Genomic DNA, 111932 nt, shown 5'->3' on the forward strand with positions numbered 1-111932 from the left:
GGCGAGGTTAACCGTATAGGGGAGCCGTAGGGAAACCGAGTCTTAATAGGGCGCATAGTCGCTAGGAGTAGACCCGAAACCAGTCGATCTATCCATGGCCAGGGTGAAGGTGGGGTAAAACCCACTGGAGGCCCGAACCCACTCCCGTTGAAAAGGTAGGGGATGAGCTGTGGATAGGGGTGAAAGGCTAATCAAGGCTGGAGATAGCTGGTTCTCCCCGAAAGCTATTTAGGTAGCGCCTCGTGTCTCACTCCCGGGGGTAGAGCACTGTTACGGCTAGGGGGTCGTCTAGACTTACCAACCCGTTGCAAACTCCGAATACCGGGAAGTGCAATCACGGGAGACACACGGCGGGTGCTAACGTCCGTCGTGAAGAGGGAAACAACCCAGACCGCCAGCTAAGGTCCCAAAATCACAGCTTAGTGGAAAACGATGTGGGAAGGCTTAGACAGCCAGGAGGTTGGCTTAGAAGCAGCCATCCTTTAAAGAAAGCGTAATAGCTCACTGGTCGAGTCGGCCCGCGCGGAAGATTTAACGGGGCTCAAGTTGTGTACCGAAGCTGCGGGTGTATGCGTTAAGCATACGCGGTAGGGGAGCGTTCCGTACGCCTGCGAAGGTGTGTCGTAAGGCATGCTGGAGGTATCGGAAGTGCGAATGCTGACATGAGTAACGATAATGCGGGTGAAAAACCCGCACGCCGAAAGCCCAAGGTTTCCTGCGCAACGTTAATCGGCGCAGGGTTAGTCGGCCCCTAAGGCGAGACTGAAAAGTGTAGTCGATGGGAAACAGGTTAATATTCCTGTACCTCGCGTTACTGCGATGGGGGGACGGAGAAGGTTAGGTCAGCCGGGTGTTGGTAGTCCCGGTTTAAGCATGTAGGGAGTGCTCTTAGGCAAATCCGGGAGCACAATCCTGAGGTGTGATGACGAGCTGCTACGGCAGCGAAGTGATTGATACCATGCTTCCAGGAAAATCCTCTAAGCTTCAGGTAACGCAAGACCGTACTCGAAACCGACACAGGTGGGCAGGGTGAGTATCCCAAGGCGCTTGAGAGAACTCGGGTGAAGGAACTAGGCAAAATAGCACCGTAACTTCGGGAGAAGGTGTGCCCTTTGTATGTGAAAGCCCTGCGGCTGGAGCAGAAGAGGGTTGCAGTGACCAGGCCGCTGCGACTGTTTATTAAAAACACAGCACTCTGCAAACACGAAAGTGGACGTATAGGGTGTGATGCCTGCCCGGTGCCGGAAGGTTAATTGATGGGGTTAGCGAAAGCGAAGCTCTTGATCGAAGCCCCGGTAAACGGCGGCCGTAACTATAACGGTCCTAAGGTAGCGAAATTCCTTGTCGGGTAAGTTCCGACCTGCACGAATGGCATAACGATGGCGGCGCTGTCTCCACCCGAGACTCAGTGAAATTGAAATAGCGGTGAAGATGCCGTTTTCCCGCGGCTAGACGGAAAGACCCCGTGAACCTTTACTGTAGCTTTGCACTGAACTTTGAACATGTTTGTGTAGGATAGCTGGGAGGCTTTGAAGCCAGGACGCCAGTCCTGGTGGAGCCGGCCTTGAAATACCAGCCTGACCTGTTCGAGGTTCTAACCTGGGTCCGTAATCCGGATCGGAGACAGTGCATGGTGGGCAGTTTGACTGGGGCGGTCTCCTCCCAAAGAGTAACGGAGGAGCACGAAGGTACCCTCAGCGCGGTCGGACATCGCGCAATGAGTGCAAAGGCATAAGGGTGCTTAACTGCGAGACAGACACGTCGAGCAGGTGCGAAAGCAGGTCTTAGTGATCCGGTGGTTCTGTATGGAAGGGCCATCGCTCAACGGATAAAAGGTACTCCGGGGATAACAGGCTGATACCGCCCAAGAGTTCATATCGACGGCGGTGTTTGGCACCTCGATGTCGGCTCATCACATCCTGGGGCTGTAGCCGGTCCCAAGGGTATGGCTGTTCGCCATTTAAAGTGGTACGCGAGCTGGGTTTAGAACGTCGTGAGACAGTTCGGTCCCTATCTGCCGTGGGCGTTAGAGATTTGAGAGGAGCTGCTCCTAGTACGAGAGGACCGGAGTGGACGTACCTCTGGTGTTCCGGTTGTCATGCCAATGGCACAGCCGGGTAGCTATGTACGGAAGGGATAACCGCTGAAAGCATCTAAGCGGGAAGCCTCCCTCAAGATTAGATCTCTCTGGACCTTTAAGGTCCCTGAAGGTTCGTCGAAGACTACGACGTTGATAGGCTGGATGTGGAAGCGCAGCAATGCGTGCAGCTAACCAGTACTAATTGACCGTGAGGCTTGACCATATAACACCCAAGTATTTTGGGTGCGACATTTGCCCCAAGTGTTTTGATACGACTACCGGATTCATTGAAGTGGCGCGTGCGCGGCTTCAATAACAAGTTTGCCTGGCGGCAATAGCGAGTGGGAACCACCCGATCCCTTTCCGAACTCGGAAGTGAAACCACTCAGCGCCGATGATAGTGTGGGGTTTCCCCATGTGAAAGTAGGTCACTGCCAGGCTTTAATTCCAAAAACCCCCTGCAATTACCTGCAGGGGGTTTTTCATTTGTGCTGCCGAAGTGCCCGCGTTATCGTGTAACCTTGCTCTGCCGGTATGGAGGAGGGGTATATGGGGGCCTATAAGCATATTCTGCTGGCGGTGGATTTTTCCAATGCGACCGAGATGCTGGTACAACGGACAGTGACGCTGCGCCAGTTTTGCGCTGCCGAACTTTCCCTGGTGCATGTAATCGAGCCGGTCGTCATCGACCCATCTTATGATGTATTTCCCGCAGTTCCCCTTGGTCTGGAGCAGGAAGCGGCAGACAAGGCCCGCAAGGAATTGGTTCGACTGGGGGACCGTTTGGCAGTAGTGCCTGAGCGCTGTCACGTGGTGATCGGTTCGACGAAGAACGAGATTCTCCGCTGCGCACGTGAGCGGCAAGCCGATCTGATCGTAGTCGGCAGCCATGGCCGGCATGGCGTCGCCTTGTTGCTGGGCTCCACTGCGAATGCAGTTTTGCATGGTGCGCCGTGCGATGTCTTGGCTGTACGCATTCAATAGATATCCCCGGGGCAGTTATCTTTGACGCATGACACCGTTGCAGTACACCCTGTTGCAGTTGCTTGCTGACGGACGGTTTCACTCTGGCGAGCAGATGGCGTGTCATGCCGGGGTGACACGGGCTGCGGTGTGGAAGGCTTTGCAGGGACTGCGCGCATACGGTATCGACATGCATGCGGTGAGCGGGCGTGGCTATAGCCTTGTCAACGGTTTCGAATTGTTGGACACCAATGCCATCGTTGGTGCAATGTCGTCAGCCACACGCAGCGCACTGCATTCGCTTACGCTTTTACCTACTGTCGATTCCACCAATGCCTGGCTGATGCGGCAGGGAGAGGAGGGGGGAACGACGGCTTGTGTTGCCGAACACCAGACTGCTGGTCGGGGGCGTCGGGGCCGACGCTGGTGCTCACCTTTCGGGAGCAATCTTTACCTGTCATTGCGCTGTCGTTTTGACGAAGGTATGGGTCGTTTGGCCGGCTTGAGTCTGGCGGTTGCAATTGCCGTGGTGCGGACTCTGCACGAGATGGACGTCAAGGGTGTCGGCGTTAAATGGCCGAACGATATTTATTGGCAGGAACGCAAGCTGGGGGGCATTTTGCTGGAAATTGCCGGCGAGTCTGCTGGGCCGTGCTCGGTGGTCGTCGGCATTGGACTCAATGTTGCCATGCCCCGGATGGAGGGGGAAATGATCGATCAGCCATGGACCGACTTGGCCAGTATCCGCCCCGGCCTGTCACGCAATCAACTGGCTGGCCGAATGCTGCACCACTTGCTGGAGGTGATGGCCGAGTTTAAGTGCCATGGCTTGGCCTTATTTGAGCAAGAGTGGCGTGAGGTAGATTGGCTTTATGGCAAGCCGCTTCGTCTGTTGCAGCCCGATGGCGAGGTAAATGGTATCGGCCGCGGCATCGCCCCGGATGGCTCGCTGCTGGTGGAGGTATCCGGGAAACTGCAACGCCACACTTTTGGTGAGGTCTCGGTTCGTTTGCAGGATGCGTCGGCATGATCCTCTTGTTGGATATTGGCAACACGCGCATCAAATGGGCGCGCCTCGCTCACGGGAGGCGCTCGGCAGAGACCCCGGTTACGCATCGGGGCCGGGATGTGGCGTTGCTATTGTCTGATCTATGGCATGACCTGCCTTCGCCACAGCGGGTGGTGGCGGCATGTGTGGCGGGCGAGTCGCTTCGCGCAGTCCTGACCGCGTGGTGCCTTGAGCATTGGGGGGTGCGGCCGGAGTACCTTGTTGCGGCGATGGAGGCGTGTGGTATCCGCAATGGCTATCGTCTTCCCGCGCAGTTGGGGGTGGATCGGTGGCTAAGCATGATTGGCGCGCGGCAGTTGCCAGAGGCCAGCGGGCAACCCCTCTGTGTAGTTGGGTGCGGTACGGCGTTGACCGTCGATATGCTCAGCGTCACAGGGCAGCATCTTGGCGGCTGGATCGCTCCGGGTGTGGGTTTGATGCGGCAACAGTTGGAGCAGGGGACCGCGGTATTTGCCGAAGGTATTGCTCGCTCAGGGGTGGAAGATGACTTTGGCCATGATTCGATGGAGGCGGCGGCGACGGGGACGGCACAGGCTGCAGCGGGAATGGTGATGCAGGCCATGTCACTGGTCCGGAACAGGCACGGTATATCCCCGGTGTGCGTTTTGACAGGCGGTGATGCGAGTTGGCTGCAGCCCTTGTTACCGATGCCTGTGCATGTGAGCCAGGAACTGGTTTTGTCCGGTATGGCAGTGTTGTTGCGGGAAGAAGAGGGGCGTTATAGTCCATGAAGTGGTTGTTCGCAGGATTGCTGGTGATCAATCTTGCTCTGCTCGGCTGGAATTGGATGCGTCCCGACAGCAGTGCTGAATTGGCCATGTTTCCGGCGCCTCCCCCCCGCTCCGGCCCTGGTCTGGTGTTGTTACAGGAGTTGGATAAGCCCCTTCCTCTCCGTGGCAAGGCTGCCGATGCACCCCCCGCATCTCCACCCATTGCGGAGCCTGTCGAGACCGTTGAACCAGAGGCCGCTGCTGTTGCGGTTGATGTGACGCCGGAGCCCGCATCAGAAAATCCTCCAAGTTCGCTCTTTACCTGCCTGCGTCTCGTGGGGCTCGATTCCAAGAACGAGGCAACGCGGGCAGGGCAGGCATTGGCGCAGGGCGGTGCTATGGTCAAGCGCCAAGGGGAAGAGACCGGTGAAACCAAGCGATATTGGGTGATGTTGCCGCCGGTGGCATCACCGACCGCGGCGGCGCCGATATTGCAGCGCCTGGAACGGGCCGGTGTGAAGGATTTTTACCTGATCCGCACTGGTGAGAATGCCAATGCCGTTTCACTCGGTGTCTATTCGGCCAAGGATTCGGCGCAGCGGCGTGTGCAACAGATCCGTGCCGTGAAGCTGAAGCCGCGCATCGAGGAGATCGCCTTGCCGGTGAAGCGCTGGTGGCTGGAGTTCGACTGGCCGGCAGACGGCAGCGCGGAGGTTTGGCGCGGGATGCTGCCCAAGGACTTGCGCATGGTTGCAGCCGAAAACTGTCGCTGAATTGCCTTCCCAGCGGGCTTTACCTAGAATACGCCGCTTGTCGCAGCAGGTGACGTAGCTGGCGTAGCTCAGTTGGTAGAGCAGCTGATTTGTAATCAGCCGGTCGGGGGTTCAAATCCTCTCGCCAGCTCCATACATACGGGGGACGGACGGTGGATCCGTCCCCCGGTTTGTTTCGGCGGTGGATATTCATGCCGTCGTGAGGGGATTGCTGTTGACAGAAACCCGCGCCTCAATCAGAATAGCGGGCTCGTTTTCCGGAGGGGTTCCCGAGTGGCCAAAGGGATCAGACTGTAAATCTGACGGCTCCGCCTTCGAAGGTTCGAATCCTTCCCCCTCCACCAAACAGAGTTAAAGAGGGTCTGAATAAGTCCATCCCGGACTTTACAGACCACGGCACCTCATGTGCCGCGGAAGCTTCGAACTTTTGATTCAGAGCTTCTTTGGTTGTGGCCGTTAGGCTGGGCTGAAGGCCTTGCCAGGCAATGCGGGTGTAGTTCAATGGTAGAACCTCAGCCTTCCAAGCTGATGGCGTGGGTTCGATTCCCATCACCCGCTCCAATAAGCTGGCTGAGCAGATTTCAGGCCCATATAGCTCAGTGGTAGAGCACTCCCTTGGTAAGGGAGAGGTCCCCAGTTCAAATCTGGGTATGGGCTCCAAATTTAGTTTCATTAATGTGTTCCAACGTGAGGAGTTTGTCCGATGTCCAAGGAAAAATTCGAGCGTAAGAAGCCGCACGTAAACGTCGGTACGATTGGTCACGTGGACCATGGCAAGACGACGCTGACTGCGGCCCTGACGGTGGTGCAGGCGAAGAAGTTCGGCGGCGAGGCGAAGGCCTACGACCAGATCGACGCGGCGCCGGAAGAGAAGGCGCGCGGCATCACCATCTCCACGGCGCACGTGGAATACGAGTCGGAGACCCGCCACTACGCTCACGTGGACTGCCCGGGGCATGCCGACTACGTGAAGAACATGATTACCGGTGCGGCGCAGATGGACGGCGCGATCCTGGTGGTGTCGGCGGCAGACGGTCCGATGCCGCAGACCCGTGAGCACATCCTGCTGGCGCGCCAGGTAGGCGTACCGTATATCGTCGTGTTCATGAACAAGGCCGACATGGTGGACGACCCCGAGCTGCTGGAACTGGTCGAGATGGAGGTGCGCGATCTGCTGTCCTCCTACGACTTCCCGGGTGATGACACCCCGATCATCGTGGGTTCCGCGTTGAAGGCGTTGGAAGGCGACACCTCCGAGATCGGCGTGCCGGCGATCGAGAAGCTGGTCAACGCGCTGGACACCTACATTCCTGAGCCGGAGCGCGCCATTGACGGCGCCTTCCTGATGCCGATCGAAGACGTGTTCTCGATCTCCGGTCGCGGCACGGTGGTGACCGGGCGTATCGAGCGCGGCGTGATCAAGGTAGGCGAGGAAGTGGAAATCGTCGGTATTCGTCCGACCAGCAAGACCACGGTTACGGGCGTGGAAATGTTCCGCAAGCTGCTGGACCAGGGTCAGGCGGGCGACAACGTCGGTGTGCTGCTGCGCGGCACCAAGCGAGACGAAGTGGAGCGTGGCCAGGTGCTGTGCAAGCCGGGCAGCATCAAGCCGCACACCAAGTTCGACGCCGAAGTGTACGTACTGTCGAAGGACGAGGGCGGCCGTCACACCCCGTTCTTCAACGGCTACCGTCCGCAGTTCTACTTCCGTACCACGGACGTGACCGGCGCGGTGGATCTGCCGGAAGGTGTGGAGATGGTGATGCCGGGTGACAACGTGAACATGAAGGTATCGCTGATTTCTCCCATCGCAATGGAAGAAGGTCTGCGCTTTGCAATCCGCGAGGGTGGCCGTACCGTCGGCGCCGGCGTGGTAGCCAAGATCATCGAGTAAGGGAAGTAGCGACAAGGTAAACGGGCAGGTGCAGGGCGTTAACCCTTGTGCCTGCCTCCTTGTTTTGTTGAGTCACAGGCCAGTAGCTCAATTGGCAGAGCGGCGGTCTCCAAAACCGCAGGTTGGGGGTTCGATTCCCTCCTGGCCTGCCATTATTTAGTGCCGGCCTACCCAGACGGCGTGGACAGTTAATGGCGGATAAAATCAAGCTCTTGTTGGCGGCGGTGGTCCTCGGTGGGGCCGTCGCAGCCTTCTATTATTTTGCGGACCTCATGCTGTTTGTGCGTGTGGTGGTGCTGCTCGTCGCCGTTGGTGTCGCTGTAGCCATCGCTGCGCAGACGGCGGTCGGCGCTGACGCTTTGGCGTTCCTGCGCAGCGCGCTGATGGAAGTGCGCAAGGTTGTCTGGCCGACGCGCAAGGAAACCATGCAGACTACCCTGGTGATCCTGGCGATGGTGACGGTCATGGGGCTGCTGATGTGGGGCTTCGATGCCTTCCTCGCCATGATGGTGCGCACGCTGACGGGTTAAGGGAGTAGAGGAATGGCTTTGCGTTGGTATGTAGTCCATGCCTATTCCGGGTATGAAAACCAGGTCAAACGCTCGCTGGAAGAGCGCGTGAAGCGTGCCGGTCTGGAGGATAAGTTCGGTCAGATTCTGGTGCCGACCGAGGAAGTGATCGAGATGCGCGAAGGCCAGAAGCGCAAGAGTGATCGCAAGTTCTTCCCTGGCTATGTACTGGTCCAAATGGAAATGACGGATGAGACTTGGCATTTGGTCAAGGACGTGCCGCGCGTGATGGGGTTCATCGGTGGTACCGCCGACCGCCCGGCACCGATCACCGAAAAGGAGGCACAGGCCATTCTCGACCGCGTGCAGGAAGGCACCGAAAAGCCGCGGCCGAAGGTGCTGTTCGAGCCGGGTGAAGTGGTGCGCATCATCGATGGCCCGTTCAACGATTTCAATGGCGTGGTGGAAGAGGTCGATTACGACAAGAACCGCCTGCGCGTTGCCGTGCTGATTTTTGGTCGTTCCACTCCGGTGGACCTGGAGTTCAGCCAGATCGAAAAAGCTTGACGAGCAAGAGCGGTCTGCTCCGCTTTTGCATTTTGTAACAGGGGAGCCGCAAGGCGCTTGTACCCACCTAGGAGTAGCTCATGGCTAAGAAAATTGACGCTTATATCAAGCTGCAGGTAAAGGCTGGCCAGGCCAACCCCAGTCCCCCGGTCGGTCCCGCTCTCGGTCAGCGTGGCGTGAATATCATGGAGTTCTGTAAGGCGTTCAATGCCCAGACCCAGGGTATCGAGCCGGGCTTGCCGATTCCCGTGGTGATTACGGTCTACAGCGACCGCAGTTTCACCTTCGTCACCAAGACCCCGCCGGCTTCCATCCTGCTGAAGAAGGCTGCCGGTATCCAGTCCGGTTCCAAGGTGCCGAATCGTGACAAGGTGGGCAAGGTGACCCGCGCCCAACTGGAAGAAATCGCCAAGACCAAGATGGCCGATCTGACCGCCGCTGACATGGACGCCGCCGTGCGTACCATCGCCGGTAGTGCACGCAGCATGGGCATCGAGACGGAAGGGGTATAAGCCATGGCCAAACTGACCAAGCGTATGAAGGCTGTGCGTGAGAAGCTGCAGCCCGGCAAACTCTATGCCGCCGAAGAGGCGTTTTCCCTGCTCAACGAACTGCCCAAGGCCAAGTTCGTCGAGTCTATTGATGTGGCCGTGAACCTCGGCGTCGACCCGCGCAAGTCCGACCAGGTCGTGCGTGGTTCTACCGTGCTGCCCCACGGCACCGGCAAGAGCGTGCGTGTCGCCGTGTTCACCCAGGGGGCCAATGCCGAGGCCGCCAAGGCCGCCGGTGCCGATGTGGTTGGCATGGATGACTTGGCCGCCGAAGTGAAGGCCGGCAAGATGGATTTCGATGTGGTCATCGCTTCCCCCGACGCCATGCGTGTCGTCGGCCAGCTGGGTCAGATCCTCGGTCCGCGCGGTCTGATGCCGAACCCCAAGGTCGGTACCGTGACCCCGAACGTCGCCGAGGCGGTGAAGAACGCCAAGGCCGGTCAGGTGCGCTACCGTACCGACAAGGCCGGTATCATCCACTGCTCCATCGGCAAGGTGGGTTTCGCCCCCAGCGCCCTGAAGGAAAACCTCCAGGCACTGCTGGCCGATCTGCAGAAGGCCAAGCCCAGCACCGCCAAGGGCAATTACATGAAGAAGATCACCGTGTCCACCACCATGGGCCCGGGTATCGTGCTGGATCAGACCACCTTGGCCTGATGCGGTAACGGCTGTAAAAACTTTTGACCGCCGGCGTTGGTGCCGGTGCACGTCGAAGACCGCAGGCGCACGAGCTTAATGCCTGGTTGAGGCACCTGCGTAGACGGTGTCACCCTGTCAGGTTTCCCCTGTGAGGGCCACCGTGAGGCGGAACCGGAGCAGTCTGCCGGTTCCATCAAGGGTGGTGCGTGGTGCGGGATGTCGTCGGTCCCCACCCGTACACGTTATGTAACGAGAAGAGGTGATTTCGCGTGGCTCTCAATCTTGAACAAAAGAAGACCATCGTTGCCGAAGTCGCCGAAGTCGCTGGCAAGGCCCATTCCGTCGTCGTGGCGGAATATGCCGGTCTGACCGCCGCCCAGATGACCGACCTGCGCTCCAAGGCGCGCAAGGAAGGTGTGTATGTGCGCGTGGTCAAGAACACGCTGGCCCGTCGTGCCGTAGAAGGCACCGAATTCGCCTGCCTGCAGGAGACCCTGACCGGTCCTCTGATGGTGGCGTTTTCGCAGGAGGATCCGGGCGGTGCTGGTCGTGTGATCAGCGAGTTCGTCAAAGGCAACGACAAGTTGGTGGTCAAGGCTGTATCCATCGGCGGCAAGCTGTTGCCGGCTGCCGAACTGGCGCGCCTGGCTCGTATCCCGAACAAGCCGCAGGCTATCAGCCAGCTGATGGCGGTGATGAAGGCCCCCGTCGGCAAGCTCGCCGCGACCCTGGCCGCCGTGCGCGATCAGAAGGCCGGTGCTGCTGCCTGAGTACGCAACCGGAAACCATTCAATCCGCTGCGTGAATGCAGCTGGGAACAGAAATTACAGAGGTTAGTATCATGGCCGTTACCAAAGAAGACATCCTGGAAGCCGTCGCCAACATGACCGTGATGGAGGTCGTTGACCTCATCGAGGCGATGGAAGAGAAGTTCGGTGTTACCGCTGCCGTCGCCGTGGCCGCAGGCCCTGCCGCTGCCGGTGGTGCTGCAGCCGCCGAGGAGCAGACCGAGTTCAACGTCATCATGACCAGCTTCGGCGACAACAAGGTCAACGTGATCAAGGCCGTTCGCGCCATCACCGGCCTGGGTCTGAAGGAAGCCAAGGACATGGTCGAAGGCGTGCCCTCCACCGTGAAGGAAGGCGCTTCCAAGGCCGAAGCCGAGGACATCAAGAAGCAGCTGGAAGAAGCCGGCGCCAAGGTCGAGCTGAAGTAAGCGAAGTCCATTGCGGACTACGTGCGTCGGGAGTGACCGACATCATCGGACTAGCAACGGGGAACCTGATGGGTTCATTCGTAACGCCAGGGATGGCGCTGTTTATTTGACGTAATACCGGCTGGTGGCTGATATGCCACCGGCCTTTTTCCGCTGGGCAGCGGAAGCGAACACCACCGGTGACCGCGATGCCTGCAAGGATCTTATCCGGCGCGGTTGTTGGACCTACATGAGCGAAGCTGAGGAACTCTGATGGCCTACTCATTCACTGAGAAGAAACGCATCCGCAAGGATTTCGGCAAACGTCCCAGCATCCTGGATATCCCGTACCTTCTGGCCATTCAGCTGGAATCGTATCGTAATTTTCTGCAGCCGGATGTCGCGCCGGAGAACCTGCGGGAACAGGGCCTGCATGCCGCGTTCCGTTCGGTGTTCCCGATCACCAGTTACTCGGGAAATGCCGCGCTGGAATATGTCAGTTACCGCCTTGGTACCCCCGTATTCGACGTCAAGGAATGCCAGTTGCGTGGCATGACCTACGCCGCTCCCCTGCGCGTCAAGGTCCGCTTGGTGATCTACGACAAGGATGCCCCGGCCGGCACCAAGCCGGTGAAGGACATCAAGGAGCAGGAAGTCTACATGGGCGAACTGCCGCTTATGACCGAGAACGGCACCTTCGTCATCAACGGTACCGAGCGTGTCATCGTGTCGCAATTGCACCGTTCTCCCGGTGTGTTCTTCGAGCACGATAAGGGCAAGACCCACTCTTCCGGCAAGCTGCTGTTTTCAGCCCGCGTGATTCCCTACCGCGGCTCCTGGCTGGACTTCGAGTTCGACCCCAAGGACAGCGTGTTCGTGCGTATCGATCGTCGCCGCAAGTTGCCGGCGACCATTCTGCTGCGCGCCTTGGGTTATACCAACGAAGACATCCTCGGTATGTTCTTCGAAACCGACACCTTTACCTTCGGCAAGGACGGCCTGACCGTCGAACTGGTGCCGGAGCGCCTGCGTGGCGAAACCGTCGATTTCGACATTACCATCAAGGGAAAGGTGTTGGTCGAGGCCGGTCGCCGCATCACCGCGCGCCATACGCGTGAAATGGCCAAGGCCGAGGTGAAAACCCTCGATGTCCCCTTCGAGTTTGCCGTTGGCAAGGCTTTGGCGCATGACGTCATCGACACTCTGACCGGTGAAGTTGTGGCCCAAGCCAACGATGAATTGACGCTGGACCTGTTGGAGAAGATGCGTCAGGCCGGCATCACCACCTTCCGGACCATCTTCACCAATGACCTGGATCATGGTCCATTTATTTCCAGCACCCTGCGCATCGACCCGACCCGCACTCCGCTGGAGGCGCTGGTCGAAATTTACCGCATGATGCGTCCGGGCGAGCCACCCACCAAGGAAGCGGCGGAAAATCTGTTCCAGGGGCTGTTCTTCAGCGAGGACCGCTACGATCTGTCTGCAGTCGGCCGCATGAAGTTCAACCGCCGCGTCGGTCGCAAGGAAGTGGAAGGCCCCGGTGTACTCACCAAGGAAGACATTATCGATGTCCTCAAGGTGCTGATCGATATCCGTAACGGCAATGGCGTGGTGGACGATATCGATCACCTCGGCAACCGCCGCATCCGTTCCGTGGGCGAAATGGCGGAAAACCAGTTCCGCATTGGCCTGGTGCGTGTGGAGCGTGCCGTGAAGGAGCGCCTGTCGCTGGCTGAATCCGAGGGGCTGATGCCGCAGGAGCTGATCAATGCCAAGCCGGTGTCGGCGGCGATCAAGGAGTTCTTCGGTTCTTCCCAGCTGTCGCAGTTCATGGATCAGAACAATCCGCTGTCCGAGATCACCCACAAGCGCCGCATCTCTGCGTTGGGCCCCGGCGGCCTGACCCGCGAGCGTGCCGGATTCGAGGTGCGCGATGTGCATCCGACCCATTACGGCCGCCTCTGCCCCATCGAGACGCCGGAAGGTCCGAACATCGGTTTGATCAACTCGCTGGCCGTGTTCTCGCGTCCCAACGAGTATGGCTTCCTGGAAACCCCTTACCGTAAGGTGGTGGACGGCAAGGTTACCGATGAATACGAATATCTGTCGGCTATCGACGAGGGCGAGTACGTCATCGCCCAGGCCAATGCCAAGGTCGATGCCAAGGGCAACCTGGTGGACGACCTGGTGTCCTGCCGTCATATGAATGAATTCACCCTGGCGCCGCGCGACAAGGTGAACTACATGGATATCTCGCCCAAGCAGATCGTCTCCGTGGCGGCCTCGCTGATTCCGTTCCTGGAGCATGACGACGCCAACCGCGCACTGATGGGCTCCAACATGCAGCGCCAGGCTGTGCCGACCCTGCGTCCGCAGAAGCCACTGGTAGGTACCGGCATGGAGCGTACCGTGGCTATCGACTCCGGTACTGCCGTGGTGGCACGTCGCGGTGGCGTGGTCGATTCCGTCGATGCCAGTCGTATCGTGGTGCGTGTCAACGACAACGAGACCGAGGCCGGCGAGTCGGGCGTGGACATCTACAACCTGACCAAGTACACCCGTTCCAATCAGAACACCTGTGTCAATCAGCGCCCGCTGGTCAACACCGGTGACGTGATTGCGCGCGGTGACGTGCTGGCCGACGGCTCTGCCACCGACCTCGGTGAGCTGGCGCTGGGGCAGAATATGCTGGTCGCCTTCATGCCGTGGAATGGTTACAACTTCGAGGACTCCATTCTGGTGTCCGAGCGTGTAGTGGAAGAAGACCGCTATACCACCATCCATATCGAAGAGCTGACCTGCGTGGCTCGTGACACCAAGCTCGGACCCGAGGAAATCACCGCCGATATTCCCAACGTCGGTGAAAGCGCCCTGGCCCGTCTCGACGAGGCCGGTATCGTCTACATCGGTGCCGAAGTCACCTCCGGCGACATCCTGGTGGGTAAGGTCACGCCGAAGGGCGAAACCCAGCTCACCCCGGAAGAGAAGCTGCTGCGTGCCATCTTCGGTGAGAAGGCCTCGGACGTGAAGGACACCTCACTGCGCGTGCCCTCGGGTATGAACGGCACCGTCATCGATGTCCAGGTCTTTACCCGCGACGGTTTGGAGAAGGACAGCCGTGCCAAGGCCATCGAGGAAGAAGGCCTGGCCCAGGTGCGCAAGGACTTGATGGATCAGCGCCGCATCATGGAAGACGATATCTTCCAGCGTGTGGAAAAGATGCTGCTAGGCAAGGTCGCCGCCGGCGGCCCCAACAAGCTGAAGGCCGGCGACAAGATCACCAAGACCTATCTCGCCGAACTGCCGACCGAAAAGTGGTTCGAGATCCGCCTCAAGGCGGAAGATGCCAACGCCCAGTTGGAACTGGTGGCCGAGCAGATCAAGCAGCTGCGCAAGAGCTTCGAGGAGCAGTACGAGGACAAGAAGCGCAAGCTGACCCAGGGCGATGACCTGGCGCCGGGCGTGCTGAAGATGGTGAAGGTGTACCTCGCCGTCAAGCGTCGCATCCAGCCGGGCGACAAGATGGCCGGTCGCCACGGTAACAAGGGTGTTATCTCCATGATCGTTCCGGTGGAAGACATGCCCTACAGTGCCGACGGCACCCCGGTAGATATCGTATTGAACCCGCTCGGCGTACCGTCGCGTATGAACGTCGGTCAGGTGCTGGAAACCCATCTCGGTTGGGCTGCCCGCGGCCTGGGGCTGAAGATTGGCCGCATGATCGAGGCCAAGGCCAAGGTCGACGAGCTGCGTAAGCTGCTCGATCAGATCTACAACACCAGTGGCAAGAAAGAAGATCTCGATAGCTTGTCGGATGAGGAAATCATTGCCCTGTGTATGAACCTGAAAGAGGGTGTGCCGATGGCGACGCCGGTATTCGACGGCGTGCACGAGGAGGAGATCCGCCAGATGCTGCGTCTGGCCGGTCTGCCCGAGTCCGGCCAGACCACGCTGTACGACGGCCGTACCGGCGATGCCTTCGACCGCAAGGTCACTGTGGGCTACATGTACATGCTGAAGCTGAACCACCTGGTGGATGACAAGATGCACGCGCGCTCCACCGGCCCGTACAGCCTGGTTACCCAGCAGCCGCTGGGCGGCAAGGCGCAATTCGGTGGTCAGCGTTTCGGTGAGATGGAAGTGTGGGCGCTGGAAGCGTATGGCGCTGCCTATACCCTGCAGGAAATGTTGACGGTGAAGTCCGACGACGTGAATGGTCGCACCAAGATGTACAAGAACATCGTGGACGGCGATCACCGTATGGAGGCCGGCATGCCGGAATCCTTCAACGTGTTGATCAAGGAAATTCGCGCCCTGGGTATCGACATCGAGCTGGAACAAGATTAGTCCGACGCGAGCGGCGCCCGGTTTACCCGGGCGCCTGTAGCGAACGGCAAGCGACGGACAACTGAGGAGAGACACGGTGAAAGACCTTCTGAATCTTCTGAAGCAGCAAGGCCCGATTGAAGACTTTGACGCCATCCGCATCGGACTGGCGTCGCCGGACAAGATCCGTTCCTGGTCCTACGGCGAAGTGAAGAAGCCGGAGACCATCAACTACCGCACCTTCAAGCCGGAGCGTGATGGCCTGTTCTGCGCCAAAATATTTGGCCCGGTGAAGGATTACGAGTGCCTGTGCGGCAAGTACAAGCGTCTCAAGCACCGCGGCGTGATTTGCGAGAAGTGTGGTGTGGAAGTGACCCTGGCCAAGGTGCGCCGCGAGCGTATGGGCCACATCGAACTGGCCAGTCCCACTGCCCACATCTGGTTCCTGAAGAGCCTGCCGTCCCGCATGGGTCTGCTGCTCGACATGACCCTGCGCGACATCGAGCGCGTGTTGTATTTTGAGGGTTTCGTGGTCATCGATCCGGGCATGACCCAGCTCGAGCGCGGCCAGCTGTTGTCCGACGAGGCTTATCTGGATGCCATCGAGGAATACGGTGACGAGTTCGACGCACGCATGGGGGCCGAGGCGATCTATGAGTTGCTGCGCAGCATGGACCTGCAGGCCGAGGCCACCAAGATACGTGAGGAACTGCCCAACACCAACTCCGAGACCAAGCTGAAGAAGTACACCAAGCGCCTGAAGTTGATCGAGGCCTTCATCGAGTCCGGCAACAAGCCGGAGTGGATGGTGATGACTGTGTTGCCGGTGCTGCCGCCGGAGCTGCGTCCGCTGGTGCCACTGGAAGGCGGCCGCTTCGCCACCTCCGATCTGAATGACCTGTACCGTCGTGTCATCAATCGCAACAATCGTCTCAAGCGCCTGCTGGACCTGGCGGCGCCGGACATCATCGTGCGCAACGAAAAGCGCATGCTGCAGGAAGCGGTGGACGCCCTGATGGACAACGGCCGCCGTGGCCGCGCCATCACCGGCTCGAACAAACGCCCGCTGAAGTCCCTGGCCGACATGATCAAGGGTAAGCAGGGCCGCTTCCGTCAGAACCTGCTCGGCAAGCGTGTCGACTACTCCGGCCGTTCCGTTATCGTGGTCGGTCCGACCCTGCGCCTGCACCAGTGTGGTCTGCCCAAGAAGATGGCGCTGGAGCTGTTCAAGCCCTTCATCTTCTCCAAGCTGGAGCGCCGCGGCCTGGCCACTACCATCAAGGCGGCCAAGAAGATGGTCGAGCGCGAAGGTCCTGAGGTGTGGGATATTCTCGCAGAGGTGATCCGCGAGCATCCCGTGTTGCTGAACCGTGCGCCGACCCTGCACCGTCTCGGTATCCAGGCCTTCGAGCCGGTGCTGATCGAGGGCAAGGCTATCCAGCTGCATCCGCTGGTCTGCGCCGCCTTCAACGCCGACTTCGACGGTGATCAGATGGCCGTGCACGTGCCGCTATCGCTGGAGGCCCAGCTGGAGGCGCGTGCGTTGATGATGTCCACCAACAATATCCTGTCGCCCGCCAACGGTGACCCGATCATCGTGCCGTCGCAGGATGTGGTGCTGGGGCTGTATTACATGACCCGCGATCGCGTCAACGGTAAGGGTGAAGGCATGGTGTTCGCCGACACCGCCGAGGTGTTGCGCGCCTATCAGACCGGCAACGTTGAGCTGCAGGCTCGTATCAAGGTGCGTATCCGTGAGGTGTCGTTCGATGAAAAGGGTGAGCGCCAGGAAAAGGTGAGCCTGAAGGACACCACTGTCGGCCGTGCCCTGTTGTTCGACATCGTGCCCGATGGCCTGCCCTTCGAGTTGGTCAACCGCCCGCTGGTCAAGAAGGCGATTTCGCAGTTGATCAATACCTGCTACCGCCGCCTCGGCTTGAAGGACACGGTGATCTTCGCCGACCACCTGATGTACACCGGTTTCCGCTACGCTACCCGCGCCGGCGTGTCTTTCGGTCTGGAAGACATGGTCATTCCGGACGAGAAGGCCGAGATTCTGGCCCGCGCCGATGCCGAGGTGAAGGAGATCGAGAACCAGTACATCTCCGGTCTGGTCACCAACGGTGAGCGTTACAATAAAGTGGTCGACATCTGGTCCCGCACCAATGACCAGGTTGCCAAGGCGATGATGGACAAGCTGGGTTCGGAAGATGTGGTGAACGCCAAGGGTGAAACGGTGCGTCAGCCGTCTTTCAACTCCGTGTTCATGATGGCCGACTCCGGCGCCCGTGGTAGCGCGGCCCAGATCCGTCAGCTGGCCGGCATGCGTGGCCTGATGGCCAAGCCGGACGGTTCCATCATCGAGACCCCGATCACGGCGAACTTCCGTGAAGGCCTGTCGGTGTTGCAGTACTTCATCTCCACTCACGGTGCCCGTAAAGGCCTGGCCGATACCGCGCTGAAGACCGCCAACTCCGGTTATCTGACCCGTCGCCTGGTCGACGTGGCGCAGGATCTGGTGGTCACCGAAGAGGATTGCGGCACCACTCAGGGCATTACCATGCAATCGCTCATCGAGGGCGGCGATGTGGTCGAGCCGCTGCGCGAGCGCGTACTGGGCCGTGTCACCGCCGAAGACGTGTTCCTGCCGGGTAGCGATGAGGTCGCCATTCCGCGTGGCACCTTGTTGGACGAAAAGTGGGTGGCTCGCCTGGAAGAGCTGTCCGTCGATCACTTGTACGTGCGCTCACCCATTACCTGTGAAAGCCGCTATGGTGTGTGCTCGGCTTGCTATGGCCGCGATTTGGCCCGCGGTCATCGCGTCAATGTCGGCGAGGCAGTGGGCGTCATCGCCGCCCAGTCCATCGGTGAGCCGGGTACCCAGCTCACCATGCGCACCTTCCACATCGGTGGTGCGGCATCCCGTTCCGCAGCGGTCAATAACATTGCCGTTAAGAACAATGGCGCGGTGCGCCTGCACAACATCAAGCTGGTCGAGCACGCCTCCGGCAACCGCGTGGCGGTGTCACGTTCCGGCGAGCTGACCGTGCTGGACGAGAACGGCCGCGAGCGCGAGCGTTACAAGGTGCCCTACGGCGCCGTAATCAGCGTCAACGACGGCGATGCGGTCAAGGGGGGCCAGGTGGTGGCCACTTGGGATCCGCATACCCATCCGGTTATTACGGAAATTGCCGGGCGCGTGCGCTTCATCGACTTCGTCGACGGCGTCACCATCAACCGTCAGACCGACGAGGTGACCGGCCTGTCCAGCCTGGTGGTCACCGACCCGAAGCAGCGCGGCGCCACCGGCAAGGATCTGCGTCCGATGGTCAAGCTGGTCGACGAAAAGGGCAACGATGTGTTCATCCCGGGCACCGAGCTGCCGGCCAACTACTTCCTGCCCGCCGGTGCCATCGTCAACCTGGCGGACGGTGCCGAGGTAGGTGTGGGTGACGTCGTAGCCCGTATCCCGCAGGAATCGTCCAAGACCCGTGATATCACCGGCGGTCTGCCCCGCGTGGCGGACCTGTTCGAGGCGCGCAAGCCCAAGGAGCCGGCCATCCTGGCGGAAATCTCCGGTACCCTCAGCTTCGGCAAGGAGACCAAGGGCAAGCAGCGCCTGATCATTACCCCGACCGACGGCGGCGAGCCGCATGAGGAGCTGATTCCCAAATGGCGCCACGTCACCGTGTTCGAGGGTGAGCACGTGGAGAAAGGTGAGGTTATCGTCGAAGGCGAGCCGACTCCCCACGATATTTTGCGCCTGCAGGGTGTGGAAGCGCTCGCTAACTATATCGTCAATGAAGTGCAGGACGTCTACCGTCTGCAAGGCGTGAAGATCAACGACAAGCACATCGAGGTCATCGTCCGGCAGATGCTGCGTAAGGTCACCATCAAGGAAAGCGGCGATACCAAGTTCCTGCAGGGTGAGCAGCTCGAACTGGCCCGGGTACAAGAGGAAAACGAGGTGGTGCAGGCGGCGGGTAAAATGCCGGCGACCTACGAACGCGAGTTGCTGGGCATCACCAAGGCCTCGCTGTCCACCGAATCCTTCATCTCCGCCGCTTCCTTCCAGGAGACTACCCGCGTCCTCACCGACGCGGCGGTCACCGGCAAGGTGGACGAGCTGCGCGGCCTGAAGGAAAACGTCATCGTGGGACGCCTGATTCCGGCGGGTACCGGTCTGGCTTACCACAACGAGCGCCGGCGCAAGCGTCATATCACCGCCGGCGAGGAGCTGATGATGGAGGAGGCCGCCGCCCCGGCGCCGGCCGAAACCGGTGGCAGCGAGTAAATAGACTGGGCGGGTAGGACCGACAGCCTGGGGTGGCTATTGACATAGCGGCCCCGGCTTCTTAGAATCCCGCTTCTTTTTTACAGGCCGGTGTTTTGCCGGCCTGTTGCTTATTTTGGCTGGAGTCGAAGAGACAAATGGCGACGATTAACCAATTGGTACGCAAGCCGCGCGTACGCCCGGTAGAGAAGAGCAAGGTTCCCGCGCTGGAAAGTTGTCCCCAGAAGCGCGGTGTGTGCACCCGTGTGTACACCACCACCCCGAAGAAGCCGAACTCGGCCTTGCGTAAGGTCGCACGTGTGCGCCTCACCAACGGTTACGAAGTGACCACTTACATCGGTGGTGAAGGCCACAACCTTCAGGAGCACTCCGTGGTCCTGATTCGTGGCGGTCGTGTGAAGGACCTACCGGGTGTGCGTTACCACACCGTACGCGGCACCCTCGACACCTCCGGCGTCAAGGATCGCAAGCAGGGTCGTTCCAAGTACGGCGCCAAGCGTCCGAAGTCCTAATCGCTTAAGGAATTACGGGTATGTCCAGAAGAACGAGTGCCACCAAGCGCGACGTGTTGCCGGATCCGAAGTACGGTAACAAGATGCTGTCCCGCTTTATCAATATCCTCATGCTGAGCGGCAAGAAGGCCGTCGCCGAGAAGATTGTCTACGGCGCGCTGGATCGCGTCGCCGAGAAGAGCAAGGGCGAACCCCTTGCCATCTTCGAAAAGGCGCTGGGCAATATCCGCCCGATGGTGGAAGTGAAGTCACGTCGCGTCGGTGGTGCGACCTACCAGGTGCCCGTCGAAGTGCGCAATGACCGTGGTATGGCCCTGGCTATGCGCTGGTTGGTGGATGCCGCCCGTAAGCGCGGCGAGAAATCCATGGGCCTGCGTCTGGCTGGCGAGATCATGGACGCCTACGAGCAGAAGGGCACCGCCGTGAAGAAGCGTGAAGACACGCATCGCATGGCCGAGGCCAACAAGGCCTTTGCCCACTATCGCTGGTAAGTAGAAGAGGAATTAGCTGTGGCCCGTACCACCCCCATCGAGCGTTACCGCAACATCGGTATTTCCGCGCACATCGACGCCGGTAAGACCACTACCACTGAGCGCGTGCTTTTCTACACCGGCGTCAGCCACAAGATTGGCGAGGTGCACGATGGCGCCGCGACGATGGACTGGATGGAGCAGGAGCAGGAGCGTGGTATCACCATCACCTCCGCGGCGACCACCTGCTTCTGGAAGGGCATGTCACAGCAGTTCCCCGAGCATCGCATCAACATCATCGACACCCCGGGGCACGTGGACTTCACCATCGAGGTGGAGCGTTCCATGCGTGTACTGGATGGCGCCTGCATGCTGTACTGTGCCGTCGGTGGCGTGCAGCCGCAGTCCGAGACCGTATGGCGCCAGGCCACCAAGTACCATGTGCCGCGTATCGCCTTCGTCAACAAGATGGATCGTGCCGGTGCCGACTTCTTCAAGGTCGTGCGCCAGATGAAAGAGCGCCTGCGTGCCAACCCCGTACCGATCCAGATCCCCATCGGTGCCGAAGAAGACTTCAAGGGTGTCGTCGACCTGATCAAGATGAAGGCTATCGTGTGGAATGAGGCCGATCAGGGCACGACCTTCGAGTATGCGGACATTCCGAGCGAACTGCATGCAACTGCCGCCGAATGGCGCGAGAAGATGGTCGAGGCGGCAGCCGAGGCCGATGAAGACTTGATGGAGAAGTACCTCGAGGAAGGCGATCTTTCCGAAGAGGAGATCAAGAAGGCGCTGCGCAAGCGCACCATCAATCTGGAAATTGTCCCGATGCTGTGCGGCTCTGCTTTCAAGAACAAGGGCGTGCAGGCCATGCTCGACGCCGTGATCGAGTTCCTGCCGTCGCCGCCGGAAGTGCCTGCCATCAAGGGCGTTGATGCCAACACCGGTGAGCCCATCGTGCGCATGTCCAGCGACGAAGAGCCGTTTGCCGCCCTGGCGTTCAAGATCATGACCGACCCGTTCGTCGGAACGCTGACCTTCGTGCGCGTGTATTCCGGTGTGCTGGCCTCCGGCGACAGCGTGTACAACTCGCAGAACGGCGGCAAGGAGCGTATCGGCCGTATCCTGCAGATGCACGCCAACCAGCGTGATGAACTGAAGGAAGTGCGTGCCGGCGATATCGCCGCCTGCGTAGGCCTGAAGGATGTCATTACCGGCACGACACTTTCGGCGATCGACAAGCCGGTCGTTCTGGAAAAGATGGAGTTCCCGGAGCCGGTGATTTCCATTGCCGTGGAACCGAAGACCAAGAGCGATCAGGAAAAGATGGGGCTGGCGCTGAATAAGCTGGCACAGGAAGACCCGTCCTTCCGTGTGCGTACTGACGAAGAGTCCGGCCAGACCATCATTTCCGGAATGGGTGAGTTGCATCTGGAAATCATCGTCGACCGCATGAAGCGTGAGTTCAAGGTCGAGGCCAATATCGGCGCGCCGCAGGTGGCCTACCGCGAAACCATCCGCAAGACGGTGGAGCAGGAAGGCAAGTTCGTGCGTCAGTCCGGCGGTCGTGGTCAGTATGGGCATGTGTGGCTCAAGCTGGAGCCGCAGGAACCCGGCAAGGGTTACGAATTCGTCAACGCCATCGTCGGTGGCGTGGTCCCCAAGGAATATATCCCGGCCGTTGACAAGGGCATCCAGGAGCAGATGAAGAATGGCGTGATCGCCGGTTTCCCGGTGGTCGATGTCAAGGTCACCCTGTTCGATGGTTCCTACCATGACGTGGACTCCAATGAAATGGCGTTCAAGATCGCCGGCTCCATGGCCTTCAAGGAGGGCGCACTGAAAGCCGGAGCGATCCTGTTGGAACCCATCATGGCGGTCGAGGTGGAGACACCGGAAGAGTACATGGGCGACGTCATGGGCGACCTGAACCGCCGTCGCGGCATGATTCTGGGTATGGAGGACAATGCCGGGGTAAAGGTGCTGCGTGCCGAGGTGCCTCTGTCCGAGATGTTCGGTTACTCGACCTCGTTGCGTTCGCAAACCCAGGGGCGCGCCACCTATTCCATGGAGTTCAAGAAGTACCAGGATGCTCCGGCCAATGTGGCTGAGGCAGTCATCAAGAAATCCGCCTGACGAACCAAACAAACCAGTATTCAGCTATTAGAGGGTAACGACCGTGTCCAAGGAAAAATTCGAGCGTAAGAAGCCGCACGTAAACGTCGGTACGATTGGTCACGTGGACCATGGCAAGACGACGCTGACTGCGGCCCTGACGGTGGTGCAGGCGAAGAAGTTCGGCGGCGAGGCGAAGGCCTACGACCAGATCGACGCGGCGCCGGAAGAGAAGGCGCGCGGCATCACCATCTCCACGGCGCACGTGGAATACGAGTCGGAGACCCGCCACTACGCTCACGTGGACTGCCCGGGGCATGCCGACTACGTGAAGAACATGATTACCGGTGCGGCGCAGATGGACGGCGCGATCCTGGTGGTGTCGGCGGCAGACGGTCCGATGCCGCAGACCCGTGAGCACATCCTGCTGGCGCGCCAGGTAGGCGTACCGTATATCGTCGTGTTCATGAACAAGGCCGACATGGTGGACGACCCCGAGCTGCTGGAACTGGTCGAGATGGAGGTGCGCGATCTGCTGTCCTCCTACGACTTCCCGGGTGATGACACCCCGATCATCGTGGGTTCCGCGTTGAAGGCGTTGGAAGGCGACACCTCCGAGATCGGCGTGCCGGCGATCGAGAAGCTGGTCAACGCGCTGGACACCTACATTCCTGAGCCGGAGCGCGCCATTGACGGCGCCTTCCTGATGCCGATCGAAGACGTGTTCTCGATCTCCGGTCGCGGCACGGTGGTGACCGGGCGTATCGAGCGCGGCGTGATCAAGGTAGGCGAGGAAGTGGAAATCGTCGGTATTCGTCCGACCAGCAAGACCACGGTTACGGGCGTGGAAATGTTCCGCAAGCTGCTGGACCAGGGTCAGGCGGGCGACAACGTCGGTGTGCTGCTGCGCGGCACCAAGCGAGACGAAGTGGAGCGTGGCCAGGTGCTGTGCAAGCCGGGCAGCATCAAGCCGCACACCAAGTTCGACGCCGAAGTGTACGTACTGTCGAAGGACGAGGGCGGCCGTCACACCCCGTTCTTCAACGGCTACCGTCCGCAGTTCTACTTCCGTACCACGGACGTGACCGGCGCGGTGGATCTGCCGGAAGGTGTGGAGATGGTGATGCCGGGTGACAACGTGAACATGAAGGTATCGCTGATTTCTCCCATCGCAATGGAAGAAGGTCTGCGCTTTGCAATCCGCGAGGGTGGCCGTACCGTCGGCGCCGGCGTGGTAGCCAAGATCATCGAGTAACAGATATGGCAAACCAGAAGATTCGTATCCGTCTCAAGGCTTTCGACCATCGCCTGATCGATCAGTCGGCGAAGGAGATCGTCGATACCGCCAAGCGCACCGGTGCCCAGGTCAAGGGCCCGATTCCCCTGCCGACCAAGCAGGAGCGCTTCACGGTGCTGGTTTCTCCGCACGTCAACAAGGATGCGCGCGATCAGTATGAGCTGCGCACCCACAAGCGGATGATGGAGATCGTCGACCCGACCGACAAGACGGTCGATGCCCTGATGAAGCTGGATCTCGCTGCCGGTGTGGATGTGCAGATCAAACTGAGCTAATGCGGTGGGCCGGTGGATTGCCGGCCACCGTTAATTGAAACAGGTGCCGGTCAATCGTAATCGGCACAGATTGAGGTTATAACAATGGCTATAGGTGTTATCGGACGCAAGGCCGGTATGACCCGTGTCTTTACTGAAGACGGCGTCAGCATCCCGGTCACCGTGATTGAGGTCGAACCCAATCGCGTCACCCAGATCAAGACCTTGGAAACCGACGGCTATCGTGCGGTGCAGGTCACCACTGGTTCACGCCGCGCTGTGCGCGTGACCAAGCCGATGGCCGGTCATTTCGCTGCTGCCGGTGTCGAGGCTGGCCGTACCCTGTCCGAGTTCCGTCTCGCCGAGGGCGAGGGCGCCGAACTGGCTCCGGGCAGCGAGATCAAGGTCGACATCTTCGCTGCCGGCCAGAACGTAGATGTCAGCGGTACCTCCATCGGTAAGGGCTATGCCGGTACCGTCAAGCGTCACAACTTCCGTACCCAGGATGCCACCCACGGTAACTCCCGTTCCCACCGTGTCCCCGGTTCTACCGGCCAGAATCAAACCCCGGGTCGTGTGTTCAAGGGCAAGAAGATGACCGGTCACATGGGTAACGCGCGTTGCACCGTGCAGAACCTTGAGGTTGTGCGCGTCGATGCCGAGCGCAATCTGCTCCTGGTGAAAGGTGCCGTGCCGGGCCCGCGCGGCGGCGACGTTATCGTGCGCGCCAGTGTGAAGGCCTGAGGGGGGGGAGACGATGGAAATTAAACTGACTACGCCGACCGGCCGCGCCTCTACGAAGACTGTCGAGGTTTCCGACCTGATGTTCGGTGAAGATTTCAACGAAGCCCTGGTACACCAAGTTGTTACCGCCTATATGGCCGGTGGTCGTGCCGGTACCAAGGCACAGAAGACCCGCGCCGAGGTCAGCCATACCACGGCCAAGCCGTGGCGCCAGAAGGGCACCGGTCGTGCCCGCTCCGGTATGAGCTCCAGCCCGCTGTGGCGCGGTGGTGGCAAGATTTTCGCGGCCAAGCCCCGCGACTTCAGCCAGAAGGTAAACAAGAAGATGTACCGTGCCGCGCTGCGCTCGATCATGTCCGAGCTGGTGCGCCAGGAGCGTCTGGTCGTGGTCGACAAGTTCGAGGTGGAAGCCCCGAAGACCAAGCAACTGGTGGAAAAGCTGAAGACCATGGGGATCAATAACGCGCTGATCGTGACCGATGAGCTGGGTGACAACCTGTACCTGTCTGCCCGCAACCTGCACGATGTCGAGGTGTGCATGGCTCGTCATGTCGATCCGGTCAGTCTGGTGGGCTTCGAGAAGGTGCTGATCACCGTACCGGCACTGAAGCAGGTAGAGGAGATGCTGGCATGAATCAGGAACGTTTGTTGAAGGTGTTGCTGGCTCCGCATCTGTCGGAGAAGAGCAGCGTTATCGCTGATGCCAACAACCAGTATGTGTTCCGTGTTATGACCGATGCCAGCAAGCCGGAGATCAAGGCGGCTGTTGAGCAGCTGTTCAACGTCAGCGTCGATGCTGTACGCGTCAGCACTGTCAAGGGCAAGGTCAAGCGTTTCGGCCAGCGTTTCGGCCAGCGCAGCGACTGGAAAAAGGCGTACGTCACCCTGAAGGAAGGTCAAGAGATCTCCTTCATGGGTGGGGAATAACGTTTGAAGGACGTCGAAAATGGCTATTGTTAAACTCAAACCGACCTCCCCCGGACGCCGCTTTGTCGTCAAGGTGGTGAACCCCGATCTGCACAAGGGTGCGCCCCACGCGCCGTTGCTGGAGAAGAAGACCAAGCAGGGTGGCCGTAACCACGCGGGCCGTATCACCATGCGGCATCAGGGTGGCGGTCACAAGCAACACTACCGCGTCATCGATTTCAAGCGCAACAAGGACGGTATCCCCGGTATCGTCGAGCGTCTGGAATACGACCCGAACCGTACCTCGCACATCGCGCTGATTAAGTACGTGGATGGTGAGCGCCGTTACATCATCGCGCCGCGCGGCATCGCTGCCGGTGACGAGATCCTGTCCGGTCCCGCCGCCCCCATCAAGGCTGGCAACTGCCTGCCTCTGCGCAACATTCCGGTGGGTTCCACCGTGCATTGTGTCGAGCTCAAGGTTGGCAAGGGCGCCCAGCTGGCTCGTTCCGCCGGTGCCTCGGCGCAGCTGGTAGCGCGCGAGGGCGGCTATGCCACCTTGCGTCTCCGTTCCGGTGAAATGCGCAAGGTGCATGCCGAGTGCCGCGCCGTCATCGGCGAGGTCGGTAACAGTGAGCATAACCTGAAGAAGTTTGGTAAGGCCGGCGCCAAGCGCTGGATCGGCATCCGTCCGACCGTTCGTGGTACGGCGATGAACCCGGTTGACCATCCGCATGGTGGTGGTGAGGGCCGTACCTTCGGCAAGCATCCGACCACCCCCTGGGGTGTGCCGACCAAGGGTTACAAGACCCGCAATAACAGACGCACCGACAACATGATCGTGCGTCGTCGTAACCAGAAGTAATGGGTGAGGGCTGATAGATGCCGCGTTCAGTGAAAAAAGGGCCGTTTGTCGACCACCATCTGGCGAAGAAGGTCGAGCAAGCTGTAGCCAGCAATGTCAAGAAGCCGATCAAGACCTGGTCGCGCCGTTCGATGATTCTGCCGGACATGGTCGGCCTGACCATTGCCATCCATAATGGCCGTCAGCACGTGCCGGTGATGGTTACCGATAACATGGTTGGCCACAAGCTGGGCGAGTTCGCGCCGACCCGTACCTTCCGCGGCCATGCGGCCGACAAGAAGGCGAAGAAATAAGAGGTGATGACGATGGAAGTGGCAGCAAAATTGCGCTACGCACGGATTTCGCCGCAGAAGTGCCGCCTGGTCGCCGACCTGATTCGCGGTATGCCGGTGGAGCGTGCCCTGCAGACCCTGACCTTCAGCCAGAAGAAGGCTGCGGACATGGTGAAGAAGGTTCTCGAGTCGGCAATTGCCAATGCCGAGCACAACGAGGGCGCGGACATCGATGAACTGAAGGTGTCCAAGATCTACGTTGACGAGGGCCCGATTCTCAAGCGGATGCATGCCCGCGCCAAGGGCCGTGGCAACCGGATCAGCAAGCGTACCAGTCACATCACTGTGATGGTCGCGGAAAAGTAACAGAGAGGCAGCAATGGGACACAAAGTTCACCCGACCGGAATCCGCCTGGGCATCACCAAGGATTGGACTTCCAAGTGGTACGCCGACAGCAAGAACTTCCCGGAGTTTCTGCACATGGATCTCAAGGTTCGCGAGTTCCTGCAGAAAAAGCTGGCTCAGGCATCCATCAGCCGAGTGCAGATCGAGCGCCCGGCGCGCAACGCCCGCATTACCATCCATACGGCCCGTCCCGGTCTGGTGATTGGCAAGAAGGGTGAAGACATCGAGCGTCTGCGTCAGGAAGTCTCCGAGATGATGAAGGTGCCAGTGCACATCAACATCGAGGAAGTCCGCAAGCCCGAACTGGATGCCACCCTGGTGGCCCAGAGCATCGCCCAGCAGCTGGAGCGCCGCATCATGTTCCGCCGTGCCATGAAGCGGGCCGTGCAGAACGCCATGCGTCTGGGTGCACAGGGTGTGAAGATTAATGTTGCCGGCCGCTTGAACGGCGCCGAGATCGCCCGTAGCGAGTGGGTACGCGAAGGTCGTGTGCCTCTGCATACCCTGCGTGCAGACATCGATTACGGCGTCGCCGAAGCCCACACCACTTATGGTGTCATCGGCGTCAAGGTATGGATCTTCAAGGGTGAAGTGTTCGACCGCGGCGAAGTTGCCGGCGCAGTGGCCGAAAAGGCTGCAGCCAACTGATTTGAGGAGTAGGGAAGATGCTTCAGCCCAAACGCACAAAATTCCGCAAGCAGCATAAGGGCCGTAACCGCGGTCTGGCCAATAGCGGCAATAAGGTCAGCTTTGGCGAATTCGGCCTCAAGAGTATCGAGCGCGGTCGACTGACGGCTCGTCAGATCGAGGCTGCCCGCCGTGCCATGACCCGTCACGTCAAGCGTGGCGGCAAGATCTGGATCCGTGTGTTCCCGGATAAGCCGATTACCCAGAAGCCCTTGGAAGTTCGTATGGGTAACGGTAAGGGTAACGTGGAGTACTGGGTGGCCCAGATCCAGCCCGGCAAGATGCTGTATGAAATGGAAGGGGTAGGCGAGGATATCGCCCGTGAGGCGTTCCGTCTGGCTGCCGCCAAGCTGCCCCTGAAGACCGCATTTGTAACCCGTACGGTGCTGTGATGAAAGCGAACGATTTGAGGCAGAAGGGTGTCGAGGAGCTGAACCAGGAGCTGCTCGGCCTGCTGCGTGAGCAGTTTAACCTGCGTATGCAGAAGGGCACGGGCCAGTTGTCCCAGCCGCACCGCGTGAAGGTCGTGCGTCGTGACATCGCCCGGATCAAGACCATTCTGGAACAGAAGGCAGGTAAGGCAGAATGAGCGAACAAAACAAAGTGGTGCGCACGGTCACCGGCCGTGTCACCAGCGACAAGATGGACAAGACCATTACCGTCCTGGTCGAGCGCCGCGTAAAGCACCCGATCTACGGTAAGTACGTAAAACGTTCCACCAAGCTGCATGCCCATGACGAGCACAATGAGTGCAAGGAAGGGGATGTGGTGACCATCGAGGAATGCCGCCCGATCTCCAAGAGCAAGGCTTGGCGCTTGGTCAAGGTGGTAGAGAAGGCTAGCTGACGACTGATAAACCGTCACCCTGCCGGTAGGGGCGGCGCCTGAGCCCGGATAAAAAGTGTTTGGGCTTGGCGCCGTTTGGTGTTAATATGCCGCCCCTTTACTTCCCGGCCAGTGTGATTGTGTGGAGACACAACCATGATACAGATGCAGACCAAACTGGATGTGGCCGACAACAGCGGTGCCCGTGTCGTCCAGTGCATCAAGGTTTTAGGCGGCTCCCACCGCCGTTACGCCACGATTGGCGACGTTATTAAGGTGAGCATCAAGGAAGCCATCCCCCGCGGCAAGGTCAAGAAGGGGGAGGTATACAATGCTGTGGTGGTGCGTACAGCCAAGGGCGTGCGTCGTGCCGATGGCTCCCTGATTCGCTTCGATGGCAACGCTGCCGTGCTACTGAACAACAAACTCGAACCGATCGGTACCCGTATTTTCGGGCCCGTGACCCGCGAGCTGCGTGGCGAGCGTTTCATGAAGATCGTGTCGCTGGCACCTGAGGTGCTGTAAGGCAGAGGGTGAATAGAGATGCGCAAGATTAGAAAAGGTGACGAGGTAGTCGTCCTGACCGGCCGGAACAAAGGGCGTCGTGGCAATGTGCTGCGTGTTCTCCCCAACGACCGTGTAGTGGTCGAAGGTGTGAACATGGTGAAGAAGCACCAGAAGCCCAATCCTCTCAAGGGTATCCCGGGCGGCATCGTGGAGAAGGAACATTCCATCCACGTGTCCAATGTTGCCTTGTTCAACAGTGCGACGGGCAAGGCTGATCGGGTCGGGATCAAGTTCCTCGAGGACGGCCGTAAGGTGCGTTACTTCAAGTCCAACGGCGAAGTCGTGGACGCGTAAGTCGGGTAGGCGATGATGGCTAGACTGAAGCAGTTTTACAAAGAAAAGGTTGTGCCGCAGCTGATGCAGGAGCGCGGCTATGCCAATGTCATGCAGGTGCCCCGCATCAGCAAAATCACCCTGAACATGGGTGTGGGCGAGGCGATCGCCGACAAGAAGGTGCTGGAACATGCTGTGGCAGACATGACCAAAATCGCCGGTCAGAAGCCGGTTACCACCAAGGCCCGCAAGTCTGTTGCCGGTTTCAAGGTGCGTGAAGGCTGGCCTATCGGCTGCAAGGTTACCCTGCGCGGGGATCGCATGTACGAGTTCCTGGATCGTCTGATTACCATCGCCATACCGCGTATCCGCGATTTCCGCGGTGTCAGTGCCAAGTCCTTCGATGGTCAGGGCAACTACAGCATGGGCGTGAAAGAGCAGATCATTTTCCCGGAAATCGATTACGACAAGATCGATACGCTGCGTGGCATGGATATCACTATCACCACCACGGCGACCAACGATGATGATGGCCGCGCTCTGTTGCGCGCCTTCAATTTCCCGTTCAAGTCTTAAGGGGCACAAGTCATGGCGAAGACCTCCATGAAAATGCGCGAGCTGAAGCGCGCCAAGCTGGTAGCCAAGTACGCCGCCAAGCGCGCCGAAATCAAGGCCAAGCTGAAGAATCCTGAGCTGGGCTTTGAAGAGCGCGATGCCCTGCAGTTGCAGTTGCAGAAGATGCCGCGCGATTCCAGTCCGGTGCGTCAGCATAACCGCTGTAATCTGACCGGTCGTCCACACGGCTACTACCGCAAATTCGGTCTTGGTCGCAACAAGCTGCGTGAAGCCACCATGCGTGGCGACGTTCCTGGTCTGCGCAAGGCCAGCTGGTAAGAATCAACCAACTCAAGGGATATCGATACAATGAGTATGACTGATCCGATAGCCGATATGCTGACCCGTATCCGCAACGCTCTGGGTGCGCAGAAGCAAGAGGTTTCGATGCCGTCCTCCAAGCTCAAGGCAAACATTGCCAAGCTGTTGAAGGATGAAGGCTTTATTTCCGACTTCTCGGTGGATACATCCAGCGGCAAGGCGGTACTGAAGCTTGCTTTGAAGTACTACCAGGGCAAGCCGGTCATCGAGGAACTGCGCCGCGTCAGCCGTCCCGGCCTGCGTCAGTACAAGGCCAAGAACGAGCTGCCGAAAGTCCGTGGCGGCCTCGGTATCGCCATCATTTCCACTTCCGCCGGTCTGATGACCGACCGTGCCGCCCGCAAGGCCGGCCACGGCGGCGAAGTCCTGTGCTTTGTCTCTTAAAGGTGGCGTGACATGGCAAGAATTCTCAATCCTGTTGTGATCCCTGCCGGTGTGCAGGTGGCTGTCGAGGGGCAGGCACTCAACATCAAGAGTGGCAAGGGCGCCGTAACTCATGTGGTTCGCGATGACGTAAGCATCAAGATGGCAGGCAATGAGTTGCGCTTTGCACCGCAAACCCAGACTCCGGCCAACATCGCTATGGTTGGAACCACCCGCGCGCTGGTTGCCAACATTTTCCGTGGTCTGACCCAGGGCTTCGAGCGCAAGCTGGAGCTGGTCGGCGTCGGCTACCGTGCCCAGGCGCAAGGCAAGACACTGAATCTGACCCTTGGTTTCTCCCATCCGGTGAAGTATGACGCCCCGGAAGGTATCACCATCGAAACCCCGAGTCAGACTGAAATCGTGGTCAAGGGTACCGACAAGCAAAAGGTAGGGCAGGTGGCCGCAGACATTCGCGCCTATCGTCCCCCCGAGCCGTACAAGGGCAAGGGTATCAAGTACGCGGATGAGAAGATCATCCGCAAAGAGGCCAAGAAGAAGTAGGGTCTTAAGATATGAACGACAAGAAAACTTCGCGTTTGCGCCGTGCTCTGCGCGCCCGGGCCAAGATTCGGGAGCTGGGCGCCTATCGCCTCTGCATTCATCGTACCCCGCGCCATATCTATGCGCAGGTGATCGCGCCGAATGGTTCCGAGGTCGTTGCCGCCGCCTCCACGCTGCAGGCCGACATCAAGAGTGGCCTCAAGTCCACCGGCAATATCGAAGCGGCAATCGCCGTGGGCAAGGCCGTGGCGGAGAAGGCCAAGGCTGCCGGCGTTACCAAGGTCGCTTTCGACCGTGCCGGCTTCAAATATCATGGTCGCGTCAAGGCGTTGGCTGATGCCGCTCGCGAAAACGGTCTGGAATTCTAAGGGTTAGATTATGGCTGGATTTGACGTAACTCCGAGCACCGATGGCCTGAATGAGAAACTCATCGCTGTCAATCGTGTGTCCAAGACGGTCAAGGGCGGTCGCCAGTTCGCCTTCAGCGCACTGACTGTGGTTGGCGATGGCCAGGGTAAAGTGGGCATCGGTACCGGCAAGGCACGCGAAGTACCCGCCGCTATCGCCAAGGCGATGGAAAAGGCGCGCAAGAACATGAAGCAGGTCTCTGTTGCCAACGGTACTCTGCAGCACCCGGTGACGTCCCGTCACGGCGCGGCCAAGGTGTACATGCAACCGGCGTCTGAAGGTACCGGTATCATTGCCGGCGGCGCCATGCGTGCCGTGCTGGAGATGGCTGGTGTACACAACGTCCTGGCCAAGTGCATCGGTTCCAGCAACCCGAATAACGTGGTGCGTGCCACCATGAATGGTCTGGTAGCGATGTCCTCACCCGAGCAGGCAGCTGCCAAGCGTGGCAAGACGGTAAAAGAGATTCTGGAATAAGCCATGGCACAGAAGAACACTCTTAAAGTTACCCTGGTACGCAGCCTGAACGGCCGACTGGCCGCTCACAAGGCTTGTGCCGCCGGCCTGGGTCTGCGTCGCATGAACCAGACGGTGGAAGTGGAAGACACCCCCTGCACCCGCGGCATGATCAACAAGGTGTCTTACCTGGTGAAGGTTGAAGGAGCTTGAACATGCGCCTGAATACGCTTAAGCCCGCTGAAGGGGCCAAGAAGGTTGGCAAGCGACTCGGTCGCGGCATCGGTTCCGGCCTGGGCAAGACTTCCGGTCGCGGCCACAAGGGTCAGAAGGCCCGTGCCGGCGGTTTCCACAAGGTCGGTTTTGAAGGCGGCCAGATGCCGCTGCAGCGCCGTTTGCCCAAGATTGGCTTCCGCTCCCAGAAGGCGGCCGATACCGCTGAAGTGCGTCTGCATGAGCTGGCCAAGGTGGAGGGGGACGTGGTCGATCTGCTGGCGCTGAAGGCAGCCAATGTCGTCGGTCAGGGGATCAAGCGCGTCAAGGTGATTGCCTCCGGTACCGTGGAGAAGGCCGTGACCGTCAAGGGCGTGGCGGTGACCAAGGGTGCGCGCGCGGCCATCGAGGCCGCCGGCGGCAAGGTCGAAGAATAGTGGGCGCCAGTCGTGCCGCGATGGCCAGCGCCCTCGGTGGAGGGAAGCTGACCGAACTCAAACAACGCCTCCTGTTCCTGCTGGGGGCGTTGTTGGTTTTCCGTATCGGTGCGCACATTCCGGTTCCCGGTATTGATCAGATCGCTCTGGCCGCTCTGTTTGAACAGCAGCGCGGCAGCATCCTCGACATGTTCAACATGTTCTCGGGGGGTGCGCTGGAGCGCCTGAGCGTGTTTGCCTTGGGCATCATGCCGTACATCTCCGCATCGATCATCGTGCAGCTGTTGACCAAGGTGTCGCCCTATCTGGAGCAGCTGAACAAGGAAGGTGCGGCAGGCCGGCGCAAGATTACGCAGTATACCCGCATCGGCACGCTGGCACTGGCCACATTCCAGGGTATCGGTGTGGCGATTATGTTGGAAGGGCAGACCGCCGGAAACCTGCCGCTGGTGGTCGAGCCAGGGCTGGCCTTCCGTCTGGTGACGGTGGTTACGCTGGTGACCGGTACCATGTTCCTGATGTGGCTGGGTGAGCAAGTGACCGAGCGCGGTATCGGCAATGGCATCTCAATGATCATCTTCGCCGGTATCGTCGCCGGGTTGCCGTCCGCCATCGGTGGCACGTTGGAGCTGGCGCGTACCGGCGAGTTGAATGCAGTGCTGATTCTGGTGCTGTTCGCCGGCGCTCTCGCCGTCACTGCCTTTGTGGTGTTTGTGGAGCGTGGACAGCGCCGCATTACGGTGAACTATGCCAAACGACAGATGGGGCGCAAGATGTACGCCGGCCAGACCAGCCATCTGCCGTTGAAGGTGAATATGGCCGGTGTCATCCCACCCATCTTTGCCTCCAGTATCATTCTCTTCCCGGCGACGCTGGGTGGGATGTTCGGTAGTGCCGAAGGCATGGGATGGTTGTCGGATCTGGCGTCTACCCTGTCGCCGGGACAGCCGCTGTATGTCGGTCTGTATGCCGCTGCGATAGTGTTTTTCTGCTTCTTCTATACCGCCTTGATGTTCGATCCGAAGGACACGGCGGAGAACCTGAAGAAGTCCGGCGCGTTTGTCCCCGGGATCCGACCCGGTGAGCAGACCGCTCGTTATATCGACGGTATTCTGAGCAAACTGACCCTGGCCGGAGCCATTTACATCACCCTGGTCTGTCTGTTGCCGGAGTTCCTGATTTTGTATTGGAATGTGCCGTTCTATTTCGGCGGCACCTCATTGCTCATCATCGTGGTGGTGACCATGGACTTCATGGCGCAGGTACAGGCGCATTTGATGTCCCATCAGTACGAAGGGCTGATGAGAAAGGCAAATCTCAAGGGCCATGGCGGTGCGGGATTCCCCCGTTAGGCCGGCCCGGACTTTATATATTGGGAGAACGACGATGAAGGTTCAGGCATCTGTCAAGAAGGTGTGCCGTAACTGCAAGATTGTCCGCCGTAAAGGTGTGGTACGGGTGATCTGCTCCACCGACGCCCGCCACAAGCAGCGTCAGGGTTAAGGCTGGCTGCGTCCGTCATAATGGACGCTTGACCAAGCAGGGTTTCAACAGTAACATTGCGCGTTTCACTGCCTGGTGGGTGGTGACGTCCGTTTTATAGCTGAGGATAGGCTCGATGGCCCGTATTGCAGGCATTAACATCCCGGTGCAGAAGCACACCGTGATCGCGCTGACCGCGATCTATGGTATCGGCCGCACCCGTGCCCAGAAGATTTGTGCCGCCGCTGGTGTTCGTCCCGAGACCAAGGTCAAGGACCTGAGCGAGGCGGAGGTGGAAGGTCTGCGCGCCGAGGTGGCCAAGTTCACCGTCGAAGGCGACCTGCGTCGTGAAATCTCGATGAATATCAAGCGGTTGATGGACTTGGGCTGCTACCGCGGCCTGCGTCATCGTCGCGGTTTGCCGGTGCGCGGTCAGCGTACCCGTACCAATGCGCGTACCCGCAAGGGCCCGCGTCGCGCTATCAAGAAGTAATCGGCAACCGTCCGGCTTAAGGTTCGGACAAGGCTGTTAACTAGGACTTACACATGGCAAAAGCAGCAGCGGCTTCCCGCACTCGCAAAAAGGTAAAGAAGAACGTCGTGGACGGCATCGCCCACATCCACGCGTCCTTTAACAACACCATCGTTACCATTACCGACCGTCAGGGCAACGCCCTGTGCTGGGCGACTTCAGGTGGTTCGGGCTTCCGTGGCTCGCGCAAGAGCACACCATTCGCGGCCCAGGTGGCTGCCGAGAACTGTGGTGCCAAGGCGCTGGAGTTCGGTATGAAGAACCTGGAAGTGCGCGTGCAGGGCCCCGGTCCCGGCCGTGAATCTGCGGTGCGTGCGCTGAACGCCAAGGGTTTCAAGATTCTAAGCATTTCCGACGTGACGCCGATTCCGCACAACGGCTGCCGTCCGCCCAAGAAGCGTCGCGTGTAAGCAGGAGAACAAAGTGGCTAGGTATATCGGTTCCAAGTGTCGCCAGTGCCGCCGCGAAGGCGAGAAACTGTTCCTCAAGGGCGAGAAGTGCTTCGGCAGCAAGTGCGCGATTGAAAATCGCCCCTTCCCCCCCGGTCAGCACGGCCAGCGTCGCGCCCGTCTGTCCGACTACGCACGTCAGCTGCGTGAAAAGCAGAAGATGCGTCGTGTCTATGGTGTGCTGGAGCGTCAGTTCCGCAGCTACTATGCCGAGGCCGATCGCGGCAAGGGCAACACCGGTGAAAGCCTGCTGCAACTGTTGGAGTCCCGTCTGGACAATGTCGTGTACCGCATGGGTTTCGGCGTGTCTCGCTCCGAGGCGCGCCAGCTGGTGCGCCACAACGGTGTGACCATCAACGGCAACAAGGTGAATATTCCGGGTTACATGGTCAAGCCGGGTGACGTCGTCGCCGTTGCCCCACGTGCCAAGGATCAGCTGCGGGTCAAGGCGGCGGTCGAGCTGGCGCAGCAGCGCGGTTTTCCGGAGTGGATCGAGGTGGACGTGAACAAGCTGCAGGGTACCTTCAAGGCCAAGCCCGAGCGCAGCGAGTTGCCCGCCGAGATTCAGGAACAGCTGGTGGTCGAACTCTACTCCAAGTAAGGGAGCGGTGGGCTGCGCCCTAGGCTGGCGCGGTAGCCGTAGGTATTCGGTCCAGCAGATACGAGAGAGGACTGTACATGCAGGGCTCAGTTGGAGAATTGCTCAAGCCGCGCCTGGTGGGCGTGGAGAAGATCAGCGACACTTGTGCCAAGGTGACCCTGGAGCCGCTCGAACGCGGTTTCGGTCATACCTTGGGCAACGCGCTGCGTCGGATTTTGCTGTCTTCCATGGTGGGCAGCGCCATTGTCGAGGTCGAAATCGACGGCGTACTGCACGAGTACACCACCATCGAAGGTGTGCAGGAGGATGTGATTGAAATCCTGCTCAACCTGAAGGGTGTCGCTCTGCGCATGGCTGGCCGTGATGAAGCCACCCTCAAGCTGAGCAAGAAGGGCCCCGGTCCCGTGACCGCCGGCGACATCGTGCTGGATCACAGTGTCGAAGTGCTCAATCCGGATCATGTCATCGCTCACCTCACCAAGTCCGGTGAGTTGAATATGACGCTGAAGGTAACCACCGGTCGTGGTTATCAGCCGGCCAACCAGCGTTTCAACAGTGAAGAAGAAAGCCGTCCCATCGGCCGTCTGCAGATCGACGCCTCGTTCAGCCCGGTGCGTCGCGTGGCCTACACAGTGGAAAGCGCACGCGTTGAACAGCGGACCAATCTGGACAAGCTGATCATCGAACTGGAAACCAACGGTACGATCGAGCCGGATGAGGCCATTCGTCGTGCTGCCACCATCCTGCAGGAGCAGCTGTCGGCCTTCGTCGATCTGCAGGGCAAGAAGGAGTCGCGTCAGGATGTGGCCGAGCCGGCCATCGACCCGATTCTGCTGCGCCCGGTGGACGACCTCGAGCTCACGGTGCGCTCGGCCAACTGCCTCAAGGCTGAGAACATTTACTATATCGGTGACCTGATTCAGCGTACCGAGGTGGAACTGCTCAAGACCCCGAATCTCGGTAAGAAGTCACTCACCGAGATCAAGGACGTGTTGGCCTCCCGTGGTTTGTCTCTGGGTATGCGCCTGGAGAACTGGCCGCCGGCAAGCCTGCGCGCGAAGGATGAAGACAAGGTCGGCGCGTAAGCCCGGCTGCGTGCCCTCTGTAACGTAAGTTTAGGATTTTAAGGATACGCCCATGCGTCATCGTAATATTGGTCGGCAACTGAGCCGCAACAGCAGCCACCGCAAGGCCATGCTGAAGAATATGGCGGCCTCGCTGCTGCAGCACGAGATCATCAAGACCACCCTGCCGAAGGCCAAGGAGCTGCGTCGCGTCGCCGAGCCGCTGATCACCATGGCCAAGGTCGACTCCGTCGCCAAGCGCCGTCTCGCCTTCGCCCGCCTGCGCGACCGTGATGTGGTGACCAAGCTGTTCAACGAGCTGGGGCCGCGTTACCAGGCGCGTCCGGGCGGTTACCTGCGCATCCTGAAGTGCGGCTACCGTGCCGGCGATGCGGCGCCGATGGCCATCGTCGAGCTGGTTGACCGTCCGGAACAGGGTGGTGAGGCAGTCGAGGCCAGCGAGGAATAAGTCACCGACAAGGTGCCGACAAAAAGCCGGGCTTGCCCGGCTTTTTTGTTTTCCAGGCATGGATTCTGGGGGCACCGGCTGGTGTGGCCACGGGCCGGGTGCCGGGCACAATATCCGGGAGGTAAAAGCGATGCTGGTGTTGATGACCGATTTTGGCGCCGGCGGACCCTATATGGGGCAGATGCAGGCCGTGCTGCTGCGCGAGGCACCGGGTGTGCCGGTGCTCACCCTGTTCAACGATGCACCACGCTGTAATCCCCGGGCCAGCGCCTACCTGCTGGCGGCCTATGCGGGGGAGTTTCCCCCCGGCAGCGTGTTCGTTGCGGTGATCGATCCCGGTGTAGGCACGGCATCGCGCCGTCCGGTCATCGTCGAGGCCGATGGGCGCTGGTATGTCGGGCCCGACAATGGTCTGTTCGAACTGATCACGCGCCGTGCCGCACTGTGCCGTTGCTGGGAGATCACCTGGCGGCCAGCACATCTTTCCGCCAGTTTTCATGGCCGCGATCTATTCGCGCCGGTGGCGGCGAGGCTGGCGCGTGGTGAGCCGCCTCCGGGGGTGACGGTGGAAAGCTCCAGCAACGACTGGCCCGATGATCTGGCCGAGGTGATCTACATTGATCACTTCGGCAATGCCATGACCGGCTTGCGCGCAGCCGGTGTCGCGCCGGGTACCGTTCTTTCCGTGGCCGGTCGGCAACTGCATCATGCCGTTACCTTCGGTGCAGCGGCTGCAGGCGGGGCATTCTGGTACGAAAATGCCAACGGCCTCGTTGAGCTGGCCGTCAATCAGGGCTGCGCGGCGCAGGAACTCGGTCTTTCCATCGGTACGCCCGTAGCCGTGCAGGCCGCTTCTCAGGGAGCCGGCGCGACGCAAACGGTGTAGCGCGCTATTTCTTCTTCCGTGCCTGTCGTTCGCGCTCCAGCAGCGGCTTGAGAAAGCGGCCGGTGTGGGAGTCTGTGCAGGCCGCCACCTGTTCCGGCGTGCCGGCGGTGACCAGGGTACCGCCCTTGTCGCCACCCTCCGGGCCCATGTCGATGATCCAGTCGGCGGTTTTGATGACGTCGAGGTTGTGCTCGATGACCACGATGGTGTTGCCGTGGTCACGCAGGCGATGCAGTACGTCGAGCAGTTGCTGGATATCGTGGAAGTGCAGGCCGGTGGTTGGTTCGTCAAGAATGTACAGTGTGTTGCCGGTGTCGCGCTTGGACAGTTCACGCGCCAGTTTGACGCGCTGTGCCTCGCCGCCGGACAGGGTGGTGGCGCTCTGGCCCAGCTTGATGTAGGTGAGGCCAACGTCCATCAGTGTCTGCAATTTGCGCGCGATGGGCGGCACGGCATCGAAGAAGGCGCGCGCGTCTTCCACCGTCATCTCCAGCACCTCGTAGATGTTCTTGCCCTTGTAGCGCACCTCCAGCGTTTCACGGTTGTAGCGCTTGCCCTTGCACACGTCGCACGGCACATAGATGTCGGGCAGGAAGTGCATTTCCACCTTGATCAGGCCGTCACCCTGACAGGCCTCGCAGCGGCCGCCCTTGACGTTGAAGGAGAAACGGCCCGGGCTGTAGCCGCGGCTGCGCGCCTCCTGGGTGCCGGCAAACAGGTCACGGATGGGGGTGAACAGGCCGGTATAGGTGGCCGGGTTGGAGCGCGGCGTGCGGCCGATGGGACTCTGATCGATGTCCACCACCTTGTCGAACTGATCCAGACCGATGATTTCGGCGCAGGGGGCCGGGTCTTCACCACTGCCGTTGAGGGTCAGGGCGGCGTGGCGGTAGAGCGTGTCGATGATCAGCGTCGACTTGCCGGAGCCGGAGACACCGGTGACGCAGGTGAGCAGGCCCACAGGGATATCGACATTCACGCCCTTCAGGTTATTGCCGCTGGCGCCACGGATGGCGATCTGCCGTGCCGGGTCCGGTGGTGTGCGTTCGCCGCCGACGTGAATGCGCTTGGCGCCGGACAGGTATTGGCCGGTGAGGGACTCCGGATTGGCCAGGATCTGTTTTGGTGTGCCCTGGGCGACGATACGGCCACCGTGCACCCCGGCGCCGGGGCCGATATCCACCACATGGTCGGCGCGCAGAATTGCATCTTCGTCGTGCTCCACCACGATGACCGTATTGCCGAGGTCGCGCAGCCGCGTCAGCGTTTCCAGCAGGCGCTCGTTGTCGCGCTGGTGCAGGCCGATGGAGGGTTCGTCGAGGATGTACATCACGCCCACCAGGCCGGCGCCGATCTGGCTGGCGAGGCGGATGCGCTGGGCCTCGCCGCCGGACAGCGTGTCGGCACTGCGATCCAGCGACAGGTAATCGAGGCCGACGTTGACCAGGAAGGTCAGGCGGGCGCCGATCTCGGCGAGGATCTTGGCGGCGATCTCGCCACGGCGTCCCGGCAGGGTCAGGGTGGTGGCGAATTCGCGTGCCCGGCCCACCGGCATGGCCGACACCTCCGGCAGACTGAGCCCGGCGACATACACGTGGCGTGCGGAGCGATTGAGGCGCGTGCCGTGGCAATCGGGGCAGGTCTTCTGGCTGAGATATTTGGCCAGTTCCTCGCGCACTACGTTGGAATCGGTCTCGCGGTAGCGCCGCTCCATGTTGGGCAGCACACCCTCGAACGGTTCGCGCCGCTGGCGGCTGAAGCCGCGCTCGGAGAAGTAGGTGAACTCGATCTCCTCCTCGCCGCTGCCGTACAGGATCACCTGCTGCACTTCATGGCTGAGCTGATTGAACGGTGTATCGATGTCGAAGCCGTAGTGCTCGGCCAGGGCGGTGAGCAACTGGAAGTAGTACACTGTGCGCTTGTCCCAGCCGCGGATGGCGCCTTCGGCCAGGCTCAGTTCGGGATGCACCACGACACGGGCCGGATCGAAGAACTGCTTCACTCCGAGACCGTCACAACTCGGGCAGGCGCCGGAGGGATTATTGAAGGAAAACAGGCGCGGCTCCAGTTCGGTCAACGCGTAACCGCACTGCGGACAGGCAAAGCGGGCCGAGAACAACAGCTCTTCCTGCTCGCCATCCATGAACACCACGCGCGCAACGCCATCGGCCAGTTTGAGTGCGGTCTCGAACGAATCGGCCAGACGCTGTGCGATGTCCGCGCGGACCTTGAAACGATCGACTACCGCCTCGATGGTGTGTTTGCGGCGCAGGTCCATCTTGGGCGCGGCATCCAGCTCCACCACTTCGCCGTTGATGCGCGCGCGCACGAAACCCTGTGCACGTAGCTCATCGAGCAGTTGCAGGTGTTCGCCCTTGCGCTCCTGTACGATGGGGGCGAGCAGCATGAGACGCGTGCCTTCGGGCAGGGCCAGCACCTGATCCACCATCTGACTGACGGTCTGCGCCTCCAGCACCGTGCCATGCTCGGGACAGCGCGGTTCGCCGGCACGGGCATAGAGCAGGCGTAGATAGTCATGTATCTCGGTGACGGTGCCGACAGTGGAACGCGGGTTGTGCGAGGTGGATTTCTGTTCGATGGAGATCGCCGGTGACAGCCCTTCGATGTGATCCACATCGGGCTTCTCCATCATGGAAAGGAATTGGCGCGCGTAGGCGGAGAGCGACTCGACGTAACGACGCTGGCCTTCGGCGTAGATGGTGTCAAAGGCGAGCGATGACTTGCCCGAGCCGGACAGGCCGGTGAAGACGATGAGCTTGTCGCGCGGCAGTTCGATGTCGATATTCTGCAGATTGTGCGTGCGCGCACCGCGTATGCGTATGGTGTCCATGCCGTTTTCCGGGTACAAAAGAACTTGTTAATATACGTCCGAGACCTCCTTCGACGCAAAGCAATCCCCTGTTTTTTACAGGGTCAGGAACGAATCCACCGATGATCTCTATCTCCATGACGGCGAAGGAACGCCATGCCGCCGCCGCACTGGCCGGCATCTTCGGCGTGCGCATGCTGGGCATGTTCATGATTCTGCCGGTGTTCGCCCTGTATGCCGAACATCTTGCCGATGTCACGCCGTTGCTGATTGGCGTGGCCATCGGCATCTACGGCCTGACCCAGGCGCTGCTGCAGATTCCCTTCGGCATGGCCTCGGACCGCCTCGGCCGCAAGCCGGTGATCGTTGCGGGTCTGTTGCTGTTTGCCGCAGGCAGCGTGGTGGCGGCGCTGGCGGACTCGATCCACGGCGTGATCATCGGCCGCGCGCTGCAAGGGGCGGGTGCAGTGGCGGCGGCGGTGATGGCGCTGGTGGCGGATCTCACCCGCGAGGAACACCGCACCAAGGCCATGGCCTTCATCGGCATGAGTATCGGTCTGTCCTTCGTGGTGGCCATGGTGCTGGGTCCCGTGCTGAACCAGTGGTTTGGCGTACCGGGTATCTTCTGGCTTACCGCCGTGTTGGCCCTGGGCGGCATCGCGCTGCTTCTGCTGGCGGTGCCCAATCCGCCCCACACCCAGCGTCACCGCGACGCTGAGCCGGTAGCCGGGCAGTTCGGCCGTATCCTGTGTGACGGCCAGCTGCTGCGTCTGGATTTCGGCATCCTCACCCTGCACATGGTGCTCACCGCCAGTTTCGTGGTGGTGCCCCTGGTATTGCGCGACATCGGTTTTGCCCCGGCGCGGCACTGGTTGCTCTATCTGCCGGTGATGGTGCTGGCCATTACCCTCGCCATTCCCTTCATCATCGTGGCGGAGAAGAAGCACAAGCTGAAGCAAGTGCTGTTGGGGGCGATTGCAGCACTGGCGCTGGCCATGCTCGGCATGGGCGTGCTGGGCGAGAGCCTCGGTGCCATGGCCCTGTGGCTGCTGCTGTTCTTTACCGCCTTCAACCTGCTCGAGGCCACCCTGCCTTCCCTGGTCTCCAAATTCGCCCCGGCCGATGCGCGCGGCACCGCCATGGGGGTGTACAGCAGTTCGCAGTTCATCGGCGCCTTTATCGGCGGCACCGTAGGTGGCGGGCTGCACGGCCTGTATGGGCTGTATAGCGTGTTTCTGTTTGCCGCCGCCGCCCTGGGCCTGTGGTGGCTGGCGGCGCTGGGCATGCGCCAGCCGCGCTACCTGGCCAGCCATCTGCTCAAGGTCGGCACCATGGCGCCGTCCCAGGCCGCGATGCTTTCCGGTGAGTTGATGGCGGTGCGCGGCGTGGCGGAGGCGGTGGTCAACGGTGAGGAGGGGGTGGCCTACCTCAAGGTGGACAGCCAGCAGTTGGACCGGACCGCCTTGGAGCGGTATTCGCTGCCGGAGTCCTGATATACAATGCCCCGTCATGCCCAGGGAACGGGCACACAATCAACCAAGGTTCAGTGGAGACAGCAGCATGGCACGAGGCATCAACAAGGTAATTCTGATCGGCAATCTTGGCCGCGACCCCGAGGTCCGCTATACCCCCAACGGCGGCGCCATCGCCAATATCACCCTGGCCACCACAGACCAGTGGAAGGACAAGCAGAGCGGCCAGATGCAGGACCGTACCGAGTGGCACCGCGTGGTGATGTTCGGCCGGCTGGGCGAGATTGCCGGCGAATACCTGAAGAAGGGCTCCCAGGTGTACATCGAGGGCCGCCTGCAGACCCGCAAGTGGCAGGACCAGAGCGGCCAGGACCGCTATACCACCGAGATCGTCGCCAACGAGATGCAGATGCTGGGCAGCGCAGGCGGGCGCGGCGCCTCCAGCGCCGACTTCGGTCAGGAGGCCGAGTCGGCACCGCCGGCGCGACAGCCGGCCCAGGGCGGCGGACGCAGCAGCCCGGCAGGCAGCAGCAACAACTTCGACGGCTTCGACGACGATATCCCGTTCTGACCTGTGCGGCGGCGGTCAGGGCGAAGCCCCTTGGCCGCCGCCGGGCGACAGAAAACAAAAAACCCGCTGTCTTGTGACAGCGGGTTTTTTGTTTGTGCCGCACCGGCCGAAAGGCCGGGAACGACTTTGTTGGTCGGGGTGATAGGATTTGAACCTACGGCCCCTGCGTCCCGAACGCAGTGCTCTACCGGGCTGAGCTACACCCCGAAAATCATACTCAGTACGCGCGGGCGACCGAGAATTCCGCCAGCGCCGCCAGGGCCTGTTTGTAGGGCGAATCCGGGAAATTCGCCAGTTCGGCCAGGGCGCGATCGGCTTCCTGCCGTGCGGAGCGCGAAGTGTACGCGATGGCTCCGGTGGATTCAATGGCTGCGGTGATTTCCGCCATGTTTTCCCGCCCGCCGTTTTCGATGGCACGGCGAATCAGCGCGGCCTGCTCGGGTGTGCCGTGGCGCATGGCATAGATCAGCGGCAGGGTGGGTTTGCCCTCGGCCAGGTCGTCGCCGATGTTCTTGCCCAACTGCTCGCTGGAAGCGCTGTAGTCCAGCACGTCGTCGATGAGCTGGAAGGCGGTGCCCAGGTGCATGCCGTAGCGGGCCATGGCCTGCTCCTCATCCGCCGGACGCCCGGCCAGCACGGCCCCCAGCTGGCTGGCCGCCTCGAACAGCTTGGCGGTCTTGTAGTGGATCACGTCCATGTAGCGCTGTTCGGTGGTGTCCGGGTCGTGGCAGTTGAGCAGTTGCAGCACCTCGCCCTCGGCGATGGTGTTGGTGGCGTCGGACAGGATCTGCATCACGCGCATGCTGCCCACGTCCACCATCATCTGGAAGGCGCGGGAATAGAGGAAATCGCCCACCAGGACGCTGGCCTCGTTGCCGAATACGGCGTTGGCACTCTGCTGGCCGCGGCGCAGTTCCGAAGCATCCACCACGTCGTCGTGCAGCAGGGTGGCGGTGTGGATGAATTCCACTACCGCGGCCAGGTCGATGTGGTGGCTGCCCTGGTAACCCAGGGCGCGGGCCGCCAGCAGCACCAGTACCGGGCGCAGGCGCTTGCCGCCGCTGTTGATGATGTAGTGGCTGATCTGGTCGATGAGCACTACATTGGAGGCCAGGCGCTGCTGGATCAGCCGGTCGACGGCCTGCTTGTCGTCGGCAATCAGGTCCAGAACGTCTTGGATTTCCATGGTGGGCCGCTTGGATGATGGATAAAAAGTGAAGCAGGGCATGCTAGGTAAGGGGCGGGGGAGTGTCAAGCGGCGCGGCGAGGCGCTATACTTCCGCCCTTCCGGCCGCAGCGGCGGTTTCGCCTCATTTCGGGTTTGACCTGGGATGGTGAAGCCGCTAGAATTGCCGGTCTTTCGATTAGGTTTCGGCCCGGGCCCCTGGGCCGATCGTGTGGAGATTTCGTCATGTACGCGGTATTCGTAACCGGCGGCAAGCAGTACCGGGTGACCGAAGGTCAGACCCTCAAGGTGGAAAAGCTCCCCGTGGATGCGGGTGGCAACATCGAATTCGATCAGGTCCTGATGGTCGCCGACGGCGACAACATCAAGGTCGGTGCGCCCTACGTGGCCGGCGGCAAGGTCACTGCCAGCGTCAAGTCCCAGGGACGCGACGACAAGGTAATGATCATCAAGTTCCGTCGCCGCAAGCACCATCGCAAGCAGCAGGGCCACCGTCAGTACTACACCGAACTGCAGATCACCGGCATCAAGGCCGGCTGAACGCGGGAGTAAAGAGCAATGGCACACAAAAAGGCAGGCGGCTCCACTCGTAACGGCCGCGATTCCATCGCCAAGCGCCTCGGCGTGAAACGTTTCGGTGACCAGCTGGTGACCGCCGGCAACATCCTGGTGCGTCAGCGCGGCACCCATTTCCACCCGGGCCTGAACGTCGGCTGTGGCAAGGACCACACCCTGTTCGCCAAGGCGGATGGCCGCGTGGTGTTCGAGACCAAGGGGCCGAACAACCGCAAGTTCGTGAGCGTTATCCCCGCCGAATAAACCGGCAGTGGATGGCCGCGCAGAAAGCCCCGTCTTCCATGGCGGGGTTTTTTGTTTTGTAAGTCGCAAGTGACAAGTTCCAAGTGACAAGAAAAGGCCATAGCTGCCGCCCCTGTTACTGCCCCTGATATCTCACTTGCAACTCGACACTTGTAACTTGAAACTTTTCTTCCATGAAATTCGTTGACGAAGCCACCATACGCGTCGAGGCCGGCAAGGGCGGCAACGGCTGTGTCAGCTTTCGTCGCGAAAAATATATCCCCTTCGGCGGTCCCGACGGCGGTGACGGCGGTGATGGCGGCAGCGTGTTTCTGCGAGCCGTCGGCGCGCTGAATACCCTGGCCGATTTCCGCTTCGAGCGCCGCTTCAAGGCGCAGAACGGAGAGCCCGGTTCCGGCAACAACAAGACCGGCGCCAGTGCGCCCGATTTGACCATCGATGTCCCGGTGGGCACCGAGGTCTACGATGAGGACACCGGCGAGCTGCTGGGCGATCTGGTCAGCGATGGCCAGCTCCTCAAAGTGGCCCAAGGGGGCTTCCATGGCCTCGGCAACCTGCGCTACAAGAGCAGTGTCAATCGCGCCCCGCGCGAGTCCAAGCCGGGCACCCCGGGCGAGGTGCGCAATCTGCGCCTGGAGCTGAAGGTGCTGGCCGACGTGGGACTGCTGGGCCTGCCCAATGCCGGTAAGTCCACGCTGATCCGCGCTGTGTCCTCGGCCCGTCCGCGCGTGGCGGACTACCCGTTTACCACCCTCTATCCCAACCTCGGCGTGGTCAGCGTGGGCCTGCACCGCAGCTTCGTCATCGCCGACATTCCCGGCATCATCGAGGGGGCGGCGGAAGGCGCCGGTCTCGGCATCCAGTTCCTCAAGCACCTGGCGCGCACCCATCTGCTGCTGCACCTGGTGGACGTGTTGCCGCCGGATGACTCCGATCCGGTGGCGGCAGTGAGGGTCATCGAGCACGAGCTGGAGAAATTCAGCCCGGCGCTGGCGGCGCGCGAGCGCTGGCTGGTGATCAACAAGCTGGACCTGATCCCGGAAGAATTGCGTGACGAGTACTGCTGCGACATCGTGCAGCGCTTGGGTTGGACCGGCCCGGTGTTTCGCATTGCGGCCATTGCCGGCGAAGGAACCCGCGAGCTAACCTACCGCATCATGGAGCATCTGGAGGCGGAGCGGGCCAAGCTGCAGCCGCCAGCGCCGCCCCCGGAGCCGACCGCAGCAAACGAAGAACACTCTGCTCCCGAATCGGAGTAAGCACTCTTGACCGCCATGAACCGACGCCAGCAGCTTGCCCAGACCAAACGCTGGGTGGTGAAGATCGGCAGCGCCCTGTTGACCAACGACGGGCGTGGTTTGAACCTCGACGGCATCAGCGCCTGGGTGGAGCAGATGGCCGCCCTGCGCAAGCGCGGCATCGAGGTGGTGCTGGTGTCTTCCGGCGCCGTGGCCGAGGGCATGGCGCGGCTGGGCTGGAAGAAGCGTCCGCAGGCGCTGCACGAGCTGCAGGCGGCTGCCGCAGTGGGACAGATGGGCCTGGTGCAGGCCTACGAGTCGCGCTTCAAGAACTTTGACTTGCACACCGCTCAGATCCTGCTCACCCACGACGACCTCTCCAACCGCAAGCGCTATCTCAATGCGCGCAGTGCCCTGCGCACCCTGCTGGAACTGGGGGTGGTGCCGGTGGTGAACGAGAACGACACCGTGGTCACCGACGAGATCCGCTTCGGCGACAACGACACCCTGGCGGCCCTGGTGGCCAATCTGGTGGAGGCCGACCTGTTGGTGATCCTTACCGACCAGGCCGGCATGTACGACAAGGACCCGCGCAGCAATCCCGACGCCAGGCTGCTGCACGAGGTGCAGGCCGGCGATCCGGCGCTGGAATCCATGGCCGGCGGCAGTGCCGGCGCCCTGGGCCGCGGCGGCATGCTCACCAAGGTGCGTGCCGCGCGCCTCGCCGCCCGTTCCGGCACCGAGACGGTGATTGCCTATGGCCGCGAGGACAAGGTGCTGGACCGTATCATCGGCGGTGAGATGCTGGGCACCCTGTTCACCCCCGACCTGGAGCCGATGGTGGCGCGCAAGCGCTGGCTGGCCGGTCACCTCCAACTACGCGGCAAGCTGGTCCTCGATGCCGGTGCGGTGCGCGTGCTGCGCGACTCCGGCCGCAGTCTGCTGGCGGTGGGGGTAAAGGCCGTGGAGGGACGTTTCCTGCGTGGCGAGATGGTGTCCTGCGTCGACGAGCAGGGGCATGAAGTGGCGCGGGGCCTGGTGAACTACAGTGCCGAGGAGACGGCCAAGCTGATGGGCCAGCCCACCAGCCGCATTCAGGAACTGCTCGGTTACGTGGACGAGGAGGAACTCATCCACCGCGACAACCTGATCCTGGTTTGATGCAGTTCCATGTCGGGCGCAACCCCGGCCTGCAAGGAGCAGCGCGAACAAAAAAGCCGGTCAGAGACCGGCTTTTTTAACGATCAGGCGCGAAAACTTACAGGGCGCGGATGCGGCTGTTCAGACGGCTCTTGTAGCGGGCGGCCTTGTTCTTGTGGATCAGGCCCTTGCCGGCCATCTTGTCCACGACGGGAACAGCTTCCTTGTAGGCCGCCTCGGCCTGGGCCTTGTCACCGCTGCCGATCGCCTTGAGCACCTTCTTGACGAAGGTACGCATAGCGGAACGCTGGGCGTTGTTCTGCTCGCGATGCTTTTCAGCCTGACGCGCGCGCTTCTTTGCTTGTGCGGAATTGGCCAAGACGGTACTCCCAAAATACGGTCAAAAAGTCGAAGGGCGCATAATATGCTGTTTTTGCCCCGCGCTGTCAATGCCGGGGTGCGAGAAAATTGGCGGGGCGGCGGGCCGGCGCGGTAGTATAGCGGCTTTTGCGGGCGAGACAGAAATTCAGGGGACATGAGCGCCAAACTGCTGAAATCCACCGCCGTGGTGGGCGTGATGACCCTGCTGTCGCGGGTGCTCGGCCTGTTGCGCGACATGGTGTTCGCCAATGTGTTCGGCGCCGGCAGTGGCACCGACGCCTTTTTCGTCGCCTTCAAGATCCCCAACTTCCTGCGCCGGCTGTTCGCCGAGGGGGCCTTCTCCCAGGCCTTCGTGCCGGTGCTGGCCGAGGTCAAGACCCAGCGTGGCCTTGCCGAGGTGCGGCGGCTGATTGCCGACGTGTCCGGCGCCTTGGGGATGGTGCTGTTGCTGCTCACCGCCCTGGCCCTGCTCGCGGCGCCGGGCCTGGTAACGCTGTTTGCCCCCGGTTTTCTCGACGAGCCGGCGAAGTTTGCGCTCACCAGCGAGATGCTGCGCATCACCTTTCCCTACCTGCTGTTCATCTCCCTGACCGCCCTGGCCGGTGGCATTCTCAATACCTATGGCCGCTTTGCCGTGCCGGCCTTCACTCCCGTGTGGCTGAACGTCTGCATGATTGCCGCCGCCTGGTGGGCGGCGCCGTTGTTCGAGACACCGATCGTGGCACTGGCCTGGGGTGTGTTCGTGGCCGGTGCGGTGCAACTGGCCTTTCAGCTGCCGTTTCTGGCCCGCCTCGGTCTGTTGCCGCGGCCACGCTGGGGCTGGAGCGACCCGGACGTGAAGCGCATCCTCAAGCTGATGCTGCCGGCCATCTTCGGCTCGTCGGTGGTGCAGATCAATCTGCTGCTCGACACCATCATCGCCTCCTTCCTGGTCAGCGGCAGCGTGTCCTGGCTGTATTACTCGGATCGGCTGGTGGAGTTTCCCCTCGGCGTGTTCGGCATCGCCCTGGCCACGGTGATCCTGCCCAGCCTGTCGCAGAAGCACGCCGCCGCCGACCCGGAGGCCTTCGCCCGTACCCTGGACTGGGCGCTGCGCTGGGTGGTGCTCATCGGCACGGCGGCGACCGTCGGCCTGATCCTGCTCGCGGGTCCCCTGCTCACCACCCTGTTTCAGCACGGCGAATTCGGCACGCACGACGTGCGCATGGCGACCCTCAGCCTGATGGCCTTCGGCGCGGGGCTCCCGGCCTTCATCCTGGTGAAGGTACTGGCTCCGGGGTTCTATGCGCGGCAGGACACGCGCACACCGGTACGCATCGGCATCTACGCCATGGTGGCCAATATGGGGCTGAACCTGTGCCTGGTGGTGCCCATGGTGCTGGCCGGCTGGGAAGGGCCGCACGCCGGCCTGGCGCTGGCCACCGCCTTGTCGGCCTGGCTCAATGCCGGCCTGCTGTTCCGTCGTCTGCGCCGCGACGGGGTCTACCATGCCCAGCCCGGCTGGAGCCATCTGTTCGCTCAGGTACTGCTGGCGGCACTGGCCATGGGCGGGTTGCTGTGGTGGGGGTTGGGCAGTCTGGAGCAGTGGGCGGCATGGAGCAGCGCGATGCGGGTGGAGCAACTTTTGCTGTGGGTGCCCCTCGGCGCCGTCGTCTATTTTGCCGTGCTGTTGCTGTTCGGCGTGCGGCCGCGGCAGCTGCTGGGGCGCGGATGACGGCAAACTCCTTTATAATCACTGCCCTTTAATTCTTCGTTGTCCGTCATGGAGCTTATTCGCGGCCTGCACAATCTATCCGCCCGTCACCACGGCTGTGTCGCCACCATCGGCAATTTCGATGGTGTCCACCTCGGCCACCAGGCGGTGCTGGGGCAACTGGCGGAGAAGGCCGACGAATACGGCGTGCCGACCACGGTGATCACCTTCGAGCCGCAGCCGCAGGAGTATTTCGCGCCGGACAATGCCGTGCCGCGGCTGACGCGCCTGCGTGAGAAGATGCTGGCCTTGCGCCGCTTCTCTGTCGATCGCGTGCTGTGCCTGTCGTTCAACCGGCGGTTGGCAACATTGCCGGCGGAGGCGTTCATCGAACGCATTCTGGTCGACGGGCTCGGCGTGCGCTATCTGGTGGTGGGCGACGATTTTCACTTCGGTGCCGGACGCCGGGGCAACTTTGCCATGTTGCAGGCGGCGGGCGAGAAGTACGGTTTTCAGGTGGCGCACATGCACACCTTTACCCTGGGCGGCGAGCGCGTCTCCAGCACGCGCATCCGTCAGGCACTGGCGCGCGGTGACATGGAGCAGGCGGAACAATTGCTGGGGCGGCCCTATCGCATGTGCGGCCGCGTCGCCCACGGCGACAAGCGCGGTCGCACCATCGGCTTTCCCACCGCCAATATCCGCCTGCACCGCAAGGCCTCGCCCATCAGCGGGGTGTTCGCGGTGGAACTGTTCGGCGTCGATGGTGAGCCATGGCGCGGCGTGGCCAATGTCGGCGTGCGCCCAACGGTGCAGGGGCTGCGGCCGCTGCTGGAGGTACATCTGTTCGACTTCAGCGGCGATCTCTATGGCCGTCATGTGTACGTGGATTTCCTGCACAAGCTCCGCGACGAACAGCGTTTCGACTCGTTCGAGGCGTTGAAGCAACAGATTCTGGTAGACGCGCAGCACGCGCGTGAATTTTTCTCCTGGCAGGACACCAAGTCTGCCGGCAAGCCAATGAGTGACATACCGTGAGTGACTACAAGCACACACTGAACCTGCCGGAAACCGATTTTCCCATGCGCGGCGATCTTGCCAAGCGCGAGCCGGAGATGCTCAAGCGCTGGGAGGCGATGGATCTGTACGGCAAGCTGCGCCGGGCCGGCGCGGGACGTAGAAAGTTCATCCTGCATGACGGTCCGCCTTATGCCAACGGCAATATCCATATCGGCCATGCGGTGAACAAGGTGCTGAAGGACATCATCGTCAAGGCGCGCACCATGGCCGGTTTCGATGCGCCCTATGTGCCGGGTTGGGACTGCCACGGCCTGCCCATTGAACTGCAGGTGGAGAAGAGTATCGGCAAGGCCGGTGCCGCAGTGACGCCCGCCGCCTTCCGCAAGGCCTGCCGCGAGTACGCCGCGGAGCAGGTCAACGGCCAGCGCGAAGACTTCAAGCGCCTGGGTGTGTTCGGTGACTGGGACCATCCCTATCTCACCATGGATTTCAAATTCGAGGCCGACATCATTCGTTCCCTCGGTCGCATCATCGAGCGCGGCCACCTGCACAAGGGCTCCAAGCCGGTGCACTGGTGCGTGGACTGCGGCTCGGCGCTGGCCGAGGCCGAGGTGGAGTACGAGGACAAGACCTCGCCGGCCATCGACGTGCGCTTTACCGTGCTGGATGACGAGGCCTTCATGGCGCGCGCGCATCATGTGGAAGATCATGAAGGCAAGGGACCGATCAGCGTGGTGATCTGGACCACCACACCGTGGACCCTGCCGGCCAATCAGGCGGTGGCCCTCAATGCCGACTTCGATTACGCCGTAGTGCAGTGCGATGGCGTCGGTGAGCACGGCCCGGAGCGGTTGGTGCTGGCGGAGCCGATGGTGAAGGACGCGATGGCGCGGTATGGCGTTGCCGATTACCGCATCGTTGCTTACTGCAAGGGTGCGGCGCTGGAAGGGCTCAAGCTGCAGCATCCGTTCTACGAGCGTGAGGTTCCGATCATTCTCGGTGATCACGTCACCCTCGAGGCGGGCACGGGCGCCGTGCACACCGCGCCCGGGCATGGTCAGGAAGACTATGTGGTCGGTTCGCGCTACCACCTCAAGGTGGACAACCCGGTGGGCGGCGATGGCAAGTTCCTGCCCGGTACGCCGCTGTTCGAAGGCCAGCACGTATTCAAGGCCAATGATTCGGTGCTGGAGGTACTGCGCACGCGTGGTGCACTGGTGCATGCCCATGCCCTGCGCCACAGCTATCCGCACTGCTGGCGCCACAAGACGCCGATCATCTTCCGCGCCACGCCGCAGTGGTTCATCAGCATGGATCAGAATGGCCTGCGCCAGGGGGCGATGGATGCCATCAGCGCCATTGGCGAGGCGCACGGATGGATCCCGTCGTGGGGGCAGTCGCGCATCGAAAACATGGTCAAGGGACGTCCCGATTGGTGCATCTCGCGCCAGCGCACCTGGGGCGTGCCCATCGCCCTGTTCGTGCACAAGACCAGCGGCGCGCTGCATCCGGATACCTCGCGCCTGATCGAGGAGGTCGCCAGGCGAGTGGAGCAGAAGGGCATCGATGCGTGGTTCGAGCTGGATGCCGCCGAACTGCTTGGTGCCGAAGCGGCCGATTATGACAAGGTGACCGACACGCTGGATGTCTGGTTCGATTCCGGCGTCACCCATGCCTGCGTGCTGGAGCAGCGCGATGGCCTGCAGTGGCCGGCCGATCTGTATCTGGAGGGCTCCGACCAGCATCGCGGCTGGTTCCAGTCCTCGCTGATGACCGCGGTGGCGATGACCGGCAAGGCGCCCTACAGGGCCGTGCTGACCCATGGTTTCACCGTCGACGCCAAGGGACAGAAGATGTCCAAGTCCAAGGGCAACGTGGTGGCCCCGCAGAAGGTGGTAAGCAGCCTCGGTGCCGATATCCTGCGCCTGTGGGTGGCCTCCACCGACTACCGCAGCGAGATGACCATCTCCGACGATATCCTCAAGCGTACCGCCGATGCCTATCGCCGCATCCGTAACACGGCGCGCTTCCTGCTGGCCAACATCAAGGGGTTCGATCCGGCCGTCAATACGGTCAACTTCGCGGACATGGTGGCGCTCGACGTGTGGGTGGTGAATCGGGCCATCGAGTTGCAGAAGGAGATACTGTCGGCCTATGAGCGATATGAGTTCCATCTAATCTATCAGACATTGCACAATTTCTGTTCAGTCGATCTCGGCTCCTTCTATCTGGATGTGATCAAGGACCGTCAGTACACGACGCAGGCCGATTCCATCGCGCGCCGTTCCACCCAGACGGCGATGTACTACATCCTCGAGATGATGAGCCGCTGGATGGCGCCGATCCTCAGCTTTACCGCCGAGGAGATCTGGCAGCACCTTCCCGGCGCACGGGATGAATCGGTCTTTCTGGCGACCTGGTATGAGCTTTCCGCTGATGCTGATGCGGGAACCGCTCCGGCCATGGATATGGCGTACTGGCAGCAGGTAATGGCTGTGCGTGACGCTGTCTACAAGGAGTTGGAGCGGGTACGCGCGGCTGGCGGCATTGGTGCCGGTCTCGAGGCCGAGGTGGACCTTTACTGCGGCGCCGAGCTCTATGCGCAACTGGCACAATTGGGTGATGAACTGCGCTTCGTGCTGATCACCTCTTATGCGCGCGTCCATCGGGAAATTGCGCGGCCGGCATCGGCGGTGTATTCCAAGCTGGAGAGCGGCGACGAGATGTGGATTCTGGTGACGCCTTCGGAGCATCCGAAGTGTGTGCGCTGCTGGCACCGGCGCGAGGATGTCGGTAGCCACGCCGAGCATCCGGAGTTGTGCGGCCGCTGCATCGACAACGTCGCCGGCAGCGGAGAGACAAGGCGCTTTGCGTGATATGCGCGCAGCGGGAGCAACTCGATGCTGAAATGGTTGTGGCTGTCGGTCGTGGTGATTGCTCTGGACCAATTCACCAAGGTGTTGGCCACGGCCAAGCTGGCCCTGCATGAACCGGTGGCGGTGTTGCCGTTGTTCAATCTGACCCTGATGCACAATACCGGCGCCGCGTTCAGCTTCCTGAGCCAGGCCGGTGGCTGGCAACGCTGGTTTTTTGTGGCCATTGCCGTTGCCGTCAGCGCGGCACTCATTGCATGGCTGCGTCAGCTGCAGCGGCATCAGGTGTGGCTGGCGGCGGCTCTGGCACTGGTCCTTGGCGGCGCCTTGGGCAATGTATGGGATCGCATCAGGCTGGGTTATGTGGTGGACTTTATCGATCTCTACTATGGTGACTGGCACTGGCCGGCATTCAACGTCGCTGATTCCGCCATTACTGTCGGGGCCATCATGCTGCTGCTTGACGCGTTACGTGGAGAGCGCAGCGCCTGATGCACAGTCTGCGCTCGAATGCCCGCCCGCCACAACGTCAGAAATGTCATCTCAGGAGTCCGCCGATGAACCCGGCAGCAGAAATCACTCGCGGCAGCCACGTCCGGTTGCACTACACCATCACGCTGGAAGACGGTACCGAGGCGGACAGCAGCCGTGGCGGTGAGCCGCTGGACTTCGTGCTGGGGGATGGAACCATGCTGGAAGGGCTGGAAGATTTTCTGCTCGGCATGCGGGCTGGGCAGCGCGCAGCATACAGCGTCAGCCCGGAGCAGGGATTTGGCTATCGAGACGCCGAGGCCGTGCATGTCATGCCGCGGAGCGATTTTCCGGCGGAGATGGAACTGGCCCCCGGGGTGATTGTCGCCTTCACCACCCCTGCCGGCGATGAGGTTCCCGGTACCGTAACGGCACTCGATGAGACGCAGGTGACGGTGGATTTCAATCATCCCCTCGCGGGACACACCCTGAATTTCGATGTGGAAATTCTGGCGGTGCAGGCATGAAGGTCATCCTCGCCAACCCACGTGGTTTTTGTGCCGGCGTCGATCGTGCCATCGAGATCGTCGAGCGGGCCTTGCAACTGTTCGGCGCGCCGATCTACGTGCGTCACGAGGTCGTGCACAACCGCTATGTGGTTGAGGACCTGCGTGCCAAGGGTGCGATCTTTGTCGACGAACTGGATCGGGTGCCGGACGGAGCCACTGTTATCTTCAGCGCCCACGGTGTCCCGCGTGCCGTGCAGCAGGAAGCACAGCGACGCGGTTTGCGTGTATTCGATGCCACCTGTCCGTTGGTAACCAAGGTGCATATCGAGGTGGATCGCCATGCCCAGGTTCACCACGAAGTCATCATGATCGGCCATGCCGGCCATCCCGAGGTAGAGGGCACGATGGGACAGTACGAGGGTGGCAATGCCGGCGCGATCTATCTTGTGGAAGATGCCGCTGATGTCGCTGCCCTGCAGGTAAAAAATCCTGAACATCTGGCCTATGTCACACAAACGACATTGTCCGTGGACGATGCCGCTGCGGTAGTCGATGCGTTGCGTGCACGTTTCCCGGCCATCCAGGGGCCACGCAAGGATGACATCTGCTATGCCACCCAGAACCGGCAGGATGCGGTCAAGCGCCTGGCGGCTCAGTGTGATGTGGTGCTGGTGGTCGGTTCACCCAACAGCTCCAATTCCAACCGCTTGCGCGAGGTATCGGCGCGCTGCGGCACGCCGGCGTATCTTATCGACACCGCCGAGGAATTGTTGCCTGAATGGGTGCAGGGAAAGCCCGTCATCGGCGTTACCGCCGGCGCTTCGGCGCCGGATGTCCTGGTACAGCAAGTGCTCGAGCGCCTGCGCCAACTGGGGGCCGACGAATTCGTTGTGGACGGCTGTGTGGTGGAGAACCATGCCTTTCCGTTGCCGAAGGAGTTACGCAAGGGTTAAGCCACAGAGAGCAATCAGCCCTTGCGATGCAAAAAGCCAGACCACCGGGTCCGGCTCTTGTCGGCCATCGGGTTGTGGGGCTTGGTATCAATTCGCCGCGTTCATCGTGCTCTCGTGCAGACACCTCCCTGCTATCGGCTCCAGCAGTAATCTACTGTTTTAGAGCCCGTTTCACCGCGAACGCCTGTGGATGAAAGGGTAAGGTTGCCGCAGTTTGCGTCACTGGCCATGCTGCCGACAGCCGTGGCCTGTAACATGTAGCTCGTACCGTCAGCGGCGGTGATACGCAGGTTGTAAAATGCGGTGCCTCCATCAATTGGTACCTGTGTTGCGTAAATCAGTGGAACTCCCGCGCCATCTGCAGCGCCGACATACGTGCTGTTGGACGTGAAGTAGCGTTCCATCGCATTAGCCAGCCCCATCAGGGCTGCTTGTGCCTCGGCCCGCCTGGATTTGCGTACCTGCTCTGTGTAGGTAGGATAGGCGATCGCGGCGAGGATGCCGACGATGGCTACGACGATCATCAATTCAATCAGGGTGAATCCGTGTTGTCTGTTTTTCATGAGACCTGCACCTTAGGATAGGTTGTGTGAGGCTTTCCTATTGCGGCAACCGATCATACACGTAGATATGTGTAACCGTTCGTGTTGTGTCTGAGTCTTGCCATGACAGCCCGATGGGTTGGCCAGGCTGCAGCAGGAATGGGTCAACAATCTGTCCGCCTTCTGCTGTTACCTTGACGCCTCGTGCGATATTGAACGATTCACCTCCGACCTGAATGATGCGCTGCTTGCTGTCCGATGCCTCCAACTCGCCGAGCAGTTGGGGCTGTGCCAGCACGCTGGCCGATACGAGGCAGAGCGGTGCGGCTAGTGCGATCGCGTGTCTGAGCATGATAATTATCCTCGATGACATTTGTGTGCAGAGCTTCTGCGATTAATGTTTGCTTAATCATCTATGGCCGGGCGCAGTTGTTTCCAGGATTCACGTCCTTCTTTGCCGCCGATGCTCATCGGTGGCAAGACTGTCCCGTCACCCAGATAGCCACGTTCGATACCCGCATCACGGATAGTGACCAATTCCTCACCGGTGCCACCACCCAGGCCGCTATAGTTTTCGCTATCGGTGAAATAACCATCCCGGTTCAAGTCATAGACAGCGAGCTGGTTGGCACCGCCATCGCTCAGCATAAGATCCATGATGAAACCGCTGCGGCCGCTGCTGCAGGGGTCGTTATTCGGGATCAGTGTGCTGAAGCGGACCCTGTTCTGGGTGAGTCCGGTCGGGAAGGTGGGCGCACTGATGACGCGCTCGCCCTCGGCATTACCGGCATATATGAGGTCGAGATACCAACCTTTGTGGGTCGCCAGCGCGTCGTTGCTGGACACCGTGCGCACGGTATAGGTGTAACTGCCAAAGGTGACATCGCCCTGCCAGGTAATCTCCTGTTGCAGCAACTCATTACGATTGACCAAGGTTGCATTGTCGATAATGCCGTACAGCGTCTGTACCTGGGTTGACGTGCTGTCCTGGTCGCGGAAGAAGCTACCCGTGCCGAACACGACCATCAGCGGGTTGTATTCGACATTCAGCAAAGGACGTGCACCGGGCCGGGTAGTAATGGGTTGCGGTGTGCCACCGGCGTCCCTGGCCTGGAACAGGACCATGCGGTTGCTGGAATGACTCCATTGGCTCTGATTGCCCGAGACATCAAAGCGCCACAGATTGCCTTGCAGATCGCCGGCATAGATGCGGCGGGTAATCATATCTCCCTCGGTCCAATCGGAGGCCAGCGGTGACGCCATCCCGTTGGGAGTGGCAGCACTTCCGATTCCGGTATCCACTTTGGACAGCAATGCACCATCGCGCAGACGCACGATGTAAAGCACGGCGCGATGGTTGGCGCTGTTGTAGCCATTGCCAAAGATCGCCGCCCAATCACCATTCATCATGCGTGCGATGGTTGGCTGCCCGACGTTATAACCGAGATCGGCGTCATTGAACTCCCACAATACCTTATTGCCGCTGGAGGTGGGATCGGTGACATCGAGTGCATACACAGTACGCCCACCCGCACCCATGGAACCTACCACCACCGTGCGCCAGCCGGCACTACCGCCGTTGGCCCAAGAGGTGGCATAAGCGTCGCCGACCGCCACTGTGCCATCCATGAAATAGCGATGGGTATAGTCCGGGTCCATCAGGCGGTTGATGCGGGCAAATGTATCCGTACCTTCCGGCAGGAGCAGGGTACTGGGCATGTAGGCAAAGACTTCCTCACCCGTTTCACCGTGGAACGCATGCAGCATGCCGTCGTTAGCCGCCACATAGATCATGTCCGGGCGGGTGGTGACGGGGGCTGTAGTGCGGAAGGTGATGTAGCTCGTACCCTCGGTACCCTCGAGTAGACGGTAGCCGAAGTCGATGTTGCCGGAAAACTGCGGGTTGGAGTTGATGATGTCGCCAAGGAGGCGCAACTCGCCGCTGCCTGAACGGTTGCGGAAGGACGCGTGGGCCGCGTCATTGCCGCGCAGCCAGTCGATGCGGTTGGCACCCAGGCTGTCCGTGGTGTTGGTCAGCGAGCGATTGAGGGCGGTCTGCTGTGCCGTGCTGAGGTTGGCAAGCTCTAGCGCCACGGTGGCATTGGTGGTGCTGTTGCGGGTGAAAATATTGCGCGAGGCAGGTGTGGTCGCCCGTAACTGCGCTTCTGCATCCCACGCGATGCTGCCCAGACTGCCGTCCGGATTGATATTGTGTGCGCTCAGCATGCCGGACCAGTCGCCGCTGCGGAAGCCGGCGGTATAGAGTTTGGTACCGGTGTGCAAGAACGCCGAACTGGCGGCTGCAGCGGTGGCGGAGCTTTCCACGCGTGCCACGATGGCATCTAGCACCTCGTTGAGTTGCGTGGCAAATGTTTCTGGATCACCAGCATTGAAGAAGCCGCCGCGTGAATTGATACTGGCGTGCAGCAGGTCGTCGATTTTTGCCGGTGAGGAGCCGAAAGGATTCGGCCAGCTGATAGCCGTTTCGTTGGTTACTGCATCCCATGCATCCTGCGGAACGATGGAACCGGTAACACCGAGGCCTATGCCGAAGGTAACCATGTGCTGCCAGAAGGCCTCATTCTGCGGGTTGGTGGGAACCTCATTGGCCAGGTCCGTACGCAGGTCGTTTTTCCAGTAATGCATGGCGACATCCGCCAGCGTGTTGGTGTTGCCATCCCGGTACGGGTCCTTGGGGATGTACTGGAACGTACTGCCATCCGGCGCGGTATGGACGGGGCCATTGGCATCGTCGGAGTTGCCTATGCCGCTGGGATCGGAGCCGTTCCAGTAACCGTCGGTCGTCAAGATGGAATAGCTCTGGCGGCACTGCAGGTGCGGTGTCGTGTCGTTGGTGCCGGGATTGGCACCCCAGGGGCCGCGGTTGTCGGTACGGCTGAAGTAGTTGCCGGCAGCCTGCAGTGACAGTCGCAGGGGCGTACCGGCTGCCGGGATATCTCTGTCATATAGCAGGTTGAAAAACTGCTCACGATCTGTGCCGGCGAAATGCCGAACGCCACGCACGATTTTGCTGGTGCCGACGCCATCCACGGTGGACCAGCCGGCGTTGATGGTGGCATAACCCACCCGCATACCTTCACCCTGCTGGGCGAAGGCGCGGCTGACACCGCCACGCGCGGCGAGGATGCGCGAACGGTAGTAGGTGTACCAGTTGGCGAAGTTCTGGATTTCCTCGGCGTAGGTACAGGTCGGTGCAGCAGCACAATCGGAGCGGTTTTCGCGGCCATGGCCGGTATAGGTCGCTGTGGTGCTGCGGATTTCCACTTTGGTGAAATTGGTCCAGGCATAGTTTGTGCTGCCATCATGCACGAAATAGACGGCGGGCCAAAAGGTCTGGCTTGCGGTGAAGGATGTGCAACCTGAAAACGAGAATACGTTGGTGACGGCATCACGGGTAATAGTGGTGCAGTTTCTCCAACTGGCGTTGCGCGTGTTGTTTGCCGTCAGATTTCGTGTGCCGCGCGCCGGGCGCAACGGGTTATGGTACGCGGCAGCCGGATCGGCATTGGGCATCAGCGCGCCGTTGTTGGCTGCTTGGGGCCAGGGCGTGTAGGTGATAGCCGGATCATAATACATGGGGTTGAATTGTGCGGTGCGGGTGAAGGCGCCATATACATCGCCGTCGGCAAAACTGGGGGCGCGGTCGGTGTAGCCTACGTTTGAGCCGTATAGATAGTTAATACGTCCGTACATGTAGTACGCCTCGTTTGAAATATGCTCGTCCGGCATGATCTCCCACTGCATTGACCCGGAGTCGTCAAGGATGAACATGATGTTCGGTTCGATGCTCGAGGTAACGAACAGCGGCGAACTGGCGATGTCGACCTGGGCCTGTGCGGGTGCAACGGTAACAAGGCCCAGGGCCAGACCCAGGGTCAGCCCCTTGATACTGCGGAGATGGGTCATATGGGTCTTCATGGTGATTCTCCTTGAAAACACGCTTAAATCGGGTGTTGGCGTAAGGCTGGTGGCAGTGCAGGGTCAAGGATCGATGGTGGACGATTGTACGATGGTGACAGTCGTCGCACTGCCACCCATACCGTAGGCCGTAACTTCATATCGCTTGCGGAACTTCGGCGGCAGAGCGCCCGGATTGATACGTATCAGTAGAGGAGGTCCCACATGATACACAGGGTTTGCCGCGACATTGTCAATACCGGCAACCGACCCGGTAGGCGCGGGGGTGACGCCGTCCCAGTTCTCGGGGTCCGGGCAATTGTCAGGACAACGCATGGGTTGGTTGGTTTCGGCCGTTGCCAGGTTGGCGGGATTCTGCAGCCAGCCTTCGCCGGCGCGCAATGCGGCCTCGGATGCTTGAAATGCAAGATTCATGTCACGGGTATTACCCGCCATGCGTTCTTCCAGGGTGGTTCCCTGCATAGCAACGGTGCCGATGATGGTCATCAGCAACAGGATAATGAGTGCAACGATAAGCGTTGCCCCCTGTTGTTGTGACAGGGCCGGGTGAATCGGGCGGCGCGGTCGGATATTCATTTTGCTAAACCGTTCCATGTCGTTATACCTCAGGGCAGGCGGTTGCGAATACCGACGGTGTTGGTGAATGTCCTGTACAGACGCTGATCAGGCATGACTTGATTTATGCCATCGTAGAAGACGGTTTGGGCTGCGGTCACCACACCATTATCAGGACCGGCAAGCAGCAGGCTGACACGCAGGGCCACCACGCTACTCCAGTCCGCTACGGTACCCGCCGAGACATATTGGTTAGGGACGCGATCATTGTCGGTGTCTATGCCATAGAGGATCTGCATGTTGACCACACCATCGACCAGTGGCTGGTCATCGCGGTATAGCGTTTCGCCAGACACAAAATAAACAAAGTCAGTGAATCTCATAACGAAGGCATCGGTGTTGTAGGCCTTGGAAAGAAAGTTGAATGTATTGACGTTGGAAGCGTGGGCGATCGTGATGGTGCCGGCAGCCTGGGAAACGTTGCTGGCACGGAAGATATCGACATCCTTGCAGTCGGAAATGAACAAAATATCGCCTGCTGCATAACAGGACGAGTCAGCGGTGAGCTGAATATTGGCATTGTTTGCCGTCATGTTACCGGACAGTCGTGCTTGGCAGCCGCCGCCACGACGGATGCTGACGGTGTCGGTACCATCCCTGACCGGGAGCCCGCCGATGCTCAGGCTGGAAACATTGTCCATGCCTGTGACGACAACGTCGTTGCTGAAGCCTCCGACGGGCGGCGGGTCGGCGATGATGTTGGGTTGCACAGAGTCCAGGCTGGCGCATCCCTGATAGCCAATCATGCGTATGTCGCGGGCCAGGAATTCCATGGCGAAACGACCGCTTTCCTGGATACGGGACATATTTTCGTTCAGCCGGTAGCTCTGCTTGCTGCCGAGAAAAATCTGGATTACCCCGGCCAGGAGGATCAGGCTGATAGTGATGGCTACCATCATTTCGACGAGGCTGATGCCGCTTTGAGAGATCTTTGCCCGCTGTTTCATAATCACAGTACCGTACTCATCGTGAACGTGACGGTGGAGTTGGATGCACGATCATCGAGCCACTGGATGGTTATGGTTACGATACCACCGGCAGCGGTGCTGACAGCGGCATCTCCGGCGGGTAGCAGCCGGGCCACATCGGCCTTCCATTGCCAGATGTCAAACCCGGCCAGCTGGGCTGGCGAGCAGACTACCGTGGCACAGTCCGTCGGGGCTACGGCGGCAACCCCAAGACCGATGTCGTAGTTCCCTGCCAGTGCAGTTACACGGTTGCTGCGCATACGATCGGCAATTTCATAGGCAAGCACCGTGGCCTGAGATCGTTCCTGGGCGCTGGAATTGTTGCGCAGGGCATTGAGCTGCAGGCTGGCCATGCCGAGCAGGCCGATGGCCAGGATCAGTACAGTGACCAATATCTCCATCAGACTGAAGCCCAGTTGTGCTGCCTGTGGATTTTTCCGGTTCATGGTCGGTGTATGTCTCATCGGGGGATTAATCACACACGAAATTGCCCATTGCCAGCCGGCCGGTGGCTGCGACGGTGATCTGGCGGCCTGTTTCGCCGGTACGGCCGCTATCGCAGACAGTAACGGTCAGCTGGGTGGCCATGCCGCTTCCGCGATAGGTGATGGCGGGTATGCTCCCTGTGATGGTTACGGTACCGGCGGTGGCGGGGAAAATACGAAGATCAGCCCCACCGGCTGCCACGGTCCAGCCGTTATTCCAGTCGCCACCCGTCGCCGTGACGGTGGCGTCTGCGCCACGCTTGATGGCCTCGCTGCGCGCCAGATTCAGCGCGATGACAACGTCATTCGCTCGCGTTGTCATGCGATTGTCCTGGAGCAACGTGTTGAAGCTGGGAACTGCGAACGACAGGACGATGGCCAGCACCACCAGGGTGACCATCACTTCGACCAAGGTAAATCCGCGTACGTTTTTCATGAGCAGAACACTAGCACAGCCTCGCGGCAGGGGAACCGGCGGTCGACGGGCGGCGCGGATGGAGCGACGGATGGACGGCCATGCTGCGCTACCGGTCCGCACCGTAATGTTTTACCCTGCACCTGCGGTATTTTCGGTGGTGGTGACGGCGGAATATTGAAGGGGAGTAGCGGTTTTGTCTGATTGCGTGGTTGTCGGAGGCGGTGTTATCGGTCTTTTGTCGGCACGGGAGCTGGCAAGCGGCGGTTGCCGGGTTCGCCTGCTGGAGATGAATGGAGTCGGGCGCGCCTCGTCCTGGGCCGGTGGCGGCATCCTTTCGCCACTGTATCCCTGGCGCTACCCCGACCCGGTGACCGAGTTGGCACGCTGGAGTCAGGCGGCGTATCCGGAGCTGGCGGAGCGGCTGCGTGACGAGGGCGGGATAGACCCGGAATGGACGCGGAACGGGATGCTGATGCTGGATACCTCCGATCAGGTTCAGGCCCGCTCCTGGGCCGAACGCTTCGGGTACCGGTTGGAACTCCTGGACGGTGTCGGGTTGCGACAGTGTGAACCGGCATTGGCGGACGGGGATGCGGCGTTGTGGATGGCCGATGTGGCGCAGGTGCGCAATCCGCGGCTGGTACGGGCGGTGCGGCATGCCCTGGTGAAGCAAGGGGGCTTGATCGAAGAGGGGTGTGAAGTCACGGAACTGCTGGTGCGCGGCGGGCGCGTGGCGGGGGTGCGGACGATGCGGGGAGATTTTTCCGCCGATGTCGTGGTGATGGCAGCCGGTGCCTGGAGCGGGCGTTTGTTGGCGGAATTGGCCGTCCGCCCGGAGATACGCCCGGTGCGGGGGCAGATGCTGCTGTTCCGGGGCCCGCCCGGGCTGGTGTCGCGCATCATTCTGGGGCCGCGGCACTACGTCATCCCGCGACGGGATGGCCGGGTGCTGGTGGGCAGCACCATGGAGGAGGTGGGTTTCGACAGCACGACCACTGCGGCGGCGCGGGAGGAGTTGCTGGCGGCGGCGGTCGGGTTGGTGCCGGCGTTGGCAGCGTGCGAACTGGAGCGGCACTGGGCTGGCCTGCGCCCGGGCTCGCCGGACGGTGTACCTTACATAGGTGAGCACCCCGAAGTGGCCGGCTTGTATCTCAACAGTGGCCACTTCCGTAATGGTGTCGTCCTGGCACCGGCCTCGGCCCGCTTGCTGGCAGATTTGGTGTTGGGGCGGGCACCGCTACTGGACCCCGCAGCCTATGGGGTGCGGCGCTACCGACAATGAGATATGGCCTGCCCATAGAAGGGTTTTTAAGATGGCAGTGTTGATTTGCCATCTAGACCCATTCTTAACCTATCGCTATACTCGGGATCATGGAAAATGCCAACGACAAACAACGCCTTGATCGTCGTGAGGTTATCGACCTGTTGCATCGGCACGGCGTGACCCCGACCCAGCAGCGCGTGGAGATCGGCCAGATGCTGTTCGCCCGGCCGCAGCATTTGTCCGCGGATCAACTGCTGGCCCAGGTCAACAGTGAAGGTCATCATGTCTCCAAGGCGACGGTGTACAACACCCTCAACCTGTTCGCCCGCAAGGGGCTGGTACGAGAGGTCATCGTCGACCCGAGCCGGGTGTTCTACGACTCGACCACCTCGGAGCATCACCATTTCTTCAACATCGATACCGGCGAACTGACCGACGTTCCGTTGCCGATACTGGGTATTGAGCAACTGCCGCCGCTGCCGGAGGGCACCGTGGCTGCCGGGGTCGATGTGATCATCCGCGTCCGTTCCGCCGACTGACCCCCATCGCCTGACATCTCACAGCGCCGCCGGGTTTCTTTGCCAGCGCCGGTGTTTTCAGTATACTTGCGCCCTTCGCACGTCAGCCTGACGCAGCCGTTGTAGCTCAGTTGGTAGAGCAACTGATTCGTAATCAGTAGGTCGGGGGTTCGATTCCCTTCAACGGCACCATTTCCCACCCTCCCGCGCAGCCTTTACCGTGTTACCCTGCTGCCCTCCCGCCGCGGGCATGTGGGTGGGTCAGGTTCAGGGATGATCCTTGTCATTTCCGTGCATAGCCCTGCCGGACAGCGGGTTGGTGCCCGGTAATAAGGTGATGCTTGATATGGTTGATTCCGGCGCAGAGCCCAGTACCTTGCCGACGGGCGAGGCCATCATCGACTCCTTGTTGACCTCCGATGTGTCCCTCGGACAGATCGTCAAGTCTTTTGTCCTCGAGTGCAGCCCCGATACCCCTGTGTGTGAGGCCGCGCGCCGCATGAGCGAAATGCGGGTAAGTTCCATTCTGGTGGTGGAGGCGGATGTCGCTATCGGAATCTGGACCGAGCGCGATGCGCTGGCGGTGGATTTTACCAAGCCGGACTCCTTCCTGCGTCCAGTGCGTGAGGTGATGAGTTCGCCGGTGCGCACTGTGCCGGCGGACATGAAATTGCAGGCATTGGCGGGGAGATTCCGCGAGGAGCAAGTGCGCCACTATCTGGTGATTGATGCCGATGGCCGGCGCTGTGGCGTGGTGTCACAGACCGATGTAGTGCTCAATCAGGGTATCGAACATTACCTGCGGCTGCGCAGTGTCGATTCGGTGGTGCGCGGGCGTTTGCAGGTGTTGCCGGAAACCGCGACGCTGGCACAGATGGCGGCGCTGATGAGAACCTCTGTCGTTGACGCCGTGGTGGTGAGCTATGCCGATGGCGCTTGGGGCATACTCACCGAACGCGACGTGGTCCGTCTGGTGGCGCGGCAGTGCGGCAACGAGACGGTGGGCACCCTGGCCAGCCGGCCGCTGCTGACCGTGGATCAGAACACCAGCCTGTATCGGGTACGTACACTGCTGACAGAAAACAAGTTGCGCCATATCGGCGTGGTGCGTGACGACGGCACGCTGCTGGATATAGTCAGCTTCAGCGACATCCTGAGCGGGATGGAGTTGGTGTATGTGCAGGAGCTGCAGCTTGCCCTGCGCGAGCGCGACGAAGCGCTCAATATCTCGCAGCGCAATCTCCATCTGGCAGAAAAGGTGATCGAGAGCTCACTGGAGGGCATCATGATCACCGATGCCAACTCGACTATTGTTTCCGTCAACCCGGCCTTCACCCGTCTGACCGGCTACAGCGCCGAAGAGGTCGTGGGCAAGACGCCTGCACTGCTCAGCTCCGGACGTCACGACAAGGCGTTTTATGACGAGATGTGGCGGCAGTTGCATGAGAACGGCCACTGGCAGGGCGAGGTATGGAACCGGCGCAAGAGTGGCGAAATCTATCCTGAGTTGCTGACCATTGCGGCCATCTCCGATCGCGACGGCAAGTTGACCCATTATGCGGCGCTGTTCAGCGATATCACGGAGCTGAAGGAGAGCGAGGAGCGTATCCGCCATCTCGCCTATTACGATGCGCTGACCGGATTGCCCAATCGTCGTCTGCTGGAGGATCGCCTGCGTGTCGCCCTGGCGCATGCCCACCGCAATCACCGCCAGCTGGCGCTGCTGTTCATCGATCTGGATCGTTTCAAGCGCATCAACGACAGCCTTGGTCACGAGGTTGGCGACCAGTTGTTGATTACCATCGCGCAACGTCTGCGTGACAGTGTGCGGGAGGACGATACCGTCGCGCGCATGGGTGGTGATGAGTTCATCGCCGTGCTGAGCGACATCGAAACCCCGGAACACGCCATGCACATCGCGCGGCGTCTCATCGATATCCTCCGGCAGCCGGTGTATGTCGATGGCCACGAACTGGTGGTTACTACCAGCATTGGCATGAGCATCTATCCCGATGACAGCGAGGACGCGGCCCTTCTGCTGAAGAATGCGGACATCGCCATGTATCGTGCCAAGGACAGCGGCCGCAACAGCTTCCAGCTCTATGCGCCGGCCATGAATGCCCGCTCGCTGGAGCATCTGGCGCTGGAAAATGCGCTACACCGGGCCTTGGAGCGGGAAGAGTTTGAACTGTATTTCCAGCCGCTGCTGGATGCCGGTTCGGCACGGGTGATTGCCGCCGAGGCGCTGCTGCGCTGGCGTCATCCCGACCTCGGTCTGGTCCCGCCGGCGGACTTCATCCCCCTGGCGGAAGAAACCGGGCTGATCATCTCCATCGGTGAGTGGGTGTTGCGCAGCGCCTGCGAGCAGCTGGCCCAGTGGCAGCGCCAGGGACATGGCGCGCTGCGCATGTCGGTGAACATTTCCGCACGCCAGTTCCACCAGCATGATTTCGCTGCCATCGCCGGTCGCTGTGCACAGCAGGCCGGAGTGAATGCGCAGCAGGTTACCCTGGAGCTGACCGAGAGCATGCTGATGGATGATGCGCTGGAAACCATCCGCATGCTGGGACAACTGCACAGCCAGGGTTTCGGCATCGCCATGGATGACTTCGGCACCGGCTATTCCTCGCTCAGCTACCTCAAGCGTTTCCCCCTCGACGAACTGAAGATCGACCGGGTGTTCATCCGCGATATCGAACGCAGCCAGGAGGATGCCGCCATCGTCTCCGCCACCATTGGTCTGGCGCATAGTCTGGGACTGCGTGTGGTGGCGGAGGGGGTCGAGACGGCGGCACAGCTGAATTACCTGCAACGGCAGGGCTGCGATTTCGTGCAGGGGTTTCATTTCAGCGCGCCGGTGCCGGCGGCGGAGTTCGAAAAGCTGCTGTAGCAGGAGCGCACTCCGTGGCACCTGTTCGCTGAGAGGACGCGGGTCTTATATATTGATCCGCATCGACAGGTCCACCGCCTGCACATGCTTGGTGATGGCGCCGATGGAGATGTAGTCGACACCGGTATCGGCGACGGCGCGGATGTTGTCGAGGGTGATGCCGCCGGAGGCCTCCAGCTTGGCCTGGCCGGCGGTGATCGCCACGGCCTGACGCAGCAGGTCCGGTTCCATGTTGTCGAGCAGCACGATATCGGCACCGGCAGCCAGGGCCTCGCGCAACTGCTGCAAGTCCTCCACCTCCACTTCCACCGCAATGCCAGGCGGCGCGTGATGGCGCGCCTGGTCCACGGCGCGGCCGATGGAGCCGGCGGCGGCGATGTGGTTTTCCTTGATCAGCACGCCGTCATACAGCCCCATGCGGTGGTTGCGGCCGCCGGCGCAGCGCACGGCGTATTTCTGCGCCTGGCGCAGGCCGGGGATCGTCTTGCGCGTGTCGAGCAGCTGCACGCCGCTGTCGCCCAGGGCGTCCACATAACGCCGGGTCGCAGTGGCGGTGCCGGACAGGGTCTGCAGGAAGTTGAGGGCGCTGCGCTCGCCGGTGAGCAGCACGCGTGCCGGGCCGTAGACCACGCACAGGATCTGGTTGGGTTCGACATTGTCGCCGTCCTGCGCGCGCCAGTCGATGCGCACGGACTCATCCAGCAGCCAAAAGGCCTGTTCGAACCATGCCTGGCCACACAGCACGGCGTGCTCGCGGCTGATCACCGTGGCCTCGGCCTGGCGCTCGGCGTCGATGAGGGCGGCGGTGATGTCGCCGCCGCCCACGTCTTCCTGCAGGGCGCGGCGCACATCCTCGCGCACGAGGGGGAGGGAGATGCCGTCCGGCTGCATCAGTTCAGCGCCAGCAGCTCCACGTCGAAGATCAGCGTGGCGTTGGGCGGGATCACGCCGCCGGCGCCGCGCGCGCCGTAGCCGAGGTTGGCGGGGATGGTGAGCTTGCGCGTACCGCCGATCTTCATGCCGGCCACGCCCTCGTCCCAGCCGCGGATCACCTGGCCGGCGCCCAGCTTGAAGCGGAACGGGTCGTTGCGGTCCTTGCTGGAATCGAACTTCTGGCCGTTCTCCAGCCAGCCGGTGTAGTGCACGGTGACCATCTGGCCGGCCTGGGCCGTCTCGCCGGTGCCTTCCACCAGGTCTTCGTACTTCAGTCCGGAATCGGTGATCTTTGCGGTCATGGGATGCATCTCTATCAGTTGGGAATGGGATGGTGTGATTGTACCCGGAACGGATGGGTAGGGTGGATATGGCTCTCGGCATCCTGCCTCCCGCCGAATATCGTCCTTCCATGGACATAAGCACAGCGCATCCACCACATATCATCTTGTCGCAGGATCCGAGTCTTCTCGGCGAATGGTGCCAGGATGGACACCGCTTCGCCCACGGAGTGGGCTCCTACGATTTGAAGTAGCCGTCCTTCAGCTTCTTCGCCAGGCCGGCCAGCAGCACCAGGGCCAGCAGGTTGGGCAGGGCCATCAGCAGGTTGGTGATGTCGGCGATGTTCCACACCAGCTCCAGCGGCACCGCCGCGCCGACCACCACCAGCAGGGTGAACACCACGCGGTAGGGCATCACGGCCTTTTCGCCGAACAGGAAGTAGGCGGAACGGTCGCCGTAGTAGGACCAGGCGATGATGGTGGAGAAGGCGAACAGGGCGAGGCCGAGGCCGACGACGATGGCGCCGCCGCTGCCGAGGGACTCGCTGAAGGCGAAGGCGGTGAAGGCGGCGCCCTTCATCTCCTCCGGCCGCACCTCCCAGGCGCCGCTGACCACGATCACCAGGCCGGTCATGGTGCAGATCACCAGGGTGTCGATGAACGGCTCCAGCATCGCCACCAGGCCCTCGCGCACCGGTTCGTTGGTCCTGGCCGCGGCATGGGCCATGGGCGAGGAGCCCAGGCCGGCCTCGTTGGAGAACAGGCCGCGCGCCACGCCCCAGCGGATCGCCTCGCCCACGGCGGCACCGCCCACCGCCCACGGGTTGAGGGCATAGTTGAAGATGGTGACGAAGGCGCCGGGAATGGCCTCGATGTGGTTGAACAGCACGATCAGCGCGGCGGCGATGTAGAGAATGGCCATGAACGGCACCAGGGTGCCGGCGACGCGGGCGATGCGCTTGACGCCGCCGAGGATCACCAGCCCCACCAGGATCGCCATGATCACGCCCACCAGCCAGGCATCCTGTTTCAGTTCCGGCCAGATGAAGGCGATGCCGTCGACGACGGAATTGGCCTGCACCATGTTGCCGATGCCGAAGGAGGCGATGAGGGCGAAGGCGGCGAACAGCACCGCCATGCGCTTCATCTTCAGGCCGTGCAGCAGGGTGTACATGGGGCCGCCGGCCACGCTGCCGTCGGGGGCCACCTCGCGGAACTTGAGCGCCAGGGTGCATTCGGTGAACTTGGTGGCCATGCCGAAGAAGGCGGTCATCCACATCCAGAACAGGGCGCCGGGACCGCCCAGGGTGATGGCGGTGGCGACGCCGGCGATGTTGCCGGTGCCGACGGTGGCGGAGAGGGCGGTGGCCAGGGCCTGGAAGTGCGAGACCTCGCCCTGGTGGCTGGGGTCGCTGTAGCGGCCGCCGACGAGTTGGGTGGCATGGCGGAAGCCGCGCAGTTGAATGAAGCCCAGGCGCAGGGTGAGGTAGAGGCCGATACCGAGCAGGAGGAGGAGGGTGAGGGGATTGCCCCACAGCACGCCGGCGATCTGGCCGGTGAGGGCGGTCAGCGCGTCGATGAGTGTCTGCATGGTTGTTCTTATTCTCCCTTGAGTGTGCAGCGATGGTAGCCAATGGCCTCCCCGGCGTGCAATGCGCACACCATGACGGCGGCGCTTCCGTTATATTCTAGGGGCACTGTCCGCTCGTCCTGGGCGGAACCCCTGCCGGCCCGATACATCGCCTTGGAACTGACCAACTACATCATCCTCGCCATCGGCGCCCTGCTGCTGGTGAGCGTCTACGCCAGCCTGCTGTCGGCGCGGGTGGGCATGCCCCTGCTGCTGGTGTTCCTCGGCCTCGGCATGCTGATGGGCGAGCAGGGGCCGGGCGGCATCAAGTACGACGATGTGCAGAGCGCCCACCTCATCGGCAGCCTGGCGCTGGCGGTGATCCTGTTCGACGGCGGCATGCGCACCGAGGTCACCACCTTCCGCGTCGGCCTGCGCCCGGCCATGCTGCTGTCCACCCTCGGCGTGCTGGTGTCGTCGCTGGTCACCGGCTGGGCCGCCATGTGGGTGTTCGACCTGCACTGGATGGAGGGCATGCTGATCGGCGCCATCGTCGGCTCCACCGATGCGGCGGCGGTGTTCTCGCTGCTGCGCAACCAGGGCATCGAACTGAAGCAGCGCGTCGGCGCCACCCTGGAGATCGAGTCGGGCAGCAACGACCCGATGGCGATCTTTCTCACCATCGTGCTGGTGGAGGCGCTGGCGACGGGACGGAGCGTGCTGGAGTGGCACTGGCTGCTGGAGTTCGTCCAGCAGATGGGCCTGGGCGGCCTGGCCGGCGTCGGTGGCGGCTGGCTGCTGGTGAGAATGGTCAACCGCATCCGCCTGACGCCGGGCCTGTATCCGCTGCTGGTGCTGGCCGCGGCGCTGGCGCTGTTCGGTGCCGTGTCCAGCATCGGCGGCAGTGGTTTCCTCGCGGTCTATCTGGCCGGCCTGGTGGTGGGCAACAAGCCGCTGCAGGCGGGGCACAACATCCTGCGCTTCCACGACGGCATGGCCTGGCTGGCGCAGATCGGCCTGTTCCTGGTGCTGGGGCTGCTGGTGCAGCCGTCGGCACTGCTGGACCATGCCGGCCAGGCGCTGTTCGTCGCCGCGATCCTGATGTTCGTGGCGCGGCCGCTGGCGGTGGCGCTGTGCCTGAAGCCCTTCCATCTGCCCTGGCGTGAACAGGTGTTCATCGCCTGGGTGGGGCTGCGCGGCGCAGTGCCCATCGTGCTGGCGCTGTTCCCGCTGCTGGCCGGGCTGGAGCACGCGCGCGAGTTTTTCAACACCGCCTTCTTCGTGGTGTTGGTGTCACTCACCGTGCAAGGCTGGTCGGTGGCGCCGCTGGCGCGCAAGCTGGGGCTGAACGTGCCGCAGGAGTCCGTCGGCCTGCATCGTGTCGGCCTGGACATTCCGGGACAGCCGGATTTCGAGCTGGCGGTGTATGAGGTCGCGGCGCGCACGCCCATTGCCGGAAAGCCGCTGACTGCCCTCACGCTGCCGCCGGGCTGCCGGCTCGCCGGTCTGGTGCATGATGGCGAGCCGCAGGACCTGCGCCAGGTGGAGAACTTTCGCGTCGGCGATTTTGTCTACGTGCTGGCCTTCCGTCAGGCGCTGCCGCAGCTGGAGCGGATGTTCATCCCCACCAGCGCGCAGGCCGAAACGGCCAAACGCCAGTTCTTCGGCGAGTTCGTGCTCAAGGGCGATGCGCGGCTGGAGGACATGGCCCTGGTCTACGGCATCAGCGTGCCGCCCGAGTACAGCGGCAAGTCCCTGGCGCAACTGTTCGGCGAACATTTCCACGGCCGTCAGGTGCCGGGCGATCGCCTGCCGCTCGGCAGCATCGAGCTGGTGATCAAGGAGATGCAGGGCGAGCAGGTGGTGAGCGTGGGCGTCAAGCTGCCGCACTGAACGGGATCAGGACATGCTGCGACTGTTGCAGGACTTGTTGAGCGCCATGCGCGAGAGTGCGCTGACATTGGCCCCGTTGGCGGTGGTCTTGCTCGGCTTTGCCCTGATTCTGGGGGCGGCTTTGCCGCCATTGGGTGAACTGCTGACCGGCGGCTTGGTGCTGGTGGTCGGTCTCGCCCTGGTGGTGAAGGGGCTGGAATTCACGCTGTTTCCCCTGGCCGAGGGCATTGCCCATGACTTCGTCAGCAAGGGCAGTCTGCGCTGGTTGCTGCTGTTTGCCTTCACATTGGGCTTCAGTGCCACCGTGGCGGAGCCGGCGCTGGCGGCGGTGGCCGTACAGACGGCACAGGCCGCCGTAGCGGGGGGGCACATCGCCGCCGCGGATGCCGCGGCCTTTGCATGGGGTCTGCGGCTCGCCACGGCGCTGGGCATTGCGCTGTCCGTCGTCCTGGGCATCGTCCGCATCCTGCGTGGCTGGCCGCTGCCGCTGCTGCTGCTGGCCTTGCTGCTCCCGTTGTTGCTGCTGATCCTGGTGGCGCCGCCGCTGATGACCACCCTCGCCTTCGATATGGGTATCTCCGCCATGTCCACGCTGGCGGTGCCAGTGGTGGTGGCGTTGGGGATTGGCTTGGCCGCTAGTCTGGCCCAGCGTTCATCCCTGATTGATGGCTTCGGTATGGTGGCGCCGGCGCTGTTGCTGCCGCCCCTGTGCGTACTGTTGTGGGGCTGGTTGCGATGATGGTGCAGGCCGGAGAGGCGCTGCTGGCCGTCATCAGCGATCTGCTGCCGATCGTCCTGGTGCTGGCGGCATTTCAGGGCCTGGTGCTGCGGCGGCCGCTGCGCCGTCCCGTACAGGTCGCCATTGGCCTGAGCCTGCTGGTCATCGGTCTGGTGCTGGTCCTCTACGGACTGGAGTACACCGTGTTTCCGCTCGGGCGCGAGGTGGCCGGTGCCCTGGCCGCCGCCGCGGTGGAGGCGACGGCGGTGAGCCTGTTGCAGCTCTATCTGTTCCTGGGTGCGCTGGGTTTTGCGGCGGCACTGGCCGAGCCGGTGTTGACCACGGTGGCGCACCGCGCCTCGCAGTTGTCGGGCGGCGCCATCCAGCCCTGGGGGCTGCGCCTGGCGGTGGCGACGGGGATCGGCCTCGGGGCCTGTCTCGGCCTGCTGCGCATGATGCTGGGCGTGCCGCTGTTTCCGCTGCTCGCCGTGCTGTTCGTCGTGCTGTATCTGCAGGCACGGGTGACGCCGCGCCTGGTGGTGAATCTGGCGCTGGATACCGGGGTGGTGACCATCTCCACGGTAACGGCGCCCCTGCTGGTGGCGGTGGGTATCGGTGTGGCGCTGCAACTGGACGGGGGCAGCGCCGTGGATGGCTTCGGCCTGCTGGCCGTCACTGCGGTGGGACCGGCGCTGACGGTCATGGGCTACGCCCAGTTGGCGGTGTGGCGTGGCAAGGCGTGATGGATGTTTTCTGACGAGGAGGTGGGATCATGCATTTCAAGCTGTTGATAGCCCTGGTGGAGGATGACAAGACCGACGCGGTGCTGAAGGCGGCGCGCGAGGCCGGCGCCACCGGCGCCACCGTGGTCAGCCAGGCGCGCGGCGAAGGGCTGCGCCAGGCCAAGACCTTTTTCGGTCTGTCCGTGGAGACACAGCGCGACATGGTATTGTTCCTGGTGGAGGAGCATCTGGCGCGCAAGATACTGGAAAAGATTGCCGAGGTCGGTCAGTTCGACGATACGCCGGGTACCGGCATTGCCTTCCAGATCGATGTCGAAGATGCGGTGGGGGTGGCGCAGCAGGTGCGGACGCTGACCGCGGTAGTGGAGGGGGAGCTATGAGCGAACGCAATGTGGTGCGGGTGCGCGAGGTGATGAGTACCCGCTTCGATACCGTCGACGGCATGGTCACGGTGAGCGAGGCCCTGGCGCTGATGTGCAAGATCGAGGCGGAGTGCCTGATCGTCGACAAACGTCATGACGATGACGAGTACGGCATGCTGCTGGTGTCCGACATCGCGCGCCACGTGCTGGGCAAGGACCGGGCGCCGGAACGGGTGAATGTGTATGAGGTGACGGCCAAGCCGGTGATCGCCGTCGACCCGCAGATGGACATCCGTTACTGCGCGCGGCTGTTCACCCGCTTCGACCTGAGCCGCGCGCCGGTGATCGAGAACGGCAAGGTGGTGGGCATCGTCAGTTTCAGCAACCTGGTGTTCGGCGGGCTATGCCGGTTCTGACGCCACTGGCCGGTGATTTTCATCACCGCCTGGCGGAGACGCCGGGCGTCAGCCTGGTGCTGTTCACCGGGCCGGCCTGTGGTGCCTGCAAGCGGCTGAAGCAGGTATTGCGCGAGCAGCGCGCGCTATTCGCCGACGTTCACCTGTTCGAGGTGGATGCCGGGCGCGACATGGCGCTGACGCGCGAGTTCGGCGTGTTCCACCTGCCGGCGCTGTTTCTGTTCCGCGACGGCGAGTATCACTGCGCGCTGCACAGCGAGGCGCAGCCAGAGCATCTGCGCGCGGCCATCGATGCGGCGCTGGCGCGCCCCGCCGAGGAGGCGCCGTGACGCTGGTCATCGACAAGGTAACCGGCCTGATCACCACGGCGCGCCAGGTACCGTCACCCAATTGCGATGAACGTCCGGCCGACATGGCGCCGGAACTGATCGTCATCCACGGCATCTCCCTGCCGCCGGGCGAATTCGGCGGGCCGTGGATCGACGCCCTGTTCACCAACACCCTCGACCCGGCGGCGCATCCCTATTTCCAGGAGATCCATCGGTTGCGCGTGTCGTCGCACCTGCTGATCCGCCGCGACGGCGAGCTGGTGCAGTATGTGCCGCTGCATCGCCGTGCCTGGCATGCCGGAGCGTCATCCCATTGCGGCCGCGAACGCTGCAACGACTTTTCCATCGGCATCGAGCTGGAGGGTGCGGATGAGCTGCCCTACGCGCCGGTGCAGTATCAGGTGCTGGGCGCGGTGGTTGCCGCCCTGCGCGCGGCCTATCCTGCACTGGCGGCCGGGCAGATCGCCGGCCACAGCGACATCGCGCCGGGACGCAAGACCGACCCCGGCCCCTGTTTCGACTGGCCCCAGCTGTATGCCCTGCTGGCTACAGAGGAAAAGATTCTGTCGTAGGCGCGGACCGTGTCCGCGATAGGCCGTGGTGTGCTGCCGGTCGCGAATACGGTCGCTCCTACCCTGAACGGAGAGAAAACCATGCATCGGTTCAACAACATTCTGTGCGTGATTGAGGCCGAGGCGGAACAGCGCTGGGTGCTGGAGCGCGCGGTGACGCTGGCGCAGAACCAGCAGGCGCGGCTGACGGTGCTCACGGTGCTGGATCCGGTGCCGCCGGTGGCGGGCATCGTGCCGCAGAGCGTGGAGCAGGCGCTGCAGCAGCGTTTCATCGACCATGTCGCGACCCTGCTGCGCGATATCCCCGGCGCCATGGCACCGCAGGTGAAGGTGGTGTTCGGCCGCGGCTACCTGGCGGAGATCCGCGAGGTGCTGCGTCATGGCTACGACCTGGTGCTCAAGCCGGCCCGCGCCGACGCCGACCTGCGCAGCGTGCTGTTCGGCAGCGACGACATGCACCTGCTGCGCAAGTGCCCGGTGCCGGTGTGGTTGCTGAAGGAGGGCGGCGCCGTGCCCTACCGGCGCATCCTGGCGGCGGTGGATTTCGACCCGGCGGCGGCGGTCGAGGCGGCGGAGTTCAACCGCCGCATCATCGAGCTGGCCGCGGCCCTGGCCCTGGCGGAGTCCGCGACACTGCACGTGGTGCATGTGTGGGAGGCGGCGGCGGAGAACACCCTGCGCCTGTGGGCGCCCGGGGCCGGCGAGGCGCAGGTGGCCGCCTACGTGGCCGAGGAACGGCAGCGCCACGAGCGCTGGCTGCAGGAACTGATGGCGGCATCGGCCGCGGTGTGGCTGGGGCAGGAGACCCTGGATTACCTCAAGCCGCAACTGCATCTGCCGCGCGGCAATGCGGGCAAGGAGGTGCCGGCGCTGGCGCACGCGCTGGGGGCCGATCTGATCGTCATGGGCACGCTGGGACGCAGCGGCATCCCCGGCCTGCTCATCGGCAATACGGCGGAGACGATACTGCACAAGGTCGACTGTGCCGTGCTGGCGCTCAAGCCGGCGGCATTCGTTTCGCCGGTGACCCTGCCATGATGCGGAATGATGGCTTGCAACTCGCGGCCTGAAACTCGAAACTAGCGCCATGGCCCTGCTCACGATATTGCTGTGCGTCTTTCTCGAACGTCTCCTCGGCTCGCTGGAGGAGATGCGTCGCTTTGGCTGGCTGGATCTGCTGATGCAGCAGGTGCGGCGGCAGCCCTGGGCCGATGGCCCTGCCGGTGTTGCGGTTGTGGTGCTGATCCCGGTGCTGACCGTGCTGCTGCTCGGTGTCCTGTTCCACGCCATCGGCTGGCCGCTGTTCTTCCTGTTTGCCGTGCTGGTATTGCTGTACAGCTTCGGGCCGCGCGATCTGGAGGCGGAGGTGGAGGCGTTTCTCGAGGCGCGCGAGCGCGGCGACGAGGAGTCGGCCATGCTCTATGCTGGCGACATGCTCGGCAACACCACGGTGGACAGCTCCGGCAAGCTGACCCGCGTCATGCTGGAGACCATGCTGGCCGAGGCCAACGAGCGCTTCTTCGGCGTGGTGCTCTGGTTCATCCTGCTCGGACCGGTCGGTGCGCTGCTGTATCGCGTGGCCGTGCTGGTGCGGCGTGGCAGTGCCAGCGAGGCCTCCGGTTTCGCCGCCGCGGCGCAGCGTCTGCACCAGATCCTGGCTTGGCTGCCGGCACGCCTCACCGCCCTAGCCTATGCCCTCAGCGGCAGCTTCGTCGATGCCATGCACTATTGGCGCGAGGAGGCCGGCAAGTGGCTGGAGGACAGCCGCTTCATCCTCGTCGCCAGCGGCTTCGGCGCCCTGCGCTACCAGCCGGCGGAGGACGACGGCGTGACCCCGGACCTCGCGGAGGAGGACAGCTACATCCGCGAGGCCCTCGCCCTGATCCGCCGCGCCGCCCTGGTCTGGCTGGTGGTGCTGGCGGTGTTTACCCTGGCGGGGGCGTTGTAGCCGCAGCACCTGCCCCGTTTGCCGCGCACACCATTCGTTCCCTCGTGCCATGAAGCATCTCATTCTCGGCGGTGCCCGTTCCGGCAAGAGCCGCCATGCCGAGCAGTTGGCTGCACAGGCTGGCCGCAGCGTCGTCTACATCGCTACTGCCGAGGCGCTGGACGAGGAAATGGCGATGCGCATCACCCATCATCGTGCCCGGCGCCCCGCCGACTGGGCGCTGGTGGAGGAACCTTTGGCGTTGGCGCAGGTGCTGCGGCGCGAGGCGGCAGCGCATCGTTGCCTCCTGGTGGACTGCCTGACCCTGTGGCTCGGCAACCTGCTGGCACTGGACGACGCGCGCATGCAGCAGGAAACGCACGCGCTGTATGCCGCGCTGCCGGAGTTGTCCGGCGATATCCTGCTGGTCAGCAACGAGGTGGGCTGGGGTATCGTGCCCGACAATCCCCTGGCCCGGCGTTTCCGCGACGAGGCCGGCCGTCTGCACCAGCGGCTGGCGGAATTGTGCGATCACGTCAGCCTGGTGGCCGCCGGACTGCCCCTGCGCTTGAAATGAGAGGGGCGTCGCGCTTCCGGGCGACGGGTATTGATCCAAATCTTTTGTATTTGCCCCCGCTTGGGCGACAATGCGCCTCCCCGGAAATTTCCACACAGGATATAAGTCAATGTCTGATGCCTGGTTGCACCAGCCCGTTGCCGCGCCCGATGAATCCGCCATTGCCGCCGCTCAGGCGCGGCAGGGGGTGCTGACCAAGCCGCCCGGGGCACTGGGGCGGCTGGAGGAACTGGCGGTCGAGCTGGCCGGCCTGCAGCGGCGCGAGCGGCCGCAACTGGAGCGGGTGCGCGTCGTGGTGTTTGCCGCCGATCACGGCGTCGCGGCGGAGGGGGTGTCGGCCTTTCCCCAGGCGGTGACGGTGGAAATGATTCGCAACTTTGCCCGCGGCGGCGCGGCGATCTGCGTGCTGGCGCGGGCCGTGGGGGCGACGCTGGAAGTGGTCGACGTGGGGGCGGCCAGCGCGGTGGAGCCGCTGCCCGGCGTGGTGAGCCGCCGGGCCGGCGACGGCAGTGCCAACTTCTGCCGCAAGCCGGCCATGAGCGCCGGGCAGTTGCACATCGCCCTCGCCGCCGGGCGCGAGGCAGTGGAGCGGGGCCTGGCGGCCGGCATGGACTTGTTCATCGGCGGCGAGATGGGCATCGCCAATACCACGGTGGCCACGGCGGTGGCTTCGGCAGCTCTGCAACTGGATCCGGCCCTGGTGGCCGGTGCCGGTACCGGCCTCGATGCGGCGGGGATCGGTCACAAAGCCGAGGTGGTACGCCGCGCGCTGGCTCTGCACCGCGAGGAACTGGAGCTGCCACTGGACATCCTGCGTTGCGTCGGTGGCTTCGAGATCGCCGCCCTGACCGGCGCCTATATCGCCGCCGCCCAGGCCGGTGTGCCGGTGCTGGTGGACGGCTTCATTACCACCACCGCGGCGCTGATGGCGGTGCAGATCAATCCCACCATACGCCCCTGGCTGCTGTTCTCCCATCACTCCGCCGAACGGGGCCACGGCCGCCTGCTCGCCGCCCTGGAGGCACATCCGTTGCTCAGTCTGGGGCTGCGCCTGGGCGAGGGCAGCGGTGCGGCGACGGCGCTGCCGTTGTTGCAACTGGCCTGCCGCCTGCACGGCGAGATGGCCACCTTTGCCGAGGCAGGGGTAAGCGACGGGTAGAGCGCAATGCCTGTGGCTTGCTTGGGTTGTCCGCAATGCGGGCGGCTTTCTTTACCTTTTCACTGGACTATTGTTACTGGTAAGGAATATCCCGATACCGTGGCCTTTGCGCGGTATGTGATAGTTGCGGTGCCGGCGGTGTGAGTGTATCCCCCGGGCCGTATGCAAACATGTTTTCATAACAATAAAGAAAGGCCAGTGTCATGTGGCATCTGTTTCGCACCATCAAGGGCTTCATGCTGCTCGCCGCTCTGGCCGGATCCCTGCTGTTGTTTGCCGGCGCCTACGGCGTCGTCGCCTCACTCTATGATCGGACCGTGCGCGAGGATGCCCGCGAGGTGTCCGAAGTGCTCGCCGGACAGACCTTCGATGCCATGTTTCAGGTAATGCGCAAGGGCTGGACGCGCGCCGAGCTGGAAGAATTCCTCGCCGCCATGCGCGGCCGTTTCGCCGACACCCCCTACAGCCTGGAGATCTACCGCGGCGAACGCGTCGAGGCGCTGTACGGCGCCATCGAGCAGCCGCTGCCCGACGCCGCCATCCGGCAGGCATTCGCGGACGGCCGCAACGTGGTGCACGAGGACGATGCCGGTCTGCGCCACGTCTATCCGCTGCGTGCGCGTCAGGAGTGCTTGGGTTGCCATACCAACGCCGCCGTAGGCGACACCTTGGGGGTGATCGATCTGCGGCAGGATTTGCGCCCGGTGCTGGAGCGCGCCCGTGCCGGCTTCATGGCGGCGCTGTGGCTGATCGTGCCGGTGATGCTGGCGGGCGCCTTCCTGGTGGCGATGTTCATCCACGGCCGCATCGATCATTCGGTGCAACTGCTGCGCGGCCGTGTCGGCCAGGTCAACAAGGTATCCGATCTCGCCCATTTCGCCATGGACGACTCCCAGGTCGGCTTTCGTGAGCTGGACGACATCCTCGGCGAGGTGCGCGCCCTGGTGGAGCGGCTGCGCGAGTTCGCCGTGGACAAGGACCTGCTGGAGTTCGAGATCCGCCTGCTGGAGCGCTTCATCATCACCTCCGAGGTGGTGCGCGACTGGCGCGAGTACGTCAATCACCTGTTGCTGGAGATCAACAAGGTGATGGAGGCCTATGTGCTGTTCTCCGTGTTCAAGGTCGAGGAAGAGGTCTTCGATCTGGAAATCTTCTGGCGCAACCGCCCCTCGCCGCATATGACCCAGGTGCTGGAGCGCAGCGTACGTGCCGTATTGCAGCGCCATCCTTACTTCAAGGGCATGGCCTCGGTGGAGGTCAACCACAACACCGCCGATGCCAGCCGCGACATGCCGAACCTGTCCGAGGCCGACATCGAGTTGCAGAGCAAGAGCCTGTTCGTGGATACGCCGAAGATCGGCGGCATCGTCGGTATCGGTGTGCAGGCCGGCCTCGGCAAGGATGCCATGCGCCTGTTGGTGATGGAGAGCATCCTCTCCACCCTGCTCAATGTGGTCGGCTCGGTCAAGGCCATCTACAAGTACACCAAGGAGCTGGAGTATTACGCCACGCGCGACCCGCTCACCCATCTCTACAATCAGCGCGCCTTCTGGGAGCTGCTGGAGTACGAAATGGATCGCGCACGGCGCAAGGGCGAGCGCCTCGGCTTGCTGATGATCGACATGGACAACTTCAAAAGTGTCAACGATACCTACGGGCATGGTTTCGGCGATGCCTTCCTGCAGGCCTTCGCCAATCTGCTCAAGCAGGTGTTCCGCCACGGCGATGTGGTGGCGCGCTACGGCGGTGATGAGTTCGTCGTGCTGTTGACCGACACGCCGGAAAACCAGGCCTGGACAGCGGCGCAGCGCCTGGTGGAGGAGGCCGCGCAGATGAGCCTCACCGCGCCGGACGGTAAGGCGGTACGCGCCACTATTTCCATCGGTATCGCCCTGTGTCCGGACCATGCCGAGGCGGCGCGCGATCTGTTCCTCATCGCCGACAACCTGATGTATCGCGCCAAGAGCGAGGGCAAGAACCGCGTCATGCTGGCAGGCAGCGAGGATGTGGCGGAGATCTACCGCGGCATCGGCGCGCAGAGTTTCACTATTCTGGCGGCACTGGAGGAAAAACGCTTCGTGCCCTATTTCCAGCCCATTGTCGCCGCTGGTGACGGCACGCCCTTCGCCTTCGAGGTGTTGAGCCGCATGCTGGGCGAGAGCGGCGAGGTGGCGGTGGCCGGTGAATACATCGATGTGGCCGAGCGCATGGGGGTGGTGCACAAGCTGGATTACCAAGTGATGGAGCATGCCTTCGAGGCGGTGCGCCGCACCGGCTATACCGGCAAGTTGTTCGTCAATCTGTCGCCCAAGGCGCTGATTCTCGGTGAATTCATGCCGACGGTGGAGCGGCTGGTGGAGCAAAGCGGCATCGATCCGGCGCAGGTGGTGTTCGAATTGACCGAGCGCGAGACGGTGCGCAATCTGGCGCTGTTGCAGACCTTCGTCACCGAACTGAAGGCGCGCGGCTTCCAGTTCGCCATTGACGATTTCGGCTCCGGCTTCTCCTCCTTCCACTATCTCAAGCACTTTCCCATCGATTACGTGAAGATCGACGGCGACTTCATCATCAATCTCATGCACGACGAGCGCGATCAGGTGTTCGTGCGCCATATGGCGGCGATGGCGCGCGACCTCGGTATCCAGACCATCGCCGAGTTCGTCGAGGATGCCGAGGTGATGATACATGTGCGTGAGGCGGGGGTTGGTTACGTGCAGGGCTATTTCATCGGCCGGCCGGGGGCGAAGCTGGGCTAGGGAAGCTCTGAATAAGTTCAGAGCTTCCGCGGCACAGGGATGTGCCGCCATTTTTCAACGACGATAAGTCGTTGAAAAATGAAGCCAAGCGAAAATCACACTTTTCGCTTGGCGTGGTTTTGTCCATGGATGGACTTATGTCGCGCAGCCCAGGGAAGGGCGGGAGCGACCCGAGAAGTCCAGGATGGACTTATTCAGACCTTCCCTAGGGAGAACCATCGGCCGGTGGAGGCGGGCGCATGCAGAGGCAAGAGGAAAGCAATGTCGCCACGGACCGCCGCTGGGTCGTGTTGCCGGCGCTGCTGGCGGCGGCCGCCTGCGGCGGTGTGCTGGGCCGCAGTCTCGGTTGTGCGGCCCCCTGGGATGCATCGCTGCCGTTCGCTGTGGCGGCCGGACTGCTGGCCAGCGGTGCGGTACTGATATGGTGCCTGTGGCGGATGCGTGGTTCCTGCCGGCGCGATGCCGCCGCCGTACAGCAGTTGAGTGCGGCGCTGGAGCAGAGCCGTGTCGCCGAGCAGGTGTTGCAGCGCCGCGAGCATTTCTATCTCACCATCCTCGAGGACATTCCGGAGATGATCTGCCGCTGGTATCCCGACGGCCGTATCAGCTACGTCAACGAGGCCTATTGCCGTCATTTCCAGGTGTCACGCGAAGAGTTGTTGCGTCAGGGCGGTTTTCCCCTGTTTCACCCCGGTGCCGGACGTCGTGACGCGGCGCTGTACCATGAGCAGCCAGTAGTGGTGATGGAGTATCCGGTGCAGCAGGACGATGGGTCGCAGCGTTGGGAACGTTGGGTGGATCGCGCGCTGTTCAACGACGATGGTTCCATCCGTGAGTTCCAGTCGGTAGGCGAAGATATCACCGCGCGCAAGCATGCCGAGCAGGAGACGGCACGGCTGCTGGAGGAGAATCGCCGCCTGGCGCGCATGGCCCTGGCGATCCAGGAAGAGGAGCGCGCCAATCTGGCGCGCGAGCTGCACGATGAATTGGGGCAGTCGCTTACCGCCATTCGTGCCGAGGCGGAGTGCGTGTTGCAACTCAATCGTGATCGCAGTGCGCTGATCAGTGAGTGCGCCAGTTCCATCAATGCCGTCGCCGGCCAGGTGTACGTCACGGTGCGCGGCATGATGCGGCGTCTCCGTCCGTCGTTACTCGACGATCTGGGGCTGGTGGCCGCGCTGGAGGAACTGCTGCAGCAGTGGCACGGCCATCATCCTGAAGTGGTGCTGGAGAGTTCGCTGTCAGCACCACCTTCACTGCCGCAGACGGTGGAGTTGACGGCGTATCGCATTGCCCAAGAGGCGCTGACCAACATCAGCAAGCATGCCGCCGCCAGCCGGGTGACGGTATCGTTGCGCCCGGCCGCAGGGCGGCTGGAACTGTGTGTGCGCGACGACGGGGTCGGCATCGACAAGCGTGCCGCTGACCGTGGTTTCGGCCTGCTCGGCATGCGCGAGCGTGCGCTGGTGGTAGGTGGCGAGTTTCATGTCTCCACGGGGCCGGGCACGGGAACGACCGTGCGTGCCGTGCTGCCGTTGACGGAACGGGAGGTGCAAGATGCCGGGAGAGACTATCCGGATCCTGCTGGTGGATGACCATCCGGTGGTGCGCGCCGGGTTTCACCGCCTGCTGGAGGTGAATGCGGGGGTGGTGGTGGCCGAGGCGAGCAGCGGGGAGGAGGCGGTGCAGTTGTATGCGGCGACCGCTCCCGACGTGGTGGTGCTGGACCTGGCCATGCCGGGTATCGGCGGCCTGGAGACGGTGCGTCGCATCCTGGCGCGCGATGGCGAGGCGCGTATCCTGGTGTTCAGCATTCACGACAATGAAGCGATGCTGTCGCGCGCATTGCAGGCCGGTGCCCTGGGTTATCTGACGAAGCAGTCGGCGCCGGCGATCCTGTTGGAGGCGGTGCATGCGGTGGCCGAGGGGCGCATGTATATCGACCCCGATCTCGTGGGACACGCCCTGGGCGGCGGTCGCGACGGGCTGCTGGAGCGGTTGACGCCGCGTGAGTTCGAGGTGTTTCGCCTGCTGGCGGAGGGACATTCGGTCAACGAGATCGCCAATCTGCTGTCCATCAGCCCGAAGACCGCCGGTGTGCACCACACCCGTATCATGCACAAGCTGGAAGTGAAGACATCGGCACAACTGGTGCGCCTCGCGCTGCGCCATGGTGTGATCATGCCGTGAGTTGTCCCGGTAATCGTTGATTGTTTTGCTTGTAAGTCTTCTTGTGACGCTCCGTGCGGTGATGGCCGGTCAGGTCGCCGCGTGTCTTTATGGCGGGTGCCAAATGCAAGCCTGGCGCCGGGGGCTGCGGCACCAAAAATACGCCATCTGCTTATTTCCCAATTCCTGCGCAACAGGCATCTTGCCCGCATGGTCGGCGGCGGGTGTCGCGGCGTTGGTACTGAAACACGGGTAGTGATGAGCGGTGACAAGATTTCCGCCCTGGTGGCGGATGACCATCCGGTGGCGCGCATCGGCATGCGTCGATTATTGGAGGTGAATGGAATTGGTGTCGTGGCCGAGGCCGCCACCGGGGAAGAGGCCTATCGTCTGTACGAATTCCATCGGCCCGACATGGTGTTGATGGACATGCGCATGCCAGGCATCGGCGGTCTGGAGGCGGTGCGCCGCATCCGCCTGCGCGATGCCGCTGCCCGCATCCTGATGCTGAGCGTCTCGGACAGCACGGCGCTGTTTCAGCAGGCGCTCGGTCTGGGGGTGGCGGGCTATCTCACCAAGAGCGCCGCGCCCGCCGAGATCGTCAGCGCGGTACGGCGTGTGGCGGCCGGCGGCAAGCATTTTGATCAGGTACTGCTCGCAAAGAGTAACGGTGCACCAGGCGAGGCGCCGCGCCCGTTGCTGCAGGTGCTGACGCCGCGCGAGTTCGAGGTGTTCCGTCTGCTGGCGGAAGGGTATTCGGTTACAGAAATTGCGGGTATTCTGTCGATCAGCCCGAAGACCGCGGGTGTCCACCACACCCGCATCATGCACAAGCTGGGGATCCGTTCACCGGTGCAGCTCGTGCGTCTGGCCTTTCAACAGGGAGTGATCACGTTGTGAATAAGGGAAGCTCTGAACTTATTCAGAGCTTCCCTAAGACAATAACAACAGCGGAGGAGAGACAGTATGAGCATACTATCGTGGTTGAAGAGTGTTACCCAGGGCGGCGCTGACGTCGCCGATAACATTGCCCTCCAGCCGTTGCAGTTTGCTGCCGGCGAGGAGGAGTTCCGCGGCCTGAACATGAAGCAGGCACTGGATGCGCACATCGCCTGGACACGGCGCATCGAGAATCATCTGAAAGGCGGCGATGACAGCCGCTACGAGGTGGCCGAGGTGGCCGCCGACCATCTGTGTACCCTCGGCAAGTGGATTCACGGCGCCGCCCAGATTGAGTTTGGCCGGACGCCGGAGTATGCCGACCTGCGCCGGGTGCATGCCGATTTTCACATCGCCGTCGGTGCGGTGCTGAACGATGTGGACAACGGCACCGTCACCGATGCCGAGCAGACCCTCAAGAAAATCCGTCATAAATCCGGAGAGGTGCAGCTGGCACTGATCCGTCTCTACGCGGCGGCACGATCGGCGGGCATGCACTGAAGCAGGCGCCGCGCAGGCGCTGTCCACCATGCAGTTATTTCGACTCTTCCTGCTGTTTGCCCTGGTGCTCACGGCACTGCTGGCGATCCCCGCCGGCGTGGTGCTGTGGGATGCCGGTGCACGTCTGCGCGAGGTACGTGATGCCGAGGTTGTGCTGACGCGCCTGCAGCAACTGTCGACACAATTGCGGGCCGTGCACGAACGACAGTATGCCGCGCTGCGCGGGCACAGCGACGCCCGTCCCGAACCGTTGCCCGGGCGGTGTACCGCGGCTGCCGCCGTGGTGCCGACTGCGGCCGGGGGGGCGGGACTGCCTGCCGATTTGCCCGCCACTGCTCCGGCATTGTTGCAGCAGGCCGAGCAGGAGGTCGCTGCCGTACGTCTGCCGCCGCCGCTGGTCCTGCCGGTAATCGCCTGGCTCGATCTGTTGCGCAGCCTCGATTATGCGGCGCGCGAGCGCGAACTGGCCTGGCAGCTGGCGCAGGGCGGCAGCGAGGCGACTCTGGCGACGCTGTTCGAGCTGTGCGGCCTGGCGGTGCGGCTGGACGACGTGCTGCAACGGCGCCTCGTGCGGGAGCTGCCGCCGGCGCTGTCGCTGGCTACCGCTTCCATTGTCCACGGCGTATCCGCGCCGGAGCCCGGCAAGTGCGCCCAGGCCGGTGATGACGCGGCACTGGCCTCGCGCCACATGACGGCCGCGGCACGCCATGCGGCGCTGCTGACGGTCGAGCGGCAATATGGCCAATGGATCAGTGACCAGGCGCAGCAACTGCTGCTGCAGGCCTGGCTGCGCGGCTTCGTCATCGTCTGCGCTGGTGGTGCCGCACTGCTGGCCATGTCGCTGTTCGGCTTTGGCGTGCTGCGCTTTCATGCCCGCCCTGTGCTGTCCCTGTCGCGGGTCCTCCATGCCCTGCGGCAGGATGCGACGGCAACGGCGCGCGCCGCTGCCGGTGGCAGTGGCGAGATGGCTGCGCTGGGCAGTTCCATCAATGAACTGGTGGATCGCTGGCAGGCCCACGATCACTATCACCGTCTGGCCGACAGCGTGTTCGAACATGCCCTGGACGGCATCCTCGTCACCGACGCCGCCGGCGTCATCCAGGCGGTGAATCCGGCCCTGGGACGCATGATGGCCTATCCGGGGCGCGCCCTGATGTACCGCAATGTGCGCCTGTTCAAGTCCGGTTGTCATGATGCGGAATTCTATCGGTCGATGTGGCAGGCGATCTCGCAGCAGGGTCAGTGGAGCGGCGAGATATGGAACCGGCGCGGCGATGGTGAACTGGCGTTGCTGCGCCTGTCCATCGCGGCGGTGCGCGATGCGGCGGGAGAGCTGTTGCACTACGTCGGCATCTACAGCGACGTCACCGAGCAGCGTCGCGCCGAAGAGGCCCTGCACCGCGCCCACGATTACCAGCGCACCATTCTTGCCGCGCTGGGTGAAGGACTGTACTGCGTCGATGGCGAGGGGTTCCTGCGCTTTCTCAATCCGGCGGCGGAACGGATGCTGGGCTGGCGCGAGAGCGAATTGCTCGGCCGCAATGCCCATGACGCCTTCCACGGCAAGCGGCCCGACGGCACGCCGCTGCCGCGCAGCGAGTGCGCCTTGCTGGGGGTGTTTCGTGACGGCGCCTCCTATCATGGTGAGGAAATGTTCACCCGGCGCGACGGCCGCAGCTTTCCGGTGGAATGCCATTCCACGCCACTGTACGAGAACGGCACCATCACCGGCGCCGTGGTGGCGTTCACCGACATCAGCCGGCGCAAGGAGGACGAACAGCGCATCCTGCATCTGGCCTACCACGATGGCCTGACCGGGCTGGCCAACCGCAGCTTCCTGCTGCAGCATCTGCGCCTGCTCATCGCCCAGGGGCACCGCCACCCCATGCCGCTGGCGGTGCTGTTCCTCGACCTCGATCGCTTCAAGCAGGTCAACGATTCACTCGGTCATCATATCGGCGATACCTTGCTGATGCAGGTGGCGGCGCGCCTGCGCGGCGTGCTGCGCAGCGGCGACATGCTGGCGCGCCAGGGTGGCGACGAGTTCATCGTGGTATGCAGCGCCGAGCCGGACGGTGGCGCGGTCTGCCCGGCGGCACTGCGTGTGGCGGCAAAGATCCATGCCGTGCTGGGTCAACCCTTCAGCATCGACGGGCAGGAGCTGTTCATCGGCGCCAGTATCGGCATCAGCTGCCTGCCGGAGCATGGTATCGATGCCGACATTCTGCTGCGCCGTGCCGACCAGGCCATGTACCAGGCCAAGCAGGCCGGGCTCGATACCGCCATCTATACCCCGGGAGGCGAGCGCTACGTGCAGGACCGCCTGACGCTGGAGACCCGCCTGCGCGGGGCGCTGGCGCGCAACGAGTTGCGTACCCTGGTACAGCCGGTGGTGGAGCTGGCCAGCGGCCGCATCATCGGCGGTGAGGTGTTGCTGCGCTGGAACGATCAGGGGCGGCTGGTTGCGCCGGAACAATTCATCCCGCTGGCGGAGGAGACCGGCCAGATCATCGCCATCGGCGCCTGGGTCAATGCGGAGGCCTGCCGGCTGGCGGCGCAGTGGCGCGCCCTGGTGCCGGATTTCGTGCTGGCCGTGAACCTGTCGCCGCGCCAGCTGTTCGACCAGCACCTGCTGCGCGACCTGTGCAGTGCCATGGGGAGTCATGGCCTGGCGGGGAATGCCCTGGAGCTGGAGATCACTGAAACCGTCACCATGTCGCTGCCGCGGCGCGCCCGCCGCAGCATCCACTGGTTGCGCCAGCGCGGTCTGCGCCTGTCCATCGACGACTTCGGTACCGGTCATTCCAGCCTGAAGCGCCTGCAGGAGATCACCGCCGACCGCCTCAAGATCGATCGCTCCTTCGTCCAGGGCCTGCCGGAGGCGGGCCACAGCGTGACCATCGTGCGCAACACCATCGCCCTGGCCCATGACCTCGGCATGGAGGTGATTGCCGAGGGTGTCGAGACGGAGGCGCAGCGCCGGCTGCTGGCGGAACTGGGCTGCGACCTCGTCCAGGGATTCCTCTATAGCCGCCCGGTGGAGCCGGAGGCCTTTACCCGTTTGCTGCAGAGCGGCCTCATCTCGCCGGAGGACGGCGGCAATACGGACAGTACGCAGCCACAATAGACCGGGCTGCCGCGCCATGGCGGCGTGGCCTGCCCCTGGGCAACGAGTGGTTGCGCAGCCGCTTCGCGCCGAACTCCGGTCCGGTTTCTCGCGCTTGTAATTTGTGTGCCGGGTTTGTAGGGTGCGCGCATGTCCGACCACATCACCACGACAGTCGATCTGATCCGCCACGGCGAGCCCGTCGGCGGGCGCAAGTACCGCGGCCAGATGGATGATCCCCTGAGCGACAAGGGCTGGCGGCAGATGCGCGCGGCGGTGGGCGAGCATTGCCCGTGGCAGGTGATCGTCAGTTCGCCGCTCGCCCGCTGTGCCGCCTTTGCCGAGGAACTGGCGGCACGCCACGGCCTGCCGTTGCGGTTCGACGAGCGCCTGAAGGAAATCGGCTTCGGCGCCTGGGAAGGGAAGACCGCGGCCGAGTTGATGGCCGACGACCCGGAGCGGCTGGCGCGCTTCTGGCGCGATCCGCTCAACCATACGCCGCCCGGCGCGGAAACCCTGTATGCCTTCCGGGATCGGGTCATCGCCGGCTGGCAGGACCTGCTCCTACAGTACGCCGGCCGGCATGTGCTGGTGGTGGGGCACGCCGGCATGATGCGCATGATCATCCGCGAGGTGCTGGAGATGCCGTTGGACAAATTGTTCCGCCTGCAGGTGGGCAATGCCGCCATCACCCGCATCCGTATCGACGGCTGCGGCAGCGAGGCCCTGCCGCAGCTGGTGTTCCACGACGGCCGCTTGTGACGGCATTGCCGGGGACGTGTGCGCGGCAGCCGCGCCAGATATAATCCCGCTGCTGCCTTCCTTCATCCATCCCTGGTCTCCGGCCTCCCTGCGTCATGAACAGCTTCCTCATCGCCCTGCAGTTCCTCACCCGTTTTCCCGTGCGCCTGGCGGCGCCGCCCACGGCCGAGGCGCGGGGCCGGTCATTGCTGGCCTATCCGCTGGTGGGCGGCGTCATCGGCCTGTTGCTGGTGGTGCTCGACTGGATGCTGGGAACCCCGGACCCATGGCTGGAGGCGGCGTTGCTGCTCACCGCCTGGGTCATCGTCACCGGTGCGCTGCACCTGGACGGCCTGGCCGACAGCGCCGATGCCTGGCTCGGCGGCCGCGGCGATCCGGCGCGTACCCTGGAGATCATGAAAGATCCGCGCAGCGGTCCCGCCGGCGTGGCGGCGGTGGTGATGCTGCTGCTGGTGAAGTTTGCCGCCCTGACCGCACTGCTGCGCGCCGAATTGTGGCAGGTGCTGTTGATCGCGCCGATCCTCGGCCGCACCTTGCTGATATGGCTGTTCCTTTCCACGCCCTATGTGCGCGAGAACGGCCTGGGCAGCGATCTGGCGCGCCATCTGCCGCGGGAAACCGGTTGGCTGGTGCTGTGTCTGGTGGCCCTCGCCATGCCGCTGCTGTTCGGCTGGCAGGGGCTGCGCCTGCTGCTGATCCTGGCGCTGGTCGCCTGGCTCATGCGCCATCTGATGCTCAAGCACATCCATGGCACCACCGGCGACACCGCCGGCGCACTGCTCGAGGTGATCGAGGTCACCTGCCTGGTGGCGCTGGCTTTGTAATGATCAGTTACGAGTTGCAAGCTGCAAATGACAAGAAAAAACAATTCTTTGTCCTTCGCTTGAGACTTGCAACTTGGAACTTGGAACTTTTTCTATGTCCACCATCTACCTGAAAGACTACACGCCCTATCCCTTCCGCATCACGAAGATCGATCTGCACTTCGAGTTGGAGGAGACGCGCACCCATGTCACGGCGCGTTCGCACTGGCAGCGCGTTGCGGCCGGGCCGTTGCGCCTCGACGGCCAGGAGCTGGAGCTGATCGCGATCCGGCTGGACGGCCGTGTGCTGGGTGCGGATGAATACACGCTGGATGCCGAGGCGCTCACCATCGCCCAGGTGCCGGACCGCTTCACGCTGGAGATCGAGACCATCATCAATCCGGCGGCCAATACCGCGCTGGAGGGACTGTACGTTTCCGGCGGCAACTTCTGCACCCAGTGCGAGGCGGAGGGGTTCCGCAAGATCACCTTTTTTCCCGACCGCCCCGACGTGATGACTGTCTATACCACCACGCTGGTCGCCGAACAGGCAAAGTATCCGGTGCTGCTGTCCAACGGCAACCGGGTGGCGGAGGGCAGGCGCGACGACGGTCGTCACTACGCTACCTGGCATGACCCGTTCCCCAAGCCCTGCTATCTGTTCGCCCTGGTGGCCGGCGACCTCGACTGCGTCGCGGACAGCTTCACCACCCTGAGCGGGCGTGAGGTGGCGCTCCATCTGTATGTGCGCAGCCACGACCGGGACAAGACCGCCCATGCCATGGCCTCGCTCAAGCGCGCCATGGCCTGGGACGAGCAGGCCTACGGCCGCGAGTACGACCTCGATATCTACATGATCGTCGCGGTGTCCGACTTCAACATGGGGGCGATGGAGAACAAGGGGCTCAACATCTTCAATTCGCGCTACGTGCTGGCCAGCCCCGACACCGCCACCGACGCCGATTACGTCGCCATCGAGGGTGTCATCGGTCACGAGTATTTCCACAACTGGTCCGGCAACCGCGTCACCTGCCGCGACTGGTTCCAGCTCTCGCTCAAGGAAGGCTTCACCGTGCTGCGCGATCAGCAGTTCACCGCGGCGATGCTGGACAGTGCTGTGCCGCGCATCGATGACGTGCGCCTGCTGCGCGCGCATCAGTTCCCCGAGGATGCCGGACCGCTGGCCCATCCGGTGCGGCCGCAGAGCTACCAGGAGATCAACAATTTCTACACCCTCACGGTGTACGAAAAGGGCGCCGAGGTGGTACGCATGTTGCACACCCTGCTCGGGCCCGAACTTTTCCGTAAAGGCACCGATCTGTATTTCAGCCGCCACGACGGCCAGGCCGTCACCACCGACGATTTCGTGCAGGCGATGATGGACGTGTCGGGCCGTGACCTGACGCAGTTCAAGCGTTGGTATGACCAGGCCGGCACGCCGCATGTCAGTGTGCAGCGCAGCTATGATGCGCAGCAGAAGACCTATACCCTGACCCTGCGCCAGACCTGCCCGCCGACGCCGGGGCAGGAGCACAAGCTGCCGTTCCATATTCCCCTGCGCATGGCCTTGCTCGATGGCCGCGGCATTCCCTTGCCGTTGCGCCTTAGCGATGAGGCGGCGGCGGTTGGCGGCGAGCGGGTGCTGGAGCTGACGCAGGAGGAGCAACGCTTCACCTTTGTCGATGTGCCGGGCGAGCCGGTGCCCTCGCTGCTGCGCGGCTTTTCCGCACCGGTGAAGCTGGCATTGGAGCTGAGCGACGACGAGCTGGCCTTTCTCATGGGCCATGACACTGACAGTTTCAACCGCTGGGAGGCGGGACAGCAGCTCGCCCTGCGCGTGCTGTTGCGCCTGATCGAGACGCAGCGTGCCGGTGCGGCCCCGGTGTTGGATACCGCCTTTTCTGCCGCCTTCGCCCGCACGCTCGCCGACACCGCGCTCGATCCGGCGCTCATCGCCGAGGCGCTGACCCTGCCGGCGGAGGAGTACGTGGCGGAGTTCATGGCGGTGGTGGACCCGCAGGCGATCCATCAGGCGCGGCAGTTCCTGCGCCGCGCCCTCGCCGCCGCCCATCGCCCGGCGCTGCTGACCGCGTATCAGCGCCTTGCCGATGCCGGGCCGTACCAGATCGATGCCGCCGCCATGGGCAGACGGCGCCTGCGCAACGTGTGCCTCGGCTATCTGGTGGAGTTGGGGGACGCGGAGGCGCGTGGTCTGGCCGTGGCGCAGTTGCAGGCCGACGGCAACATGACCGACGTGCAGGCGGCGCTCACCGCGCTGGTGCACAGCGGCGCGCCGGAATGCAGCGAGGCGCTGGGTGCGTTCCATGCCCGCTGGCGCGAGGAGGCGCTGGTGCTGGACAAGTGGTTCGCCATTCAGGCCACCGCGCCGTTGCCCGGCACGCTGGCGCAGGTGCAGCGTCTGGTGGCATCCAGCGACTTCAACATCAAGAACCCCAACCGCGTGCGCAGCCTGGTGGGCGCGTTCAGTGCGCGCAACCCGGTCTGCTTCCATGCCGCCGACGGCGCCGGTTACGCCTTCCTCGCCGACTACGTCTGCGAACTCAACGCCCTCAACCCGCAGATCGCCGCCCGCCTGCTCGCGCCGCTGACACAATGGAAACGTTACGATGCGGCACGGCAGGCGTTGATGCGCGCGCAGCTGCAGCGCATCGGCGCGTTGCCGGCGCTGTCGCGCGATGTGGCGGAGGTGGTGGAAAAAAGCTTGGCGTAGAAGCGGCTCGGCCGTGATGCGGTGTGGTGCGGCAGGGTCGATCCTACAGGGGGGCGGCGTAGAAGCGGTAGCTGTTCTTGCCGCCCTTCTTGGTTTCGTACATCGCCATGTCGGCGTGGGTGATGAGGGAGTCGGGGTCTTCACCGTCCTGCGGGAACAGGCTGATCCCCACGCTGGTGGTGACCTGCACGCGGTTGCTGCCCAGGTAATAGGGTTTGGCCACCGCCGCGATGATCTTCTGTGCCACACGGCTGATGTCGTCGTCGGGGGTCAGGTCCGGCACCGAGACGGTGAATTCGTCGCCGCCGAAGCGGGCCACGGTGTCGGAGGCGCGCAATACGCCGCTGAGGCGGCGCGCCACCTGGCGCAGCAGCTCGTCACCGGCATGATGACCCAGTTCATCGTTCACCTGTTTGAAACCATCCAGATCGAGGAACATGATCGCCACCTGCCGGTTGTTGCGCTTCGCCCGCAACAGACCCTGGCGCAGGCGATCGTAGAACAGCATGCGATTGGGCAGGTCGGTGAGCAGGTCGTAGTGGGCGAGGTGGTAGAGGCGTTCCTCGTTTTCCTTCTCGCTGGTGATGTCGGAGAACACCGCGACGTAGTGGGTGATGGTGCCCGCTTCGTCACGTACACCGGAGATGGTGAGCCATTCCAGGTAGTGCTTGCCGTCCTTGCGCCGGTTCCAGATCTCACCTTCCCACTGTCCCTCGTTCTGCAGCGTCAGCCACATGTGGCGGTAGAAGGCTTCGCTCTGGCGTCCCGAGCGCAGCAACGCCGGCGTCTTGCCGATGGCCTCTTCGGCGGCATAGCCGGTGAACTCGGTGAAGGCGTGGTTGACGCTGAGGATCACGCCGTTGGGATCGGTGATGAGTACGCCTTCGGCGGCATTCTCGAACACCTTGCCCATCAGGAGCGAAATCAGGTTCATGTTGTGCTTGAAGCCGCTGCGCAGTTGGCTCATTTGTCGGCGCATTTCATCGCTCAGCAGCAGCAGCCGATCGTAGGTGGCGATGTCGAAGGGCTTGCCCTCCTGTTGTGCCAGCAACAATTCCCGTGCCGCCTTGTGCATGGCCTCATGCACCGGGCCGATGGCTTCGAACTCGGGCAGTTTGAGCAGGGCGGGGTTGTCGATGCCGTGGTACCAGCGGCCGAAATGGCAGTGCAGATGCGGTTCTGCCGCCAGGTCGGCAGCATCGGGTGTGCCGTGGCACAGCAGGGTACGGCTGATGCCGTTGACCCAGCGCGTGTGGTTCTCCACCGCATGTTCCAGCTCGATGGCATAGCTGTCCAGCTCACTGGTGGTCAGACGTTGAAACAGGTTCTTGTCCATGTTGGCCCGGGGTTGAACAGTGGTCATTCCTGCCGGCGGGAATTCATTTCCCGGCAATGGCGGCGTCCATCTGTGCCACAGCCTCGCTCCATTCCCTGTGCGCGGTTGCCCCCTGCACCATCAGCTCCATCAGGCCATAGGCGAGCTGGCGGGTGTCGGGATTCATCTCTTTCAGTTTGGTCAGCAGGTAGGCATGGCCGCCCTGCGGAATCGACAGCGTCTTGATCAGCGCGTACAGCAGCAGCGCCTGGCCGGAACGCGGGTCGGCCTGGATGCGGTCACGGGCGGTGTACAGCGGGCTGATGTCCATGGGATGTCGGAAACCGGTGGAGTCACCGTAGTTTACCCCAATTCACGCGTATAATCGCGGCACCGGCACCGCCGCCGGTCGAGCAGCAGAAGCGGATGAATTTCTACGACGCCATCAATTCCCATGTCGCCTGGAAGGTGCATTTGCAGAATCATCTGCTCGGCATCAGCGACACGGCATTCGATGTCCATACCGTCGGGCAGGACAATCTGTGCGCGTTGGGTCACTGGCTGTATGCCAACCTGGCCGCCTGGCAGGATCAGCCGCTGTATTGGGAGGTCATCAAGGCGCATGCCGCCTTTCACCGCTGCGCCGGCGAGATCGTCCACCTGCACGCCGCCGGCAAGACGGAGGAGGCGGAGCACCTGCTGCATCATGAGTATGCGCAGTTGTCCCACCAGTTGGTGCACGCGCTGCGCGAGTTGAGCCGGGTCAGCGACGGTAGCTGAGCATGGGGCTGGCCGTCGTCGGTTTTTGTGCCGTCCTGCTCGACCTGTGGTTGGGGGAGCCGCGTCGTTATCATCCGCTGGTCGGTTTTGGCCGGTTGGCGGCCGCGCTGGAGACGCGGCTCAACCGGCGCCGTCGCACACAGGGCGTGCTGGTGCTGTTGCTGGCGGTGCTGCCCCTGGTGCTGGTGACGGCCGTATTGGCCCATCTGCCCCATATTGGTGTGGTAGCCGAGGTGCTGTTGCTGTATCTCGCCATCGGCGCAACCAGTCTGGCGCAACACGGCCGCGCCGTCGCGGCGGCACTGGCCGGCGGTGATCTGGCGTTGGCCCGCCAGCGCGTGGGCTGGATGGTGAGCCGTGATACGGCCGCGCTGGATGAGGCAGGCGTAGCCCGGGCGGCAACGGAGTCGGTGCTGGAGAATGGCAACGATGCGATATTCGGCGCGCTGTTCTGGTTTGTGGTGCTCGGCGCGCCGGGGGCGGTGCTGTATCGCCTGGTGAACACGCTGGACGCCATGTGGGGTTATCGCAACGAGCGCTATGCCGCCTTCGGCTGGGCGGCGGCGCGCCTGGATGACGTGCTCAACTGGATACCCGCGCGCCTCACCGCACTCAGCTATGCCCTGCTCGGCGACGGTCGCCGCGCCCTGCGCTGCTGGTATCGGCAGGGCCATCGTACGAGCCCCAATGCCGGCGTGGTGATGGCGGCCGGTGCCGGCGCCCTTGGCCTGCAGTTGGGCGGTCCGGCCAGCTATCACGGCAGCGTCGAAGAGCGGCCGTTGCTGGGCGAAGGGGGGGCGCCGGGGGCCGTCGATATCCTGCGTGCCATCCGTCTGGTGCAGCACAGCCTGTGGTTGTGGCTGGGCGCCATTGTGGTACTGGACCTGGCGCGTTGAGGCAGGGCGAACAGAGGGGATTTGCAGGAACAACGGCATGACGCTAGCCACTGCATTGCTACACGGTGGCCGCCTGCGCCAGGCGGCGCGCGACTATGGCATTCCGCTGCAACAATGGCTCGACCTGTCCACCGGCATCAACCCGGCGGGCTGGCCGGTGCCGCCGCTGCCGGCGGCCTGCTGGCAGCGCCTGCCGGAAGACGACGACGGTCTATTGGAAGCGGCCGCCGCCTATTACGGCACTGCCAACCTGCTGCCCTGTGCCGGATCGCAGCAGGCGATCCAGGCCCTGCCGTCGCTGCGTGCACCGGGGCGTGTCGGCCTGCTGCAACCGAGCTACGCCGAACATGCCCATGCCTGGCGTCTGGCAGGGCATGAGGTCGTGGCACTGGCCGCTGACGACATCGAGGCACGGCTGGCGCTGCTCGATGTGCTGTTGCTGGTCCATCCCAACAATCCCGGCGGCGAGCGTTTCGCCCCCGAACAACTGCTCTCCTGGCAGGAGCGGCTCGCCATGCGCGGCGGCTGGCTGGTGGTGGACGAGGCGTTCATGGATGCCACACCGCAGCACAGCATTGCCACCGCGGCGGGCCGCGAGGGGCTGGTCGTGTTGCGCTCGCTGGGGAAGTTCTTCGGCCTGGCCGGCGCCCGTGTCGGTTTCGTGCTGGCCTGGCCGCAGTTGCTGCAGCGCCTGATGGCTGTGTTCGGGCCGTGGCCGGTGAACCATCCGGCGCGCGAGGTGGCGCGTCTGGCATTACTGGATACGGCCTGGCAGGAAGCCATGCGCGGGCAACTGTTGCAGCAGGGGGCGCGCCTGCACGCGCTGCTCACCGCGGCGGGATTGCCGCCGCACGGCGGCACCGCCCTGTTCCAGTACCTGCGTCACCCCGCTGCGCTGCGCCTCCATCAGGCGCTGGCGCAGCAGGGCATACTGGTACGCCGCTTCGACCAGCCGGCGGCGCTGCGTTTCGGCCTGCCCGGCAGCGAGGCGGAATGGCAGCGCCTGCGCAGCGCGCTTGCTATGGTGGGAGCGGGGGATGAACAGGCTATTCGCCGGGAGGACTCGGTTCCTACCTTGGCGTACCGAGGAGCAAGCGATGCTGCACACGATGCGTGACTACGCCTACCGTCATCCCTATCGTTTCTTTGCCCTGCTGGCCGTGCTCGCCGCCGGCCTCTACTACGCCGTGCAGGCCCTCGACACCGAGCGGCGCGACAGCCACGGCCGCACCCTGCTGATCCAGGCGGCCGAGGCCGGCGATATGGCGGCGGTGCAGCGCCTGTTGCGCCGCGGCGCCGAGGTGGACGCCTGCGATGACTGTCGCTGGACCGCGATGATGAAGGCCGCCAACAACGGCCATACCGCCATCGTGCAACTGCTGCTCGATCATGGCGCCGACGTGAACGCGCAGGACAAGGGCGGCTATACGGCGTTGATGGTCGCCGGCGCCAACGGCTATGTCGATACGGTGCGGCTGCTGCTGGCGCGTGGTGCCCGTGTCGATGTGCAGGATCAGGGCATGGGCTGGAGCGCGCTGATCTGGGCGGCGAAGGAGGGCGAGACGGAGGTGGTGAAGCTGCTGCTCGCCGCCGGTGCGCAACGGGAACTGCGTGACAACGAGGGTATGAGCGCACTGGACTGGGCAGAGCGCGAACAGCGTGCGGCGGTGATCGAGCTGTTGCGGCAGCATACCGTACCCGCCCAGTGATGGCCTGATACATCACATTGCTGCGCTCTCCCCGGCTTGGCACAATCAGCCCAAGACCTAGGGAAGCTCTGAATAAGTTTAGAGCTTCCGCGGCACAGGGATGTGCCGCCATTTCCCAACGACGACAAGTCGCCGAAAAATGAAGCCAGGCAAAAATCACACTTTTCGCTTGGCGTGGTTTTGTCCACGGATGGACTTATGTCGCGCAGCCCAGGGAGGGGCGGGAGCGACCTGAGAAGTCCAGGATGGCCTATTTCAGACCTTCCCTAGGGAGGAGCCACAATAATGAACCAGGCCGAACGCATCTTTCGCATCCACCGCGAATTAAAGTCCGGCAAGCGGGTTACCTTTCAGCGTTTGCGTGAAGCGCTCGAAGTTTTATCTGCCACTCTGAAACGCGATATCGCCTATATGCGCGATTTCATGGATGCACCTATTCTCAACGAACGTGACGGCAGCGGCTACTGGTACGACCCTGCCGCCCTGGAGTTTGAACTCCCCGGCCTGTGGTTCAACGACTCCGAACTCTACGCCCTGCTGGCCAGCGAACAGTTGCTGGAAGCGGTACAGCCCGGTTTGCTCACCCCTTACATCGGCCCGCTGCGTGGTCGCATCCGCAAACTGCTGGAGCAAAGCGGCCATAGTGCCGACATCGTCACCAGCCGCGTCCGTCTTCAGGCCGCCGCGCGTCGTCCGGTGGATGCGGAGCATTTCGGCGCCGTTGCCGGTGCCGTGCTCAATGGCCGCATCATAGATATCGAATATCACGGTCGCGAAAAAGGCCACACCACCCGCCGACGGGTCCATCCGCAGCGCCTGCTGCACTACCGCGACAATTGGTATCTGATTGCTTGGTGTGAGCAGGCACAGGATCTGCGCACCTTCTCCCTCGATCGCATCCGCCCGCTCACCACCCATGCGGAGGCGGCTCGCACCCTGCCCGACTCCGACATCGATCGTCTCGTCGGTGCCACATTTGGCATTTTTTCCGGCACCGCCACCGCGTGGGCGGTACTGCGCTTTTCGCCCCATGCCGCCCGCTGGGTTGCCGACGAGCATTGGCATCCAGAACAGATCGGCCAGTGGAACAATGGCTATTATGAGTTGCAGGTTCCTTACTCCGATCCCAGGGAACTGCTCATGGACATACTCAAATATGGCCCGGACGTGGAGGTTCTCGCACCGGAGAGCCTGCGTGAGACCGTGGCCGGCCGCCTGCGGGAGGCCGTAGCCCGCTATAGCTGAGGGCCGGGCTCAACTGGTGAGCCAACCGGCGTGGTATACAACCCATAGGACTGCAATATGAAAAAGCCATCGGTACAGGTCACCCCATTGAAAGCAGCACAGATCTACCAGCTCAAAGTCACCCTGAAATGGAGCAAGCCACCCATCTGGCGTCGTCTCCAGGTGCGCGGCGACACCAAACTGGGCAAGTTGCACCAGATATTGCAGATCGCCATGGGCTGGTGGGACCAACACCTCCATGCCTTTGACGCCGGCGGCGTCGCTTACGGTGAGCCCGACCCCGACTTCCCCAGCAACCTGCGCAGCGAGCGCAACGTCCGCCTCGACAAGATCGCCCGCGAAGGCGACACCTTCCGTTACGAATACGACTTCGGCGACAGTTGGGTACACGAGATCAAGGTGGAAAAAGTGCTCGAGCCCGAGCCCGGCGTGCACTATCCCCGCTGCCTCGCCGGCAAGCGCGCCTGCCCGCCGGAAGACTGCGGCGGGGTGCCGGGGTATGAACGCATGCTGGAAATCGTTGGCAACCCCAAGGACGAAGAACATGCGGAAATGGTCGAATGGTTGGGGGAGGAATTCGATCCGGAGGCGTTCGATTTGGAGGCGGTGAATGAGGAGCTGGAGATGCTGCGATGAGTAATGGGAATAATCCTGTTCTCACACTGCCTTCCTACAGTGACGACGAACTGGCCAGACTGGACGAGAAGGCGTTGCTACAACTCTTACGACGCGAGTGCGATCGCGTCCCACGTAACGTCATTGACGCCTGCGCAGCGCGTGGCGATGCAATGATCCGGCAGTTACGAGAAACGATGACTGCCTCCCGGAGCGGCGAGGATTTGGAGGAAGGCGACTGGTGGCTCAGTTACCATGCGGCGATGATCGCCGGACTCATCCCGACGGCGGCGGCCGGAAACCTGCTTGTCGATCTCATGCACTGGCTGGATGTAAGCGACGATAACAATATGCAGGACTGGCTCGCCGGATGGTGGCCCGCACTCTTTGCTAACAAAGAGGCAATGCACGCAGATGCCCTACGTGCGATAGCCGAGAACTGGACCTACGACGTATTCATCAGGGTACACGCCGCTGAAGTTGCGCATTACCTTGCCCAGCGGCAAGGCATGGATCAAGGTGAAGCCGTGCTCGACTGGATCGCCGGACTGGCAGGCGACGAACGGCAGGAAGCGGACTCTCGTATACCTCTCGGCTATACCCTCCTCAATTTTCCACGCGAGCGCCATCGCCCCGTCCTGGAAAAGCTGGTTAGCCTGCAAGAAGGTTATATCAGGGATTTCGACGAAAACGATATCGTGCGTGCCTTCGCCAAGGGCAGGGACACACCGGGATGGGAACGTTTTGCCGACCCTTGGCAATTCTACGAGCCCAGTCAGATCGAAGCCCGCCAACGGCGCTGGGCCAAAGAAGCGTCTTACCCTACGGAGCCAACCGATACCGCGCTGCTGGATTGGAACGAACCTTATGTGCGGGACGAACCCAAGATCGGCCGCAACGACCCCTGCCCGTGCGGCAGTGGGAAGAAATACAAGAAATGCTGTTTGGATGGATGACAATGGATGAAACGGAGGGAAATCGTTGAATCCGCGTCAAAATGAGTTGTTGTTCCGCTATTGGGGCAAGGCCGGCAAGAACGAAGCCGGCGAGCCTATATGGCACCCGTTGGTCTACCACAGCCTGGATGTGGCGGCGGTCGGTTATGTCCTGTTGCGCAAGAATGCCTACATCCGTAAAAGGCTGGCGCAGATGCTCGGGCTCAGTGAGGATGAACTGGTCTGGCTGGCGGTCTTTTTCCTCGGATTGCATGACATCGGCAAGTTCGCGCGCCATTTCCAGGCGCTGCAACCCGACCTGTTTCTGGAATTGCAGGGTGACAAGGCGGAACTGCCTTATGTACGCCACGATGCGCTTGGTGAGCTGTTGTGGAACAGGTTTCTGCGGCCCTACTGTGCGGCGCGAGGCTACCTGGGCATAGCGGCACAACGGGGGAGCCGGTCCTCGGCCGACGGTGCCGCCGATTATTGGATGCATACCGTCCTTGGCCACCACGGCAGACCTGTTACCGCAAAGGATGCCGAACGCGTCGTGGCCACCGAGTACTTTCCCGAGTCGGCACGGCAGGCGGCCGAGACGTTCTTCGAGCAATGGTTAGGCGTCTGCGAGAATGTTGCCGGAATTCGCTGGCCTTCAGCGAAGCAGGTGAAGGCCGCCTCCTGGTGGCTCGCCGGCCTGACGGTGCTTTGTGACTGGCTCGGTTCCAACCAGGAGCAGTTCGCCATGACGCCGCAGCCCATGCCGTTGGCAGAGTATTGGCGGCATGCCCTGGGGCTGGCAGAGGCGGCGGTTGCCAAGGCCGGGATGGTTCCTGCGACGCCGGCGCCTATGCATGATCTGGCAGAACTCTTCGGCGAGTCGTTCAAAAAACCGACGCCGTTGCAGGCGCACTGTCTTGATTTGCACCTTGAGCCGGGGGCAGGCTTCTATCTCCTGGAGGACGTGACCGGTGCGGGCAAGACGGAAGCTGCCTTGATACTGGCCCACCGCTTGATGGCGGCCGGGGCACAACGCGGTTTGTACTTTGCGCTGCCGACCATGGCCACGGCCAACGCCATGTTCGAAAGGATGGGGCGCGTCTATCGGCGTCTGTATGCGAACGACAGCAGCCCGTCGTTGGTCCTGGCTCATGGCGCCCGGCGGTTGCACGAAGGTTTCCGTGAAGCCATCGATCACTATCCCAACGCACAAGACGACAGCTACGGCGACGATACCGAGCCGGCACAGTACCGTTGTGCCGCCTGGCTGGCGGACAGCCCGAAGAAATCACTCTTGGCCGAGGTGGGGGTAGGTACGGTGGATCAGGCGGTGCTTGGCGTTTTGCCTTCTCGCCACCAGTCTTTGCGCCTCTTCGGCCTGTTCGGCAAAGTGCTTATCGTCGACGAAGTACACGCCTACGAAGCCTATCTGTTTCGCCTTCTCACCGCGCTGATCACCTTCCACGCCGCCTCCGGCGGAAGCGTCATCCTCCTTTCGGCTACCTTGCCCCATCGCCAGCGGCGCGCATTGCTCGAAGCGTTTTACGAGGGGCTTGGTCAGGAACCACGGGATTTGACGCGCACGAGCGACCAAGACTACCCCCTGGTCACCCATGCCTCGACGATTGCGCAGGAAGAGTCTGTGGTCGCCTCCAGGGAGGAGGTCTGTCGTACCGTCCATGTAAAACGCGTTGATACCGTCGAGCAGGTCGAAGCGCTCATGGCTGAGGCGGTAGATGCGGGCAGATGCGTCTGCTGGATACGCAACACCGTTCACGACGCTCGCAAGGCCTATCGCGAACTACGGGCGCACCATCCAGACTGGAATATCGTTCTGTTCCATGCCCGTTATGCGCTGGGCGACCGGCTGGAGATCGAAACGCGCGTGGTGAACCGGTTCGGCAAAGACGGTGGCGAAGCGGAGCGCAAGGGGCAGATCCTGATCGCCACCCCCGTCGTGGAGCAATCTCTCGACATCGATTTCGACGAAATGATCAGCGACCTGGCACCTATCGACCTCATCATCCAGCGGGCCGGTCGTCTGCGGCGCCACCGCCGGGACACAAGAGGCAATCCGATCGATGCACAGGATCAGCGCGGCCAGCCGACTCTGCATCTTTTCGCACCCGAGCCGGTGGACGCACCGGACGAGGAGTGGTTCGCCTCCTTCCTGCCGAAGGCGGCCTACGTCTACGACAACCATGCCCAGCTCTGGCTCGGCCTGCGACTGCTGATGGAGCAGGGCGCCTTCACCATGCCTACCGATGCCCGCCGCCTGATCGAAGGCGTCTATGGCGACGTATATCCTCCGCCGGGTTTGGAAAAAAGCTACTGGGATTCCCATGGCGAGGAACTGGGCGACGGTAGTCTCGCCGACTACAACGCCCTCAGTATTGCTGCCTACTACGGCGATACCGACGCCGGCCGGTGGTGGGCCGAAGAAAAGGCGCCGACAAGGCTGGGCGACAGCACCGTCGTTTATCTGGCCCGTTGGGACGGCGAGCGTCTCGCGCCCTTGCGTGAGGGCGGTGAGTTTCCCTGGCAGGTGTCGTCGGTATCGGTATTGGCCGTCCGCATCCGCTCGGCCGAGCGGCCGGCCCTCGTTCCTGAAGCGGAGTGGGAGCGGGTGTTGGGCGAACTGCCGGCCAAGGGTAAGTGGGGTGTATTGCTGGCGCTGGATGGAGATATGCACGGAAGCGCCACGGACGGCCGTGGGAACACTGTGCCGGTTCTCTACAGCGATAAGGAGGGATTGCTGGTGGGGGAGGAGTGCGAGGAGCTGTGAACTCCCTGCACTCTCCGAACCCCTCAGGCAAATGTGCCTGCGCAGATTTTGGAGGTCTGCAGCGGGATATACCACGCTCATTCAATCCAATCGGATCAATGAGTTGGATATACAGGATAGGTTTTGGAGGTCTTCCTGCATGTCCCTCCCCGTAACACGGGGAACATTCTTTTTGCGGTTGAGCTAAGTGGTTCAGCCTCGAAGGTTTCGAGGAACGACATATAATATTGCAGTTGAACTAAGCTTGTCAAGAACATGAAATGCCTGTATTGTCGCTTGAAAGTAGCCTGTGCTCGTACAGGGGGCTTCTAGGAGCGTGAATAACTAGGGAAGAGGACTAAATGGCTAGCTTGAACCTGATTGATGAACCATGGATACCGGTAAGGAGAAAACATGGCAGCTGTGAGCTGATCGCCCCCTGGGCGCTGACCGACCGGCACGACACCGACCCCATCGTCGCCCTCGACGCCCCCCGCGCCGACTTCAAGGGGGCGTTGGCCCAGTTCCTCATCGGCCTGCTCCAGACCGCTGCCGCGCCGGACGAGGACCGAGGGATCGAGTGGCAGGCGTGGTTGGCGGAGCCGCCCTCGCCCGAGCAACTGCGCGAACTGTTCGCTCCCTATAGCAACCACTTCAACCTCGGTGGCGATGGTCCCCGCTTCCTGCAGGACCGGGAACCGTTGGGTGACGAGACGAGGCCTATCTCGGCGCTGCTGATAGAGATCCCCGGCGCCAATTCACTGCGCAACAACACCGATCACTTCGTCAAACGCGGCGGGGTCAACGGCCTCTGCCCGGCCTGTGCCGCAACCGCCCTGTTCACGCTCCAAACCAACGCCCCGAGCGGCGGCGCCGGTCACCGTACGTCGCTACGCGGTGGTGGTCCGCTCACCACCCTGGTGGTGTTGGACCCGAAGGCGGAGGGGCTGGACGCTACCCTGTGGCGCGACCTCTGGCTCAACGTCCTTCCGGCGGAGGAGGTGCCGCGGCTGACCGGCAACGCCAGGCTGACCCAGCCCGAGGCGACCTTTCCCTGGCTGGCGCCTACGCGCACCAGCGCCAAGGGCGAGCCGGACACCCTTCCTCAGGACGCTCACCCGTTGCAGATGTATTGGGGAATGCCGCGCCGTATCCGCCTGGCACTGGACGACTTGGCCGAAGGTGAATGCGATATCTGTGCGGTGCAGGGGACGCCATTGGTGACCGAATATGTGACCAAGAACTACGGCGTCAACTACGGCGGCGCCTGGGAGCACCCCCTGAGCCCCCACTATCTGGACGAAAAGACTGGCGCGCCGATGCCTACCCATGCCCAACCCGGTGGTTTCAGCTATCGCCACTGGAGCAATTGGGTCATCTCCAGCGATACCCGCAAGCCGGCCCGCGTCGTGACCTATTTCGACGTGAACAATCGGCTTCAGGATGCGCAGCTCCGTATCTGGGCCTTCGGCTATGACATGGACAACATGAAGGCCCGCGCCTGGTACGAAACCACCGTGCCGCTCTATCTGATGCCCTCGGGCGAGCAGCGCGAACGGTTCGTCAAGCAGGTCAACAACCTGATCGAGGCCGCGGTACAGACCGCCGGCTACGTCCAGGGCGCCATCAAGGACGCCTGGTTTCGGCGCCCGGGCGATGTGCGGGGCGACACCGCGTTCCTCCGCGGCGCGTTCTTCGAACGTACCCAAACGGCGTTCTACGGCCTGTTGCAGGAATGCCATGCGGTCGTCCAAAAAGGGGACGACGAAACTGCTCTGCGCGAACAGTGGCTTTGGTCGTTGCGTAAAGAGGCGGAAGCCCTGTTCGTGGAGCGGGCGGAAAACGGCGCCCTGGACGAAGGCGATCTGGCCCGTATCGCCAGGGCCCATATAGATCTGCGCAAGAAGCTAAGGGGCAACAAGCTGTACGAGATTCTCCACCTTACGAAGCCGAAAAAGGAAAAAGGGAAAGAGGAGGGAATGACACCATGAGCATCAGTTTCAATGCGGGGCGGCCGGCCGGAGACATCGTCGCCGGCTGGTGGGAAGGACTGCAACAGGACAGTGGTGGCCGGGCTCAGCTGCGGCGCTGCAAGAGTCCGGACGAGGTGATGCTTGAGCCGGCGTTCCATCGCCTGCTCAATCGGATGCGGGGCCTGTTGGAGAGCGACGGCAATATGCCGGTGGATGAATCCTATCGCCGTTTGGCGGCGGTGGCCGGGTTGCTGTCTCATGTAAAGAAGCCTGATAACAAGGCGCTAGCCGAAAGGATGGCCGAATCAAAAGGAGGCCGTCCGCGTTTCAGTTCATTGCGTTTTCGCCGGTTGATGAAGGAGTCGTTCGACGATCTCTATCCGGCGATGATCCGCGTCATTCGCCAACTCGACAAAACGGCCAGCCTCAGCGATCTGGCCAACTCGGTTTTCTATTGGGGCGACAAGGTACGCAAAGACTGGGCGCTCGCCTACTTCCCCAACGTAGTGGAATAACCCGCACGTTATCAATCGACACAAGGAGCACGTCATGACCCGTTTCGTTCAACTTCACCTGCTGACCTCTTACCCGCCCGCCAACCTCAATCGCGACGACCTGGGGCGCCCGAAGACGGCGACCATGGGCGGCGCGCAGCGCCTGCGTGTCTCATCGCAAAGCCTCAAGCGTGCGTGGCGCACCTCGGAGTTGTTCCAGGAGGCATTGGCCGGACACGTCGGTGTACGGACCAAGGAGATGGGGCGTCAGGTATACCAACGGTTGCTTGAGCAGGGCGTCAAGGAAAAGGATGCCAAGGCCTGGGCCATCGAGATTGCCGGTGTGTTCGGCAAGGTGAAATCCGAAGACAAGAAGAACACCGACCCGCTGCACGTGCTCGACATCGAGCAGTTGGCCCATTTCAGCCCCGAAGAGCGCCAGGCCATCGATAGCCTGTGCGACACGCTGGCCGAGCGCGGCAGCGGACCGGACAAGGACGACCTGGCCCTGCTGCGCAAGCAGCACACCGCGGCCGATATCGCGCTGTTCGGTCGCATGCTGGCCAACAGCCCCGCCTACAACACCGAAGCCGCGGCCCAGGTGGCCCATGCCATTACGGTTCACAAGGTGACGGTGGAGGACGACTTCTTCACGGCGGTGGATGACCTCAACACCGGTGAGGAGGACGTGGGCGCTGGCCACATGGGCGAGACCGAGTTCGCCGCCGGCCTGTTCTACCAATACATCTGCATCGATCGGGAACAGCTGAAGAAGAACCTGAGTGGCGATTCGGGGTTGGCCAACAAGGCCCTGGCCGCGCTCACCGAGGCGGCGGCCACTATTGCTCCCATCGGCAAGCAGAACAGCTTCGCCTCCCGCGCCCGTGCCTCCTACATCATGGCCGAGGTGGGGGCGCAGCAACCGCGCTCACTCTCTGTGGCGTTCCTCAAGCCGGTAACCGGCAATGACCTGCTCGACAACGCCATACAGTCTCTGGATAAGACGAGAAAGGCGATGGACAAGGCCTATGGCAACTGTGCGGATGGTTATCGCATCATGAATCTCATGACCGGCGAAGGGAGCCTGCAGGAGATCATTGAGTTCATCGTGGAGTAAGGGTGATGGACAACTATCTCCTGTTCCGTCTCTACGGGCCGCTCGCCTCCTGGGGCGAGACGGCGGTCGGTGAGATGCGTCCCAGCGCCGCCTGGCCAGGCCGCTCCGCCATTCTCGGCCTGCTGGCGGCGGCATTGGGCGTGCGCCGCGACGAGGAAGCTCGGCAGCGCGCTCTGGCTCAGAGCTATGGTGTGGCAGTCTGCGTGGAAAGCAGTGGTGAACTACTACGGGATTACCACACCACACAGGTGCCACCGGAGCGGCGTGGCGTGGTGCATCGTACCCGTCGCGACGAACTCACTACCGAAGGGCTGAATACCATCCTGTCGCAACGGGACTACCGTTGCGATGCGCTCTATACGGTCGCGCTTTGGCAAAAGGAAGGCACCACGGAAAACTTGTCGCAGCTGGCCGAAGCGTTGTTGTGTCCAATCTTTCCGCTCTACCTCGGCCGCAAATCGTGCCCGGTAGCCCTGCCGCTGGCGCCGCAACTCGTGCCGGCAGCGAGTCTTCGCGAGGCCTTCGCCAAGGCCTCGTTCCCGGATGATGCCTTCTTGGCTGACTTGCCGATGGCCGATGAGCGCCTCTTCATATGGGAGAATATGCCGCGAAGTGGGATGGAGGCGTTGCACGTCGGCCCCCGTCGTGACGAACCGATCACCCGCAAGCGCTGGCAGTTCGGTGAGCGTGAGGAGTACTACCGCAGCGAATCGCGTCATGCGGCAACAGGGAGGAATGTGTGATGTACTTCAGTCGAATCGAACTCAACCGCTCGGGAACGGGGATAGCCCGGCTGCTCAAGATGATGTCGGCCGATGACTATCGTCACCATCAATTCGTCTGGCAGCTGTTCAAGGGCGTCGAAGCGCGTGATTTTCTTTATCGCCGGGAGGATGCCGGCAATTGGCCACGCTATTACGTCATCTCCTCCCGCGAACCGGTGGATGCCGATGGGTTGTGGACCATCGAGACCAAACCCTATGCGCCGAAAGTGGCGGACGGCATGGTCTTGGCGTTCAGCCTTCGCGTCAATCCGGTGGTCACCCGCAAGAACAATAACGGCAGGCAACAGCGTCATGATGTGGTGATGGACCACAAGCGTAAGATCGGCTTCAAGGATCTGCCTCGCTCCATGCGGTTGTCACTACCGCAGATCATGCGGGAGGCGGGACTGAAGTGGTTGCGAAGCCGCGCCGCCAAGCACGGATTTTCTTTCGACGATGGCTTGGTGACCGTCGATGCCTACGAACAACATCAGAGTCTGAAAAAGGAGGGCGGAAAACCCATCAGTTTCAGTACCCTGGACTTCGGTGGGGTGTTGACGGTTACCGACAGCGCCACGTTTTGCCAGACCCTGTTCAACGGCATCGGTCCCGCCAAGGGCTTGGGATGTGGCATGTTGATGGTTCGGCGAGTATGACAGTTGTTGTGACAGTATTGCTGGAGGTGGTTAATGCCCCTGTTTGGAATTGAAGGTGACCCGCAACACCAAGCATCCTGAGCGCACCGCGGCCGGTGCTGAATTCCTAGAATGGCGAAAGAGACTTTTTGCGCGGCCGGGTGGCACCAGCTTTTGGTCCTCCAGGAAATTTGTGCTATTTTTTGATGGCACAAATATGGAGGTCCACCGTGGATATCTTTACTGTCAGAGACTTACGCGAACGTACCGGCGAGCTGATCCGCGATGCGGAGGCGGGCAAGTTGTCCGTCGTCACCAAGCATGGGCAGCCGGTATTTGTCGCCGTGCCTTTCGACGAGGTGCTGGTGCGTGAGGGCGTGGCAGTCGCATTGGCCGTTAAGCTCTTCGATGAGGAAGTGCTCACGCTGCGCCAGGCGGCGAAGGTGGCAGGTATGACCCTGGCGCAGTTCATGGAGGAGTGTTCTGCGCGGGAGGTCCCTGTGGTTCGTTATGGTCCGGAAGAACTCGAACAGGAAGTGAAGGTCTTCGATGAGTTGCATCGTCGCTGACGCGGGCCCACTGATCGCGCTTGCCAAAGCGGGATTGCTGGAGCTGCCGAGGCGTGCCTTTGGGCAGGCACTGATTTCCAGCACCGTCTTCGACGAGTGCCTGACTCAAGTGCGCAGCCATGACGCCCAGCGAATTAGAGAAGCGGTAGAGGCCGGTGTACTGGTTGTATGCAGTGCACCCGATTGGCCTGTGGGCAGACCCGCCCCACGTCTGGACCCCGGTGAATTGAGCGCCATTGCCCTCGCACTGCATCACTCAGCGCCACTGCTCATGGACGAGAAACGCGGGCGCCGCTCGGCCGCCCGCATGGGAATTCCTCTGGTGGGTGTCTGCGGATTGCTCGTTATCGCCAAGCGGCAGGGGTGGATCAGCAGTGTGCATGATGTGCTCACTGCCATGAAGAGAGACGGTTACTACATCGCCCCCTCCCTGACGCATAAAGTCCTCCAACTCGCCGGCGAGGGATAGGAAATGCTTCCTCCGCTCAAACCCATCGCCATGAAGGAACGTGTCTCGATGATCTTCGTCGAGCGCGGGCAGATCGATGTACTCGATGGTGCCTTTGTCGTGGTCGACGACGGCGGTGTCCGTACCCATATTCCTGTGGGCAGCGTCGCTTGCATCATGCTCGAACCCGGTACCCGCGTCTCGCACCGCGCGGTGGCCTTGGCGGCGCGCGTGGGGACGTTGCTGGTGTGGGTGGGCGAGGCTGGCGTGCGGCTGTATGCCTCGGGGCAGCCGGGTGGCGCTCGTTCCGATCGGCTGCTTTATCAGGCCAAACTGGCATTGGACGACACCGCCCGACTCAAGGTCGTGCGTAAGATGTATGAGTTGCGTTTTGGAGAAGCGCCGCCGCAGCGGCGCAGCGTGGAGCAGCTGCGTGGCATCGAGGGTGCGCGGGTGCGGGAGACCTACAAGAATCTGGCGCGCCGCTATGGCGTTAAATGGCAGGGGCGCAAGTACGACCCAACGGATTGGGATGCCAGCGATCTTCCCAATCTATGCCTCTCAGCTGCCACCGCGAGCCTGTACGGCATTACCGAAGCGGCCGTTCTTGCCGCGGGTTATGCCCCCGCTGTCGGCTTTATACACACTGGAAAGCCTCTTTCTTTCGTATACGACATCGCGGATATCTTCAAATTTGACACCGTGGTTCCTGTGGCTTTCCGCATCGCGGCTCAGGAACCGCCGGAGCCTGAACGCAAGGTCCGGCTGGCGTGCCGCGACATGTTCAGGGAGACCAAGCTGCTTGGCCGCATCATTCCCATGATCGAAGACATTCTGGCCGCAGGCGAGCTGGAGCCGCCCAGGCAACCGGCTGAGTCTATCGGGCCGGCATTTTCAGATGGCGAGAACCTGGGCGATGCTGGTCATCGTTACTGAGAACGTTCCACCTCGCCTGCGAGGCCGCCTTGCGGTATGGCTTGTTGAGGTGCGTGCCGGCGTGTACGTGGGAAATCCCTCCAAGCGCCTGCGCGAATTGATCTGGGAACAGGTCAGGGACGGTGTTGAAGCGGGAAATGCCGTCATGGCCTGGACCACCAACACAGAGTCTGGCTACGACTTCGAAACCATAGGCGCCAACCGGCGCATACCGGTCGATTTCGATGGACTGAGACTCGTATCCTTCCTGCCGTCAGACTCCAAGGCGGACGCTCCTTAACAATTCGGAAATGGGTTGCCCCTGGCGCGTGGCTATAGGGGCAACCTGCTGGTAAAATCCGCCAGGCACAAAATTGTCCGGTGGATCAATTTGTTACATTAAGTGTGTTCCCCGCGCACGCGGGGATGAACCGGCCCACGGGCCGCTCGCCTTGCTCCATCCGCTGTGTTCCCCGCGCACGCGGGGATGAACCGGCCGTGACCGCGCCCAAGGGCACGTTCGAGCAGTGTTCCCCGCGCACGCGGGGATGAACCAGTTGAATTCCAGCTTTTGTCGTTTGAACAACTGTGTTCCCCGCGCACGCGGGGATGAACCGGTTAGCGGCCCGCCTGAATACTGCTACCCGGCGGTGTTCCCCGCGCACGCGGGGATGAACCGTACAGCGACTTCTTCGCTGCCACCCAACTCCAGGTGTTCCCCGCGCACGCGGGGATGAACCGCCACTGATCGCAGTTGCGCCCAGCTAGTAACCGTGTTCCCCGCGCACGCGGGGATGAACCGTTCGGCACCGGCTTCGTCCGCCTTGGCTCGGCGTGTTCCCCGCGCACGCGGGGATGAACCGTCGGCTCTTTCTGGGTTGCCTGTTGATATGCTGTGTTCCCCGCGCACGCGGGGATGAACCGCCGCTCCGCCTCTATCAATTCGTTTTCGGTATGTGTTCCCCGCGCACGCGGGGATGAACCGGCAGCCAGCTCGGGAAACTGGCGGCGGTTGTGGTGTTCCCCGCGCACGCGGGGATGAACCGGCGCTCTCGCGCCACATCGGCCAGGGCAACGGCGTGTTCCCCGCGCACGCGGGGATGAACCGCTCTACGAGATCACCGTGCCAGCAGGCGACACGTGTTCCCCGCGCACGCGGGGATGAACCGGACGTGGACGTATCCAGCCCGAGCGCGGGAGAGTGTTCCCCGCGCACGCGGGGATGAACCGTGGGTGGTCGAGGGCTTCGTGATGGTCAAGAGGTGTTCCCCGCGCACGCGGGGATGAACCGGTTGCTGCGTGGTCGCGGCCGTGGTTGTTGTTGTGTTCCCCGCGCACGCGGGGATGAACCGATGAACCTGGCCCGCCCGATGTTTCAGCTCAAGTGTTCCCCGCGCACGCGGGGATGAACCGGCGTCGGCCTCGATGCAGGGGGACAGGTAGCGGTGTTCCCCGCGCACGCGGGGATGAACCGTTCGAGGGAGACGGCCTGGCCTGGCTGAACGAGTGTTCCCCGCGCACGCGGGGATGAACCGGACGGCCTGCCGGCGGAGGCGCTGGAGGCGACGTGTTCCCCGCGCACGCGGGGATGAACCGGCGATCCTGGAGGAGGCGAAGTGATGACGAAGGTGTTCCCCGCGCACGCGGGGATGAACCGGAGTCCGGCAAAGTCCGATTTCCCATCCAAGCGTGTTCCCCGCGCACGCGGGGATGAACCGACCGGGAACGATTACGACATGACGCGGCTGCTGTGTTCCCCGCGCACGCGGGGATGAACCGCCATGCCTTTTATGTATCCAGTTTGGACGCTGGTGTTCCCCGCGCACGCGGGGATGAACCGCCACGATGCGAGATCACAAATTGGCTGATACGGTGTTCCCCGCGCACGCGGGGATGAACCGGCCGCCTACGTCCTGAAGACCAAGGGCTGCCCGTGTTCCCCGCGCACGCGGGGATGAACCGTCGTCCACGCTGTCGCCGACCACCTGGCCGGAGTGTTCCCCGCGCACGCGGGGATGAACCGTTCAACAATCTCGACAACTTCGGCGGGTTCCCGGTGTTCCCCGCGCACGCGGGGATGAACCGTAACC

General features: G+C 62.3%; 112 protein-coding genes, 7 tRNA genes, 2 rRNA genes, 1 pseudogene and 1 CRISPR repeat array (2 of these 123 cut by a window edge). Of the genes and pseudogenes, 106 read left to right on the top strand and 16 right to left on the bottom strand.

Annotated elements, in window-relative coordinates:
* From EP379_RS03240 to EP379_RS03500, 53 genes are all read left to right on the top strand, one after another.
* Nucleotides 1–2303: ribosomal RNA gene (locus tag EP379_RS03240) — 23S ribosomal RNA — on the top strand; it begins 584 nt to the left of the window's first position.
* 101 nt (nt 2304–2404) lie between these two features.
* A 5S ribosomal RNA gene (gene rrf / locus EP379_RS03245) occupies nt 2405–2520 on the top strand.
* A gap of 109 nt (nt 2521–2629) precedes the next feature.
* A complete protein-coding gene (locus tag EP379_RS03250; protein ID WP_127475807.1) occupies nt 2630–3064 on the top strand; it encodes a universal stress protein in 435 nt (144 codons plus the stop codon).
* Nucleotides 3065–3092: 28 nt separating this feature from the next.
* Nucleotides 3093–4073, top strand: coding sequence for a bifunctional biotin--[acetyl-CoA-carboxylase] ligase/biotin operon repressor BirA (gene birA, locus EP379_RS03255; RefSeq protein ID WP_127475809.1), 981 nt, complete (start codon nt 3093–3095; stop codon nt 4071–4073).
* Nucleotides 4070–4843: a type III pantothenate kinase gene (locus EP379_RS03260; RefSeq protein WP_127475812.1), complete on the top strand. Its 774-nt coding sequence runs from the start codon at nt 4070–4072 to the stop codon at nt 4841–4843. The genes birA and EP379_RS03260 overlap by 4 nt, the downstream gene beginning before the upstream one ends.
* Nucleotides 4840–5595, top strand: coding sequence for an SPOR domain-containing protein (locus EP379_RS03265; RefSeq protein ID WP_127475814.1), 756 nt, complete (start codon nt 4840–4842; stop codon nt 5593–5595). Before EP379_RS03260 ends, EP379_RS03265 begins: the two co-directional genes overlap by 4 nt.
* Before the next feature lie 57 nt (nt 5596–5652).
* A tRNA-Thr gene (locus EP379_RS03270) sits at nt 5653–5728 on the top strand.
* Between the two features lie 126 nt (nt 5729–5854).
* Nucleotides 5855–5939: transfer RNA gene (locus EP379_RS03275), tRNA-Tyr, on the top strand.
* Nucleotides 5940–6082: 143 nt separating this feature from the next.
* A tRNA-Gly gene (locus EP379_RS03280) sits at nt 6083–6156 on the top strand.
* 24 nt (nt 6157–6180) lie between these two features.
* A tRNA-Thr gene (locus EP379_RS03285) sits at nt 6181–6255 on the top strand.
* A 43-nt stretch (nt 6256–6298) separates the two neighbouring features.
* The gene (tuf, locus tag EP379_RS03290; protein ID WP_127475816.1) at nt 6299–7489 is read left to right on the top strand and encodes an elongation factor Tu; all 1191 of its coding nucleotides are present in this window, start codon (nt 6299–6301) and stop codon (nt 7487–7489) included.
* 76 nt (nt 7490–7565) lie between these two features.
* Nucleotides 7566–7641, top strand: a tRNA-Trp gene (locus EP379_RS03295).
* A 39-nt stretch (nt 7642–7680) separates the two neighbouring features.
* Nucleotides 7681–8019, top strand: coding sequence for a preprotein translocase subunit SecE (secE, locus tag EP379_RS03300; protein WP_127475819.1), 339 nt, complete (start codon nt 7681–7683; stop codon nt 8017–8019).
* Between the two features lie 12 nt (nt 8020–8031).
* Nucleotides 8032–8565 (top strand): transcription termination/antitermination protein NusG, encoded by a 534-nt coding sequence (gene nusG, locus EP379_RS03305; protein WP_127475821.1) that lies wholly within the window; start codon nt 8032–8034, stop codon nt 8563–8565.
* A gap of 80 nt (nt 8566–8645) precedes the next feature.
* A complete protein-coding gene (gene rplK / locus EP379_RS03310) occupies nt 8646–9077 on the top strand; it encodes a 50S ribosomal protein L11 (protein WP_127475823.1) in 432 nt (143 codons plus the stop codon).
* Between the two features lie 3 nt (nt 9078–9080).
* Nucleotides 9081–9773, top strand: a complete 693-nt coding sequence (gene rplA / locus EP379_RS03315) for a 50S ribosomal protein L1 (RefSeq protein ID WP_127475825.1) — start codon at nt 9081–9083, stop codon at nt 9771–9773.
* Between the two features lie 251 nt (nt 9774–10024).
* Entirely contained in the window at nt 10025–10525 is a 501-nt protein-coding gene (rplJ, locus tag EP379_RS03320) for a 50S ribosomal protein L10 (RefSeq protein WP_127475828.1), read from the top strand.
* 71 nt (nt 10526–10596) lie between these two features.
* The gene (rplL, locus tag EP379_RS03325; protein WP_127475830.1) at nt 10597–10971 is read left to right on the top strand and encodes a 50S ribosomal protein L7/L12; all 375 of its coding nucleotides are present in this window, start codon (nt 10597–10599) and stop codon (nt 10969–10971) included.
* Between the two features lie 252 nt (nt 10972–11223).
* Nucleotides 11224–15300, top strand: coding sequence for a DNA-directed RNA polymerase subunit beta (gene rpoB / locus EP379_RS03330; protein WP_127475832.1), 4077 nt, complete (start codon nt 11224–11226; stop codon nt 15298–15300).
* A 76-nt stretch (nt 15301–15376) separates the two neighbouring features.
* Entirely contained in the window at nt 15377–19573 is a 4197-nt protein-coding gene (rpoC, locus tag EP379_RS03335) for a DNA-directed RNA polymerase subunit beta' (protein ID WP_127475834.1), read from the top strand.
* Between the two features lie 137 nt (nt 19574–19710).
* The gene (rpsL, locus tag EP379_RS03340) at nt 19711–20085 is read left to right on the top strand and encodes a 30S ribosomal protein S12 (RefSeq protein ID WP_127475836.1); all 375 of its coding nucleotides are present in this window, start codon (nt 19711–19713) and stop codon (nt 20083–20085) included.
* A gap of 20 nt (nt 20086–20105) precedes the next feature.
* Complete coding sequence (gene rpsG, locus EP379_RS03345; RefSeq protein WP_127475838.1) at nt 20106–20576, top strand: 30S ribosomal protein S7; 471 nt, start codon at nt 20106–20108, stop codon at nt 20574–20576.
* Nucleotides 20577–20594: 18 nt separating this feature from the next.
* Nucleotides 20595–22691 carry an elongation factor G gene (gene fusA / locus EP379_RS03350; protein WP_127475840.1) on the top strand — a complete coding sequence of 699 codons (2097 nt, stop codon included), beginning with the start codon at nt 20595–20597 and terminating at the stop codon, nt 22689–22691.
* A gap of 43 nt (nt 22692–22734) precedes the next feature.
* The gene (gene tuf, locus EP379_RS03355) at nt 22735–23925 is read left to right on the top strand and encodes an elongation factor Tu (protein ID WP_127475816.1); all 1191 of its coding nucleotides are present in this window, start codon (nt 22735–22737) and stop codon (nt 23923–23925) included.
* Nucleotides 23926–23930: 5 nt separating this feature from the next.
* A complete protein-coding gene (rpsJ, locus tag EP379_RS03360) occupies nt 23931–24242 on the top strand; it encodes a 30S ribosomal protein S10 (protein WP_127475842.1) in 312 nt (103 codons plus the stop codon).
* 84 nt (nt 24243–24326) lie between these two features.
* The gene (rplC, locus tag EP379_RS03365; protein WP_127475844.1) at nt 24327–24965 is read left to right on the top strand and encodes a 50S ribosomal protein L3; all 639 of its coding nucleotides are present in this window, start codon (nt 24327–24329) and stop codon (nt 24963–24965) included.
* Nucleotides 24966–24978: 13 nt separating this feature from the next.
* Nucleotides 24979–25599: a 50S ribosomal protein L4 gene (gene rplD / locus EP379_RS03370; RefSeq protein WP_127475846.1), complete on the top strand. Its 621-nt coding sequence runs from the start codon at nt 24979–24981 to the stop codon at nt 25597–25599.
* Nucleotides 25596–25892, top strand: coding sequence for a 50S ribosomal protein L23 (gene rplW, locus EP379_RS03375; RefSeq protein WP_127475848.1), 297 nt, complete (start codon nt 25596–25598; stop codon nt 25890–25892). Before rplD ends, rplW begins: the two co-directional genes overlap by 4 nt.
* A gap of 19 nt (nt 25893–25911) precedes the next feature.
* Entirely contained in the window at nt 25912–26736 is an 825-nt protein-coding gene (rplB, locus tag EP379_RS03380) for a 50S ribosomal protein L2 (protein WP_127475850.1), read from the top strand.
* Between the two features lie 17 nt (nt 26737–26753).
* Nucleotides 26754–27029: a 30S ribosomal protein S19 gene (gene rpsS / locus EP379_RS03385; RefSeq protein ID WP_127475852.1), complete on the top strand. Its 276-nt coding sequence runs from the start codon at nt 26754–26756 to the stop codon at nt 27027–27029.
* 12 nt (nt 27030–27041) lie between these two features.
* Entirely contained in the window at nt 27042–27374 is a 333-nt protein-coding gene (rplV, locus tag EP379_RS03390; RefSeq protein ID WP_127475854.1) for a 50S ribosomal protein L22, read from the top strand.
* Between the two features lie 13 nt (nt 27375–27387).
* Nucleotides 27388–28062: a 30S ribosomal protein S3 gene (gene rpsC / locus EP379_RS03395; RefSeq protein WP_127475856.1), complete on the top strand. Its 675-nt coding sequence runs from the start codon at nt 27388–27390 to the stop codon at nt 28060–28062.
* A 17-nt stretch (nt 28063–28079) separates the two neighbouring features.
* Nucleotides 28080–28493, top strand: a complete 414-nt coding sequence (gene rplP / locus EP379_RS03400; protein WP_127475858.1) for a 50S ribosomal protein L16 — start codon at nt 28080–28082, stop codon at nt 28491–28493.
* Nucleotides 28493–28690 (top strand): 50S ribosomal protein L29, encoded by a 198-nt coding sequence (rpmC, locus tag EP379_RS03405; RefSeq protein ID WP_127475861.1) that lies wholly within the window; start codon nt 28493–28495, stop codon nt 28688–28690. The genes rplP and rpmC overlap by 1 nt, the downstream gene beginning before the upstream one ends.
* Nucleotides 28687–28947: a 30S ribosomal protein S17 gene (gene rpsQ, locus EP379_RS03410; RefSeq protein WP_127475863.1), complete on the top strand. Its 261-nt coding sequence runs from the start codon at nt 28687–28689 to the stop codon at nt 28945–28947. Before rpmC ends, rpsQ begins: the two co-directional genes overlap by 4 nt.
* A 135-nt stretch (nt 28948–29082) precedes the next feature.
* Nucleotides 29083–29451 carry a 50S ribosomal protein L14 gene (rplN, locus tag EP379_RS03415; RefSeq protein ID WP_127475865.1) on the top strand — a complete coding sequence of 123 codons (369 nt, stop codon included), beginning with the start codon at nt 29083–29085 and terminating at the stop codon, nt 29449–29451.
* A gap of 18 nt (nt 29452–29469) precedes the next feature.
* Nucleotides 29470–29787, top strand: a complete 318-nt coding sequence (rplX, locus tag EP379_RS03420) for a 50S ribosomal protein L24 (RefSeq protein ID WP_127475867.1) — start codon at nt 29470–29472, stop codon at nt 29785–29787.
* Nucleotides 29788–29802: 15 nt separating this feature from the next.
* Nucleotides 29803–30342: a 50S ribosomal protein L5 gene (rplE, locus tag EP379_RS03425; protein ID WP_172600523.1), complete on the top strand. Its 540-nt coding sequence runs from the start codon at nt 29803–29805 to the stop codon at nt 30340–30342.
* A gap of 12 nt (nt 30343–30354) precedes the next feature.
* Nucleotides 30355–30660 (top strand): 30S ribosomal protein S14, encoded by a 306-nt coding sequence (rpsN, locus tag EP379_RS03430; RefSeq protein ID WP_127475871.1) that lies wholly within the window; start codon nt 30355–30357, stop codon nt 30658–30660.
* A gap of 30 nt (nt 30661–30690) precedes the next feature.
* Nucleotides 30691–31086 (top strand): 30S ribosomal protein S8, encoded by a 396-nt coding sequence (gene rpsH, locus EP379_RS03435; protein WP_127475873.1) that lies wholly within the window; start codon nt 30691–30693, stop codon nt 31084–31086.
* 12 nt (nt 31087–31098) lie between these two features.
* Nucleotides 31099–31629, top strand: coding sequence for a 50S ribosomal protein L6 (rplF, locus tag EP379_RS03440; protein ID WP_127475875.1), 531 nt, complete (start codon nt 31099–31101; stop codon nt 31627–31629).
* 11 nt (nt 31630–31640) lie between these two features.
* Nucleotides 31641–31997: a 50S ribosomal protein L18 gene (rplR, locus tag EP379_RS03445; RefSeq protein ID WP_127475877.1), complete on the top strand. Its 357-nt coding sequence runs from the start codon at nt 31641–31643 to the stop codon at nt 31995–31997.
* Between the two features lie 10 nt (nt 31998–32007).
* Nucleotides 32008–32514 (top strand): 30S ribosomal protein S5, encoded by a 507-nt coding sequence (gene rpsE / locus EP379_RS03450; protein ID WP_127475879.1) that lies wholly within the window; start codon nt 32008–32010, stop codon nt 32512–32514.
* A 3-nt stretch (nt 32515–32517) separates the two neighbouring features.
* The gene (rpmD, locus tag EP379_RS03455; RefSeq protein WP_127475881.1) at nt 32518–32706 is read left to right on the top strand and encodes a 50S ribosomal protein L30; all 189 of its coding nucleotides are present in this window, start codon (nt 32518–32520) and stop codon (nt 32704–32706) included.
* A 2-nt stretch (nt 32707–32708) separates the two neighbouring features.
* Nucleotides 32709–33143: a 50S ribosomal protein L15 gene (gene rplO / locus EP379_RS03460; protein ID WP_127475883.1), complete on the top strand. Its 435-nt coding sequence runs from the start codon at nt 32709–32711 to the stop codon at nt 33141–33143.
* Nucleotides 33143–34495 (top strand): preprotein translocase subunit SecY, encoded by a 1353-nt coding sequence (gene secY, locus EP379_RS03465; RefSeq protein ID WP_127475885.1) that lies wholly within the window; start codon nt 33143–33145, stop codon nt 34493–34495. Before rplO ends, secY begins: the two co-directional genes overlap by 1 nt.
* 34 nt (nt 34496–34529) lie before the next feature.
* The gene (rpmJ, locus tag EP379_RS03470; RefSeq protein ID WP_127475887.1) at nt 34530–34646 is read left to right on the top strand and encodes a 50S ribosomal protein L36; all 117 of its coding nucleotides are present in this window, start codon (nt 34530–34532) and stop codon (nt 34644–34646) included.
* A gap of 115 nt (nt 34647–34761) precedes the next feature.
* Nucleotides 34762–35118 (top strand): 30S ribosomal protein S13, encoded by a 357-nt coding sequence (rpsM, locus tag EP379_RS03475; protein ID WP_127475889.1) that lies wholly within the window; start codon nt 34762–34764, stop codon nt 35116–35118.
* Between the two features lie 53 nt (nt 35119–35171).
* Nucleotides 35172–35567, top strand: a complete 396-nt coding sequence (rpsK, locus tag EP379_RS03480) for a 30S ribosomal protein S11 (protein WP_127475891.1) — start codon at nt 35172–35174, stop codon at nt 35565–35567.
* Between the two features lie 13 nt (nt 35568–35580).
* A complete protein-coding gene (rpsD, locus tag EP379_RS03485) occupies nt 35581–36207 on the top strand; it encodes a 30S ribosomal protein S4 (RefSeq protein WP_127475893.1) in 627 nt (208 codons plus the stop codon).
* Between the two features lie 77 nt (nt 36208–36284).
* The gene (locus EP379_RS03490) at nt 36285–37292 is read left to right on the top strand and encodes a DNA-directed RNA polymerase subunit alpha (RefSeq protein ID WP_127475895.1); all 1008 of its coding nucleotides are present in this window, start codon (nt 36285–36287) and stop codon (nt 37290–37292) included.
* 52 nt (nt 37293–37344) lie between these two features.
* Nucleotides 37345–37740 carry a 50S ribosomal protein L17 gene (gene rplQ, locus EP379_RS03495; protein ID WP_127475897.1) on the top strand — a complete coding sequence of 132 codons (396 nt, stop codon included), beginning with the start codon at nt 37345–37347 and terminating at the stop codon, nt 37738–37740.
* A gap of 130 nt (nt 37741–37870) precedes the next feature.
* Nucleotides 37871–38626 carry an SAM hydrolase/SAM-dependent halogenase family protein gene (locus EP379_RS03500; RefSeq protein ID WP_127475899.1) on the top strand — a complete coding sequence of 252 codons (756 nt, stop codon included), beginning with the start codon at nt 37871–37873 and terminating at the stop codon, nt 38624–38626.
* A gap of 4 nt (nt 38627–38630) precedes the next feature.
* On the opposite strand, the gene uvrA is transcribed toward EP379_RS03500, so the two are convergent.
* Nucleotides 38631–41477 (bottom strand): excinuclease ABC subunit UvrA, encoded by a 2847-nt coding sequence (gene uvrA, locus EP379_RS03505; protein WP_127475901.1) that lies wholly within the window; start codon nt 41475–41477, stop codon nt 38631–38633.
* Nucleotides 41478–41578: 101 nt separating this feature from the next.
* Between uvrA and EP379_RS03510 the strand changes: the two genes are divergently transcribed.
* Together EP379_RS03510 and ssb are read left to right on the top strand one after the other, a co-directional pair.
* A complete protein-coding gene (locus EP379_RS03510) occupies nt 41579–42949 on the top strand; it encodes an MFS transporter (RefSeq protein ID WP_232023963.1) in 1371 nt (456 codons plus the stop codon).
* Nucleotides 42950–43016: 67 nt separating this feature from the next.
* On the top strand, nt 43017–43499 hold the full coding sequence (ssb, locus tag EP379_RS03515; RefSeq protein WP_127475903.1) for a single-stranded DNA-binding protein: 483 nt from the start codon (nt 43017–43019) through the stop codon (nt 43497–43499).
* A gap of 130 nt (nt 43500–43629) precedes the next feature.
* Here ssb and EP379_RS03520 read toward each other — a convergent pair.
* Together EP379_RS03520 and ispB are read right to left on the bottom strand one after the other, a co-directional pair.
* Nucleotides 43630–43706 (bottom strand) — tRNA-Pro (locus tag EP379_RS03520).
* Nucleotides 43707–43716: 10 nt separating this feature from the next.
* A complete protein-coding gene (gene ispB / locus EP379_RS03525; RefSeq protein ID WP_127475905.1) occupies nt 43717–44685 on the bottom strand; it encodes an octaprenyl diphosphate synthase in 969 nt (322 codons plus the stop codon).
* A 225-nt stretch (nt 44686–44910) separates the two neighbouring features.
* On the opposite strand from ispB, the gene rplU reads away from it, so the two are divergent.
* The 4 genes from rplU (at nt 44911) to proB (ending at nt 47903) form a co-directional block, all read left to right on the top strand.
* Nucleotides 44911–45225 carry a 50S ribosomal protein L21 gene (gene rplU, locus EP379_RS03530; RefSeq protein ID WP_127475908.1) on the top strand — a complete coding sequence of 105 codons (315 nt, stop codon included), beginning with the start codon at nt 44911–44913 and terminating at the stop codon, nt 45223–45225.
* An 18-nt stretch (nt 45226–45243) separates the two neighbouring features.
* On the top strand, nt 45244–45504 hold the full coding sequence (gene rpmA / locus EP379_RS03535) for a 50S ribosomal protein L27 (RefSeq protein ID WP_127475910.1): 261 nt from the start codon (nt 45244–45246) through the stop codon (nt 45502–45504).
* 173 nt (nt 45505–45677) lie between these two features.
* Nucleotides 45678–46763 (top strand): Obg family GTPase CgtA, encoded by a 1086-nt coding sequence (gene cgtA, locus EP379_RS03540; protein ID WP_127475912.1) that lies wholly within the window; start codon nt 45678–45680, stop codon nt 46761–46763.
* A 15-nt stretch (nt 46764–46778) separates the two neighbouring features.
* The gene (proB, locus tag EP379_RS03545; RefSeq protein WP_127478819.1) at nt 46779–47903 is read left to right on the top strand and encodes a glutamate 5-kinase; all 1125 of its coding nucleotides are present in this window, start codon (nt 46779–46781) and stop codon (nt 47901–47903) included.
* A gap of 97 nt (nt 47904–48000) precedes the next feature.
* On the opposite strand, the gene rpsT is transcribed toward proB, so the two are convergent.
* Nucleotides 48001–48261: a 30S ribosomal protein S20 gene (gene rpsT, locus EP379_RS03550; RefSeq protein WP_127475914.1), complete on the bottom strand. Its 261-nt coding sequence runs from the start codon at nt 48259–48261 to the stop codon at nt 48001–48003.
* 156 nt (nt 48262–48417) lie between these two features.
* Here rpsT and murJ point away from each other — a divergent pair, with 156 nt between their 5' ends.
* From murJ to ispH, 6 genes are all read left to right on the top strand, one after another.
* On the top strand, nt 48418–49977 hold the full coding sequence (gene murJ / locus EP379_RS03555; RefSeq protein WP_127475916.1) for a murein biosynthesis integral membrane protein MurJ: 1560 nt from the start codon (nt 48418–48420) through the stop codon (nt 49975–49977).
* 48 nt (nt 49978–50025) lie between these two features.
* Nucleotides 50026–50994 carry a bifunctional riboflavin kinase/FAD synthetase gene (gene ribF / locus EP379_RS03560; protein ID WP_127475918.1) on the top strand — a complete coding sequence of 323 codons (969 nt, stop codon included), beginning with the start codon at nt 50026–50028 and terminating at the stop codon, nt 50992–50994.
* Complete coding sequence (ileS, locus tag EP379_RS03565) at nt 50991–53852, top strand: isoleucine--tRNA ligase (protein ID WP_127475920.1); 2862 nt, start codon at nt 50991–50993, stop codon at nt 53850–53852. The genes ribF and ileS overlap by 4 nt, the downstream gene beginning before the upstream one ends.
* A gap of 24 nt (nt 53853–53876) precedes the next feature.
* Nucleotides 53877–54341, top strand: coding sequence for a signal peptidase II (gene lspA, locus EP379_RS03570; protein ID WP_127475923.1), 465 nt, complete (start codon nt 53877–53879; stop codon nt 54339–54341).
* Between the two features lie 65 nt (nt 54342–54406).
* Entirely contained in the window at nt 54407–54847 is a 441-nt protein-coding gene (locus EP379_RS03575) for an FKBP-type peptidyl-prolyl cis-trans isomerase (RefSeq protein ID WP_127475925.1), read from the top strand.
* The gene (gene ispH / locus EP379_RS03580; protein WP_127475927.1) at nt 54844–55782 is read left to right on the top strand and encodes a 4-hydroxy-3-methylbut-2-enyl diphosphate reductase; all 939 of its coding nucleotides are present in this window, start codon (nt 54844–54846) and stop codon (nt 55780–55782) included. The genes EP379_RS03575 and ispH overlap by 4 nt, the downstream gene beginning before the upstream one ends.
* Before the next feature lie 131 nt (nt 55783–55913).
* Here ispH and EP379_RS03585 read toward each other — a convergent pair whose 3' ends face one another.
* The 7 genes from EP379_RS03585 to EP379_RS03615 all read right to left on the bottom strand — a co-directional run bounded on the left by EP379_RS03585 (nt 55914) and on the right by EP379_RS03615 (nt 62767).
* Nucleotides 55914–56345, bottom strand: a complete 432-nt coding sequence (locus EP379_RS03585; RefSeq protein WP_127475929.1) for a type IV pilin protein — start codon at nt 56343–56345, stop codon at nt 55914–55916.
* Nucleotides 56346–56382: 37 nt separating this feature from the next.
* Nucleotides 56383–56676, bottom strand: a complete 294-nt coding sequence (locus EP379_RS03590; RefSeq protein WP_127475931.1) for a hypothetical protein — start codon at nt 56674–56676, stop codon at nt 56383–56385.
* A gap of 53 nt (nt 56677–56729) precedes the next feature.
* Nucleotides 56730–60263 carry a pilus assembly protein gene (locus tag EP379_RS03595; protein ID WP_127475933.1) on the bottom strand — a complete coding sequence of 1178 codons (3534 nt, stop codon included), beginning with the start codon at nt 60261–60263 and terminating at the stop codon, nt 56730–56732.
* 63 nt (nt 60264–60326) lie between these two features.
* Nucleotides 60327–60857, bottom strand: coding sequence for a pilus assembly PilX family protein (locus EP379_RS03600; protein ID WP_232023964.1), 531 nt, complete (start codon nt 60855–60857; stop codon nt 60327–60329).
* A gap of 11 nt (nt 60858–60868) precedes the next feature.
* Nucleotides 60869–61825, bottom strand: a complete 957-nt coding sequence (locus EP379_RS03605; RefSeq protein ID WP_127475935.1) for a PilW family protein — start codon at nt 61823–61825, stop codon at nt 60869–60871.
* Nucleotides 61826–61827: 2 nt separating this feature from the next.
* Nucleotides 61828–62292 carry a type IV pilus modification protein PilV gene (gene pilV / locus EP379_RS03610; RefSeq protein WP_127475938.1) on the bottom strand — a complete coding sequence of 155 codons (465 nt, stop codon included), beginning with the start codon at nt 62290–62292 and terminating at the stop codon, nt 61828–61830.
* 25 nt (nt 62293–62317) lie between these two features.
* On the bottom strand, nt 62318–62767 hold the full coding sequence (locus EP379_RS03615; RefSeq protein WP_127475940.1) for a GspH/FimT family pseudopilin: 450 nt from the start codon (nt 62765–62767) through the stop codon (nt 62318–62320).
* A 187-nt stretch (nt 62768–62954) separates the two neighbouring features.
* Between EP379_RS03615 and thiO the strand changes: the two genes are divergently transcribed.
* From thiO to EP379_RS03635, 4 genes are all read left to right on the top strand, one after another.
* Complete coding sequence (gene thiO / locus EP379_RS03620) at nt 62955–64031, top strand: glycine oxidase ThiO (protein WP_338055862.1); 1077 nt, start codon at nt 62955–62957, stop codon at nt 64029–64031.
* A gap of 89 nt (nt 64032–64120) precedes the next feature.
* On the top strand, nt 64121–64552 hold the full coding sequence (locus EP379_RS03625) for a Fur family transcriptional regulator (RefSeq protein ID WP_127475944.1): 432 nt from the start codon (nt 64121–64123) through the stop codon (nt 64550–64552).
* Nucleotides 64553–64647: 95 nt separating this feature from the next.
* Nucleotides 64648–64723 (top strand) — tRNA-Thr (locus tag EP379_RS03630).
* A 154-nt stretch (nt 64724–64877) separates the two neighbouring features.
* Nucleotides 64878–67421 carry an EAL domain-containing protein gene (locus EP379_RS03635; protein ID WP_127475946.1) on the top strand — a complete coding sequence of 848 codons (2544 nt, stop codon included), beginning with the start codon at nt 64878–64880 and terminating at the stop codon, nt 67419–67421.
* 45 nt (nt 67422–67466) lie between these two features.
* Here the strand turns inward: EP379_RS03635 and nadC are convergent, their stop codons facing one another.
* The 3 genes from nadC to EP379_RS03650 all read right to left on the bottom strand — a co-directional run bounded on the left by nadC (nt 67467) and on the right by EP379_RS03650 (nt 70226).
* The gene (nadC, locus tag EP379_RS03640) at nt 67467–68312 is read right to left on the bottom strand and encodes a carboxylating nicotinate-nucleotide diphosphorylase (protein WP_172600364.1); all 846 of its coding nucleotides are present in this window, start codon (nt 68310–68312) and stop codon (nt 67467–67469) included.
* Nucleotides 68312–68656 carry an FKBP-type peptidyl-prolyl cis-trans isomerase gene (locus EP379_RS03645; RefSeq protein ID WP_127475948.1) on the bottom strand — a complete coding sequence of 115 codons (345 nt, stop codon included), beginning with the start codon at nt 68654–68656 and terminating at the stop codon, nt 68312–68314. Before EP379_RS03645 ends, nadC begins: the two co-directional genes overlap by 1 nt.
* A 217-nt stretch (nt 68657–68873) precedes the next feature.
* Entirely contained in the window at nt 68874–70226 is a 1353-nt protein-coding gene (locus EP379_RS03650) for an alanine/glycine:cation symporter family protein (protein ID WP_127475950.1), read from the bottom strand.
* Between the two features lie 153 nt (nt 70227–70379).
* Here EP379_RS03650 and EP379_RS03655 point away from each other — a divergent pair, with 153 nt between their 5' ends.
* The 20 genes from EP379_RS03655 (at nt 70380) to pepN (ending at nt 92668) form a co-directional block, all read left to right on the top strand.
* Nucleotides 70380–72098, top strand: coding sequence for a potassium/proton antiporter (locus tag EP379_RS03655; protein ID WP_127475952.1), 1719 nt, complete (start codon nt 70380–70382; stop codon nt 72096–72098).
* 13 nt (nt 72099–72111) lie between these two features.
* Complete coding sequence (locus EP379_RS03660; RefSeq protein WP_127475955.1) at nt 72112–72837, top strand: DUF1538 family protein; 726 nt, start codon at nt 72112–72114, stop codon at nt 72835–72837.
* The gene (locus tag EP379_RS03665) at nt 72834–73559 is read left to right on the top strand and encodes a DUF1538 family protein (protein WP_127475957.1); all 726 of its coding nucleotides are present in this window, start codon (nt 72834–72836) and stop codon (nt 73557–73559) included. The genes EP379_RS03660 and EP379_RS03665 overlap by 4 nt, the downstream gene beginning before the upstream one ends.
* Before the next feature lie 29 nt (nt 73560–73588).
* Entirely contained in the window at nt 73589–73939 is a 351-nt protein-coding gene (locus EP379_RS03670) for a P-II family nitrogen regulator (protein ID WP_127475959.1), read from the top strand.
* Complete coding sequence (locus EP379_RS03675; RefSeq protein ID WP_127475961.1) at nt 73936–74337, top strand: CBS domain-containing protein; 402 nt, start codon at nt 73936–73938, stop codon at nt 74335–74337. The genes EP379_RS03670 and EP379_RS03675 overlap by 4 nt, the downstream gene beginning before the upstream one ends.
* The gene (locus tag EP379_RS03680; protein ID WP_127475963.1) at nt 74325–74666 is read left to right on the top strand and encodes a thioredoxin family protein; all 342 of its coding nucleotides are present in this window, start codon (nt 74325–74327) and stop codon (nt 74664–74666) included. The genes EP379_RS03675 and EP379_RS03680 overlap by 13 nt, the downstream gene beginning before the upstream one ends.
* Before the next feature lie 2 nt (nt 74667–74668).
* Nucleotides 74669–75238, top strand: a complete 570-nt coding sequence (ampD, locus tag EP379_RS03685) for a 1,6-anhydro-N-acetylmuramyl-L-alanine amidase AmpD (protein ID WP_127478822.1) — start codon at nt 74669–74671, stop codon at nt 75236–75238.
* Between the two features lie 81 nt (nt 75239–75319).
* A complete protein-coding gene (locus EP379_RS03690; protein WP_127475965.1) occupies nt 75320–76276 on the top strand; it encodes a universal stress protein in 957 nt (318 codons plus the stop codon).
* A gap of 49 nt (nt 76277–76325) precedes the next feature.
* Nucleotides 76326–77186 carry a regulatory signaling modulator protein AmpE gene (gene ampE / locus EP379_RS03695; protein WP_127475967.1) on the top strand — a complete coding sequence of 287 codons (861 nt, stop codon included), beginning with the start codon at nt 76326–76328 and terminating at the stop codon, nt 77184–77186.
* A gap of 49 nt (nt 77187–77235) precedes the next feature.
* Entirely contained in the window at nt 77236–77742 is a 507-nt protein-coding gene (gene cobU, locus EP379_RS03700) for a bifunctional adenosylcobinamide kinase/adenosylcobinamide-phosphate guanylyltransferase (protein WP_127475969.1), read from the top strand.
* A 109-nt stretch (nt 77743–77851) separates the two neighbouring features.
* Nucleotides 77852–78901, top strand: coding sequence for a nicotinate-nucleotide--dimethylbenzimidazole phosphoribosyltransferase (gene cobT, locus EP379_RS03705; protein ID WP_127475971.1), 1050 nt, complete (start codon nt 77852–77854; stop codon nt 78899–78901).
* A 203-nt stretch (nt 78902–79104) separates the two neighbouring features.
* The gene (locus EP379_RS03710) at nt 79105–81657 is read left to right on the top strand and encodes a putative bifunctional diguanylate cyclase/phosphodiesterase (protein ID WP_127475973.1); all 2553 of its coding nucleotides are present in this window, start codon (nt 79105–79107) and stop codon (nt 81655–81657) included.
* A 239-nt stretch (nt 81658–81896) separates the two neighbouring features.
* Nucleotides 81897–83252 carry a PAS domain-containing sensor histidine kinase gene (locus EP379_RS03715; RefSeq protein ID WP_127475975.1) on the top strand — a complete coding sequence of 452 codons (1356 nt, stop codon included), beginning with the start codon at nt 81897–81899 and terminating at the stop codon, nt 83250–83252.
* A complete protein-coding gene (locus EP379_RS03720) occupies nt 83215–83847 on the top strand; it encodes a response regulator (RefSeq protein ID WP_127475977.1) in 633 nt (210 codons plus the stop codon). The genes EP379_RS03715 and EP379_RS03720 overlap by 38 nt, the downstream gene beginning before the upstream one ends.
* Nucleotides 83848–84084: 237 nt before the next feature.
* Nucleotides 84085–84726, top strand: a complete 642-nt coding sequence (locus EP379_RS03725; RefSeq protein WP_127475979.1) for a response regulator — start codon at nt 84085–84087, stop codon at nt 84724–84726.
* Between the two features lie 66 nt (nt 84727–84792).
* Nucleotides 84793–85266 (top strand): CZB domain-containing protein, encoded by a 474-nt coding sequence (locus tag EP379_RS03730; protein ID WP_127475981.1) that lies wholly within the window; start codon nt 84793–84795, stop codon nt 85264–85266.
* Nucleotides 85267–85294: 28 nt separating this feature from the next.
* A complete protein-coding gene (locus EP379_RS03735; protein WP_127475983.1) occupies nt 85295–88393 on the top strand; it encodes a putative bifunctional diguanylate cyclase/phosphodiesterase in 3099 nt (1032 codons plus the stop codon).
* Between the two features lie 129 nt (nt 88394–88522).
* Nucleotides 88523–89134 carry a histidine phosphatase family protein gene (locus EP379_RS03740; RefSeq protein WP_197722848.1) on the top strand — a complete coding sequence of 204 codons (612 nt, stop codon included), beginning with the start codon at nt 88523–88525 and terminating at the stop codon, nt 89132–89134.
* A 95-nt stretch (nt 89135–89229) separates the two neighbouring features.
* Nucleotides 89230–89958 carry an adenosylcobinamide-GDP ribazoletransferase gene (locus EP379_RS03745; protein ID WP_127475985.1) on the top strand — a complete coding sequence of 243 codons (729 nt, stop codon included), beginning with the start codon at nt 89230–89232 and terminating at the stop codon, nt 89956–89958.
* Between the two features lie 94 nt (nt 89959–90052).
* On the top strand, nt 90053–92668 hold the full coding sequence (gene pepN / locus EP379_RS03750) for an aminopeptidase N (RefSeq protein WP_127475987.1): 2616 nt from the start codon (nt 90053–90055) through the stop codon (nt 92666–92668).
* A gap of 43 nt (nt 92669–92711) precedes the next feature.
* Here pepN and EP379_RS03755 read toward each other — a convergent pair whose 3' ends face one another.
* Together EP379_RS03755 and EP379_RS03760 are read right to left on the bottom strand one after the other, a co-directional pair.
* Entirely contained in the window at nt 92712–94031 is a 1320-nt protein-coding gene (locus tag EP379_RS03755) for a diguanylate cyclase domain-containing protein (RefSeq protein WP_127475989.1), read from the bottom strand.
* Nucleotides 94032–94047: 16 nt separating this feature from the next.
* Nucleotides 94048–94314 carry a hypothetical protein gene (locus EP379_RS03760; protein ID WP_127475991.1) on the bottom strand — a complete coding sequence of 89 codons (267 nt, stop codon included), beginning with the start codon at nt 94312–94314 and terminating at the stop codon, nt 94048–94050.
* Nucleotides 94315–94409: 95 nt separating this feature from the next.
* On the opposite strand from EP379_RS03760, the gene EP379_RS03765 reads away from it, so the two are divergent.
* The 17 genes and pseudogenes from EP379_RS03765 (at nt 94410) to cas2e (ending at nt 110143) form a co-directional block, all read left to right on the top strand.
* A complete protein-coding gene (locus tag EP379_RS03765; RefSeq protein WP_127475993.1) occupies nt 94410–94763 on the top strand; it encodes a CZB domain-containing protein in 354 nt (117 codons plus the stop codon).
* 2 nt (nt 94764–94765) lie between these two features.
* A complete protein-coding gene (gene cbiB, locus EP379_RS03770) occupies nt 94766–95659 on the top strand; it encodes an adenosylcobinamide-phosphate synthase CbiB (protein ID WP_172600365.1) in 894 nt (297 codons plus the stop codon).
* Nucleotides 95660–95696: 37 nt separating this feature from the next.
* On the top strand, nt 95697–96776 hold the full coding sequence (cobD, locus tag EP379_RS03775) for a threonine-phosphate decarboxylase CobD (RefSeq protein ID WP_127475997.1): 1080 nt from the start codon (nt 95697–95699) through the stop codon (nt 96774–96776).
* Complete coding sequence (locus EP379_RS03780) at nt 96757–97368, top strand: ankyrin repeat domain-containing protein (RefSeq protein ID WP_172600366.1); 612 nt, start codon at nt 96757–96759, stop codon at nt 97366–97368. The genes cobD and EP379_RS03780 overlap by 20 nt, the downstream gene beginning before the upstream one ends.
* Nucleotides 97369–97653: 285 nt before the next feature.
* Nucleotides 97654–98613, top strand: a complete 960-nt coding sequence (locus EP379_RS03785; protein WP_127476001.1) for a helix-turn-helix transcriptional regulator — start codon at nt 97654–97656, stop codon at nt 98611–98613.
* 57 nt (nt 98614–98670) lie between these two features.
* Nucleotides 98671–99249 (top strand): plasmid pRiA4b ORF-3 family protein, encoded by a 579-nt coding sequence (locus EP379_RS03790; RefSeq protein WP_127476003.1) that lies wholly within the window; start codon nt 98671–98673, stop codon nt 99247–99249.
* 836 nt (nt 99250–100085) lie between these two features.
* Nucleotides 100086–100184 (top strand): annotated as a pseudogene (locus tag EP379_RS16945) (SEC-C metal-binding domain-containing protein); the annotation flags it as partial.
* 25 nt (nt 100185–100209) lie between these two features.
* Nucleotides 100210–102948 carry a CRISPR-associated helicase Cas3' gene (cas3, locus tag EP379_RS03800; RefSeq protein WP_127476007.1) on the top strand — a complete coding sequence of 913 codons (2739 nt, stop codon included), beginning with the start codon at nt 100210–100212 and terminating at the stop codon, nt 102946–102948.
* A gap of 341 nt (nt 102949–103289) precedes the next feature.
* Nucleotides 103290–104918, top strand: a complete 1629-nt coding sequence (gene casA, locus EP379_RS03805; RefSeq protein ID WP_197722849.1) for a type I-E CRISPR-associated protein Cse1/CasA — start codon at nt 103290–103292, stop codon at nt 104916–104918.
* Nucleotides 104915–105415, top strand: a complete 501-nt coding sequence (gene casB, locus EP379_RS03810; RefSeq protein WP_127476009.1) for a type I-E CRISPR-associated protein Cse2/CasB — start codon at nt 104915–104917, stop codon at nt 105413–105415. Before casA ends, casB begins: the two co-directional genes overlap by 4 nt.
* A gap of 34 nt (nt 105416–105449) precedes the next feature.
* Entirely contained in the window at nt 105450–106511 is a 1062-nt protein-coding gene (cas7e, locus tag EP379_RS03815; protein WP_127476011.1) for a type I-E CRISPR-associated protein Cas7/Cse4/CasC, read from the top strand.
* A gap of 5 nt (nt 106512–106516) precedes the next feature.
* Complete coding sequence (gene cas5e / locus EP379_RS03820) at nt 106517–107254, top strand: type I-E CRISPR-associated protein Cas5/CasD (RefSeq protein ID WP_127476013.1); 738 nt, start codon at nt 106517–106519, stop codon at nt 107252–107254.
* Nucleotides 107254–107931, top strand: coding sequence for a type I-E CRISPR-associated protein Cas6/Cse3/CasE (gene cas6e, locus EP379_RS03825; RefSeq protein WP_127476015.1), 678 nt, complete (start codon nt 107254–107256; stop codon nt 107929–107931). The genes cas5e and cas6e overlap by 1 nt, the downstream gene beginning before the upstream one ends.
* 209 nt (nt 107932–108140) lie before the next feature.
* The gene (locus EP379_RS03830) at nt 108141–108479 is read left to right on the top strand and encodes a type II toxin-antitoxin system prevent-host-death family antitoxin (RefSeq protein ID WP_127476017.1); all 339 of its coding nucleotides are present in this window, start codon (nt 108141–108143) and stop codon (nt 108477–108479) included.
* Nucleotides 108460–108948 carry a PIN domain-containing protein gene (locus EP379_RS03835; RefSeq protein WP_127476019.1) on the top strand — a complete coding sequence of 163 codons (489 nt, stop codon included), beginning with the start codon at nt 108460–108462 and terminating at the stop codon, nt 108946–108948. Before EP379_RS03830 ends, EP379_RS03835 begins: the two co-directional genes overlap by 20 nt.
* 3 nt (nt 108949–108951) lie before the next feature.
* Complete coding sequence (gene cas1e / locus EP379_RS03840) at nt 108952–109863, top strand: type I-E CRISPR-associated endonuclease Cas1e (protein WP_127476021.1); 912 nt, start codon at nt 108952–108954, stop codon at nt 109861–109863.
* Nucleotides 109844–110143 carry a type I-E CRISPR-associated endoribonuclease Cas2e gene (gene cas2e / locus EP379_RS03845; RefSeq protein WP_127476023.1) on the top strand — a complete coding sequence of 100 codons (300 nt, stop codon included), beginning with the start codon at nt 109844–109846 and terminating at the stop codon, nt 110141–110143. Before cas1e ends, cas2e begins: the two co-directional genes overlap by 20 nt.
* 104 nt (nt 110144–110247) lie before the next feature.
* Nucleotides 110248–111932: a CRISPR direct-repeat array (repeat unit 29 nt; unit sequence GTGTTCCCCGCGCACGCGGGGATGAACCG) (it continues 4148 nt past the right edge of the window).

It is taken from the genome of Sulfurivermis fontis (genome assembly GCF_004001245.1).
GTDB classification, from domain to species: domain Bacteria; phylum Pseudomonadota; class Gammaproteobacteria; order Thiohalomonadales; family Thiohalomonadaceae; genus Sulfurivermis; species Sulfurivermis fontis.

What these genes read in the sequence shown, in the direction of transcription:
- EP379_RS03675 (WP_127475961.1), top strand. Translation starts at nt 73,936, where the DNA reads ATGAGCGAACGCAATGTGGTGCGGGTGCGCGAGGTGATGAGTACCCGC.
- casB (WP_127476009.1), top strand. Translation starts at nt 104,915, where the DNA reads ATGAGCATCAGTTTCAATGCGGGGCGGCCGGCCGGAGACATCGTCGCC.
- EP379_RS03790 (WP_127476003.1), top strand. Translation starts at nt 98,671, where the DNA reads ATGAAAAAGCCATCGGTACAGGTCACCCCATTGAAAGCAGCACAGATC.
- EP379_RS03765 (WP_127475993.1), top strand. Translation starts at nt 94,410, where the DNA reads ATGAATTTCTACGACGCCATCAATTCCCATGTCGCCTGGAAGGTGCAT.
- uvrA (WP_127475901.1), bottom strand. Translation starts at nt 41,477, where the DNA reads ATGGACACCATACGCATACGCGGTGCGCGCACGCACAATCTGCAGAAT.
- pilV (WP_127475938.1), bottom strand. Translation starts at nt 62,292, where the DNA reads ATGAACCGGAAAAATCCACAGGCAGCACAACTGGGCTTCAGTCTGATG.
- rplE (WP_172600523.1), top strand. Translation starts at nt 29,803, where the DNA reads ATGGCTAGACTGAAGCAGTTTTACAAAGAAAAGGTTGTGCCGCAGCTG.
- EP379_RS03730 (WP_127475981.1), top strand. Translation starts at nt 84,793, where the DNA reads ATGAGCATACTATCGTGGTTGAAGAGTGTTACCCAGGGCGGCGCTGAC.
- lspA (WP_127475923.1), top strand. Translation starts at nt 53,877, where the DNA reads ATGCTGAAATGGTTGTGGCTGTCGGTCGTGGTGATTGCTCTGGACCAA.
- ispB (WP_127475905.1), bottom strand. Translation starts at nt 44,685, where the DNA reads ATGGAAATCCAAGACGTTCTGGACCTGATTGCCGACGACAAGCAGGCC.
- cas2e (WP_127476023.1), top strand. Translation starts at nt 109,844, where the DNA reads ATGCTGGTCATCGTTACTGAGAACGTTCCACCTCGCCTGCGAGGCCGC.
- EP379_RS03780 (WP_172600366.1), top strand. Translation starts at nt 96,757, where the DNA reads ATGCTGCACACGATGCGTGACTACGCCTACCGTCATCCCTATCGTTTC.
- rpmC (WP_127475861.1), top strand. Translation starts at nt 28,493, where the DNA reads ATGAAAGCGAACGATTTGAGGCAGAAGGGTGTCGAGGAGCTGAACCAG.
- secE (WP_127475819.1), top strand. Translation starts at nt 7,681, where the DNA reads ATGGCGGATAAAATCAAGCTCTTGTTGGCGGCGGTGGTCCTCGGTGGG.
- rpsN (WP_127475871.1), top strand. Translation starts at nt 30,355, where the DNA reads ATGGCGAAGACCTCCATGAAAATGCGCGAGCTGAAGCGCGCCAAGCTG.
- rplV (WP_127475854.1), top strand. Translation starts at nt 27,042, where the DNA reads ATGGAAGTGGCAGCAAAATTGCGCTACGCACGGATTTCGCCGCAGAAG.
- rplN (WP_127475865.1), top strand. Translation starts at nt 29,083, where the DNA reads ATGATACAGATGCAGACCAAACTGGATGTGGCCGACAACAGCGGTGCC.
- pepN (WP_127475987.1), top strand. Translation starts at nt 90,053, where the DNA reads ATGTCCACCATCTACCTGAAAGACTACACGCCCTATCCCTTCCGCATC.
- EP379_RS03710 (WP_127475973.1), top strand. Translation starts at nt 79,105, where the DNA reads ATGTGGCATCTGTTTCGCACCATCAAGGGCTTCATGCTGCTCGCCGCT.
- rplO (WP_127475883.1), top strand. Translation starts at nt 32,709, where the DNA reads ATGCGCCTGAATACGCTTAAGCCCGCTGAAGGGGCCAAGAAGGTTGGC.
- cas1e (WP_127476021.1), top strand. Translation starts at nt 108,952, where the DNA reads ATGCTTCCTCCGCTCAAACCCATCGCCATGAAGGAACGTGTCTCGATG.
- EP379_RS03690 (WP_127475965.1), top strand. Translation starts at nt 75,320, where the DNA reads ATGCATCGGTTCAACAACATTCTGTGCGTGATTGAGGCCGAGGCGGAA.
- rpsG (WP_127475838.1), top strand. Translation starts at nt 20,106, where the DNA reads ATGTCCAGAAGAACGAGTGCCACCAAGCGCGACGTGTTGCCGGATCCG.
- EP379_RS03585 (WP_127475929.1), bottom strand. Translation starts at nt 56,345, where the DNA reads ATGAAAAACAGACAACACGGATTCACCCTGATTGAATTGATGATCGTC.
- rplB (WP_127475850.1), top strand. Translation starts at nt 25,912, where the DNA reads ATGGCTATTGTTAAACTCAAACCGACCTCCCCCGGACGCCGCTTTGTC.
- EP379_RS03745 (WP_127475985.1), top strand. Translation starts at nt 89,230, where the DNA reads ATGAACAGCTTCCTCATCGCCCTGCAGTTCCTCACCCGTTTTCCCGTG.
- EP379_RS03785 (WP_127476001.1), top strand. Translation starts at nt 97,654, where the DNA reads ATGAACCAGGCCGAACGCATCTTTCGCATCCACCGCGAATTAAAGTCC.
- rplQ (WP_127475897.1), top strand. Translation starts at nt 37,345, where the DNA reads ATGCGTCATCGTAATATTGGTCGGCAACTGAGCCGCAACAGCAGCCAC.
- EP379_RS03595 (WP_127475933.1), bottom strand. Translation starts at nt 60,263, where the DNA reads ATGAAGACCCATATGACCCATCTCCGCAGTATCAAGGGGCTGACCCTG.
- cobU (WP_127475969.1), top strand. Translation starts at nt 77,236, where the DNA reads ATGAAGCATCTCATTCTCGGCGGTGCCCGTTCCGGCAAGAGCCGCCAT.
- rpsM (WP_127475889.1), top strand. Translation starts at nt 34,762, where the DNA reads ATGGCCCGTATTGCAGGCATTAACATCCCGGTGCAGAAGCACACCGTG.
- rpmA (WP_127475910.1), top strand. Translation starts at nt 45,244, where the DNA reads ATGGCACACAAAAAGGCAGGCGGCTCCACTCGTAACGGCCGCGATTCC.
- EP379_RS03265 (WP_127475814.1), top strand. Translation starts at nt 4,840, where the DNA reads ATGAAGTGGTTGTTCGCAGGATTGCTGGTGATCAATCTTGCTCTGCTC.
- rplW (WP_127475848.1), top strand. Translation starts at nt 25,596, where the DNA reads ATGAATCAGGAACGTTTGTTGAAGGTGTTGCTGGCTCCGCATCTGTCG.
- EP379_RS03510 (WP_232023963.1), top strand. Translation starts at nt 41,579, where the DNA reads ATGATCTCTATCTCCATGACGGCGAAGGAACGCCATGCCGCCGCCGCA.
- rplD (WP_127475846.1), top strand. Translation starts at nt 24,979, where the DNA reads ATGGAAATTAAACTGACTACGCCGACCGGCCGCGCCTCTACGAAGACT.
- EP379_RS03605 (WP_127475935.1), bottom strand. Translation starts at nt 61,825, where the DNA reads ATGAAACAGCGGGCAAAGATCTCTCAAAGCGGCATCAGCCTCGTCGAA.
- cas6e (WP_127476015.1), top strand. Translation starts at nt 107,254, where the DNA reads ATGTACTTCAGTCGAATCGAACTCAACCGCTCGGGAACGGGGATAGCC.
- EP379_RS03635 (WP_127475946.1), top strand. Translation starts at nt 64,878, where the DNA reads ATGGTTGATTCCGGCGCAGAGCCCAGTACCTTGCCGACGGGCGAGGCC.
- cas5e (WP_127476013.1), top strand. Translation starts at nt 106,517, where the DNA reads ATGGACAACTATCTCCTGTTCCGTCTCTACGGGCCGCTCGCCTCCTGG.
- ribF (WP_127475918.1), top strand. Translation starts at nt 50,026, where the DNA reads ATGGAGCTTATTCGCGGCCTGCACAATCTATCCGCCCGTCACCACGGC.
- nusG (WP_127475821.1), top strand. Translation starts at nt 8,032, where the DNA reads ATGGCTTTGCGTTGGTATGTAGTCCATGCCTATTCCGGGTATGAAAAC.
- rpoB (WP_127475832.1), top strand. Translation starts at nt 11,224, where the DNA reads ATGGCCTACTCATTCACTGAGAAGAAACGCATCCGCAAGGATTTCGGC.
- tuf (WP_127475816.1), top strand. Translation starts at nt 6,299, where the DNA reads ATGTCCAAGGAAAAATTCGAGCGTAAGAAGCCGCACGTAAACGTCGGT.
- rpsE (WP_127475879.1), top strand. Translation starts at nt 32,008, where the DNA reads ATGGCTGGATTTGACGTAACTCCGAGCACCGATGGCCTGAATGAGAAA.
- EP379_RS03575 (WP_127475925.1), top strand. Translation starts at nt 54,407, where the DNA reads ATGAACCCGGCAGCAGAAATCACTCGCGGCAGCCACGTCCGGTTGCAC.
- rpsK (WP_127475891.1), top strand. Translation starts at nt 35,172, where the DNA reads ATGGCAAAAGCAGCAGCGGCTTCCCGCACTCGCAAAAAGGTAAAGAAG.
- rpsJ (WP_127475842.1), top strand. Translation starts at nt 23,931, where the DNA reads ATGGCAAACCAGAAGATTCGTATCCGTCTCAAGGCTTTCGACCATCGC.
- birA (WP_127475809.1), top strand. Translation starts at nt 3,093, where the DNA reads ATGACACCGTTGCAGTACACCCTGTTGCAGTTGCTTGCTGACGGACGG.
- EP379_RS03590 (WP_127475931.1), bottom strand. Translation starts at nt 56,676, where the DNA reads ATGCTCAGACACGCGATCGCACTAGCCGCACCGCTCTGCCTCGTATCG.
- nadC (WP_172600364.1), bottom strand. Translation starts at nt 68,312, where the DNA reads ATGCAGCCGGACGGCATCTCCCTCCCCCTCGTGCGCGAGGATGTGCGC.
- rplC (WP_127475844.1), top strand. Translation starts at nt 24,327, where the DNA reads ATGGCTATAGGTGTTATCGGACGCAAGGCCGGTATGACCCGTGTCTTT.
- rplP (WP_127475858.1), top strand. Translation starts at nt 28,080, where the DNA reads ATGCTTCAGCCCAAACGCACAAAATTCCGCAAGCAGCATAAGGGCCGT.
- rplR (WP_127475877.1), top strand. Translation starts at nt 31,641, where the DNA reads ATGAACGACAAGAAAACTTCGCGTTTGCGCCGTGCTCTGCGCGCCCGG.
- cobT (WP_127475971.1), top strand. Translation starts at nt 77,852, where the DNA reads ATGTCTGATGCCTGGTTGCACCAGCCCGTTGCCGCGCCCGATGAATCC.
- rpsS (WP_127475852.1), top strand. Translation starts at nt 26,754, where the DNA reads ATGCCGCGTTCAGTGAAAAAAGGGCCGTTTGTCGACCACCATCTGGCG.
- cgtA (WP_127475912.1), top strand. Translation starts at nt 45,678, where the DNA reads ATGAAATTCGTTGACGAAGCCACCATACGCGTCGAGGCCGGCAAGGGC.
- EP379_RS03600 (WP_232023964.1), bottom strand. Translation starts at nt 60,857, where the DNA reads ATGGAACGGTTTAGCAAAATGAATATCCGACCGCGCCGCCCGATTCAC.
- rplA (WP_127475825.1), top strand. Translation starts at nt 9,081, where the DNA reads ATGGCCAAACTGACCAAGCGTATGAAGGCTGTGCGTGAGAAGCTGCAG.
- proB (WP_127478819.1), top strand. Translation starts at nt 46,779, where the DNA reads ATGAACCGACGCCAGCAGCTTGCCCAGACCAAACGCTGGGTGGTGAAG.
- rplU (WP_127475908.1), top strand. Translation starts at nt 44,911, where the DNA reads ATGTACGCGGTATTCGTAACCGGCGGCAAGCAGTACCGGGTGACCGAA.
- rplF (WP_127475875.1), top strand. Translation starts at nt 31,099, where the DNA reads ATGGCAAGAATTCTCAATCCTGTTGTGATCCCTGCCGGTGTGCAGGTG.
- EP379_RS03260 (WP_127475812.1), top strand. Translation starts at nt 4,070, where the DNA reads ATGATCCTCTTGTTGGATATTGGCAACACGCGCATCAAATGGGCGCGC.
- EP379_RS03720 (WP_127475977.1), top strand. Translation starts at nt 83,215, where the DNA reads ATGCCGGGAGAGACTATCCGGATCCTGCTGGTGGATGACCATCCGGTG.
- ssb (WP_127475903.1), top strand. Translation starts at nt 43,017, where the DNA reads ATGGCACGAGGCATCAACAAGGTAATTCTGATCGGCAATCTTGGCCGC.
- rpsQ (WP_127475863.1), top strand. Translation starts at nt 28,687, where the DNA reads ATGAGCGAACAAAACAAAGTGGTGCGCACGGTCACCGGCCGTGTCACC.
- EP379_RS03740 (WP_197722848.1), top strand. Translation starts at nt 88,523, where the DNA reads ATGTCCGACCACATCACCACGACAGTCGATCTGATCCGCCACGGCGAG.
- casA (WP_197722849.1), top strand. Translation starts at nt 103,290, where the DNA reads ATGGCTAGCTTGAACCTGATTGATGAACCATGGATACCGGTAAGGAGA.
- rpmD (WP_127475881.1), top strand. Translation starts at nt 32,518, where the DNA reads ATGGCACAGAAGAACACTCTTAAAGTTACCCTGGTACGCAGCCTGAAC.
- EP379_RS03755 (WP_127475989.1), bottom strand. Translation starts at nt 94,031, where the DNA reads ATGACCACTGTTCAACCCCGGGCCAACATGGACAAGAACCTGTTTCAA.
- cas7e (WP_127476011.1), top strand. Translation starts at nt 105,450, where the DNA reads ATGACCCGTTTCGTTCAACTTCACCTGCTGACCTCTTACCCGCCCGCC.
- EP379_RS03625 (WP_127475944.1), top strand. Translation starts at nt 64,121, where the DNA reads ATGGAAAATGCCAACGACAAACAACGCCTTGATCGTCGTGAGGTTATC.
- ispH (WP_127475927.1), top strand. Translation starts at nt 54,844, where the DNA reads ATGAAGGTCATCCTCGCCAACCCACGTGGTTTTTGTGCCGGCGTCGAT.
- murJ (WP_127475916.1), top strand. Translation starts at nt 48,418, where the DNA reads ATGAGCGCCAAACTGCTGAAATCCACCGCCGTGGTGGGCGTGATGACC.
- EP379_RS03670 (WP_127475959.1), top strand. Translation starts at nt 73,589, where the DNA reads ATGCATTTCAAGCTGTTGATAGCCCTGGTGGAGGATGACAAGACCGAC.
- EP379_RS03760 (WP_127475991.1), bottom strand. Translation starts at nt 94,314, where the DNA reads ATGGACATCAGCCCGCTGTACACCGCCCGTGACCGCATCCAGGCCGAC.
- EP379_RS03665 (WP_127475957.1), top strand. Translation starts at nt 72,834, where the DNA reads ATGATGGTGCAGGCCGGAGAGGCGCTGCTGGCCGTCATCAGCGATCTG.
- EP379_RS03735 (WP_127475983.1), top strand. Translation starts at nt 85,295, where the DNA reads ATGCAGTTATTTCGACTCTTCCTGCTGTTTGCCCTGGTGCTCACGGCA.
- cobD (WP_127475997.1), top strand. Translation starts at nt 95,697, where the DNA reads ATGACGCTAGCCACTGCATTGCTACACGGTGGCCGCCTGCGCCAGGCG.
- rplX (WP_127475867.1), top strand. Translation starts at nt 29,470, where the DNA reads ATGCGCAAGATTAGAAAAGGTGACGAGGTAGTCGTCCTGACCGGCCGG.
- EP379_RS03490 (WP_127475895.1), top strand. Translation starts at nt 36,285, where the DNA reads ATGCAGGGCTCAGTTGGAGAATTGCTCAAGCCGCGCCTGGTGGGCGTG.
- EP379_RS03725 (WP_127475979.1), top strand. Translation starts at nt 84,085, where the DNA reads ATGAGCGGTGACAAGATTTCCGCCCTGGTGGCGGATGACCATCCGGTG.
- EP379_RS03680 (WP_127475963.1), top strand. Translation starts at nt 74,325, where the DNA reads ATGCCGGTTCTGACGCCACTGGCCGGTGATTTTCATCACCGCCTGGCG.
- rpmJ (WP_127475887.1), top strand. Translation starts at nt 34,530, where the DNA reads ATGAAGGTTCAGGCATCTGTCAAGAAGGTGTGCCGTAACTGCAAGATT.
- rplK (WP_127475823.1), top strand. Translation starts at nt 8,646, where the DNA reads ATGGCTAAGAAAATTGACGCTTATATCAAGCTGCAGGTAAAGGCTGGC.
- EP379_RS03645 (WP_127475948.1), bottom strand. Translation starts at nt 68,656, where the DNA reads ATGACCGCAAAGATCACCGATTCCGGACTGAAGTACGAAGACCTGGTG.
- EP379_RS03615 (WP_127475940.1), bottom strand. Translation starts at nt 62,767, where the DNA reads ATGAAAAACGTACGCGGATTTACCTTGGTCGAAGTGATGGTCACCCTG.
- EP379_RS03250 (WP_127475807.1), top strand. Translation starts at nt 2,630, where the DNA reads ATGGGGGCCTATAAGCATATTCTGCTGGCGGTGGATTTTTCCAATGCG.
- ampE (WP_127475967.1), top strand. Translation starts at nt 76,326, where the DNA reads ATGGCCCTGCTCACGATATTGCTGTGCGTCTTTCTCGAACGTCTCCTC.
- EP379_RS03660 (WP_127475955.1), top strand. Translation starts at nt 72,112, where the DNA reads ATGCTGCGACTGTTGCAGGACTTGTTGAGCGCCATGCGCGAGAGTGCG.
- rpsH (WP_127475873.1), top strand. Translation starts at nt 30,691, where the DNA reads ATGAGTATGACTGATCCGATAGCCGATATGCTGACCCGTATCCGCAAC.
- cbiB (WP_172600365.1), top strand. Translation starts at nt 94,766, where the DNA reads ATGGGGCTGGCCGTCGTCGGTTTTTGTGCCGTCCTGCTCGACCTGTGG.
- EP379_RS03500 (WP_127475899.1), top strand. Translation starts at nt 37,871, where the DNA reads ATGCTGGTGTTGATGACCGATTTTGGCGCCGGCGGACCCTATATGGGG.
- EP379_RS03650 (WP_127475950.1), bottom strand. Translation starts at nt 70,226, where the DNA reads ATGCAGACACTCATCGACGCGCTGACCGCCCTCACCGGCCAGATCGCC.
- rpsC (WP_127475856.1), top strand. Translation starts at nt 27,388, where the DNA reads ATGGGACACAAAGTTCACCCGACCGGAATCCGCCTGGGCATCACCAAG.
- EP379_RS03835 (WP_127476019.1), top strand. Translation starts at nt 108,460, where the DNA reads ATGAGTTGCATCGTCGCTGACGCGGGCCCACTGATCGCGCTTGCCAAA.
- EP379_RS03715 (WP_127475975.1), top strand. Translation starts at nt 81,897, where the DNA reads ATGCAGAGGCAAGAGGAAAGCAATGTCGCCACGGACCGCCGCTGGGTC.
- rplL (WP_127475830.1), top strand. Translation starts at nt 10,597, where the DNA reads ATGGCCGTTACCAAAGAAGACATCCTGGAAGCCGTCGCCAACATGACC.
- rpsL (WP_127475836.1), top strand. Translation starts at nt 19,711, where the DNA reads ATGGCGACGATTAACCAATTGGTACGCAAGCCGCGCGTACGCCCGGTA.